The sequence below is a fragment of the Devosia yakushimensis genome, from assembly GCF_030159855.1.
Lineage (GTDB): Bacteria > Pseudomonadota > Alphaproteobacteria > Rhizobiales > Devosiaceae > Devosia > Devosia yakushimensis.
The window spans coordinates 856,760-969,685 of record NZ_BSNG01000001.1 but is presented as its reverse complement, the minus strand read 5'-3'; the positions used below and the strand labels follow the sequence as shown (position 1 = coordinate 969,685).

The 112,926-nt window shown below is 62.5% G+C and carries 105 protein-coding genes, 1 tRNA gene, 1 other RNA gene and 1 pseudogene; 41 read left to right on the top strand and 67 right to left on the bottom strand.

The window, feature by feature from the left end; genetic code table 11:
- The first annotated feature begins 81 nt into the window (after positions 1–81).
- The 7 genes from QQL79_RS04610 to flaF all read left to right on the top strand — a co-directional run bounded on the left by QQL79_RS04610 (position 82) and on the right by flaF (position 5,148).
- On the top strand, positions 82–1,140 hold the full coding sequence (locus QQL79_RS04610) for a flagellar basal body P-ring protein FlgI (RefSeq protein ID WP_284392816.1): 1,059 nt from the start codon (positions 82–84) through the stop codon (positions 1,138–1,140).
- Positions 1,140–1,466 (top strand): rod-binding protein, encoded by a 327-nt coding sequence (locus QQL79_RS04605; RefSeq protein ID WP_284388378.1) that lies wholly within the window; start codon positions 1,140–1,142, stop codon positions 1,464–1,466. Before QQL79_RS04610 ends, QQL79_RS04605 begins: the two co-directional genes overlap by 1 nt.
- Positions 1,463–1,930, top strand: a complete 468-nt coding sequence (locus QQL79_RS04600; protein ID WP_284388376.1) for a hypothetical protein — start codon at positions 1,463–1,465, stop codon at positions 1,928–1,930. The genes QQL79_RS04605 and QQL79_RS04600 overlap by 4 nt, the downstream gene beginning before the upstream one ends.
- A 269-nt stretch (positions 1,931–2,199) precedes the next feature.
- Positions 2,200–2,541, top strand: coding sequence for a hypothetical protein (locus tag QQL79_RS04595; protein WP_284388373.1), 342 nt, complete (start codon positions 2,200–2,202; stop codon positions 2,539–2,541).
- Between the two features lie 259 nt (positions 2,542–2,800).
- On the top strand, positions 2,801–4,276 hold the full coding sequence (locus QQL79_RS04590; RefSeq protein ID WP_284388371.1) for a flagellin N-terminal helical domain-containing protein: 1,476 nt from the start codon (positions 2,801–2,803) through the stop codon (positions 4,274–4,276).
- Positions 4,277–4,403: 127 nt separating this feature from the next.
- Positions 4,404–4,829: a flagellar biosynthesis repressor FlbT gene (gene flbT / locus QQL79_RS04585; protein WP_284388367.1), complete on the top strand. Its 426-nt coding sequence runs from the start codon at positions 4,404–4,406 to the stop codon at positions 4,827–4,829.
- Positions 4,780–5,148 carry a flagellar biosynthesis regulator FlaF gene (gene flaF, locus QQL79_RS04580; RefSeq protein WP_284388365.1) on the top strand — a complete coding sequence of 123 codons (369 nt, stop codon included), beginning with the start codon at positions 4,780–4,782 and terminating at the stop codon, positions 5,146–5,148. Before flbT ends, flaF begins: the two co-directional genes overlap by 50 nt.
- Positions 5,149–5,392: 244 nt before the next feature.
- Here flaF and QQL79_RS04575 read toward each other — a convergent pair whose 3' ends face one another.
- The 3 genes from QQL79_RS04575 to QQL79_RS04565 all read right to left on the bottom strand — a co-directional run bounded on the left by QQL79_RS04575 (position 5,393) and on the right by QQL79_RS04565 (position 10,996).
- Entirely contained in the window at positions 5,393–7,312 is a 1,920-nt protein-coding gene (locus QQL79_RS04575; RefSeq protein ID WP_284388363.1) for a hypothetical protein, read from the bottom strand.
- Between the two features lie 11 nt (positions 7,313–7,323).
- The gene (gene flgK, locus QQL79_RS04570) at positions 7,324–9,162 is read right to left on the bottom strand and encodes a flagellar hook-associated protein FlgK (protein WP_284388361.1); all 1,839 of its coding nucleotides are present in this window, start codon (positions 9,160–9,162) and stop codon (positions 7,324–7,326) included.
- A gap of 70 nt (positions 9,163–9,232) precedes the next feature.
- Positions 9,233–10,996 carry a flagellar hook protein FlgE gene (locus QQL79_RS04565; protein ID WP_284388359.1) on the bottom strand — a complete coding sequence of 588 codons (1,764 nt, stop codon included), beginning with the start codon at positions 10,994–10,996 and terminating at the stop codon, positions 9,233–9,235.
- A 234-nt stretch (positions 10,997–11,230) separates the two neighbouring features.
- Between QQL79_RS04565 and QQL79_RS04560 the strand changes: the two genes are divergently transcribed.
- From QQL79_RS04560 to QQL79_RS04525, 8 genes are all read left to right on the top strand, one after another.
- Positions 11,231–12,097: an ATPase gene (locus tag QQL79_RS04560; protein WP_284388357.1), complete on the top strand. Its 867-nt coding sequence runs from the start codon at positions 11,231–11,233 to the stop codon at positions 12,095–12,097.
- Positions 12,098–12,164: 67 nt separating this feature from the next.
- Complete coding sequence (locus tag QQL79_RS04555; RefSeq protein WP_284388355.1) at positions 12,165–13,076, top strand: homoserine O-succinyltransferase; 912 nt, start codon at positions 12,165–12,167, stop codon at positions 13,074–13,076.
- A gap of 110 nt (positions 13,077–13,186) precedes the next feature.
- Positions 13,187–13,822 (top strand): TetR/AcrR family transcriptional regulator, encoded by a 636-nt coding sequence (locus QQL79_RS04550; RefSeq protein ID WP_284388353.1) that lies wholly within the window; start codon positions 13,187–13,189, stop codon positions 13,820–13,822.
- Complete coding sequence (locus tag QQL79_RS04545) at positions 13,819–14,352, top strand: GFA family protein (RefSeq protein ID WP_284388350.1); 534 nt, start codon at positions 13,819–13,821, stop codon at positions 14,350–14,352. Before QQL79_RS04550 ends, QQL79_RS04545 begins: the two co-directional genes overlap by 4 nt.
- A gap of 198 nt (positions 14,353–14,550) precedes the next feature.
- Positions 14,551–16,029: an alkaline phosphatase gene (locus tag QQL79_RS04540; RefSeq protein ID WP_284388347.1), complete on the top strand. Its 1,479-nt coding sequence runs from the start codon at positions 14,551–14,553 to the stop codon at positions 16,027–16,029.
- A gap of 130 nt (positions 16,030–16,159) precedes the next feature.
- The gene (locus QQL79_RS04535; protein ID WP_284388345.1) at positions 16,160–16,603 is read left to right on the top strand and encodes a hypothetical protein; all 444 of its coding nucleotides are present in this window, start codon (positions 16,160–16,162) and stop codon (positions 16,601–16,603) included.
- A gap of 6 nt (positions 16,604–16,609) precedes the next feature.
- On the top strand, positions 16,610–17,293 hold the full coding sequence (locus QQL79_RS04530; protein ID WP_284388343.1) for an ABC transporter ATP-binding protein: 684 nt from the start codon (positions 16,610–16,612) through the stop codon (positions 17,291–17,293).
- Positions 17,290–18,537: an FtsX-like permease family protein gene (locus QQL79_RS04525; RefSeq protein ID WP_284388342.1), complete on the top strand. Its 1,248-nt coding sequence runs from the start codon at positions 17,290–17,292 to the stop codon at positions 18,535–18,537. The genes QQL79_RS04530 and QQL79_RS04525 overlap by 4 nt, the downstream gene beginning before the upstream one ends.
- Positions 18,538–18,555: 18 nt before the next feature.
- Here QQL79_RS04525 and QQL79_RS04520 read toward each other — a convergent pair whose 3' ends face one another.
- Complete coding sequence (locus tag QQL79_RS04520) at positions 18,556–19,035, bottom strand: copper chaperone PCu(A)C domain-containing protein (protein ID WP_284388340.1); 480 nt, start codon at positions 19,033–19,035, stop codon at positions 18,556–18,558.
- Positions 19,036–19,160: 125 nt separating this feature from the next.
- Here QQL79_RS04520 and QQL79_RS04515 point away from each other — a divergent pair, with 125 nt between their 5' ends.
- Both QQL79_RS04515 and QQL79_RS04510 read left to right on the top strand, forming a co-directional pair.
- Positions 19,161–20,612, top strand: coding sequence for a YcjX family GTP-binding protein (locus QQL79_RS04515; RefSeq protein ID WP_284388338.1), 1,452 nt, complete (start codon positions 19,161–19,163; stop codon positions 20,610–20,612).
- The gene (locus tag QQL79_RS04510) at positions 20,609–21,625 is read left to right on the top strand and encodes a YcjF family protein (protein WP_284388336.1); all 1,017 of its coding nucleotides are present in this window, start codon (positions 20,609–20,611) and stop codon (positions 21,623–21,625) included. Before QQL79_RS04515 ends, QQL79_RS04510 begins: the two co-directional genes overlap by 4 nt.
- 200 nt (positions 21,626–21,825) lie before the next feature.
- On the opposite strand, the gene QQL79_RS04505 is transcribed toward QQL79_RS04510, so the two are convergent.
- Entirely contained in the window at positions 21,826–22,251 is a 426-nt protein-coding gene (locus QQL79_RS04505) for a winged helix-turn-helix transcriptional regulator (RefSeq protein ID WP_284388334.1), read from the bottom strand.
- Between the two features lie 95 nt (positions 22,252–22,346).
- Here QQL79_RS04505 and QQL79_RS04500 point away from each other — a divergent pair, with 95 nt between their 5' ends.
- Positions 22,347–22,919, top strand: a complete 573-nt coding sequence (locus QQL79_RS04500) for an NADPH-dependent FMN reductase (protein ID WP_284388332.1) — start codon at positions 22,347–22,349, stop codon at positions 22,917–22,919.
- 127 nt (positions 22,920–23,046) lie between these two features.
- On the opposite strand, the gene QQL79_RS04495 is transcribed toward QQL79_RS04500, so the two are convergent.
- The 10 genes from QQL79_RS04495 to QQL79_RS04450 all read right to left on the bottom strand — a co-directional run bounded on the left by QQL79_RS04495 (position 23,047) and on the right by QQL79_RS04450 (position 33,303).
- The gene (locus tag QQL79_RS04495; RefSeq protein ID WP_284388330.1) at positions 23,047–23,367 is read right to left on the bottom strand and encodes a 2Fe-2S iron-sulfur cluster-binding protein; all 321 of its coding nucleotides are present in this window, start codon (positions 23,365–23,367) and stop codon (positions 23,047–23,049) included.
- 94 nt (positions 23,368–23,461) lie between these two features.
- A complete protein-coding gene (locus QQL79_RS04490) occupies positions 23,462–24,487 on the bottom strand; it encodes an NAD(P)/FAD-dependent oxidoreductase (protein WP_284388329.1) in 1,026 nt (341 codons plus the stop codon).
- 143 nt (positions 24,488–24,630) lie between these two features.
- Entirely contained in the window at positions 24,631–25,905 is a 1,275-nt protein-coding gene (locus QQL79_RS04485; protein ID WP_284388328.1) for a phosphoadenylyl-sulfate reductase, read from the bottom strand.
- Positions 25,892–27,550 (bottom strand): nitrite/sulfite reductase, encoded by a 1,659-nt coding sequence (locus QQL79_RS04480; protein ID WP_284388327.1) that lies wholly within the window; start codon positions 27,548–27,550, stop codon positions 25,892–25,894. The genes QQL79_RS04485 and QQL79_RS04480 overlap by 14 nt, the downstream gene beginning before the upstream one ends.
- Complete coding sequence (locus QQL79_RS04475; RefSeq protein WP_284388325.1) at positions 27,537–27,860, bottom strand: DUF2849 domain-containing protein; 324 nt, start codon at positions 27,858–27,860, stop codon at positions 27,537–27,539. Before QQL79_RS04475 ends, QQL79_RS04480 begins: the two co-directional genes overlap by 14 nt.
- A 4-nt stretch (positions 27,861–27,864) precedes the next feature.
- Positions 27,865–29,256, bottom strand: coding sequence for a siroheme synthase CysG (gene cysG, locus QQL79_RS04470; RefSeq protein WP_284388323.1), 1,392 nt, complete (start codon positions 29,254–29,256; stop codon positions 27,865–27,867).
- A 336-nt stretch (positions 29,257–29,592) separates the two neighbouring features.
- Complete coding sequence (locus QQL79_RS04465) at positions 29,593–29,913, bottom strand: 2Fe-2S iron-sulfur cluster-binding protein (RefSeq protein ID WP_284388321.1); 321 nt, start codon at positions 29,911–29,913, stop codon at positions 29,593–29,595.
- Positions 29,914–29,997: 84 nt separating this feature from the next.
- Complete coding sequence (locus QQL79_RS04460; protein WP_284388319.1) at positions 29,998–31,170, bottom strand: class I SAM-dependent methyltransferase; 1,173 nt, start codon at positions 31,168–31,170, stop codon at positions 29,998–30,000.
- Complete coding sequence (locus QQL79_RS04455; protein WP_284388317.1) at positions 31,167–32,768, bottom strand: peptide chain release factor 3; 1,602 nt, start codon at positions 32,766–32,768, stop codon at positions 31,167–31,169. The genes QQL79_RS04460 and QQL79_RS04455 overlap by 4 nt, the downstream gene beginning before the upstream one ends.
- Before the next feature lie 148 nt (positions 32,769–32,916).
- Complete coding sequence (locus tag QQL79_RS04450) at positions 32,917–33,303, bottom strand: Hpt domain-containing protein (protein ID WP_284388316.1); 387 nt, start codon at positions 33,301–33,303, stop codon at positions 32,917–32,919.
- Between the two features lie 360 nt (positions 33,304–33,663).
- Here QQL79_RS04450 and QQL79_RS04445 point away from each other — a divergent pair, with 360 nt between their 5' ends.
- A complete protein-coding gene (locus tag QQL79_RS04445) occupies positions 33,664–39,054 on the top strand; it encodes an apolipoprotein A-IV repeat region-like domain-containing protein (RefSeq protein WP_284388314.1) in 5,391 nt (1,796 codons plus the stop codon).
- 120 nt (positions 39,055–39,174) lie between these two features.
- Here QQL79_RS04445 and QQL79_RS04440 read toward each other — a convergent pair whose 3' ends face one another.
- From QQL79_RS04440 to acs, 6 genes are all read right to left on the bottom strand, one after another.
- A complete protein-coding gene (locus QQL79_RS04440) occupies positions 39,175–40,356 on the bottom strand; it encodes an MFS transporter (protein WP_284388312.1) in 1,182 nt (393 codons plus the stop codon).
- 267 nt (positions 40,357–40,623) lie between these two features.
- Positions 40,624–41,844 carry an MFS transporter gene (locus QQL79_RS04435; RefSeq protein WP_284388311.1) on the bottom strand — a complete coding sequence of 407 codons (1,221 nt, stop codon included), beginning with the start codon at positions 41,842–41,844 and terminating at the stop codon, positions 40,624–40,626.
- An 80-nt stretch (positions 41,845–41,924) separates the two neighbouring features.
- Positions 41,925–42,902: a glycosyltransferase family 4 protein gene (locus QQL79_RS04430; protein WP_284388309.1), complete on the bottom strand. Its 978-nt coding sequence runs from the start codon at positions 42,900–42,902 to the stop codon at positions 41,925–41,927.
- Between the two features lie 38 nt (positions 42,903–42,940).
- On the bottom strand, positions 42,941–43,750 hold the full coding sequence (locus QQL79_RS04425; RefSeq protein ID WP_284388307.1) for a UDP-2,3-diacylglucosamine diphosphatase: 810 nt from the start codon (positions 43,748–43,750) through the stop codon (positions 42,941–42,943).
- A gap of 137 nt (positions 43,751–43,887) precedes the next feature.
- On the bottom strand, positions 43,888–44,973 hold the full coding sequence (locus QQL79_RS04420) for a glycoside hydrolase family 3 N-terminal domain-containing protein (RefSeq protein ID WP_284388305.1): 1,086 nt from the start codon (positions 44,971–44,973) through the stop codon (positions 43,888–43,890).
- Between the two features lie 241 nt (positions 44,974–45,214).
- Positions 45,215–47,158, bottom strand: coding sequence for an acetate--CoA ligase (gene acs / locus QQL79_RS04415; protein WP_284388303.1), 1,944 nt, complete (start codon positions 47,156–47,158; stop codon positions 45,215–45,217).
- Between the two features lie 176 nt (positions 47,159–47,334).
- Here acs and QQL79_RS04410 point away from each other — a divergent pair, with 176 nt between their 5' ends.
- Positions 47,335–47,901: a GNAT family N-acetyltransferase gene (locus QQL79_RS04410; protein WP_284388300.1), complete on the top strand. Its 567-nt coding sequence runs from the start codon at positions 47,335–47,337 to the stop codon at positions 47,899–47,901.
- A 60-nt stretch (positions 47,902–47,961) separates the two neighbouring features.
- Here QQL79_RS04410 and QQL79_RS04405 read toward each other — a convergent pair whose 3' ends face one another.
- From QQL79_RS04405 to QQL79_RS04390, 4 genes are all read right to left on the bottom strand, one after another.
- Positions 47,962–49,290 carry a lipopolysaccharide biosynthesis protein gene (locus QQL79_RS04405; protein ID WP_284388298.1) on the bottom strand — a complete coding sequence of 443 codons (1,329 nt, stop codon included), beginning with the start codon at positions 49,288–49,290 and terminating at the stop codon, positions 47,962–47,964.
- Positions 49,287–50,471 carry a lipid II:glycine glycyltransferase FemX gene (locus QQL79_RS04400; protein WP_284388296.1) on the bottom strand — a complete coding sequence of 395 codons (1,185 nt, stop codon included), beginning with the start codon at positions 50,469–50,471 and terminating at the stop codon, positions 49,287–49,289. The genes QQL79_RS04405 and QQL79_RS04400 overlap by 4 nt, the downstream gene beginning before the upstream one ends.
- A gap of 135 nt (positions 50,472–50,606) precedes the next feature.
- Complete coding sequence (locus tag QQL79_RS04395; RefSeq protein ID WP_284388294.1) at positions 50,607–51,296, bottom strand: TerC family protein; 690 nt, start codon at positions 51,294–51,296, stop codon at positions 50,607–50,609.
- A 429-nt stretch (positions 51,297–51,725) separates the two neighbouring features.
- Positions 51,726–51,801 (bottom strand) — tRNA-Lys (locus QQL79_RS04390).
- Positions 51,802–51,939: 138 nt separating this feature from the next.
- Here QQL79_RS04390 and QQL79_RS04385 point away from each other — a divergent pair.
- Complete coding sequence (locus tag QQL79_RS04385; RefSeq protein ID WP_284388293.1) at positions 51,940–52,791, top strand: mechanosensitive ion channel family protein; 852 nt, start codon at positions 51,940–51,942, stop codon at positions 52,789–52,791.
- 47 nt (positions 52,792–52,838) lie between these two features.
- Here QQL79_RS04385 and QQL79_RS04380 read toward each other — a convergent pair whose 3' ends face one another.
- A complete protein-coding gene (locus QQL79_RS04380) occupies positions 52,839–53,042 on the bottom strand; it encodes a hypothetical protein (RefSeq protein WP_284388290.1) in 204 nt (67 codons plus the stop codon).
- Between the two features lie 278 nt (positions 53,043–53,320).
- On the opposite strand from QQL79_RS04380, the gene QQL79_RS04375 reads away from it, so the two are divergent.
- Entirely contained in the window at positions 53,321–54,424 is a 1,104-nt protein-coding gene (locus tag QQL79_RS04375; RefSeq protein ID WP_284388288.1) for a pyridoxal phosphate-dependent aminotransferase, read from the top strand.
- Positions 54,425–54,646: 222 nt separating this feature from the next.
- Here QQL79_RS04375 and QQL79_RS04370 read toward each other — a convergent pair whose 3' ends face one another.
- The 14 genes from QQL79_RS04370 to QQL79_RS04305 form a co-directional block, all read right to left on the bottom strand.
- Positions 54,647–55,096, bottom strand: a complete 450-nt coding sequence (locus QQL79_RS04370) for a GNAT family N-acetyltransferase (RefSeq protein WP_284388286.1) — start codon at positions 55,094–55,096, stop codon at positions 54,647–54,649.
- Between the two features lie 54 nt (positions 55,097–55,150).
- Positions 55,151–56,713 (bottom strand): 2-isopropylmalate synthase, encoded by a 1,563-nt coding sequence (locus tag QQL79_RS04365; RefSeq protein WP_284388285.1) that lies wholly within the window; start codon positions 56,711–56,713, stop codon positions 55,151–55,153.
- 114 nt (positions 56,714–56,827) lie between these two features.
- Positions 56,828–56,953, bottom strand: coding sequence for a hypothetical protein (locus tag QQL79_RS04360; RefSeq protein WP_284388283.1), 126 nt, complete (start codon positions 56,951–56,953; stop codon positions 56,828–56,830).
- Positions 56,954–57,092: 139 nt separating this feature from the next.
- Positions 57,093–57,980, bottom strand: coding sequence for a PhzF family phenazine biosynthesis protein (locus QQL79_RS04355; protein WP_284388281.1), 888 nt, complete (start codon positions 57,978–57,980; stop codon positions 57,093–57,095).
- 79 nt (positions 57,981–58,059) lie between these two features.
- Positions 58,060–58,551 carry a heme-degrading domain-containing protein gene (locus QQL79_RS04350; protein ID WP_284388279.1) on the bottom strand — a complete coding sequence of 164 codons (492 nt, stop codon included), beginning with the start codon at positions 58,549–58,551 and terminating at the stop codon, positions 58,060–58,062.
- Between the two features lie 5 nt (positions 58,552–58,556).
- The gene (locus QQL79_RS04345) at positions 58,557–59,021 is read right to left on the bottom strand and encodes a GFA family protein (protein ID WP_284388277.1); all 465 of its coding nucleotides are present in this window, start codon (positions 59,019–59,021) and stop codon (positions 58,557–58,559) included.
- 79 nt (positions 59,022–59,100) lie between these two features.
- On the bottom strand, positions 59,101–59,820 hold the full coding sequence (locus tag QQL79_RS04340) for an NUDIX hydrolase (RefSeq protein ID WP_284388275.1): 720 nt from the start codon (positions 59,818–59,820) through the stop codon (positions 59,101–59,103).
- 44 nt (positions 59,821–59,864) lie between these two features.
- Positions 59,865–60,884, bottom strand: a complete 1,020-nt coding sequence (ilvC, locus tag QQL79_RS04335) for a ketol-acid reductoisomerase (RefSeq protein ID WP_284388272.1) — start codon at positions 60,882–60,884, stop codon at positions 59,865–59,867.
- Between the two features lie 4 nt (positions 60,885–60,888).
- Entirely contained in the window at positions 60,889–61,563 is a 675-nt protein-coding gene (locus tag QQL79_RS04330) for a TetR/AcrR family transcriptional regulator (RefSeq protein WP_284388270.1), read from the bottom strand.
- A gap of 87 nt (positions 61,564–61,650) precedes the next feature.
- The gene (gene mce / locus QQL79_RS04325; protein WP_284388268.1) at positions 61,651–62,070 is read right to left on the bottom strand and encodes a methylmalonyl-CoA epimerase; all 420 of its coding nucleotides are present in this window, start codon (positions 62,068–62,070) and stop codon (positions 61,651–61,653) included.
- On the bottom strand, positions 62,067–62,453 hold the full coding sequence (locus QQL79_RS04320; RefSeq protein WP_284388266.1) for a hypothetical protein: 387 nt from the start codon (positions 62,451–62,453) through the stop codon (positions 62,067–62,069). The genes mce and QQL79_RS04320 overlap by 4 nt, the downstream gene beginning before the upstream one ends.
- Entirely contained in the window at positions 62,450–64,564 is a 2,115-nt protein-coding gene (gene scpA / locus QQL79_RS04315; RefSeq protein WP_284388263.1) for a methylmalonyl-CoA mutase, read from the bottom strand. The genes QQL79_RS04320 and scpA overlap by 4 nt, the downstream gene beginning before the upstream one ends.
- Before the next feature lie 2 nt (positions 64,565–64,566).
- Positions 64,567–66,582 carry an acetyl-CoA carboxylase biotin carboxylase subunit gene (locus QQL79_RS04310; RefSeq protein ID WP_284388261.1) on the bottom strand — a complete coding sequence of 672 codons (2,016 nt, stop codon included), beginning with the start codon at positions 66,580–66,582 and terminating at the stop codon, positions 64,567–64,569.
- An 11-nt stretch (positions 66,583–66,593) separates the two neighbouring features.
- Positions 66,594–68,126 (bottom strand): acyl-CoA carboxylase subunit beta, encoded by a 1,533-nt coding sequence (locus QQL79_RS04305; protein ID WP_284388259.1) that lies wholly within the window; start codon positions 68,124–68,126, stop codon positions 66,594–66,596.
- 453 nt (positions 68,127–68,579) lie between these two features.
- Here QQL79_RS04305 and QQL79_RS04300 point away from each other — a divergent pair.
- The 3 genes and pseudogenes from QQL79_RS04300 to QQL79_RS04290 form a co-directional block, all read left to right on the top strand.
- Positions 68,580–69,758, top strand: a pseudogene (locus QQL79_RS04300) (MFS transporter); the annotation flags it as partial.
- 355 nt (positions 69,759–70,113) lie between these two features.
- On the top strand, positions 70,114–71,238 hold the full coding sequence (locus QQL79_RS04295) for an NADH:flavin oxidoreductase/NADH oxidase (RefSeq protein WP_284388255.1): 1,125 nt from the start codon (positions 70,114–70,116) through the stop codon (positions 71,236–71,238).
- A 115-nt stretch (positions 71,239–71,353) separates the two neighbouring features.
- Positions 71,354–71,788 carry a hypothetical protein gene (locus QQL79_RS04290; protein ID WP_284388253.1) on the top strand — a complete coding sequence of 145 codons (435 nt, stop codon included), beginning with the start codon at positions 71,354–71,356 and terminating at the stop codon, positions 71,786–71,788.
- Between the two features lie 58 nt (positions 71,789–71,846).
- On the opposite strand, the gene QQL79_RS04285 is transcribed toward QQL79_RS04290, so the two are convergent.
- The 4 genes from QQL79_RS04285 to QQL79_RS04270 all read right to left on the bottom strand — a co-directional run bounded on the left by QQL79_RS04285 (position 71,847) and on the right by QQL79_RS04270 (position 77,276).
- The gene (locus QQL79_RS04285; RefSeq protein ID WP_284388251.1) at positions 71,847–73,088 is read right to left on the bottom strand and encodes an FAD-dependent oxidoreductase; all 1,242 of its coding nucleotides are present in this window, start codon (positions 73,086–73,088) and stop codon (positions 71,847–71,849) included.
- Between the two features lie 9 nt (positions 73,089–73,097).
- On the bottom strand, positions 73,098–75,023 hold the full coding sequence (locus QQL79_RS04280; RefSeq protein WP_284388249.1) for a potassium transporter Kup: 1,926 nt from the start codon (positions 75,021–75,023) through the stop codon (positions 73,098–73,100).
- A 158-nt stretch (positions 75,024–75,181) separates the two neighbouring features.
- Entirely contained in the window at positions 75,182–75,796 is a 615-nt protein-coding gene (locus QQL79_RS04275) for an NADPH-dependent FMN reductase (protein WP_284388248.1), read from the bottom strand.
- Between the two features lie 274 nt (positions 75,797–76,070).
- On the bottom strand, positions 76,071–77,276 hold the full coding sequence (locus tag QQL79_RS04270) for a multidrug effflux MFS transporter (RefSeq protein ID WP_284388246.1): 1,206 nt from the start codon (positions 77,274–77,276) through the stop codon (positions 76,071–76,073).
- Between the two features lie 185 nt (positions 77,277–77,461).
- On the opposite strand from QQL79_RS04270, the gene QQL79_RS04265 reads away from it, so the two are divergent.
- Positions 77,462–78,109, top strand: a complete 648-nt coding sequence (locus QQL79_RS04265) for a TetR/AcrR family transcriptional regulator (RefSeq protein ID WP_284388244.1) — start codon at positions 77,462–77,464, stop codon at positions 78,107–78,109.
- Between the two features lie 44 nt (positions 78,110–78,153).
- On the opposite strand, the gene QQL79_RS04260 is transcribed toward QQL79_RS04265, so the two are convergent.
- The 3 genes from QQL79_RS04260 to QQL79_RS04250 form a co-directional block, all read right to left on the bottom strand.
- Positions 78,154–78,897, bottom strand: coding sequence for a pyridoxine 5'-phosphate synthase (locus QQL79_RS04260; protein WP_284388241.1), 744 nt, complete (start codon positions 78,895–78,897; stop codon positions 78,154–78,156).
- A gap of 76 nt (positions 78,898–78,973) precedes the next feature.
- Complete coding sequence (gene ilvN / locus QQL79_RS04255) at positions 78,974–79,528, bottom strand: acetolactate synthase small subunit (RefSeq protein ID WP_284388239.1); 555 nt, start codon at positions 79,526–79,528, stop codon at positions 78,974–78,976.
- Between the two features lie 156 nt (positions 79,529–79,684).
- On the bottom strand, positions 79,685–81,454 hold the full coding sequence (locus QQL79_RS04250) for an acetolactate synthase 3 large subunit (protein ID WP_284388238.1): 1,770 nt from the start codon (positions 81,452–81,454) through the stop codon (positions 79,685–79,687).
- A gap of 336 nt (positions 81,455–81,790) precedes the next feature.
- Here QQL79_RS04250 and QQL79_RS04245 point away from each other — a divergent pair, with 336 nt between their 5' ends.
- Together QQL79_RS04245 and QQL79_RS04240 are read left to right on the top strand one after the other, a co-directional pair.
- A complete protein-coding gene (locus QQL79_RS04245; RefSeq protein WP_284388236.1) occupies positions 81,791–82,249 on the top strand; it encodes an SRPBCC family protein in 459 nt (152 codons plus the stop codon).
- Between the two features lie 154 nt (positions 82,250–82,403).
- Complete coding sequence (locus tag QQL79_RS04240; RefSeq protein ID WP_284388234.1) at positions 82,404–83,834, top strand: inorganic phosphate transporter; 1,431 nt, start codon at positions 82,404–82,406, stop codon at positions 83,832–83,834.
- Here QQL79_RS04240 and QQL79_RS04235 read toward each other — a convergent pair.
- The 4 genes from QQL79_RS04235 to QQL79_RS04220 all read right to left on the bottom strand — a co-directional run bounded on the left by QQL79_RS04235 (position 83,824) and on the right by QQL79_RS04220 (position 85,699).
- Positions 83,824–84,288 carry an NUDIX hydrolase gene (locus QQL79_RS04235; protein ID WP_284388230.1) on the bottom strand — a complete coding sequence of 155 codons (465 nt, stop codon included), beginning with the start codon at positions 84,286–84,288 and terminating at the stop codon, positions 83,824–83,826. The two genes, QQL79_RS04240 and QQL79_RS04235, sit on opposite strands and share 11 nt — an antisense overlap.
- Positions 84,289–84,450: 162 nt before the next feature.
- Positions 84,451–84,666, bottom strand: a complete 216-nt coding sequence (locus QQL79_RS04230) for a cold-shock protein (protein ID WP_284388229.1) — start codon at positions 84,664–84,666, stop codon at positions 84,451–84,453.
- 300 nt (positions 84,667–84,966) lie between these two features.
- Positions 84,967–85,239 carry a YMGG-like glycine zipper-containing protein gene (locus QQL79_RS04225; RefSeq protein WP_284388226.1) on the bottom strand — a complete coding sequence of 91 codons (273 nt, stop codon included), beginning with the start codon at positions 85,237–85,239 and terminating at the stop codon, positions 84,967–84,969.
- A 94-nt stretch (positions 85,240–85,333) separates the two neighbouring features.
- Complete coding sequence (locus tag QQL79_RS04220) at positions 85,334–85,699, bottom strand: DUF423 domain-containing protein (RefSeq protein WP_284388223.1); 366 nt, start codon at positions 85,697–85,699, stop codon at positions 85,334–85,336.
- An 82-nt stretch (positions 85,700–85,781) separates the two neighbouring features.
- Here QQL79_RS04220 and QQL79_RS04215 point away from each other — a divergent pair, with 82 nt between their 5' ends.
- Positions 85,782–87,200 carry an MATE family efflux transporter gene (locus QQL79_RS04215; RefSeq protein WP_284388221.1) on the top strand — a complete coding sequence of 473 codons (1,419 nt, stop codon included), beginning with the start codon at positions 85,782–85,784 and terminating at the stop codon, positions 87,198–87,200.
- A 177-nt stretch (positions 87,201–87,377) separates the two neighbouring features.
- On the opposite strand, the gene miaA is transcribed toward QQL79_RS04215, so the two are convergent.
- Complete coding sequence (gene miaA / locus QQL79_RS04210; RefSeq protein WP_284388219.1) at positions 87,378–88,253, bottom strand: tRNA (adenosine(37)-N6)-dimethylallyltransferase MiaA; 876 nt, start codon at positions 88,251–88,253, stop codon at positions 87,378–87,380.
- Between the two features lie 27 nt (positions 88,254–88,280).
- Between miaA and serB the strand changes: the two genes are divergently transcribed.
- The 3 genes from serB to QQL79_RS04195 all read left to right on the top strand — a co-directional run bounded on the left by serB (position 88,281) and on the right by QQL79_RS04195 (position 90,312).
- Complete coding sequence (gene serB / locus QQL79_RS04205; RefSeq protein WP_284388217.1) at positions 88,281–89,153, top strand: phosphoserine phosphatase SerB; 873 nt, start codon at positions 88,281–88,283, stop codon at positions 89,151–89,153.
- On the top strand, positions 89,150–89,689 hold the full coding sequence (locus QQL79_RS04200; protein WP_284388215.1) for a GNAT family N-acetyltransferase: 540 nt from the start codon (positions 89,150–89,152) through the stop codon (positions 89,687–89,689). The genes serB and QQL79_RS04200 overlap by 4 nt, the downstream gene beginning before the upstream one ends.
- 83 nt (positions 89,690–89,772) lie before the next feature.
- Positions 89,773–90,312, top strand: a complete 540-nt coding sequence (locus tag QQL79_RS04195) for a GNAT family N-acetyltransferase (RefSeq protein ID WP_284388212.1) — start codon at positions 89,773–89,775, stop codon at positions 90,310–90,312.
- A 101-nt stretch (positions 90,313–90,413) separates the two neighbouring features.
- Here the strand turns inward: QQL79_RS04195 and hflC are convergent, their stop codons facing one another.
- The 8 genes from hflC to QQL79_RS04155 form a co-directional block, all read right to left on the bottom strand.
- Positions 90,414–91,547 (bottom strand): protease modulator HflC, encoded by a 1,134-nt coding sequence (hflC, locus tag QQL79_RS04190; RefSeq protein WP_284388211.1) that lies wholly within the window; start codon positions 91,545–91,547, stop codon positions 90,414–90,416.
- 3 nt (positions 91,548–91,550) lie between these two features.
- Positions 91,551–92,672: an FtsH protease activity modulator HflK gene (hflK, locus tag QQL79_RS04185; protein ID WP_284388210.1), complete on the bottom strand. Its 1,122-nt coding sequence runs from the start codon at positions 92,670–92,672 to the stop codon at positions 91,551–91,553.
- 62 nt (positions 92,673–92,734) lie between these two features.
- Positions 92,735–93,259, bottom strand: a complete 525-nt coding sequence (locus QQL79_RS04180; RefSeq protein ID WP_284388208.1) for a dihydrofolate reductase — start codon at positions 93,257–93,259, stop codon at positions 92,735–92,737.
- Positions 93,256–93,735 carry a GNAT family N-acetyltransferase gene (locus tag QQL79_RS04175; protein ID WP_284388207.1) on the bottom strand — a complete coding sequence of 160 codons (480 nt, stop codon included), beginning with the start codon at positions 93,733–93,735 and terminating at the stop codon, positions 93,256–93,258. The genes QQL79_RS04180 and QQL79_RS04175 overlap by 4 nt, the downstream gene beginning before the upstream one ends.
- 2 nt (positions 93,736–93,737) lie before the next feature.
- Positions 93,738–94,754: a DUF4424 domain-containing protein gene (locus QQL79_RS04170; RefSeq protein WP_284388205.1), complete on the bottom strand. Its 1,017-nt coding sequence runs from the start codon at positions 94,752–94,754 to the stop codon at positions 93,738–93,740.
- Between the two features lie 113 nt (positions 94,755–94,867).
- Positions 94,868–95,182, bottom strand: coding sequence for a nucleoside triphosphate pyrophosphohydrolase family protein (locus QQL79_RS04165; RefSeq protein ID WP_284388203.1), 315 nt, complete (start codon positions 95,180–95,182; stop codon positions 94,868–94,870).
- A complete protein-coding gene (locus tag QQL79_RS04160; RefSeq protein ID WP_284388201.1) occupies positions 95,179–95,973 on the bottom strand; it encodes a thymidylate synthase in 795 nt (264 codons plus the stop codon). The genes QQL79_RS04165 and QQL79_RS04160 overlap by 4 nt, the downstream gene beginning before the upstream one ends.
- A 90-nt stretch (positions 95,974–96,063) precedes the next feature.
- Positions 96,064–96,639, bottom strand: a complete 576-nt coding sequence (locus tag QQL79_RS04155; protein ID WP_284388200.1) for a DUF1003 domain-containing protein — start codon at positions 96,637–96,639, stop codon at positions 96,064–96,066.
- A 180-nt stretch (positions 96,640–96,819) separates the two neighbouring features.
- Between QQL79_RS04155 and QQL79_RS04150 the strand changes: the two genes are divergently transcribed.
- From QQL79_RS04150 to QQL79_RS04130, 5 genes are all read left to right on the top strand, one after another.
- Entirely contained in the window at positions 96,820–97,218 is a 399-nt protein-coding gene (locus tag QQL79_RS04150; RefSeq protein ID WP_284388198.1) for a RidA family protein, read from the top strand.
- Complete coding sequence (locus QQL79_RS04145; protein WP_284388196.1) at positions 97,215–97,454, top strand: YdeI/OmpD-associated family protein; 240 nt, start codon at positions 97,215–97,217, stop codon at positions 97,452–97,454. The genes QQL79_RS04150 and QQL79_RS04145 overlap by 4 nt, the downstream gene beginning before the upstream one ends.
- A gap of 64 nt (positions 97,455–97,518) precedes the next feature.
- Positions 97,519–97,877: a transfer-messenger RNA gene (ssrA, locus tag QQL79_RS04140) on the top strand.
- A gap of 110 nt (positions 97,878–97,987) precedes the next feature.
- Positions 97,988–98,482: an SspB family protein gene (locus tag QQL79_RS04135; RefSeq protein ID WP_284388193.1), complete on the top strand. Its 495-nt coding sequence runs from the start codon at positions 97,988–97,990 to the stop codon at positions 98,480–98,482.
- Between the two features lie 14 nt (positions 98,483–98,496).
- Positions 98,497–98,736, top strand: a complete 240-nt coding sequence (locus QQL79_RS04130) for a ribbon-helix-helix domain-containing protein (protein WP_284388192.1) — start codon at positions 98,497–98,499, stop codon at positions 98,734–98,736.
- Here the strand turns inward: QQL79_RS04130 and QQL79_RS04125 are convergent.
- Entirely contained in the window at positions 98,705–102,352 is a 3,648-nt protein-coding gene (locus QQL79_RS04125) for an AsmA family protein (protein WP_284388190.1), read from the bottom strand. The two genes, QQL79_RS04130 and QQL79_RS04125, sit on opposite strands and share 32 nt — an antisense overlap.
- A gap of 186 nt (positions 102,353–102,538) precedes the next feature.
- Positions 102,539–104,722 (bottom strand): esterase-like activity of phytase family protein, encoded by a 2,184-nt coding sequence (locus QQL79_RS04120; RefSeq protein ID WP_284388188.1) that lies wholly within the window; start codon positions 104,720–104,722, stop codon positions 102,539–102,541.
- 207 nt (positions 104,723–104,929) lie between these two features.
- On the opposite strand from QQL79_RS04120, the gene QQL79_RS04115 reads away from it, so the two are divergent.
- Both QQL79_RS04115 and QQL79_RS04110 read left to right on the top strand, forming a co-directional pair.
- Positions 104,930–107,269 carry an ATP-dependent helicase gene (locus tag QQL79_RS04115; RefSeq protein ID WP_284388185.1) on the top strand — a complete coding sequence of 780 codons (2,340 nt, stop codon included), beginning with the start codon at positions 104,930–104,932 and terminating at the stop codon, positions 107,267–107,269.
- A 29-nt stretch (positions 107,270–107,298) separates the two neighbouring features.
- Positions 107,299–107,616 carry a heavy metal-binding domain-containing protein gene (locus QQL79_RS04110; protein WP_284388182.1) on the top strand — a complete coding sequence of 106 codons (318 nt, stop codon included), beginning with the start codon at positions 107,299–107,301 and terminating at the stop codon, positions 107,614–107,616.
- A gap of 27 nt (positions 107,617–107,643) precedes the next feature.
- Here the strand turns inward: QQL79_RS04110 and QQL79_RS04105 are convergent, their stop codons facing one another.
- The 4 genes from QQL79_RS04105 to QQL79_RS04090 form a co-directional block, all read right to left on the bottom strand.
- The gene (locus QQL79_RS04105) at positions 107,644–108,036 is read right to left on the bottom strand and encodes a DoxX family protein (protein ID WP_284388180.1); all 393 of its coding nucleotides are present in this window, start codon (positions 108,034–108,036) and stop codon (positions 107,644–107,646) included.
- Between the two features lie 75 nt (positions 108,037–108,111).
- Complete coding sequence (locus QQL79_RS04100) at positions 108,112–108,402, bottom strand: putative quinol monooxygenase (RefSeq protein WP_284388178.1); 291 nt, start codon at positions 108,400–108,402, stop codon at positions 108,112–108,114.
- Between the two features lie 4 nt (positions 108,403–108,406).
- The gene (locus QQL79_RS04095; RefSeq protein WP_284388176.1) at positions 108,407–108,904 is read right to left on the bottom strand and encodes a DUF6985 domain-containing protein; all 498 of its coding nucleotides are present in this window, start codon (positions 108,902–108,904) and stop codon (positions 108,407–108,409) included.
- 100 nt (positions 108,905–109,004) lie between these two features.
- Positions 109,005–109,466, bottom strand: a complete 462-nt coding sequence (locus QQL79_RS04090; protein ID WP_284388174.1) for a DUF5680 domain-containing protein — start codon at positions 109,464–109,466, stop codon at positions 109,005–109,007.
- 104 nt (positions 109,467–109,570) lie between these two features.
- Here QQL79_RS04090 and QQL79_RS04085 point away from each other — a divergent pair, with 104 nt between their 5' ends.
- A complete protein-coding gene (locus QQL79_RS04085; RefSeq protein WP_284388171.1) occupies positions 109,571–110,455 on the top strand; it encodes a 50S ribosomal protein L11 methyltransferase in 885 nt (294 codons plus the stop codon).
- 143 nt (positions 110,456–110,598) lie between these two features.
- Here QQL79_RS04085 and QQL79_RS04080 read toward each other — a convergent pair whose 3' ends face one another.
- Positions 110,599–110,730, bottom strand: coding sequence for a hypothetical protein (locus tag QQL79_RS04080; RefSeq protein WP_262166763.1), 132 nt, complete (start codon positions 110,728–110,730; stop codon positions 110,599–110,601).
- Between the two features lie 204 nt (positions 110,731–110,934).
- On the opposite strand from QQL79_RS04080, the gene QQL79_RS04075 reads away from it, so the two are divergent.
- Positions 110,935–112,755, top strand: coding sequence for an aminopeptidase P family protein (locus QQL79_RS04075; protein ID WP_284388166.1), 1,821 nt, complete (start codon positions 110,935–110,937; stop codon positions 112,753–112,755).
- The last annotated feature ends 171 nt before the right edge of the window (positions 112,756–112,926 follow it).

Here is a 112,926-nt window from a genome sequence, read left to right as displayed (position 1 = left end):
CTGATGACGGGGATGACGATGCACATACTCTTGCGACGGCTTGCGGCAACTACGCTCAGCGCCGCCCTGCTGCTGGCCCCGATGGCCGATGCCTTTGCTGCGGCAGCCCGCATCAAGGACATTGTCGACATGGAGGGCATCCGCGAAAACCAGCTGGTCGGCTATGGCCTGGTGGTGGGCCTCAATGGCACCGGCGACCGGCTCAACAATTCCCCCTTCACCAAGCAATCGCTGCAATCCATGCTGGAGCGGCTGGGCGTCAACACAGCCGGCGAGAATGTGCGCACCGCCAATGTCGCGGCAGTCATGGTGACGGCAAACCTGCCGCCTTTCGGCACGCAGGGATCGCGCATCGACGTCTCGGTGGCCGCCCTGGGCGACGCCGATAGCCTGCAGGGCGGCACGCTGCTGGTAACGCCGCTGCTGGGCGCCGACGGCGAAGTCTATGCCATCGCCCAGGGGCCGGTGAACATCAACGGCTTCAAGGCCCAGGGCGATAGCGCCACCGTCATCTCGGGCGTGCCGACTACCGGCCGCATTTCCTCGGGTGCGGTGATCGAACGGGAAATCGACTTCCATCTCGGCTCGCAAACCTCGCTGCGGCTGGCCCTGCGCAACCCGGACCTGACGACCGCCCGGCGCATCGCGCTCTCGATCAACGACTTTATCGGGGTGCCCACGGCAACGCCGGAAGACCCGGCCACGGTGCGCGTCACCCTGCCCCGCGGCTTTAACGGCAATATCGTGGACCTGCTGACCGATATCGAGCAGCTGATGGTGGAGACCGATCAGCCGGCCAAGATCGTCATCGACGAAAATTCCGGCATCATCGTCATGGGCAAGGATGTGCGGGTCTCGAGCGTGGCGGTGGCCCAATCGAACCTGACGGTCACCATCGCCGAAAACCCAACCATCGTGCAGCCCGCCCCGTTCAGCAATGGCGTGACGGCCGTCGAGCCCAGTACGGACCTCGAGGTCTTCGCCTCGGACAAGGCGCTGGCGGTGGTCAATGAATCGGTGACGCTGCAGGAGTTGGTCGACGGGCTCAACGCCCTGGGCATCGCGCCGCGCGACCTGATTGCCATCCTGCAAGCCATCAAGGCCACCGGCGCCCTGCAGGCCGAGATCGAGGTGCTGTGATGATCGATACCATCCCGCAACCCGGCTCGACCCTGAGCGCCAGCCAGATCGCCAAGGTGCGCCAGCAGGCCGAGGAATTCGAAGGCGTGTTCCTCAACACACTCACCAAGACCATGTTCGAAAGCGTCAAGAATGAGAACGGCTTCGGCGGCGGATTTGGTGAAGAGACCTGGCGCTCCATGCAATCGGAGCAGCTCGCCGCCGCCATGGCGCAGAATGGCGGGCTGGGCATTGCCGACCAGCTCATGGGCGACCTGCTGAGCCTGCAGGAAGCTGCCAATAACCAGAACAATCTCGTATTTTCCAAGGGAGCCTATCGCTCATGACCGCCGCAGCCCGCCTCGCCGCCCTCGACAGCCTGCCGGCCGACGATCTCTGCCAGATGGCCGAAGTCGCCCTGGCCGCCCTGGTCGATGTCATGAACCAGGAAACCGTGCTGCTGCGCACCGGCCATATCCGCCAGGCCAGCGCGCTGACACCGGACAAGACACGACTGGCACAGGACTATGTGGGCTTTGCCCGCGCCATACAGCGCCAAACCGAGCGCCTGCAAAAGGAGGCTCCCCAGGCCATCGAGCGGCTGCGTGCCGGCCACGAAAGCCTTGCCACCCAGATGGCGGAGAATTTGCGCGTATTGGCCACCGCCCGCACCGTGACCGAAGACCTGCTGACCGACGTGGCGCAGATCGTGGGCCAGCAGAACAAGGCCAAGACCTATGGCCGCGCCGGCGCGGTAGCGGTCGACCCGGCGAGTTCGGCACGGGGGATTGCGGTGAATCGGTCGCTTTAGGGGCCGGGCAATCTATGGGTGGGTGAGAGTCCTTCCCATCCACGATCGTTCCCTCGGGCTTGACCCGAGGGCCTCTCTCAATACGGCGCAAGCGGCGAGAGACCCTCGGGTCAAGCCCGAGGGGAGCGACGGTGGTTGGGGGTATTAGTGAGCCCTCACCCTGCCCTTCCCCGTTACACTTTGATTCAAACCCCGCCTAAACCGGTAAGTACGCCACAATTTGTTCGTGCCTAGGCTGCCCGTGCATTCGTGCATGCAAGGACAGCGTCATGGTCACCGCAATCGCACCCGAGCCGATCAGTGCGGGGCATACCAATGTCAGCGACTACCGCCATCGCCCGGCAACCGGCGAGCGCGCCATGCTGCCGCAAAGCGCACCGGCCATGCCCAGGAATGCCAAGACCGGCGAAGACCGGGCGGCTCGCGACGAGCGCTCCCGCGACAATGAGCCGGAAACCCCGTCGCGCGATTCTTCGGCCATTTTTGCCGCCGCCGTGATCGCCGGCGCCCTGCCGCCCCGGCCGCAGACATTGAGCGAATTGTTCCAGCGCATCGGCTCGGCGACCATCCCGCCGGAATCGCAGGCCCGCCTCAAGGACCTGACCGCCTGAGCGGCCACGGCCATGCCCTCGCCACAAAACCCTTGAAGAAAGCGACGTCTCCGGATTCGGCGCCACTGGCGCGCGATGCCGGAACGGCCATCGCCGATCACATCTTCACACGCGGTTAACCTGGCTGGATCATCGTATCTTTCCAGTGCAAGTGCGGCAGCAAATTAACGATTCTTTATGCCGTCCAGTGCAAGCTCCACGCTGTCTCAGAATGAGGCGTCAAAAGTAACGACAAGTCTCCTAGAAAGGGAACTTCACTATGGCTGATATCAATCTTTCCAAAGCCGTCCGCTCCAACCTCACCTCGCTGCAGAATACGGCGACGTTGATGGCCAAGACCCAGGACCGTCTGTCGACGGGCAACAAGGTCAACTCGGCGCTGGACAACCCCACCAATTTCTTCACCGCAGCGTCGCTCAACAGCCGCGCCGGCGATCTGAACAACTTGATGGACTCGATGGCTAACGGCATCAAGACCATCGAAGCTGCGAATAACGGCCTGACCTCGATCACCAAGACCCTGGAATCGATGCAGTCCACCCTGCGCCAGGCGCGTCAGGATAAGAGCTTCCAGACTGCTTCCTTGACGCTCGCTGACAACCTCACCAGCACCCAGAACATCAGCTTCTCGGGCGGCTCGATCGGCAGCACGCCGGTTGACATCGCCCTGGGCACCGCAGCTGTTGCGGGCACCCCGGCTGTCGCTTCCACGGTGACGGGCGCTGGCGGTGCGGCTCTGACGGCCGGTACGGCTGGCGATGTTGTGGTGACTGTTGGTACCACCAACTACAACGTCACCCTCGCGGACGGCGACGACGCGACCGCCATCGCAGGCAAGATCAACACCGCCGTTGGCTCGACCGTAGCGGCCGACGACGGTAGCGGCGAACTGGTCCTGACCAATGCTGCCGGTACCGGAATCAGCATTGCCGACGCCGCTGGCAATACCAATGGCACGACTGCCGCCGCTCTGGGTACACCGGTTACCGTTGCGGGCTCCGCAGCTGTCGCTGGCACGCCTGCCGCTGCCAAGACCACCGATCAGCTGGTCAATGAGATCAACAACAACACCGATCTCAAGGGCAAGATCCGCGCTTCCAACGACAACGGCAAGCTGCGCATCGAGAACCTTTCGACCCAGGAACTGAACCTTGGCGGCGTATCTGCCAATGGTACTGTCGATGGTACTTCCAGCGGCGCCAACAAAATCACTGGTAACTCTGTTCGCGCTGATCTCGCCGATCAGTTCAACGAACTGCGCGACCAGCTCGACAAGCTGTCGGACGATGCTTCGTTCAACGGTATCAACCTGCTGCGTGGCGACAAGCTGAAGATCACCTTCAACGAAACCGGCACCTCCTCGATCGATATCCAGACCAAGGGCGAAAAGGCCGTCAATTCGAGCAACCTGGCAATCTCCACCACTCTGGAAGCCAAGGATCTCGACAGCGACGCCGGCATCGACACCTTCCTTGACCAGGTCAAGGGCGCGCTGAACTCGGTTCGTTCGCAGTCTTCGTCCTTCGGCTCGAACCTGTCGATCGTGCAGAACCGTCAGGACTTCACCAAGTCCATGATCAACACGCTCGAAACCGGTGCTGGCAACCTGACCCTGGCCGACATGAACCAGGAAGCTGCCAACATGATGGCTCTGCAGACCCGTCAGTCGCTGGCTTCCTCGACCCTGTCGATGGCCAACCAGGCCGACCAGAGCATCCTGCAGCTGCTGCGTTAATCGCATCAGGCACAGATTGATTAAGGCGGGCTTTCGGGCCCGCCTTTTTCTTTGCCGCCTTCGGACTAGAAAGCGCCGCAAATGACGTTAGTGTGAGCGCCGAAACGAACTTCTGAAGGAGAATGCCTTGGCGCTAAAGGTCGAACTCAAGCCCGGCGAAAAACTGCTGGTGGGCCAATGCATCATCACCAATTCCGAGCAGCGGTCGCGCCTCTTCATCGACGGCAAGGCGCCCATTCTGCGTGAAAAGGACATCCTGACCACCGATACCGCCGATACCCCCGCCAAGCGTATCTACCTGGCCGTGCAGCTGATGTATATCCAGGAAGACATCGACACGCTGCGCGAGGAATATTTCTCGCTGATCAACGATTTCGTGACCGCGGCCCCGTCCACCATTTCAATTGCTGACCGTATCAATAACGCCATCTTAACTGGCGAATTGTATAAAGCTCTCAAGACAGCCAAAGAGCTGATTCAGTACGAACAGGACCTGTTTGAGCATGCAGCAATACGGCGCGGCAGCCTATCAGTCGACGGCGAAGACGGTTGAATCCCCGCGTGAACGTGAAGCTGCCCTGCTGATCAAATCAGCTGCGACGCTGCAGTCCGTGCGCGACAACTGGCCTCCCGATAGTGAGGTGCTCAAGGGCGCGTTGACCTTCAACCGCAAGCTCTGGACCATTTTCATGACCTCGGTGACGCGCGAGGACAATGCCCTGCCCGCAGTGGTACGCCAGAACATTGCCAATCTGGGCATCTATATCCTCAACGAGACCCGCGAAATCCTGCTCGATCCTGTGGCACCGAACCGGCTCGATACCCTGATCAACATCAACCGCCAGCTGGCCCAGGGTTTACGGGCAAACTGACGCTATGTTGGTGAAGAACAAAAAGGCCCCGCATTGCGGGGCTTTTTTGGTTTTGGGGAGTTCTTCCGCTGCGGAGGAGGAATACCGAATTCCCGACCACCTCAATCGCCTCCCTCGGGCCTGACCCAAGGGGCTTTCTCAACCCGGCGCAAGCGGAGAGCGGCCCTCGGGTCAGGCCTGAGGGAAGCGATTGTGGGTAGGATAGGCGGCGGACGCGTAATCCGCCCCCAAGCCCGCCCTGCCCTTAGCGCATGAAGTTGACCAGGCTCAGCTGGCTGACCATCGAGGTGGCCTGGTAGCTGGCCTGCAAACGGGTCTGGAGGGCCAGTATCTCCATGGTCACGTCTTCCTTGCTCACCGTTTCGACATCGCTCAGCAGGTTTTCCAGCTGGGTTTTGTAGTTGGTGTGGCGCGTACTGGTATTGTTGAGCGCGGCCCGCGCAATGCCCAGTTCCATGGTGAGGATTTCAACCGAACCCCGCTCGGAATTGTGCGATTCCGACAAGGCCGATTGCTGGCGCTCCGCCATGGCGTCGAACCGCCCCATCGAAGTCGGATCGCTATCGGGATAGGTCTCCACGGACATGGCCGCCATGGTTCGCATCAGGGCCAGCGGTCCTGATTCGTTGGCCTGCATACCATAGCTGACGCGGGTCGAATCATCGATCTGGGACGTCACGCTCTGGCGTGGATTGCCCTCGGCCGCCATGGCTGCGTCGGTCACGACGATATTGAGAGCCTTGGAGAAATTGGCGGCGGTTGCATCGGCATCGGCGCCGATGCTGAACTGGCCCGGCCCGGCCTTGCCGGTAACGGCGGTGAGCGCCACGGTGCGCGTGGTGCCGTTGGGCTCGGTCAGAGTAATGTTGACGGTCTCGCCGGCAGCGGGAACGCCAGTAAACTGGACGCTGGCCGCGCTGGGATCGGCAGCGGTATAGCCGGTGGTGATATTGGCCGTGGACGCCGAAACGCCGCTGATCTGGAAGCCATGCGCGGCCGAGACAGGCTGCTTCTCGCCCAGCGTGACATTTGCCCCGCTGGTGCCGATCTCGAGGCGTCCCAGGCCCTCCGTCGCGACGGCAGGGCTCTGGCCGGTATACCACATGACGGTATCGGCCTCGGTGGCGACCCGCAGGCTGGTGGCTGGATTGCCGCTATTCAGATCGACCCGGAGCACGGGCTCGCCCGCGCCGTTGAAGAAGTTCTGCGAGGCGGCGAAGGTCGAGGCGCCGGCAAGAGTGGTGCTGCCGACCTCGAGCAGCTTGGTATCCAGCGCCGTCTTGAAATTGGCGGCAGTGGCCTCGGCGTCCGCGCCAATGACGAATTCATTGACCCCGGCCGGCGCATTTTCCGCCGAGATCGCCTTCATGGTGATCTGCGTCTCGGTGCCGTCAGGCAGGGTGAAACCCATGGTTATGGTGTGGCCCGGCGCGATCTGCTCGGCAGGCGCGGGGGCGAAGGTCACCCCGACCTGATTGCCCAGGGGCGCCGTGCCGGGCGCCGGCTGGGTAACGGTAACAGCGCTGCTGGTGCTCGAAATCGTCGAAACCTTCATCCCGAAGGGATGGACGCCATCTTCGGCCAGATTGACGCTGGTGGTGCCGGCGGTATGGGAGGACTGCAAGCGTCCACGCCCATCGGTACCGGCATCGGCGGCCTTGCGCTCGGTGACCACGGTATTGAAACCGGCTTTGCCACCCTGCCCGTTGAGCAGCACATTGGTATCGGGCACCGGAGCCTTGTCGGTGTTCGACCCGCCGAACAGATAGCGCCCGGCCACATCGGAATTGAGCATGGTGACCAGCTCGTCCAGCCGCGCCTTGGAGAGGCCGGGAAGCGTCGCCATGTTGATATTGTTCGTGCCGTATTGACCGGGCGTAGCCGATTGGCGCGCCTCGCCCTCCATGGCGTCCATGCGCGTCATGGTTTTGTCGAGGAAGCTGAGCCGCAGATTGACTGTATCGATATTGGCCGAGAAAGCGTCGATCTTGGCGAGGCGCGAGCGCACCGACAGCGACATGGGCAGATCGTTGCCCATTTCGGCCAGAGTCGAGGCCTTCATGCCCGTGCCCAGCTGCATTTGCAGCGTGGCGAAGCGATCCTGCATGCGCGAGATGACGGAGAAGCCGCTCTGCAGGGGATACATGGATTTGTTGACGATCATCCTTGTGCTCCTCAAGTCGACGCGAACAGGGCGTCAAGCAATTCCTTGACCACCGAGACGATACGGGCATTGGCCGCGTAGGCGTTCTGCAACTCCATCAGGCGCGACATTTCCTCGTCGGTATTGACGCCATATTCGGACTGCATCTGATCGACGATGGTATCGAGCGTCAGCTGGCGGTCATCGGCCTTGGTCAGCGCGGCATTGATGCTGGAGCCCTGGAAATTGAGCGTCTGGCCGATCACCTCGCCCAATGTGCCGCTCAGCTGGAAGCGGCCCGAATTTTCGGCCGGATTACCCCCCGACACGAATTTCATGTTGTTGAGCTGGGAGATGACGTAATTGGCGCGGTCGGCATCGCCCAATGTGCCGCCGACTTCATGCTGCACCATCAGGCGATTGTCGGCCAGGATGGCGCTGTTGATCGAGATGCGGGCGGCAAAGCCCTGCTTTTGCGGCGGATTGCCATTGAGATTGTTGGTGAAGGATGCATCACCCTGGTCGACGAAGAGGTTGAAGGCAAGACCATCGCCCTGCACACCTGACGCCGTGGTGCGCACGGAAGCCGACTTGACCTCGGTCGCCCCGCCCACGCCACCATCGAGAATGCGTAGATTGCCCGCGCCCGTACTGGTGACGGTCAGCGTCGGCAGCTTGCTGCCCAGCATATTCGCCGCCGCCGTCGGATCGCCGGACAGGTTAATGCTGATCACCCGCTGCCCGGTGGCATCGACATAGTCCTTGCCATCGGTGCTATTGACCACGCGAACGCGTTTCTCAACGCCATTCTCGGTATAGGTCAACAGCATGTCGTTGCCCGGCTGCATATTGGCCAGGTCGAGATCGAAACCCGACGCGCCCCAGGCGGAGGCGGCCGTACCGGGCGTGTTCTTGGTTGAGAAGGCCTGGGCGAGGCCCGCGGCGATCTCGTCCAGCTGCTCCTGCGCCTCGACCAGCGTCTTGTCGCGCAGAGTGACCAGGCCAGCCAGTTCCCCGCCCTGCAACACACCCTGGGCCACAAGGTCCAGCGTCAAACCGGACGGCGTGGTGAGAATCAGCTTGCCGACCGAACTCTGGCTGGCATCGACGTTGAATTGCGAATTGGGCGAGAGATTGCCGGCGCTTTCGAAGGAGAATTGCGAAACGCCATTATCGAGCAGGCCCACGCCCGATCGCGTCATCAGCGCAACGGTGCCATTGGGGCGATAATCGGCCTTGACGTCGATGAGCTCGGCAACCCCGGAAACCAGCCGATCGCGCTGGTCCTGCAACGAGGCCCGGGCGGAATCGGTCATACCCAGGTCGAGCAGGCGGTTATTCACCTCGGCCAGCGAGTTGAGCATGCCATTGAGATTGTTGACGTGGCTGGCAATCTGCCCCTCGGTCTCCTGGCGCATGCCCTGAATGGAGTTGGAGAGACGATTGAGGGTCTCGGCCATGGTCTGGGCCGAGGCAACGGCCTGCGCCCGGGCAGCATAGTCGTCCGGGCTGGTCGAAATCCCCTGCAGGTTCTTTTGCAGGTCGGCAAAAATGGTATCGAGCGAACCGGCGGCGCCAGGCTTGCCGAGATACCCCTGCAACTGATCGAGATAATTGGCCTGCACGCCCGAATTGGCAGCGTCGCTGACCTGGCGCGTGTAATAGGTCTGCAGGCTCGTGTTGAAAGCGCGCGTGACACCCGCCGTGCGGGCATAGCTGCTGTTCTGCGAGTTGTAGTCAATGACATTAAGCGACTGCCGGTGGTAGCCCGGCGTGCCCGCATTGGCCACATTGCGGCTGAGGACGGACAGCGCATCCTGATTGGTCCGCAGACCGGACACCGCATTGTTCAGAGACGTCGTCAAACCCATGGCTCGGGCTCCTCACGCAAGAACAGGGCCCGCGGCCGGACGCCGCGAACCCAAACCATCACAGGTCCGGCTAGCGGACCATATTGAGCGCTTCCTGCAGCATCTCATCGGCCGTGCTGACGATGCGCGTGCCGGCCGCGTAGGCCTGCTGGGTCACGATCAGCTTGGTGAATTCGTCTGAGATGTCGGTGTTGGATGCCTCGATCGAACCGCCGATAATGCCGGTGCCGGACATGTCCAGAATGGCCTCACCCGATTCCGAAGTCGCCTCGAACACGCCACCATCCAGGCGCTTCAGCGAATTGATGGCGTTGAAATTGGCCGTCACCACCTGCGCCATGTCGATGCGCTCGCCATTGGAATAGGTGGCAACCACCCGGCCATTGTCATTGATCGCCACCGAAACGAATTCGCCCGCGCCATAGCCGTTCTGGTTGAGCGTGGACACGTTTGCCGTGCCGTTCACATCGGCAAATTGCGACAGGCCATTGGTATCGTAGCGCAGCTCGACATCGCCCACGGCCACGCCATTGATATTGAGGCCGGTCAGCGTGGTGGCCCCGCCGGTGGGCGCGGCAAGCGAACCATTGGCGGCGAACTGGAAGTTTTCGTTGACCCGCGTCCACTGCGCTTCTGCACCGGCCGCATTGCTGTTGGACATGTAATAAAGATGCCAGGTGTCGGTGCCCGGCGGCGTGCTGGTGGAGCTATCGACCTTGGCCCAGCGCATCTGCACGTTCGCCGGGGCGCCATTCTGGGCATAGACCGTGATGGCGCCACCCGAGATGGAATTGGTGAGGAACTGGGCGTTCTGGTTGGCCGAGATCGTCGGCACCGGCGTACCCTGCGGCACCGAACTGACCGGCGCGGTCTGGTCAAAAGAGAGCCCGAGGCCGGCGCTGGCCGATGCCGTCATGGCGTGACCGGAATTGGTAGGCATGGAGATCGCCAATTCACCATCGCCGTTAAGACCCACCGTTGAGCCAGCGGCATTCGGGCGGCCCTGCATGTGGGTCTGCACTTCCGCCAAAATCTGAGCCACCGTCTTGCCATCGGTGTCGATGTACATGTTGGAGGCATTATTGGCGGGCGGGGCGCCAGCGGCCGCGGAGTAGAAATTGTAGTTGAAGGCTGTGCCGGAGACGCTGATGGTCAGCGATTCACCCACCAGATCGGCAGTAGCGGTTGGGAAGTCCGTGGTCGAGGTTGCCGTGGCCGGCGTGAAGGTCGCGCCCAGATAGTCCCCTGCCCGCAGCAGCTCGCTATTGGGAATGGAGGCCTTGTAGGCATCGGTCTTGGGCATCTGCGGCAGGTTGGCCTGATAATTGATGCGGCTCGTCTGCTGGGCCGGCAGGAACGCATTGGAGAGCTTGATCACCTCAGGCACGGAGCCAGAAATATTGCCGGTGCCTGGATCGATCGGCAGGCCCTTGAGATAATAGCCAGCGCCATTGACCAGCAGACCATCCTTATCGATCTGGAAGTCGCCGCGGCGGGTATAGAAATTGGTGCCGGCAAATACCGGATTACCGTCCGACTGCCCGACCTTGGGCTCGACAACGAAGAAGCCGTTGGAATTGAGTGCGATGAAGGTCTCGTTGGCGACCGTCTTGATATCGCCCTGCACATCATTGGTGCCGCGCGACTGGGCCAGCACGGCGCCGGGTACCTGGCGCTTGATGGGGGCGTCGGGGATCAGATCCAGGAAGTCGGTTTCGATGCGCTTGTAGCCGGTGGTCTGCGAGTTGGCGATATTGCCCGAAATGTTCTCCAGCGCATGCGCTTGCGCCCGCAGACCGGTAACCGCACTGGACAGAGCCCCATAGATGCCCATCAAAATACTCCTGAAACTGCTCGCGCCTGTTGCGCTTGTTCAGGCAAAGAAAAGCAAGGAGAGTGCCAACTCACCGGGTCATTGATTTCAAAGGGAAAATTCGCCATCCCGGCCGAAATTGCGGCGAAAACCCGGCAGAAGAGTCCGGGCGTACCGGCAGAAATTGCCGCGCGCTTGTCTGATGGCGGCAAGTGCATTAATGCACGGGGACACCGCGCCGGGATTACCACCGCAATGCTGTTCAAATCCGCCGACGAATTCGTAAAGGCAGAGCGCCGCACCGTGACGGTGTTCGGCATGGCTGGCGTCGGCAAGACGCGGCTGAGCAATATGCTACGCGCGTCGCGCTGGTTCCACTATTCGGCCGATTACCGCATCGGCACGCGCTATATGGGCGAATATATCGTCGACAATTTCAAGCGCGAAGCCATGAAGGTACCCTTCCTGGCCAATCTGCTGCGCTCGGATTCGATCTATATCTCGTCCAATATCACCTTCGACAATCTCGATCCGCTGTCGAGCTATCTCGGCACGCCCGGCAACCCGGACAAGGGTGGCCTGCCGCTGGCCGAATATCAGCGCCGCCAGGAGCAGCACCGGGTGGCAGAGATCGCCGCATTGCAGGATGTGCCCCATTTCATCGAGCGGGCCAAGGAACTCTATGGCTATGACAACTTCATCGCCGATACGGGCGGCTCGCTGATCGAAGTCATCGACCCGGCCAACCCGGAAGACCCTGTTATCAAGACGCTGGCGGCCTCGACTGCCCTGCTCTACATTCGCGGCACCGACAAGGATGCCGCCGAGCTGGTGCGGCGGTTCAGGAAAAGCCCCAAGCCCATGTATTACCACCCGCCCTTCCTCGTCGAGAAATGGGCAGAGTACAAGGCGCTCAACAAAATTGCCGAGGATTGCGACGTCGACCCGGCCGGGTTCGGCGCCTGGGGGTTCGAAGCGCTGCTGCATGACCGCTTGCCCCGCTACCAGATGCTGGCGGACAATTTCGGTTATGTGGTTGAAGCGTCCGACCTGGCAATCGTGCGCGATGGCGACGAATTCGTCGACCTCATGGCGTCAGCAATCGAAAAGCGAATGCGTTAGCGCGTCCTCCTATTGGAGGCGCGCCGGCCTGAATCGCTTTCCGATCATTCTCGCTTAAGAGGCTGATATGCCTATACGTATTCCCGACGACCTGCCTGCCCGCAAAACCCTCGAGGACGAGGGCGTCTATGTGATGGATTCCACGCGCGCCGCGCGGCAGGACATCCGCCCGCTCGAAATCGGCCTGCTCAATCTGATGCCCAACAAGGAGCGCACCGAGACCCAGTTCACCCGGCTGATCGGCTCGACGCCGCTGCAGGTGGACCTGACCCTGGTGCGCATCACCGATCACCAGTCCAAGCACACCTCCGAGGATTACCTCAAGACTTTCTACAAGACCTGGGAAGAGGTGCGGACCAAGAAGTTCGACGGCTTCATCGTCACAGGCGCCCCCATTGCCAATATGCCCTTCGAAGAAGTGCGCTACTGGCCCGAAATGCTCGACATCATGGAGTGGACCAAGACCAATGTGCACCACACCATGTTCATCTGCTGGGGTGCCCAGGCCGCCCTGCATCATTTCCATGGTGCAAAGCGCTACCGCATGGACAGCAAGGCCTTCGGCGTGTTCCGCCATCAGGTGACCAATCCGCGCTCGCCCTTCCTGCGCGGCTTTTCGGACAGCCCGATGATCCCGATATCGCGCTACAACGACATTGATCGCACGACGCTCGGGGAAAATCTCGAAGTGCTGATCGACAATGCGGAGATCGGCGTCTCCATGCTGGGCGATCTCAAGCACCGGGCGGTCTATTTCCTCAATCACCTCGAATATGACAACCGCTCGCTGGCTGACGAATATGAGCGGGACGTCAAATCGGGGCTGGATACCCCGCCCCCCGCCAATCTCTTTCCCAATGGCGACACCAGCGCCATTCCGGAAAATCGCTGGCGCAGCCACGCCCATCTGCTGTTCCAGAACTGGATCAACGAGATTTACCAGACCACGCCATACGAGCTGGAAAAGATCGGCGAATAGCAACGAGCCGGCCCTGCGAGGGGCCGGTTTTTTGTTGGCTTGAATGCGACGGCCCAGCGCACAGCGTGGGCGAGGATTGACACATACCAACCGTATGGTATGTATATGCCATGTCCAGACCCACAAAGCACTCACCCGAACGCGGCAATGCACGAACCCGGCTCCTCGAGGCGGCGCGGGATATCATCCGTGCCAAAGGCTTCGCGGCGACAAGCGTCGACGATCTCTGCGTGGCGGCCGATGTCACCAAGGGCGCGTTCTTCCATCACTTCGGCAGCAAGGACGCTCTGGGCGTCGCCGCCGCCGATTTCTGGACCGAAACCAATACCGGCTTTTTCGGGGCGGCGCCCTATCACGAACCGGCAGATGCTCTGGAACGCGTTCTCGCCTATGTCGCCTTCCGCAAGGCAATCATCATGGGCGAGCTGGCCGAATTCACCTGCCTGGTCGGGACGATGGCGCAGGAGGTCTATGCGACCTCCCCCGCCATTCGCGATGCCTGCGGCCACAGCATTTTCAGCCACGCCACTACGCTCGAAGCCGATATCGAGACCGCCCGCCTGGAACGCGGCATCACGGCGGCCTGGACCGCTGAAAGCCTGGCCCGTCACACCCAGGCCGTGCTGCAGGGCGGATTCGTGCTGGCCAAGGCGGCCAACAACCCCGAGCTGGCGCGGGAAAGTCTTGATCATCTGGACCGGTATATCCGGCACCTGTTTCACGTCATGGAGGAGGATATAAATTGAGCGAAACGATCATTGGATGCAGCTGCGGGCAAACACGGCTCGCAGTGGAAGGGGCTCCGATCCTGGTATCGGAATGCCTCTGCAATAGCTGCCGGGCGGCCGCACAACGCCTCGCCCGGCTTCCCGGCGCCCACAATATGCTGACCCCACATAACTCCACCCCCAGCGCGGAATATCGCAAGGATCGGGTCCGCATTGTCTTCGGCGCCGAACACCTGAGCGAATTCCGCCTGTCGGCCGATGCCGGCTCGCGCCGCGTCGTCGCCACCTGCTGCAATACGCCGCTTTTCCTGGAAATGAAGGGCGCCCATTGGCTGAGCGTCTATCTTCACCTGTGGCCCGAGCAAACCCGGCCAAAAGCGGAACTTCGAACCATGACCGGCGACCTGTCCGACGCCTCGGGCCTGCCCGCGGACATGCCGAACCTCAAAAGCCACACGGTCGCGTTCTATGCAAAACTGCTGGGCGCATGGATCGCCATGGGCTTCCGCAATCCCAAGATCGAGGTCCCGGGCAAGATCGCGGCCTAACCGGTCCATAGCGGCCGCCTCAAGGGAAGGGCATGCGCGCCCTTCCCGATATCCGCAAAACGTCATGCCGTTACATCACCAAGTGATCGTAACGTTATGACGTTACTACTTTTATGTGTCATACCACTCGTCTAAGGGTCGAACATATCGGCCGGATTTCAGAGCTGGCCGTAGCGTCCAACCACGAAGGTGAACACCATGGTCAAGCTCTCACGGGCTCTTTTCGCTGGCGTTTCAACGCTTGCCCTGACTCTGCCGGTCCTGGCTCAGTCCGCTCTGCCGCAGGCCAACGACAGCTACTTCCTGGCCGCCCAGGAAGCGCTGGTCGCCAAGGAAGCCATCCAGCCCAATACCGGCAAGGCCAAGAACGTCATCATGTTCATCGTTGACGGCCTTTCCATCCCCACCATCACCGCTGCCCGCATCCACGAAGGCCAGCTGGCCGGCGTCGACGGCGAGTCGCATTCGCTGGCTTTCGAGCAGCTGTTGCCGCACACCGCCCTGGTCAAGACCTATACCCATGACAGCCAGGTCGCCGACTCCGCCCCCACCGCCACCGCCATCACCAGCGGCGTCAAATCGCTGAACGGCACGATCGGTGTCGACCAGACGGCGGCGCTGGAAGATTGCTCCACCCAGGCCGGCGCCACCACCAAGTCGATCTTCGAGCAGGCTGAAGAAGCCGGCCTTGCCACTGGCATCATCTCGACCGCCCGCATCACCCACGCGACCCCTGCCGCTGCCTATGCCCACACGGTCGGCCGCGACTGGGAAGCCGATACCAACCTGCCCGAAGACGCTGTCGGCACCTGCAAGGACATTGCCGCCCAGCTCGTCGACTGGTCGTTCGGTGACGGCTTCGAAGTGGTGTTCGGCGGTGGCCGCGCCAATTTCATGCTGGAATCGCAGGCCGATCCGGAAGACGCCACCCGCACCGGCGCCCGCAAGGAACGCGATCTGGTCGCCGAATGGCAGGCCAAGCACAATGATGGCCAGTATGTCTGGAACAAGGAACAGTTCGACGCGCTCGACGCCTCGACCGCTCGCGTTCTGGGCCTCTTCAACGGCTCGCACATGCAGTATGAAGCCGACCGCGCCACCGATGCCGGCGGCGAACCCTCGCTGGCCGAAATGACCGTCAAGGCCATCGATATCCTCAAGCAGAACGAAGACGGCTTCGTGCTGATGGTTGAAGGCGGCCGTGTCGACCACGCCCACCACGCAGGCAATGCTGCCCGCGCCCTGACCGACGCCATCGCAGCCTCCGAAGCCCTCAAGGCTGCCTATGACGCCGTGAACCCGGAAGAAACCCTCATCCTGATCACTGCCGACCACAGCCACGTCTTCTCGATCGCCGGCTACCCGACCCGCAATAACCCGATCCTGGGTATTGCCGGCGAAGGCGATGACGGCAAGCCCTACACCACCCTGGGCTATCTCAACGGCCCTGGTGCCACCGTTGACGAACCCCGCGCCAATCTGACCGATGTCGACACCACCGATATCGACTTCCTGCAGCAGGCGCTGATCCCACTTGGTTCGGAAACCCATGCCGGTGACGACGTCGCCATCTTCGCCCAGGGCCCGCAGGCCTATCTGTTCGACGGTGTCATCGAGCAGAACATGATCTACCACGTGATGGCCAAGGCCATCGGCCTCAACGCCGCTGCCAAGTAAGCTGACGGCTGCAAGAAAATTGGACCGCCGGAGCAATCCGGCGGTCTTTGATCACTTTTCTGTGCCTGTCACGATGGCCCCGAAGGCCATTTGTTAGCCTCGGATTACGTTTTCAGCGAAAGGGAAGATCATGGACCGACGCAATTTCGTCACCAGCTTTGCAATTGCCGGAGCCGCACTGAGTTTTGCCGGCGTCACCACGCCTGCCCGCGCCGCCGTTCCCGACCTGCGTTTCCGCGACATGTATCTGCGCGGCAAGGAGCTTTCGCCTCAAGCTATCGCCCTGCAGGGCCAGCGCATCGAGATGACCGGCTATATGGCCCCGCCTCTAAAGCCCGAAATCGACTTCTTCGTGCTGACCAAGACGCCCATGGCCACCTGCCCCTTCTGCGACGACGCCGCCGACTGGCCCAATGACATCGTGCTGTCCTATGCCACCACGCCGCTGGAATTCGTGCGCTTTTCCAGCCTGATCCGGGTGGAAGGTACGTTCGACACCGGCATCAAGACCGATGCCAATACCGGCTTTGTCAGCTTCGTCCGCCTGCTCGACGTTTCCTATCGCAGGCTCTAGATCATTATGCCGGGACTGCCTCTGGCCATCTCCGGCCTCAAACTTGCCTTCGGACATGACGCCGTCATCGACCTGCCGCAGATGCGGATCGCCCCGGGCACTCTGACGGTGCTGTCGGGACCTTCGGGCTCCGGAAAATCCACCCTGCTCTACCTGCTGTCCGGATTGCTCCGCCCGGCGAGTGGAGAGATCGATTGGGCCGGCACCGATATCGCGGCCCTGGCCGAAGGCCGGCGGGACCGCTGGCGGCGGGACCATGCCGGCTTCATCTTCCAGGACTTTCACCTGATTCAGGAACTGAGCCCGCTCGACAATGTCATTGCTTCAGCTTGGTTTTCGGGCTTCTCCGCCGCTCCGCTCAAGGCCCGCGCCAGGCTGCGCCTCGATACGCTCGGGGTGCCGCATGAGCGGCGGCGGACCAATCTTCTATCCCGCGGCGAACAGCAGCGCGTCGCCATTGCCCGGGCGCTGATCGGCAACCCGTCCATCATCTTTGCCGACGAACCCACTGCCAGCCTCGACGCCAAATCGGGCGAAGGCGTCATCGGCATCCTCCGGCAATTGGCGAGCGAAGAAGGTCGCACGGTCATCGCAGCCACGCACGATCCGGCGCTGCTGGCGCTCGCCGATACGGTGGTGCGGCTCGATCATGGGCGGCCGATGACAATAGACAGCAAAGCGCCGGCATGAACCCCTTCCCCATCGTGTGGGCCTCCCTGCTCCGCAACCGTTTCACCGTGATCCTGTTCATCGTGGTCGTGGCGCTGGCCGTGGCCCTGGGCATTGCGATTTCGGCCCAGGAACGCGCATTGCGCGTCGGCAGCGCCCGCGCGGCTGACCGGTTCGATCTGATCGTGGCGGCACCCGGCAGCTTCAACGACGTGCTGTTCTCGGTGGTCTATCTCAATCCCACCGCGGTCGAACTGCTCGATCCCACTGTGACGCGAGCGCTGCTCGCCGAACCCCAGGCCGACTTCGTTGCCCCAATCGGCTTTGGCGACAATATCGATGGCGCTCCCGTCGTGGGCACCATCGCGCCCTTTGTCGAGCATCTGTCGCAGGGGCTCGCGGAGGGGCGCAGCTTTACCGCGATCAACGAGGCAGTGGTGGGGGCTCTCTCGCCACACAGGCTGGGGGATAGCCTCGCCGTCAGCCACGGCCATGGCGCGGGTGGGGGCGGCGATGCTGACGATGCCGCCGACGCATTGGAGGCGGGCGGCGAGGCTCCGGACCATGGTGACCACGACAATCTCACCGTTGTGGGCCGTATGCAGCCCACCGGCACGCCCTGGGATCGCGCCATTGTCGTGCCCATCGAATATAATTGGGTGGCCCATGGTCTGGGTACCGGGCACGCAGCGGGCGACACTCATCTGGGCCTGCCCTTTGATGGCGATGCCTTGCCCGGCTTGCCCGCCATCGTGGTCAAACCAGCCAATGTCGCGGCCGCCTATGGCCTGCGCGGGCAATATCGCACGGCGCAATCCACCGCTTTCTTTCCCGCCGAGGTGTTGGTGGAGCTCTACGCCGTATTGGGCGACGCCACCGCCATCATGAGCGGGCTGACGCTGGCCGCCCAGGCGCTGGTGATCGCGGCCATCCTCGCCGGCATCGTCGCCATTCTCGACCTGCAGCGGCAGCGCTTTGCCGTGCTGCGGGCGCTGGGCGCATCGCGCAGCTTCATTTTCGTGACGGTCTGGGTCTATGTCGCGGCAATGATCGTGACCGGGGCCCTGATCGGGCTGGTGCTGGGCTGGGGGCTTGCCGCAATCGTATCCGAACTGCTGGCGCAAAATACCGGCGTCGCCATGCGGGCCACCATTGGCGGCCGCGAGCTTGGACTGGTAGGCGCATTGGTGGCGCTGGGGCTGGCGCTGGCGACAATTCCGGCGCTGTTGATCTACCGGCGGCCGGTAGTGGAGGCCCTGCGCTAAGGCAGGACCTCGCCAAGTCTAGTGACTATGCCCGGCATGGCTATGCTGGGTCGCATCCGCGGCCTCGATTTCGACATGCACGGTCACGTCGCCCGCCGTGGCGAAATGCACCGTCAGCTCGAAGTCACCGCCCTGCTCCAGATCCTGGGTAAGACCAGTCAGCAGGAGCCCCAGGCCATTGGGGTCCAGGTCGAAATCACCGGCGGGAATATCCACCGCGCCGACCTCCTGATAGCTGGCTTCACCGTCGCTGAGCGTCGCGCCGACGATGGAAACGCTGGCCGCAGCGGCGGTGCTGGCGCTCTCAAGCTTGTCGGCGGCACCCTCATTGACGATTTCCATGAAGACCAGCGTATCGGCGCCGGCCTTGGCCGCACGCGCCCAGGGATGAACCAGAGTGATCGCGCCGGCGCTCACCTCATGAACGTGATCCTGCGCCAAGGCTGGCAAAACGCTACCGGACAGCAGGACCGCCGCCAGAACCATCGTCAATCGCATGGGATGCTCCGTAATAAGATAACATATTGCGGTCTAGCGAACCGACAAGACATCCCCGTGACAGCAAGAGCGCTTGAACCGCCTGCGCAAAGCCCTATCTTGCAGCGGTCTGACCAGGAGTGCGCGTGCCCCAATCTCCCACCACTATTGTCGACGAACTGGGCATCGCCCTGGCCAATCTGACCGACGCGGCAACCGGCGCCTTCACCCCGACATTGCGGCTGGGCGTTACCGGTCTCAGCCGGGCCGGCAAGACCATTTTCATTACAGCGCTGGTGCATAACCTGCTCACCGGCGGCCGCCTGCCCGGCTTCACGCCCTTGGCCGAGGGACGCTTTATCGGCGCGCGGCTAGCTGAATATCCCGATGCGACAATTCCCCGCTTCGCCTATGAACGGCATCTGGAAGCGCTGACCGGCAAGACGCCCGTCTGGCCCGACAGCACGAGGCAGATTTCCCAGCTGCGCATCGTGCTCAAATACCAGTCCAAACACTGGTATTCCGGGCTGCGCGGCCCTTCGACGCTCAATCTCGATATTGTCGATTATCCCGGCGAATGGATTCTTGATCTGCCGCTGCTGGGTCTGTCCTTTGCCGAATGGAGCGCCGAGGCGCTGGAGCGCGCCCATCGCCCCGGATCGGGCAAGGAGGCCAAGCCGTTCCTTGAACTGCTGGGGTCGATTGATCCGCACAAGGAGGCCAATGATCCCGATGCGGAAAAACTGGCCGCCGCCTTTACCGATTATCTCCGGCGCAGCCGGGAACATGGGGCGCTGTCCACCCTACCCCCAGGCCGATTCCTGCTGCCCGGTGATCTTGAGGGCTCGCCCGCGCTGACCTTTGCGCCTCTGCCGCCTTCGGACCAGCGGGCGCGCTCATCGAGCCTTTATGCCATGCTGGAGCATCGCTACGAGGCCTATAAGGACCGCGTGGTGCGGCCTTTCTTCCGCGATCATTTTGCCCGGCTGGACCGGCAGGTGGTGCTGGTGGATACGCTGCGGGCACTCAATGCCGGGCCGGCTGCCGTGGCCGATCTGGAGACGGCGCTGACAGCGGTGCTGTCTTGCTTCCGGCAGGGCGAGAGCAATGCACTGCTGCGACCCTTTACGCGCAAGATCGACCGGATTCTCTTTGCCGCGACCAAGGCCGACCATGTGCATCACACCAGCCACGACCGGCTGGAGGCGATCCTCAACCGGCTGGTCGCCAGCGCCAGCAAGCGGGCGCGCTTTGCCGGGGCAGAAACCAAATCCATTGCGCTGGCCGGCATTCGGGCAACGCGCGAGGGCAGCATTGTCGAGGGCGGCGAGACGCTGCCCACCATTATCGGCACGCCCATGGCGGGCGAAGTGCTGGATGGCACCAGCTATGACGGCAAAACCGAAATTGCTTTGTTTCCCGGCGACTTGCCGGAGCGGCCGGATTCATTGTTCGAGGATGGCACGCCCGTGGCGCTGAACTTCCTGCGCTTCACCCCGCCGCAAAAACTCGACCGCAATGCGGCCGGCGACGTGGTGCTGCCCCATATCAGGTTTGATCGGGCGCTGGATTATCTGGTGGGAGATTGGCTCGCATGAAACGCCCCATTGCCCGCCCGACCGCGACCATCACCGAGGATAGCGAGGCGCTGCGCGTGCCGCGCGCCTTTGCACCGGCCAAGGTGGAGATTGCCGAAATCGACTTTGACCCGGCGGTGGATGAAACCCTCGCCGCGCCACCGCCCCGGCCCATGGGCTGGCTTGGGCGGCTGGCCTGGACCACGGGCGGCGTGTTGCTGTCGGCCGGGCTGGGGCTGGCTACCGACCGGCTGATCCGCGACCTGTTCGAGCGCAATGAATGGCTGGGCTGGGCCGGGATCGGTGTGCTGGTGCTGTTCGTGTTGGCGGTGGTGGTGCTGGCGGCGCGGGAAATGTTTGCGCTGCGGCGGCTGCGCGTGCTCGATCATTTGCGGAACGACGCGGCTGCCGCGACGGCCGACAATGACCAGCACAAGGCAAAGCATGTGGTGGAGCGGCTGGAAGGTATTTATGCCGCGCGGCCTGATCTGGCGCGGGCGCGACAGCATGTGGCCGATAACCTGCCACATCTGTTTGACGGGCATGAAGCCATTGCGCTGGCCGAGCGCAGCCTGATGGCGCCGCTCGATGCGCGGGCCAAGACGCTGACGGCGGCCTCAGCCCGGCGAGTGGCGCTAGTGACGGCGGTGTCGCCGCGCGCCTTGGTCGACATTGCCTTCGTGATCTATGAGAGCATTCGGCTGGCCGGGGCGATTGCGGCGCTCTACGGGGCCCGCCCAGGCTTTTTCGGCTCCTGGCGGCTCACCGGAGCCGTGCTGGCGCATCTGGCGGTGACGGGTGGCCTGGTGCTGACCGATGGCATTGTCGAGCAGCTGATAGGCCAGGGGCTGGCGGCCAAACTCTCGGCGCGGCTGGGCGAAGGCGTGGTCAACGGCTTGATGACGGTTCGGGTGGGGATCGCGGCGATGCGCGTGGTGCGGCCGCTACCGTTCGAGACGCAGAAACAGCCGATGGTGCGGGATTTTATTCCGGAATTGACGAAGGTGACGGCGGAGGCTGGGAAGGCGGGTTAGGCAACCCGTCCGCTGGTGCTTGCGGAAGCAACCCCTCACCCTGACCATTCTTCTGGACGAAGAATGATCTGTCCCTCTCCCACAAGGGGCGAGGGTTGGCTCAGTGCCTCTCCATCCCACCGAGCCCCTTCCCCCTCGTGGGAAAAGGTGCCCACAGGGTCACCGAATTCGCGTTTGCGAATTCGGTTGGGATGAGGGGCTTACTCCGCCGCCAGCAGCGGCGGAGCCTGTAGCGCCACCCGGCCCCTGGGTTTGGGCATGGCGTCGGGGTGTTCGTCGAAATAGCGCATCCGGGCAGCGATGACTTTGGGGCGGTTGTCCAGCGCCCAGGCGCCAAGGGCCTGGAGCGGCTTTTGCAGGTCACGGCCCAATTCGGTCAGTTCGTAATCGACCCGCGGGGGAATCGAGGGCGTCACGGTGCGCGTGACGAAGCCATCCATTTCCAGATCGCGCAGGGTTGCAGTCAGCACTTTCTGGCTGATGCCGCCAATCTCCCGCTTGATTTCGCCAAAACGCAGCGGGCCGTCGCTGAGCTTGTTGATGATCAACACGGTCCATTTGCCGCCGATCTGGTGCAGGATTTCGCCGACCGGGCGGCAATCGTTATGGGGATCAACTGGTTTCATTTTAGTGCCTGTCGTATCGCAAAAGTGCCGTCTTGCGGCGGATGAGACAGTCACTCATATAGCGTCAGTCTCTAACGGATACCATAGGGTCCATCATGAAAACCGTCGCCGTCCTCGTTGGCAGCCTGAGCCCCAATTCCATCAATCGCAAGCTGACGCAGACGCTGGAGAAGCTGGCGGGTGGCAAGCTGAAGTTCAATTATGCCGATCTGGGCAGCCTGCCCCATTATGACAATGAGCTGTGGAGCAACCCGCCCGAGGCGGTCACCCAGTTCAAGCAGCTGGTGGAAGGCGACGATGCCGTACTGATCGCCATGCCCGAACTCAACCGCTCCTTCCCCGCGCTGATCAAGAACGCGCTGGACTGGGGTTCGCGGCCCTGGGGGCAAAGCTCCTGGCATGGCAAGCCCACGGCGCTGATTGGCGCTTCGGTTGGCGCCGTTGGCACGGCAGCCGGCCAGGGCCATTTGCGGTCCATCCTGCCGGTCTATGGGCTGATCGTGATGGGGCAGCCGGAAATGTATTTCACGATGAAGCCGGGGCTGATCACCGATGAGCTGGAAGTGACCGACGAGGCAACGGCGACGTTCCTGTCGGGTTGGACGGATAAATTTGCGGCGTTCATCGAGCGCTATGGCGATGTCGCTCTGGACGTTGCGGCGGAATAGGTCGCATCCACCGTCACCACCCGGCTTGTCCGGGTGGTCCATGCGGAGGACAGATGGATTGCCCGGACGAGCCGGGCAATGACGACCGCAAGGTTATCTGGGTGGCAATGCCGCGTTGCGTCCAGCCTCAATCCTTGGCGGCGCTGGGGGCCAAAGTGAGCTTGAGGCCATCCAGTGCGTCGCTCATTAGTATCTGGCAGGAGAGGCGCGAATTGGAACGGACGTCGCCCACCGAATCCAGCATATCCTCTTCTTCGTCGCTGGGGGCGCCCACCGCGTCCATCCAGTCCTTGTCGACATAGACATGGCAGGTGGCGCAGCTGAGCGCGCCGCCGCATTCGGCCTTGATGTTGAGGCCCCAGTCACGGATCACTTCCATCGCGCGCCAGCCCTCGAGCCCTTCAAGCTCGTGGACGTCGCCGGCCTGGTCGGTGACTTGGATTTTCATGGGCGCTTCCTCAACTCTTGGGGCGTCCATACCCCTCTCCCGGCCTCCCCCGCAAGGGGAAGGCGGTGCTGGCAATAAAACCGCGATGCGGGAATTAGGCGACGCCCAGCTTCTTCTGCAGCTTGGTGGAGCTGGTGGTGTATTGGAACACCACACGCTCATCGGGCGAGACGATCTTCTTGGCGGCCTGGGCCATCAGCGCCGCTTCGTGGAAGCCAGAGAGGATCAGCTTGAGCTTGCCTGGATACCAATTGATGTCGCCAATGGCGAAAATGCCGGGCACCGAGGTCTCGAACTTCTCGGTATCGACCTTGATCGTGTTGTCGTTGAGCTCAAGGCCCCAATCGGCCACCGGGCCCAGCTTCATCGTGAGGCCGAAGAACGGCAGCAGGCGCGTGGCGGGCACTGAGAGATCACCGGCATCGGTGGTCAGATGCACATGGTTGATCTGGCCATTTTCGCCATCGAGCTTGCCGATCTGGCCGAGCAGGAAATTGATCTTACCCTCGGCCACCATTTCCTTCATCTTGTTGACCGAAGCCGGCGCGGCCTTGAAGGCATCGCGGCGGTGCACCAGGGTCAGCGAGCGCACGATAGGTTGCAGGTTAAGCGTCCAATCCAGCGCTGAATCGCCGCCGCCGACAATGACGACGTCCTGATCGCGGAAATCATCCATCTTGCGGACGGAATAGAACACCGACTTGTTCTCGAATGCCTCAATGCCCTCGACCGGCGGGCGCTTGGGCTGGAATGAGCCGCCGCCGGCGGCGATGACCACCACCTTGGCGTGGAAAATCTCGTCGGCATCGGTTTCCAGCTTGAACGAGCCGTCTTCCTGCTTCTCGATGGAGTTGACCATGCGATTGAAGTGGAACTCGGGCGCGAAGGGGGCGATCTGGGCCATCAGATTGTCGGTCAGATCCTGGCCGGTCACCACCGGGAAGCCAGGAATGTCGTAGATCGGTTTTTCGGGATAGAGCTCGGCGCACTGCCCGCCGGGGCGGTCCAGAATGTCGATGAAATGGCATTTGAGGTCGAGCAGTCCGAGTTCAAAGGCCGCGAACAGCCCGCAGGGGCCCGCGCCAATGACGACGACATCGGTGGTGATCTCAGTGCTCATGCTTTTCTCAAAGTCCGTTCTTGCCGAGGTTTGACTATACCTCGGTGTCCCGCATCCACGGGAACCTCTGTTTCAGCAACGGGGGTTCCCGCTTTCGCAAGACCAACCCGGTGGGTTAATGTGACAAACCCGCTCCACTTACCTCAATGGGCGCGGCGAAGGAAGGGGCGCGTGCCGGCGGGGACTTCGGTAATGCCCACGGGCTGGTAGAACAGCGCCACTTCTGGCAGGCGGTTCTCGATCAGGGCCTGGCGGGTCGGCTCGTGGGAGACGACGAAGGCATTGAAGCCACAGCGGCGCATCAGCGGAATCTGATCCTGAAGCACATCGCCTATCGCCCGGATTTCATTGCCATATCCGTAGCGCTCGGCCAGCAGCCGGCCCACCGAATAGCCGCGCCCATCGGTAAAGGCGGGGAATTTGATGGCGATGGAGGCAAAGCGAGCGAGATCGGCCTCGGCATCCTCGATCCGGTCGCCCGGCACGATCAGCAGGCCCAACGGATGCGGATTGGCCAGCACGGCGTCGCGATTGGCCAGGAACACGGAAAGCGGCACATGCTTGTAGCTGACGCTCGCGGGGTCGTCGCCTTCGGCCCATTCATGGAACGGGTCAGCGATGAAGGCGCCATCCTTCCAGAGTGTGTGTTTGGTGGCGGCAGTCATCGGCTTGGCGATCGCTCCGTTGAAGTCGAAATGGATGCCGCACTCTTTTTTGTTGAGGCCGCGCCACCGGCCGGCACGCGGGTCCTCGCCCTCGGCAACCACCGAGGTGCAGGGCGCGCAGCCGATCGACTTGTAGCCCTTAGCGAAGAGCGGGTGCTCGGGCAAGCCGTGGTCGATCTTGTATTGGTTGACATCGGCATCGGTGAAATAGGCCAGCGGATTGACCTTGATGCGATCATCACTCGTCAGCTCGAAATGCGGCAGCACGCCGCGTTCCTTGGTCTGGAAGCGCTTGCGGCCCGTGACCCAACCACCATATTGCTCGGTGACCGGCTCAAGCGGCTCGGTCTTGCGGATATGGCAGCATGAATCCGGGTCGGTTTCCCAGAGATCGCCTTTGGGATCGAAGCGCTTCACATCCTCGGAATTGGGGTGGAGGGCATGCACATTGATCAGGCCGAGATGCTTTTTGAGCGTTTCGACATAGTCCAGCGTTTCGCGGAAATGCTTGCCGGTTTCGAGGAAATAGACCGGCAGACTCGGATCGACCTGCGCGACGAGGTGCAGCAGCACGGCCGAATCCGCACCGAACGAGGAGACAATAGCCAGATCGCCCACGAGGATTTCGCTGGCGGCCTGCCGCAGGACACCAACGGCGTCCATCTCGTCGAACATGCCGTTGAGGGCGAGAATGCCGAGGGCGCGCAGCTTGTCGTGCCCGGCGGGGACCGGGGCCAATTTAGGCAGTGCCATAGAGGGCCTCCTTGAACGGGGCTTCGCCCAGGCGGCGATAGGCGGCGATGAAGCTTTCATCCGCGCTGGTCCGCTTGGCGATATAGGTATCAACCAGCGTTTCGATGGCGCCGGGGACCGCATCGGCCTCAAAGCCGGGGCCGATGATTTTGCCGACGGAGGCGTGCTCGGTGGCGTCGCCGCCCAGGGTGATCTGATAGAGTTCGCCGCCCTTTTTCTCGACGCCCAGAATACCGATGTGACCGACATGGTGGTGGCCGCAGGCATTGATGCAGCCGGAAATCTTGATCTTGAGATCGCCGATTTCGGCCTGCCGCTTGGGTTCGGCAAACTTGCGGCTGATTTCCTGCGCGATGGGGATCGAACGGGCGTTGGCCAGGGCGCAGAAATCAAGGCCCGGGCAGCAGATCATGTCAGTGATCAGCCCGGTATTGCCTTCGGCGAGGCCGGTGGCGACCAGCGCGTCATAGACGGCGCGGAGGTCGGCAATGGCGACATGGGGCAGGACCAGGTTCTGCTCATGGGTCACGCGCAACTCGTCGAACGCGTAGCGCTCGGCGATATCGGCAATGTCGTCCATCTGCTTATCGGTGGCATCGCCCGGGGCGCCGCCAACAGGCTTGAGGGAGATGGTGACCGAGGCATAGCCGGCTTCGCGATGCGAATTGATATTGTGGTCGAGCCAGCGGCCATAGGCGGGATCGATGATGGACTGATAGGCCACATCGATCTTGGTGGCCGGTTGCGCCTTGAAGGACGGCGGCGCGAAATAGGCCGTGATGCGGTCCACTTCCTCGGACGGCAGGGTCAAAACGCCACCGCGCACCTCGGCAAACTCGGCTTCGACCTGCCCCTTGATGGTCTCAAGGCCTTCTTCGTGCACCAGGATTTTGATGCGCGCCTTGTACTTGTTATCGCGGCGGCCATAGCGGTTATAGACCCGCATGATGGATTCCAGATAGGCCAGCAGGTGCTCATTGGGCACGAAGCTGTTGATCAGCTTGCCGATCATCGGCGTACGGCCAAGGCCACCACCAACCCAGACTTCCCAGCCAATTTCGCCGGCCGCATTGGTGGCGGCCTGCAGGCCAATATCGTGGAAGCGGATGGCGGCGCGGTCATTCGGCGCGCCGGTGATGGCGATCTTGAACTTGCGCGGCAGATAGCTGAATTCGGGATGCAGGCTCGACCATTGGCGCAGGATTTCGGCAATCGGGCGCGGGTCGATGATCTCGTCGGCGGCAGCGCCAGCGAAATGGTCGGCCGTGACATTGCGGATGCAATTGCCCGAGGTCTGGATGGCGTGCATCTCGACCGAAGCCAGCTCCTCCAGGATCACCGGAATGTCCTTGAGCTTGGGCCAGTTGAACTGAATGTTCTGCCGCGTGGTGAAGTGGCCATAGCCACGATCATAGGTGCGGGCGATATGGGCAAACTTGCGCATCTGGCGCGACGACAGCGTGCCATAGGGCACGGCGATGCGCAGCATATAGGCGTGCAATTGCAGGTAGAGCCCGTTCATCAGCCGCAGGGGGCGGAACTGGTCTTCGCTCAGCTCGCCCGAGAGGCGACGCTTGACCTGATCGGCAAATTGGCTGGTGCGGCCCGCAACGAAAGCCGCGTCGAATTCGTCATATCGATACATGACCGTCCTCATCCAGATGCTGGCGGTCGTAAATCTCGCCGTTCAATGTCAGGGGCGCGGTGGGGCCCGCCGCCCGAATACGTTCGCGCAAGCGCTTGGGGACGATTTGGCCGTCCGCCTGGCTCACTTCCTCGATTTCAAGGCTGATGACGCGGCCACCGGCCTTGGTGGCCACCAAAGCAGCATCGCGCTCGGCAGTCTCTTCCTTGCCGAACAGACGTGCGGCTTGCAGGTCCTCGACCCAGTTATTGTGGGCGTCGAGATAAACCGTCCCGCCCGATGTCAGCTCATTGCCGGTCAGAATTTCCATGTCGTCACGCTACTTTGAAGCTCATACCGGTGAGCTGGGCAGCCTCTGCCCAATCACCGGCCTCAACGGCTTCGCCTACGAAAATGATTGCCGGACCATCGGCAAACGCCACGGCATTGGCCGCCAGCGTTCCCAGAGTTCCAGAATAGGTGGATTTGTCGGCCCGGCCGGCATTGACCACGATGCCGATGGGCAGCGCGGCACTGGCGCCCTGCTCGATCAGGCGGGCGGCGACCGCGGGGGCGATGGACTTGCCCATGTACAGCGCCAGCGTCAGGCCGGACTGGGCGAGAGCGGCCCAATGGGTGAGGTCGCTATCATCGGCGCCATGGGCAGTGGCCATCACGAAGCCGCTGGAGACTTTACGCAGCGTGACCGGGGTGGCGGTATCGGCGGCAGCGGCAAGGGCGGCGCTGACGCCGGGCACGATCTGATAGGGCACGCCGGCCTTGCGCAGAGCGGCGATTTCTTCGCCGGCGCGGCCGAAAATCATCGGATCGCCGGATTTGAGGCGGGCGACCTTTTTGCCCTCTTTGGCCAGGCGAACAATCAGCGTGTTGATCTGGGCCTGCGAAAAGCTGTGATGGCCCTTGGCCTTGCCAACCGAAATCTGCTCGGCATCGCGGCGGCCCATCTGCACCACGGCATCCGGCACCAGCTGGTCATGCACGATGACATCGGCTTCCTGCAGCAGACGCTGGGCGCGCAGGGTGAGCAGGTCTTCCGAGCCCGGACCAGCGCCGATCAGCCAGACGACGCCGTGTGCCTGGGCATCGGCATGCTGGGCCAGCAGGGTTTCGGCGGCGTCAGCGCCCTGCCCTGCAGCTTCGGCGGCTTCGATGGCGGGCGAGGTCACCAGCGCCTCATAGAACCGGCGGCGGGCGGCGCCATCGTGAATCAGGCTCTCAACCTTGTGGCGTAAACCACCGGCGAGCCTGGCGATTTTGCCAATGCGGGGCGACAGCATCGCCTCAACACGAGCACGCACAAGACGGGCCAGCACCGGGGCATCGCCTTCGGTGGAGATGGCGACGGTGAGCGGCGCGCGATCAACGATGGAGGGGGTGTAGAAATCGCATTCGGCGGGAACGTCGACCACATTGAGCGGGATGCTACGGGCGCGGGCTTCGGCCTTGGCACGGTCCGCGGCGGCGCTTTCCTCGGCAACGAAAACCAGGGCGGTATTGTCGAGATCGGCGGCGATGAAATCGCGCTCGATCAGGGTGACGGAAAGGCCGGAAAAATCGGCTGCGATCTGTTCGGATATAATCACGACCTGAGCGGTCGTCTTAGTCACCAGCCGGGCTTTGTTGAGGGCTTCTTCACCACCGCCGACGATGACGATGCGCAGACCCTGTACCTTGTAGCTCAACGGAAATGTGTTGAGATAACCCATTGGAACCCTGTTGTGAGTGGCGGGCAAAATAATCCACTCCGGCCCACATATACAAGGCGTTGAAATTCAATAGCTTTTATATTTCCCTAGCAAGGCGTGGCGCAGAACGCCGACAATGGGAATACCACAAACCCGCTAAATGAATCTTTGCGCCGGAGATGCGGAGAAAATTTTACTCTCGGGATATGGCTGCGATGTTCTCACAAACACGGTGTCATTCCGGCGCAGGCCGGAATCCATGCTGTGTTCTCTCCACACAGGCCATGCTGGGATAGCCTTCAGCATGGATCCCGGCCTGCGCCGGGATGACATCGTGGGTGGGGTAGCTTTGGAGTTCTAACCTTGGCGGCTCGGCACGTGGACGACCAGGCCGTCGAGTTCATCCTTGACCTTGATCTGGCAGGACAGACGGCTATTGGCCCGCACGTCGAAGGCGAAGTCGAGCATGTCTTCCTCCATGTTGGACGGGCCGCCGACCGTTTCGGTCCAGGCGTCGTCGACGTAAACATGGCAAGTAGCGCAGGTGCAGGCGCCGCCGCATTCGGCGATAATGCCCGGAATGCCGTTCATGATGGCCGTTTCCATCACGGTGGCCCCGTTCTGGCCTTCGGTCTCGATGCGTTCGCCGTCCTGCTGGACGTAAGTGATCTTGGTCATGGGTCTCGGGAGAGCTTGCTGTTGCATCAGCATATAGCCGTTGGCGTGGGATTTATAAACCCACAGCTTGGAAAATCGCCGGAGCTACAGCCCTAGCAGACCTTCCAGGTAATGCCGCTCTATGCCGAACATGGCCTTGGTTTCACTTATCTGCCTGAGAATCGCGTCGCGATCGCGGCCGACGCGGCCGTCTTTTTCGGCGACGATCAGGTTGTTCTTGGGCGTGTGGGCGTCGGAGACGAACTCGAAAACCTTGGTGCGGTAACCATTTAGCTCGAGATAAAGGGCACGGAGGGCATCGGTGACCATTTCGGCCTGGCGCTCCATGAAAATGCCGTGGCGGAGCAGGATCGACAACTTATCCTCGGGCTTTCCGGCTTCCATCTGGCGGCGGATTTGCTTGTGGCAGCAGGGCGCGACGGCGATCAGCGAGGCACCGGCAGCGATGCCCTTGTAGATGGCGTCGTCAGTGGCCGTGTCGCAGGCATGCAGCGCAATGACGGCGTCGGCGCCAGTCGCGTCGGAATCGAGGATGGTGCCGGGCTGGAAGTTGAGACCCGAAAAACCAGACTGGGCGGCGGTCGCATTGCCGTCCTCAACCAACTTGTCGCGCATTTCGACGCCGACGATCTCGGCGGGGCGCTTGGCGACATTGGCGAGGTAGTCATAGAGCGCGAAATCGAGATACCCCTTGCCCGCCCCCATATCGACGATGCGGGGTTTTTCCGCCTTGATCGCCTGAATCAAGGGGGCAAAGATTTCGACCATCTTATTGATCTGGCGGAATTTATCCTGCGCGTCGTTGCGCACGACGCCGTCCTTGCCGGTGATGCCAAGGGCATGCAGGTATGGCTTATTGGTCTCGGCCAAAGGACGGTTCTTGGCGCGGTTGTGGTCGGTCGAGGGGGCTTCACGGCCGGCGACTTCGGTGCGCTTGAGGCGGATTTTGTCGCCATTGCGCTCGAAACTCAGATCGAACTCGGTGGTGGCGAGCTGAGCGCTGCGGAACTCGTCCTTGAGGGCAATGCGCAGATTGCCCAAGGCCTCGGGCTGGATCTGGTTTTTGATGATGTCGCGGGTTTTGTAATGGAAGGTGAAGCTGAACTTCTCCACCCCCTTGGCGACGATCTTCTTGACGTCGATGGATTTAAGATCGGCTTCGCCGCCGTGATAGCCAGCCAGTTTCAGCTTGACCAGCGTGTTGCCGGCAAAGGCCGATTTCACTGCGCTCAGGAACTCTTCGATACGGTCGGTCAATGCCGTTCCTTCGTGGTGAGGAAGCGGATCTTCGGGAAATCCTGCTTGGCGCGGTCGGCCCACCAGGCGTTTTGCGCGAGGAAGACCGGGGCACCGGTGCGGTCCTCGGCAATATTCATCTTCTGGGCGGCGATGAAGCGTTCCAATTCCTTGGGATCATCACTCTCGATCCAGCGGGCCACTTCATAATTGAGGCTCTCAAAGGTGATCGGCACGCCATATTCCTTGGCGACGCGCGACGACAGCACTTCGAGCTGCAGCTGGCCGACAACGCCCACGATCCAGTCGGCGCCGACGACGCGGCGGAACACCTGGGTGACGCCTTCTTCCGACAGGTCGGAGAGGGCCTTGGCCATCTGCTTGGTCTTCATATGATCGGTGAGGCGCACGCGGCGGATGATTTCCGGGGCGAAGTTGGGAATACCCGTCACATTGATCGTCGCGCCCTCGGTGAGGGTATCGCCGACAGAAAGCGTGCCGTGGTTGGGAATGCCGACGATATCGCCGGCCACAGCCTGCTCGGCCAGTTCGCGGTCATTGCCGAAGAAGAACATCGGGTTGGACACGGCCATGTCCTTGCCCGAGCGCACATTCTTGAGGCGCATGCCGCGGGTGAAGGTGCCTGAGCATAGGCGAACAAAGGCGATGCGGTCGCGGTGGTTGGCGTCCATGTTCGCCTGCACCTTGAACACGAAGCCGGTGACCTTTTCATCGGCGGGCTCGATGGGTGCGGGAATGGCCGGCTGCGGACGCGGCTCGGGGCCCCATTCGCCCAGCGTGCGCAGCAGTTCGGCCACGCCAATGCCCTTGAGGGCCGAGCCGAACAGCACGGGGCTGAGATGCCCGGCATGGAAGGTGTCGAGATCGAAGGGCGGCAGCATGGCCGTGGCCATTTCGAGGGTTTCGAGCGCGGTCATGAAGACGGGGTCTTCGATGAGCGCGTCGTTGTCGAGCAGGTCTTCGATGGCATTATATTCGGCAATCGGCTTGCCCTGGGGGTTCAGCACGCGCTTTTCCAACAGGTCGAGATAGCCGTGGAAATCCACCCCCTGCCCGATCGGCCACAGCACAGGCGTAAGATCGAGCGCCAGCTTGCCCTGGATTTCGTCGATCAGATCGAGCGGGCTGAGGCCCTCGCGGTCCACCTTGTTGATGAAGGTGATGATGGGGATGTCGCGCAGGCGGCAGACTTCGAACAGTTTGAGGGTCTGCGCTTCGATGCCCTTGGCGGCGTCGATCACCATGATGGCTGCGTCGACGGCGGTCAGGGTGCGATAGGTATCCTCGGAAAAGTCCGAGTGGCCTGGCGTGTCGAGCAGGTTGAGCGTCAGCCCGTCATAGTCAAAGGTCATCACCGATGAGGTGATGGAAATGCCGCGCTGCTGCTCCATTTCCATCCAGTCCGAACGCGTCGAGCGCGTGCCGGCCTTGCCACGCACCGCGCCGGCAGACTGGATCGCGCCGGCAGCGGCCAGCAGCCGTTCGGTCAGCGTGGTCTTGCCCGCGTCCGGGTGCGAGATGATCGCGAAGGTCCGGCGGGTGCGATAGGGCTCAGTGATGGCGCGAGACGGCGTCTCGGCGGCGAGGGACATGCTCATGGAAACTTGCCTTTGGGCGCCCGGCACTGCGGGCTGCGAAGCGCAACAAATATTGGGCGCTCTATAGGGGAAGGCAAGGGTGGTGGTCAAATGGAGGTAGAGAGAAGGAACAGAGTTCCTGCTTTCGCAGCGGAGCAGCACTAGGCCCCTACTCCCGCCCCAGCACATCCCCAATAAACCCGCTCGCCTCTTCCACCGCCATCTTCAGATCGTCGATCTGTTCAACCTCGATGGCCCGACCTGCCCTGGCGTCCGCTTCCATTGCCTTGGCCAGGTCGGTGATCGCGAAGGCGCCGACGCCGGCGGCTGCGCCCCTGATCGTGTGGAGGGCAAACAGCACCTCGTCGGGCGCGGTGGCGGCGAGGAGCCGGGCGAGGTAGGTTTTGATCGTGCTGTCGAACAGATGCAGAATTTCGCGTTCAAGCCCGGCATCGCCCAGGCATTGCTTGGCCAGATGCACCAGATCGATGGGCCGGGCTGGCCGCCTGGCCGGTTTGGCGACATCGCGATCGAGCGCCGAAGACCTTTGGGCCATCCACCCCAACTCCTTAACAAGACGGGCTCGCGAGAGTGCCAAGCCGAAACTGCAGCAGAAGCTTAAAAGCCCCGGGTGAACGGCTGATTAAGCCACATCTTCGCCGTTCTTTGCCGGTTTTGATGCGCCTCGTTCTCCCCAAAAAATTAACCTTTGGGTAAGAAAGCATTCGGTTTGAGTAAAATTGAATGTATGTATGTGTTTTGAACCAGCGCGCGGCGGCGATGGTGCGGAAATAATGCGGCGCATTTGCATCGAATTGTTTCCATTTGACCACCAGCCCGGAAACAGGTTGGGGGTTACCACACCGCCAACTTGCCGCCCTATCGCTGTGAAGTCGACGCGAGAGTAGTAAAGAGTATGGCGCAGAATTCGACACCCCCCAACGATCCCGCCGCCCTGGCTTTTTCTGCCGTTGAAGACGCGCTGAAGGATTCGGTGTTCAATATCGACAGCACGCCGGAAAAGGCGCCTGAAAAGCGCGCCGCCGACCCTGCCCGCTCCGAACGCCTGCGCGCCGCTGACAAGATCGCCCAACAGGCCGGGGCCGTCGCCAATGACGACCGCTTCCCCACGTCGAAACTCCTCTATAGCCTGCAGAACCGCTCATCTTCCGCGCCGACCTGGGTTGCCCTCGCGCTCTCGGTCATCTGGCTTGTTGCTTCTGGCTCGGCCGGCTATCTGCGCTATGGCAGCCAGCTTGCCAATTTCGGCCAATTTGCCGGCACCATCGATTTCATCGCACTTGCCGCCATCATGATCCTGCCCGTGCTGGGCTTTTTCGGTGTCGCCACGCTGTTCCGTCGCGCCCAGGACCTGCGCAACGCCGCCTCTTCGATCACCCAAGCCGCCATCCGCCTGGCCGAACCCGAGGTCACCGCCGCCGACAAGGTCGCTTCGGTGGGCCAGGCCGTGCGCCGCGAAGTCAACGCGCTGGGCGATGGCCTGGAGCGAGCCCTCTCGCGCGCAGGCGAACTCGAAGTGATGATCCACAACGAGGTCACCGCGCTCGAACGCACCTATTCAGACAATGAATCGCGCATGCGCGCGCTGATTGCCGAGCTGGCCAGCCAGCGCGAAAGCGTTCTGACCAATACCGAGCGCGTGCGCGAGGCGATCACCGAGAGCCATACGGGCCTGGTGTTTGATCTCGACATGATCAGCCAGCGTATTTCCGGAACCATCGTGGAAAGCGGCGGCAATTTGACCCGCGCGCTTGAAACCGCCGGCAATACGCTGACCAACGCCTTTGGCGAACGCACCGAAGGCTTCGTGTCGCTGGTGGACAACCGCACCACCGACTTCATTTCGGCGCTGGATGACAGCGCCGGCCGCCTGTCGCTGACCTTCGACGACAAGACCGCGGCCATGACCGGCGCCCTCGACGAACGCGCCGGCACGCTCAATTCCGGTGTCGAAAGCCGCATTGCCGCGCTGACCGATGCGCTCGACGGCCACGCCGCCACCATTGCCGCCGCCATGGACGAGCGCACCCGCCTGATCGAGGAGCGCACTGGCGCCATCACCGGCAGCTTCGAAGATCGCACAGCCAATCTCGCGGGCCTGCTGGAAGGCACCAGCGGCAAGATTGCCGACGCGCTGGATAGCCGCACGGGCGAGCTGGCTTCGGCCCTCGATGCACGCACCGAAAAGCTGGCTGGCCTGCTGGACGGCACGACCGGGCGTCTCTCTGAAACGCTTGATGATACGACGGGCCGCCTCGCCGCAGCGCTGGACGAGCGCACCACCACCATTTCGGGCTTGCTCAGCGACGGCAGCACGTCACTGCTGGGCCAGCTACGCGATCGCGGCCATGAAGTCACCGGCGCGCTGGACCTGATCGGCCAGAAGATCGCCGATGACATTTCCGGCCGCTCGCGCGAAGCCGAGGTGCTGCTCAACGCCCTCACCCGCCAGCTCGATGAATCGGTTTCGATCCAGCTCAACGCCATGGATAGCCGCCTGCAATCGGCACTGATCGAAATCAATGGCGCGCTGGACGATACTTCCGACCGTGCTCGCATCACGCTTTCCTCGGCCGGACAGGATTCGCTCAGCCAGTTCGATGCGCGGCTGACCGAAATCGCCGCCATTCTCGATACCCGCCTGGGCACGCTGGACGGCGTCATCGGCGACAAGGGCGATAGCCTGATTGCCCGCCTCGAAGCACAGGGCACCAGCTTTGCTGCTCGCGCCAATGTGCTCGAAATGGCGCTCAACGAAGAATCCGGCCGCTTTGACAGCGCCATCAGCGAAAAGACCCGCGAACTGGGCGAAGTGCTGGGCGCCAAGGCCCGCGCCATCACCGAAGATTTCGGGACGCGCAGCAGGGCGCTCTCCGATGCGCTCGACAGCCATGCCAGCCTCATCTCGGGCACGCTGGACGAACGCACCCAGAAGCTGGACGGCATTCTGGCCAGCCGCGCCGGGGAAATCACCAGCGCCCTCGACACGCGCGCGCTGGAACTGGACGAAAGCCTCAGCACCCGCGCCAGCGACATGAGCGAAGCCATCCGGGTCCGCAGCCAGGAACTGGGCGACGCGCTCTCGACCGGCACGTCCGAATTCGACCTGGCGATCTCGGGTCGCACCCAGCGCCTGGCCGATACCCTCTCGGAACGCACCTCTGCCCTCTCGCTGGAAATCGAATCCCGCACCGGAAGCCTGGCCAGCCAGCTCGATGAACGCACCGAAGCGCTCACCACCCAGCTTGCCGACCGCACCGAGCTGTTCGCCAGCCAGTTGACCGATGGCACGGCTAACCTGACTACGGCGCTCGACGAACGCTCGGCTCAGTTGCGCACCACCCTCGACAGCGGCACCCAGCAACTGGCGCAGGCCGTGGGCACCCGCACCCAGGCGCTCAGCGAAGCCCTGGGCCAGCGCACCCAGGCACTCAGCGACACGCTCGAAACGCACACCGCCTCGATGGGCGAAACCATCGGCCTGCGCACAAGCGAGCTGGCCGACACCATCGCCCAGCAGGGCGAAGATGCTCGCGCCAAGATCGAATCCTCGCTGCAGAATGTCACCGACACGATGAGCGAGCGCGTCACCACCATGTCGGACATGATCGCCGAGAAGGTGGCCGAGGTGAACACGCATCTGGGCACGGGCCTCGACAGCGCCATCTCGCGCATTTCCGATGCCGAATATGGGGTCACCGCACGGATCGATGCGGCCAGCGCCACGGTGGGCGAAAGCGCCCGCAAGGCCGCCGACCTCATCGAGAGCGGCGTCAATTCGGCCCGCCGCGCCATCACCGACATGGTCGACCAGCGCCTGGGCACCCTGCCCGAGGCCATCACCGCCCGCGCCGACATCACGGCCGAGCGGCTGGCAGCTCTCAATGCCTCAATCAATACTTCGATCACCCAATCCATGGCCGATCTCGAAGCCGGCGCCGACCGGATCGAGGAAACCATCGCCACCCGCATCACGGCGGCAACGGAAAATATCGCCACCGACGTGACCGCCACGGCCGACCGCATGGACGGCGCCGTGCGTGGCGTGCTGGACCTGATCCGTGCTGCCGCGGGCAATATCGACCAATTGCTGACAGTCAAGGCACCCGACGCCGTCGGGTCTATCGAAACCCGCCTGACCGATATCAACCGCTCGGTCGAAGAGCACACCAATGCCTTCGCCGCCCTGGTCAGCGACCGCTCCGACCAGCTGCAGAATGCCCTGCTCAGCCATGGCAACCTGCTGCGCGACGCCCTGGGCGAAAACGCCAAGGAAGCCGAGGCCATCATGGCCGTCTCGACCTCGCGCATCCTCACCGATGTCACGGCCGCCCTGGGCAAGCTCAACGATTCCAACCTGCTGCTGCAGCGGGTGCTCGATGCGTCGACGGCGAACCTGGCCAACCTCGAAACCTCAGTCGCCCAGCAGACCTCGACCTATTCGACCACCATTCGCGATGCCATCGGGCAGACCGAGCAGGCCGGCGTCATGGTCAGCCAGCATGTGGGAGCCTTGCAGTCCACCATCCGCTCGATGGTCGACGAATTCTCGACCGTCCTCGGCCGGCTCGATACCGAAGCGGCCAATATGCAGCAGGTTTCGACCGCGCTCAGCTCCACCAGCGAATCCGCGCTCATCACGCTGGAAGATCGCCGGGGCGCCATGGATGCGCTGGCCCAGAGCTTTGCCAGCCGTGCCGACGATATCGACGGCCGCATGCGCATGTTCGCCCAGTCGATCGCCGATACGGTCAACGATACCGAACGCCGCCTGATCGGCGCCCGCCGCGCCATGGACGAAGCCCTGGCGGCAACCACCGGCACCGTTGCCGAAACGCTCGAAGCCACCACCGCCACGATCACCGAGGCCATCCAGTCCTCGACGGCCGATGTCAACGACGCGCTCTACCAGACCAATGAGCGGTTCACGACAACGCTGTCGACCAATGCTGCCCAGGTGGATGGCGCGGTGCAGCGCGCCGCCGATGCTGCCGCCAATGCCCTCAACCAGACGGCATCCTCCGTCCGGCTGGCGCTCAGCGACCAGACCAGCCAGGTCAACAATGCCCTGGAAGAAAATGCCACCAAGGTCAGCGACGTGCTCGCCTCGACCGCCGGCAATGTCACCGATGTGCTGACCACCACGACCAGCACGCTGGCCGACACCATTGCCGACTCGACCGCTTCGGTGCGCGGGGCCATTGCCTCCAATACCGGCCAGTTGCGCAACGCCATCGACCAGACCACGGGCACGTTCCGTCAGGCGCTGGACGAGACTTCGGGCGAAGTCAGCAGCCGTCTAGGCGATTTCCGCGACAGCGCCGATGCCGAGGGCCGTCGTGCCAATGCTGCCCTGCAGCAGGCCCAGCAGCAGATGATCGGCGAAATGCAGAAGGCGATGGAAGAAGCCACTCAGCGCTTCAACGACACTGCCCGCGCCATGCGCCAGACGGCCAAGGAAGTGGGCAGCGAACTCGAAGCCACACGCGCCGAACTGGCCCGCGGCGTCAACGAGCTGCCCGAGGAAACCCGCGCCAGCGCCGCTGCCATGCGCCGCGTCGTGGCCGAGCAGATCGAAGCGCTGAGCGAACTCAATGCCATCGTGCGCAGCCAGCCGGCGACGCTCGACCTCAACGACCGCCGCCCGCCACAGCGCCCTGCCCCGCGCCCGGAGCCTCGCGCCGAAGCACCGGCCTATCAGCCCCCGCGCGACACGGGCTACCGTGAGCCGCCCCGTCAGACGCTGGTCGATCCGATCCGCACGGCAGAACCGGCCCGCCGGCCCGAGCCTGTGCGTCAGCCCGAACCTGCCCGCGCCGCCGCCCCGCAACGCGATGTCGACGCCCAGGCAGCCGTTGAAGCCGATGCCGCGCCGCAGGGCGAAGGCGGCTGGCTGCGTGACGTGCTGCGCAATGCCACGGCCAAGCAGGCCAGCGCCCAGCAGCCGCAGGCCGGCCTTTCGGGCCTGACTGACGAGATCGCCCGTGCCATCGACGACGGCGCCCTGGCCGAAGCCTGGGCCCGCTATCAGGCCGGGGAATCCAACGTGTTCTCGCGCCGCATCTATACGCTGACCGGCCAGGGCACCTATGACGACGTGCGCAAGAAGCTGCAGCGTGAACCCGACTTCGCCCGCACCGCGCAGGCCTATATGAGCGAGTTCGAACAATTGCTGAAACGCGCCGCCGCCGGCCCCCGCCCCGCCGCCGAAACCCGCGAATATCTGCTGAGCGATCGCGGCAAGGTCTACACGACCCTGGCCCATGCCAGTGGGCGACTGAGCTGAGGCTCGGATGAGAATTGAAAAGGCCCCGGGTGACCGGGGCCTTTTGTTTTTGGGGACAATCAATCGGTTGGCACCCCTCACCTTATAGGGAGAGTGCAGGAGGACGGGGCCGCTACGCCCTCACGCCTCCTTGGGTGGCTTCAGCTTCAGCGACCAGAGCACGCAGCCTATCCCCAATAGCGCAAACAACGCTGAGGCGAAGAATGCTGCACCGCCAAAATGGCTGACCAGCACGCCGAACAGCATCAGCGAAACGAAGGACGCCCCCTGTTGCAGCATGGTGGCAAAGCCCTGCGCCTCGGCGGCGATGTCTTCGCTGGTCCAATTGGCGATGAAATGCACGACGCCGAAATACCCCATGCCGAAGCTGAACGCGTGCAGCATCTGGGTGAAGAACAGCACGATTGCCGGCGGGTTGAAGGCCATGATGAAAAAGCGCAGCAGCGACGCCGCGCAACACACCAGGATCATATTGCGCGCCGTGACCCGACCGCCGAAGCGCCGCCACATGACCATCAGCACGGCCTCGGCGGCCGCCGCCGTAGCCAGCAGCGGGCCAATGAAGTAATCGGGAATGCCGTAATCGTGCCAGATCAAGGCTCCGAAGCCGCCCACCACGGCATTGTTGGAATTGACCAGGGCAAAGCCGAGAATGGGCAGCACGAACCAGAGCTTGAGGGCCGGAGCGAGCCGCGGCTTTTCCGGATTGGCATTGGCGAGCGTGGCCACCGGTGCCGGCGCTCGGAACCGCGGCAGGGTAAAGCCGACAATGGCGCGGCCGACCGAGACGGCGAAAAACAGCGGCACAAAAGCAGCTGTGCCAAAAGCGGTGACGGCCAGGCCAACCAGCGCGGTCCCCAGCACATAGCCGATAGTGCCCCAGGCGCGCATGCTGCCGAAATCGGTGCCGGTGCGGTGCGCCAAACGCAGGGTCGCCGCATCGGTCAGCGGCGGCACCAGGCCGCCAGGCACGGTGCAGAGCAGCCAGACCAGCACGATGCCCCAGAATTCGCTAACGAAGAACAGGCCAATCGGCGCAATGCCGCTGAGCAGCGACACGATCAGAATGGCGATGCGCCAATCGCTGGCGCGATCGGCCAGCCGGCCCACCAGCATATTGATGCCCAGCAGCACCAGAACCGGCATGGCATTGATGATGCCGATCTGTTCGGCCGGAATGCCATGCTCGGCCAGCCAGATCGCCAGATAGACGCTGCTGACGGCGCCCGGCAGATAAACGGTAAAATGAAAAATCGAAGCGCGCAGCTCGGGCGAAGCCCAGCGCGACAGAGCGGATGCCATGAAAAGTGAACCCCGGGCAAATCAGTGCCCGGCACCTTTGTTCGCTTGGCTTTGTGACGAAGGCAAGGGGGATTTCCAACGTTGCAATCGTTACAAGTGCAGGTGCGGCTTTCGGGTGACGGGGGTGACTGAGAGATCGGAGTACCCCCTCCTAGCCTCCCCCTGATAGGGGGAGGAACCGTCAGGTGGCTAAAACTCGATCCGTACCACCCACCGGCAGATCCCTCCCCCTATCAGGGGGAGGCTAGGAGGGGGTATCCCGGCCCCTCAAATGACCGCCTGCGCATCCTCGCGCTTCGGGTTCATCACCACCAGCGACACCACCACCATGACCGCGCCGATGGCGCTCATGATGGCGGCGACGTAGAAGGCGCCCGCTCCCATCGTGCCAGCCAATATGCCGAAACCCAGAAGCGCTACCACGGTCACCACCTGGCGGATCATGACGAAAAAGCTCTGCGCTTCGGCGGCGATGTCTTCGCTGGTCCAGTTGGCGATGAAATTGGTGATGCCCAGAAAGGTGAGGCCAACGGTTGCCATGTGCAGTGTCTGCAGCAGTACCAGCACCCAGATATCGGGCTCGAGGGCAAAGCCCCACCAGCGGATGGCGCCGCAAAGGCAGCCGAGCAGGATCAGGTGGCGGGCGGCGAAGCGCTTGGTGATGCGCTCGAAATAGATCATGGCGAGGATTTCGGCGGTGGGCGCAACGGCCCATAAGATGCCGATGACCCAGCCGGGGATCCCCTCCTCGGCCCAGATCAGCGCGCCAAAACCCATCTGCATCATGTGGCTGCCATGCAGCAGCGCCGCCCCGATCAACGTCATCAGGAACCACGGCCGCCAGAGCTGGCCGAGGCGAATGGCGATCAGCGGATTGATCGGCGCATCGATGGGATGCATGGGGCGCGAATATTCGTCCTGCGAGCGAAACAGCGGCAGGCCGAGCGAAACCAGCGCCCGGATGGCGCTGACGGCGATGAGCAGCGGCACGAATGCCCCTGCTCCCATGCGGTCGAGTACCACGCCGGCCACCAGCGTTACGGCGACAAAGCCAATCGTGCCCCAGACGCGGATGGCACCAAAATCCATGCCGGTGCGGCGCGTCATGCGATAGGTGGCGGCATCGACCACCGGAGCGATGGCCTGAAACGGCACGATCAGGAGCGTCCAGATGATAAGGATGGCGACATAGTCGTCCATGAACAGCAGGAAGATCGGCGGGATGGCGGCAATGATCGAGCCGATGACAATGACATTGCGCCAGTCGCTGGCCCGGTCGGCGAGACGCCCCACAACCATGTTGATGACGATCATCGCAAAAATCGGCGCGGCATTGATGACGCCGATTTCGCCGGTGCCGATGCCGCGTTCGCTCAGCCAGATCGGCAGGAACGGATTGGAAACCGCGCCCGAGGCAAACAGGGTCGCGTAGAAAAGACTGGTACGGACAGCGGGCGAGCTAAGGCGCGCTGCCAAAGGCGAACCCATCGCAGATGGCTCCGGGAGCAAATCAGATAAACTCAATGTGAAGAACAATGCGCCGCAAGTGTGTTCGACGCAAGCAACGATCAGCTGGCGGCGGCCATGGGCAGCGCCGGGACAGCCGGTTCGAGATGCGACAGGAACTGATCGACGCTGGCCGGAACCGTAAAGCGGCAGCCATGGGCGCGGGCGGCCGACCGGGACAGCGTGAGCGCACGGCGCACCGCAGCGCCCAGATCTTCGTCCAGCGCTCCCGCGCTCGGATCGGTGAGGATGTCGCGTGGCCCGGTAACCGGATAGGCGGCGACCGGCACGCCCGAGGCGAGCGCCTCGATCACCACATTGCCGAACGTGTCCGTGCGGCTGGGAAAGACGAAGACATCGGCGCTGCGATAGATTTCGGCCAGCTCGTCGCCAAAGCGATAGCCCAGGAAATGCACGTCAGGATAGCGCCGCATGAGTGCCGGAAGGTCCGGCCCATCGCCAACCACGATCTTGGTGCCGGGCACATCAAGATCGAGAAAGGCCGTGACGTTCTTTTCCGCCGCGACGCGACCGACGCAAAGCAGATGCGGGCCGGGCAGATCGGTGAACCAGGTCTTGGGGCCGGGACTGAAGCGGGAGAGATCGACGCCGCGCGACCAGAGGGCCAGATGGCCCAGGCCATGGCCGGCCAGTTCCACCATCAGCGAGGGGGTGGGAACCATGGTGCGGGCGGCGGGCCAATGGAACCAGCGCAGATAGCCATAGCCCAATTCGGGCGATACTGGCACGCGCGCGGCCAAGTATTCGGGAAAGCGGGTGTGAAAGCTGGTGGTGAAAGCAAGACCCCGGTCAAGGCAATATTGCCGCGCCTGCCAGCCCAGGGGTCCCTCGGTGGCAATATGGATGCGATCGGGCGCTACGCCATCGATGAAGGCGGCAACGGCCCCTTGCGTCGCCAGCGAGAGCCGGATTTCGGCATAGGTGGGGACCGGGACGGTCCAGAAGCGCTCGGGGGTGAGGTAGCGAACCTCGATATCGCGGGCGGCTAGTTCGCGGCCCAGCGTGTCCAGTGTGCGCACCACGCCATTGATTTGCGGATGCCAGGCGTCAGTGACGATCAGGAGGCGACGGAACGATCCGCCTTGCGGAGGCGGAAGCGACGAGGCTCGCCCGCCATCATCTCGGTCCACTTGATCAACTCGAAATTGCCGTCCGTTGTCTCGACGATCGCCGTGCAACTTTCCACCCAATCACCCGTGTTGATGTAGTGGATACCTAACCTGTCATGCATGTCAGCAAAGTGAATGTGCCCGCAGATGACCCCGTCAACCCCGGATTCCCTGGCTTCGTGGACCAGCGCTTCCTCGAATCGCCCGATCACCGAGACGGCATTTTTGACCTTTTGCTTCGCCCAGGCGCTCAAGGACCAGTATTGCAAACCGAGTCGCCGGCGCACCCAATTGATGGCGATATTGACGCGAAGGGCGGCGTTATAGGCCCAGTCCCCGACATGGGCGAGCCATTTGGCATTCATCACCACCACGTCGAACTGGTCGCCATGGATGACCAGATAGGTCTTGCCGGTGGCGGTGGTGTGGACCGTGCGATCGACGAATTCGACCTCGCCAAAATAGGTGCCGAGATATTCGCGCAGGAACTCGTCGTGATTGCCCGGCAGGTAGATGATGCGCGTGCCGGCATTGGCCTTTTCGAGCAGCAGGTTGACCAGCACATTGTATTCATTGGGCCAGTGCCAGGCCTTGGCCAGCCGCCAGCCATCCACGATATCGCCCACCAGATAGATGGTTTCGGCATCATGGGCACGCAGGAATTCGGTGAGCTGACCCACGCGAGTCGGCTTCATCCCCAGATGTACATCGGAAATGAACATGGCCCGGACTTGTCGGGTCTCGCGCTCGTCCGCCATGAAGCAAAGTCTCCTGCATACGCCGCCCACGGCGGGACAGCGACAGCCAGTTTATCCGGGGACGCGGCCGGAGGAAACACTTGCCCCCTTTTGGCTGGGGAAAGTCCCCGCTTGTGCGGGTTTTGGCCGCACTTGCCTTAGCGGATACGCGCTTTGAGCGCGACGATTCGGGCGTAGCTCTCTTCGATACGGGCGGTAAAGGCCGGATCGGCCTCGGCTTCGGCAACCAGAATGGCGCGGATTTCATCGGCCAGGCCTGGCCGGTACTTGGCCGTATTGGAAAACAGCAGCACATCCATGCCCGCCCGCACCGCCATGGTCACGGTTTGTTGCAGGGTGAAATGCTGGCGGATAGCGCCCATTTCGAGATCGTCGCTGATGACCACGCCATCAAAACCAAGCTGGTCGCGCAGGACGCCCGTGATCCATTGCGGGGATAGCGAGGCGGGCACCTGCGCGTCGGCATCGGAATAATCGGCATGGTAGAGATGGCCAACCATAACGAAATCCACATCGCCCTTGGCCAGGAGCAGCCGGTAGGGCTCCAGCTCCTCGGGTTTCCAGCTGTCGGTGATGTCGACAAAGCCCTCGTGGCTATCGGCCGTAGAGGAGCCATGGCCGGGAAAATGCTTGAGCGAGGTCAATAGACCCGATGCATGGTGGGCAGTGATAAAGGCCTCGTCATAGGCGGCAACGGTGGCCGCATCCTTCCCATAGGCGCGGCCGAACTTGGCGATGACCTGGTTATTGGGGTTGAGATTGATATCGGCCACCGGGCCGAAATTGACAGTGAAACCGAGCCCGGCAATGGCGGCGGCCATCGGCGCATAGATTTTCTCGGCATCGGCGGGCGAATTGCGGGCCGCGATACTGGCCGCACTGGGGACTTCGGTAAAGCCCACCTCGCTGGTCAGCCGCTCGACCGAGCCGCCTTCCTGATCCAGCGTGATGAAGGGCAGGAGATCGGGAGACGCTTCGCGGAACGCCTGGTTCATCGCCCCGACCGTGGCCAGATCCTTAACATTGGTCTTGAGGAACATGACCCCGCCAAGCTCGCTGGCGGCCAGTTCGGCGCGCAGGGCCACGACGCTGGCGTCATCCACCTCATCGCCCTGGAACCCGACGACGATCATCTGCCCGGCCATCTGCTCGAGCGTGGCGGCATGTGCCGGCGCCGCGGCGAGCAGCGACAGGGCGAAGAACAGGCGGCGGAAAGCGGTCACGGGAAAATCCATCAGGCGGGGAATCGCTGCGACAGCGTCACCGGAAAAAGCCGCCGAAACAATGACGACAGCAATATTGCTATGCCTACGTCATTTGAAGGATGCCATTGATACGTATCAATGCCATATATCGTCTCAGGCGACTTGGAGCATTGGGCGTTTTTCAACCTTTCGCCCGATGAAGCCGCCAACTTTAGCGGGCGGAGATCTTGGGGTCTCCGCCCGCGTTTCGTTTGGGGTGCTACCGGTTCTGTCGGTTGGCGATCAGGTCGTCCACCACAGCCGGATCCGCCAGGGTCGAGGTATCGCCCAGCGAACCGAAGTCGTTCTCGGCGACCTTGCGCAGGATGCGGCGCATGATCTTGCCGGAGCGGGTCTTGGGCAGGCCGGGGGCCCACTGGATCAGGTCCGGCGTGGCGATGGGGCCGATTTCCTTGCGGACCCAATTGCGTAGCTCAGACTTGAGCGCGTCGTCGCTGGCTTCGCCCGCCATCAGGGTGACATAGCAATAGATGCCCTGCCCCTTGAGATCATGCGGATAGCCGACAACGGCCGCTTCGCTGACCTTGGGATGGGCCACCAGTGCGCTTTCGACTTCGGCGGTGCCCAGGCGGTGGCCGGAGACATTGAGCACGTCATCGACGCGCCCGGTGATCCAGTAATAGCCGTCTTCATCGCGGCGGCAGCCGTCGCCGGTGAAGTAATAGCCCTTGTACTGGGTGAAATAGGTGTCGATGAAGCGCTGGTGATCGCCATAGACGGTGCGCATCTGCCCCGGCCAGCTATCGGCAATGGCCAGCACGCCCTCGGCCTTGGTCTGCTCCTGCAAGCGGCCCTCGGGCGACAACACGACGGGCTGCACGCCGAAAAACGGCATGGTAGCCGAGCCCGGCTTGGTGGGAATAGCGCCGGGGAATGGTGCGATCATGTGGCCGCCCGTTTCGGTCTGCCACCAGCAATCGACAATGCCGCAGCGCTCTTTGCCGATATGCTTGTGATACCAGAGCCAGGCTTCCGGATTGATCGGCTCGCCCACCGTGCCGAGCAGGCGAAGCGAGGGCATGTCGTATTTGTCGGCAAATTCGTGGCCCGCGCCCATGAGCGCGCGGATGGCCGTGGGCGCGGTGTGGAAGATGTTGACCTTGTGCTTTTCCACCACCTGCCAGAAGCGCGAGGCATCAGGATAGCTGGGCACGCCCTCGAACATCAGCGTGGTCGCGCCATTGGCCAGCGGACCATAGACGATATAGGTGTGGCCGGTGATCCAGCCCACGTCGGCCGTGCACCAATAGACCTCGCCATCACGATAATCGAAGCTGAGCTGATGGGTCAGCGCACCATAGACCAGGTAGCCGCCCGTCGTGTGCAGCACGCCCTTGGGCTTGCCGGTGGAGCCGGAGGTGTAGAGGATGAAGAGCGGATCCTCCGCATTCATCGGCTCGGGCGGGCATTCGGCGCCAACCTGGGCGGCGGCATCCTCGTACCAGACATCGCGCCCCTCGGTCATGGCGACCGGATTGCCGGTAACCTTGACGACGATGACGGTTTCGACGCCCGACACCTTGGCCAGTGCCTCATCGACATTCTTCTTGAGCGGAATGGTCTTGCCGCCGCGGCGGCCTTCGTCGGCCGTGAGGATGATCTTTGATCCACAGTCGGCGACGCGGCCGGCAATGGAATCGGGAGAGAAGCCGCCGAAAATCACCGAATGGACGGCGCCGATACGGCTGCAGGCCAGCATGGCGACGGCAGTGTCGATGACCATGGGCATGTAGATGGTGACGCGGTCTCCCTTCTTGACGCCATGGGCCTTGAGCACATTGGCGAAGCGGCAGACGCGCTCATAGAGTTCGCGATAGGTGGCCTTGCCATCGGTGCCGGGCGTGTCGCCCTCCCAGACGATAGCGGTCTGGTCACCGCGGGTCGCCAGGTGCCGGTCCAGGCAATTGTAGGAGACGTTGAGCACGCCATCCTCGAACCATTTGATCGAGACATCGGGATAGGCAAAGCTGGTATTCTTGATGATGGTCGGCGCCTTGACCCAATCAAGGCGCTTGGCCTGCTCGGCCCAGAACCCATCGGGGTCGCTGATCGAGCGAGCATACATCTGCTCATACTGGGCTTTGGTTACGTGGGTGCGTGCGATCGCAGCCGCACTTGGCTGGAATACGAGCTGCTCGCTCATAGTCATCCTCCCTTATCTCTCCCGGCACCGTTCTAAAGACCCACCCTGCGCCGGGCAAGGCCTTGACCCGTGCAACTTCGTATGCCGACTCGGCACTGCCCATTAACTGCCCCAAGCGAGGATGCTTTGTGACCAAGGCACCGTTTGGTACTATCCAGTCAGCAGAGGGGGACATCATGGCAGAGATGACTATCCGTGCCGCCACCGCAGCCGATATCGATCTGATCCATCACGAGCTGATGGATGTGATCGCCAAGTCCGAATATTACAGCGAGCGGTTCAAGGTCCACGAAATGGGCCGGCTCAACAAGACTTTCCTGCGCAATATCACGGCGCTCGATCCCTGGCACATCATGATCATGGAGGCCGACGGCACGCCGGGCGGCGCCATGGTTTCGGGGCCGGAATGCGGGGCTATCTTCCGCTATTGGAGCTGGGTCTTCCCCTCCCATCGCCAGACCAAGCTGGGCATGTTCGGCATGCGCGCTTTCGACGAGCATTGGGACAATGGGCGCTTTCACAAGGCCTATACCTTCGTGCGCCCGGAAAACGAGGTCGCGCGCATGCTGCTGCGGCGCTACGGCTACAAGGAGACGTGCCTGCTGGAAAAGCACATTTTCGGCCAGGATTACATGCTGATCGAAAAGCCCTATACCAAGGTCACCGAAGACTATGACGGCGGCGTCAATATCGGCCGTCTCGGCCGGTTGCGGCAGAAGCTCGGGGAATTGGTCGGCGTTTAGGTTGGGTGGTCGGGAGCCACGACCCAGTCCCCTCCCCCTTGAGGGGAGGGAGGCAGAACCTCAAGCCGCCGGCACCGCTGCCTGGCGCCGGGTGCGGAACCATTGCAGGATGGAGACGTCCATCTTGGCCGTGCGCAGGGCAATGGCCCAGAGCGCCACGGACCAGACCGTGATGGCGACGAGCGCTGAGATCGCCGCCCCCATCAACCCGAAGGACGGCGCCAATAGCCAATTGCCTGCTACCATCATGCCAATGCCAAGCGCCACGGCCGGCAGGCTGGCATAGGGCCGGTCATGGATGGACAGCACCAGCGAGGCCGGGCCAAGTGCCGAGCGCACCACCAGCGCCAGGCAGAGCACAGCCAGCGGCGCGGCGCCTGCGGTAAAGCCGGGGCCGAAGAATTGCAGCGCAATGGGCGCGCCCAAGGCAGTGATGCAGAACAGGACCACCGAGAGAGCGGTCGCCACCATATTGGCGTCCCCCACCTTGCGGTGAAAGGCGCTGCGGTCGGCATTGGCTTCGCTCTCGAACATATCGGGCATGGAAACGGCATAGACTGCCGAAACCCCAAACGACACCAGCGCGAAAATGCGGGTACAGACGCCAAAAATCGCCAGCTCTTCGCGGTTGAGAATCTGGCTGAGCAGCAACAGGTTGATATCGAAGAAGAAATCGGTGGCCAGCGCGATCAGCATCCAGGGCAATGCGAAGCGCCACCAGCGCCGTCCCTCCCGCGGACGCACCTCGGCATCCGCGCCCGGCACCGCGCTCCAGGCGATGACCGTAAAACCGAACTGCACCAGCGCGATCACCACATAGCCGATGGCCGCGCCCCAGACCATGTAGGCGAAGGCATCGTCCTGATTGACAATGCCCACCGCCCCCAGCAGCGCCGCAACCAGAATGATGGGGCGGAAAATGCCATCGGCGAAAAAGCCGGAAAACGGCCGCTTGAGCCCGATCAGCAGCGAGCCGCTGAGCATGACCGTGGCCCCGCTGAAGGCCAATAGGATAACCGGCACATAATGCTGGGAAACGACGCTCCCGCCCTGCCCCAGCAATCCCACAATGAAAGGCCCGGCGACCAACAGCAGCGCCAGTGCAATGAGAATGTGGCCATAAGCATGCAGCATGAACACGCCGAGCTGCTTGCGCTCGCTGCGCGCCCGGTATTCGGCAGCGAAATAGGCGCCAATTGTATGGAAGCCCAGGGGCATGGCCACCGCGATCAGGTTGCAGGTCGCCGTGATGATCAGGAAATCACCGAGATGCCCCGCCCCCCAGAACCGGGCGATCAGCGCCTGCACCAGAAAGACAATGCCGGCGCCGAACAGGCGGCCGCCAAAGATGATGGTCGATTGGGAAACCAGCCGGCGATGCAGACTCATCCCTGGCTATCCGTCGCAATATGGCGCGCCTGGTCGGGCCGCGCCTTGGGATTGCGCCAGGCATCGACCACGCGGCGCAACTGATAATAGCCGTCCCGCGCGGCAAAGGCGCCAGCGCCCAGCGCATAGGCCAGCGGATTGGAGGCATAATTGGCGACGGGCGGCACCGGGCGAATGACGCCGGCCTCACCCACCATGCCCTTTTTGAACTGATGCAGCCCCTGATAGCCATCGGTGCCGCCCAGGTCGTACCAGGCCGCCTCGGTATTATCGCGCAGCCAGCGGATGATGTGCCAATGCATGAAATAGCCCGCGCGCAGTGGCAGCGCCCGGTCGTTGGTGGCGCCATAGAGATAAACCGCGCGATCCCCGGCCTTGAAGATCAGCGCGCCGGCGACGAGTTCGCCCTCATGGCGCACGAAGAACAGTTCGGGCCGCAGCGCCTCGATATCGGTCGCCATCAGTGACGGCACGGTTTCATAGGCCGAATGATCGGTGAACTGCTTGCGGTCGGTCATGGCCGTATAAAGCGTGTCGAATTCCCCGATCCGCTCCGGGCCGGCATGCTCGAAGCTCAGGCCCTCTTTCTCGGATTTATTGAGGTGATAGCGCCACTTCTGGTGGAAGCTCTTGCGCTGCTCGGCGTCGTTGAGCCGCAGATTGACGATATAGCGATTGGGGAAACCGAGCACCGAGCCGCGGCGGAACCCCCGCGCGATCAGCCGCTCATAATCCTCGTTGACCTCGCTGAGCGAGGCGCGCGGCAGCACCGAGAGCATCAGGCCACGCTTATGGGCATATTCGGCCACCATTGCCTCGACGATGGCGGCATGGATGGCGTCACGATCCGCCCGGCTGCCATGGCGCACGATGGGCGCCCATTTGGAAATCGCAATGGCCCCGAGCCGCAGCGGCAGGCGCTGGATCATCATCAGCGAACCGCCGACAATCTCGCCATTGTCGAGGAACAGCATGGGCTCATGCTCGACCGAGGGCCAGCGGGGCTGCGCGAACATATGCAGCTGTTCCTGGCAGACCTCGTCGAACCCGGCAATGGTGCGGTCCCATTCCGCACCGGAAACGATGCGCGTCTCCAGCGCGAGTGCAGTCGAACCGGTCCGGCGCTGCTCGCGCGGCACTTCGGTTTCGGTATGAACCAGGCGGTCGGTAACAGCGGCCATCTTGGAGCTTCCTGCTCAGGGACATTTCTGAGCGTAACGGTAAGCCCTCAAGGTGAGCAATTTCCTATTGCGGCATGACAAATGCCGCAAAGTTCCGCCCGTGGTTACCAAAGGCTAGCACGGGCGGTACGGGATTTAATGACCGCCGGCGCCGTTATAGACCAGCGGGATATGCGGCAGGGTATAGCCGAGCCATTGATCGGCGCCTTCGTAGATCATCTTGGCGGCGACATAGAGAATGATCAGCAGGCCGATCCAGGCGATCCAGCGATAGCGATGCAGCAGGCGGGCGATGAAGGTGGCGGCAACGCCCATCATCACCACCGACAGGGCAAGCCCAAAGATCAGCGCTTCGAAATGGTGCTGCGCCGCCCCGGCCACGGCCAGCACGTTGTCGAGCGACATGGAAACGTCGGCAATGATGATCTGGGTGACGGCCTGGCGCAGCGTCTTGCGCGGCGCCTTGCCCGAAACCGCGCCATCTTTATTGAGGTCGGCATTTTCCAGCGCCTCGGTCGCTTCCTCTTCGTCTTCATGGGAGACGGTGAGTTCGCGATACATCTTCCAGCACACATAGAGCAGCAGTACGCCACCGGCGATCAGCAGCGCCCCGCCCAGCGACAGCAGCTGCGTCGTAATCAACGCGAAGCAGATGCGCAGCACCGTGGCGGCAATGATGCCGATGAGGATGGCTTTCTTGCGCACATCGGAAGCCAGCCCGGCCGCGGCAAGGCCGATGACCACGGCATTGTCCCCCGCCAGCACGAGGTCAATCATGATGACCTGAAGCAAGGACGTGAAGAAACTTGGATCGATACCGAACATGCTGAAGCCTTGGGAGTGCTGAAATGTCGCGCCGGCTATAGGCCTCAATTGGCGGTGAAGAAAGGGGCAAATCCACCGAATTGAACGAAAGGCGCAGGCTATGCGGGGCGCCGGGGTGTCAACTGACAGGTTGGTGACAGATTGGTGGCGTCGGCCGTCACACTTCGCCGCGATGACATTGTGCAGGTCAGCAATTTCGCACCATCCCCCTACATCACCGTCGCCTCCCTCGGGCTTGACCCGAGGGTCATTCGCCACCTGTGCCGGGTTGAGAAAGGCCCTCGGGTCAAGCCCGAGGGAAGCGACGGTGGGAGGGGATGGATGCACGGAACACCGACACCTCAATCAACCACGGTGATGGCAGCACAGCGAATACGATAAATCGGCCGCACGGACCGTCACACTGCTGTTGCTTTTAGGGAGGAACTTTGGTGGGCGAGCACGGATTCGAACCGTGGACCCGACGATTAAGAGTCGTCTGCTCTACCAGCTGAGCTACTCGCCCCCTGCCGGGGCTTCCAAAGTGGCGCCTCTCTAGCAAAGGGATTCCGGGCTGTCTAGCGCTCAGGCGCACTTTCCTCGCATCGCTGGTTTGCTAATGTGGAAAGAGTGGCGGACCAACCGCCTCAGAGACCGGCAAACCATGACGTTTTATGATTTTCTGCTCATTCCGATAAATTGGCTCGGCGCCAATGCTGTAACCCTTCTGGCCATTGCCGCTGTGCTGGTGGCCGGCTGGTACCTGTCGCGCCTCGCGGCCAATGCCATCAAGACCTACCTTCCGCTGGCCTATGGCGTGGACAAGAACTTCGCTCCGCTGCTGTCCCAGGTCGCCCGCTACGGCATTCTGATCTTTGCGGTGGTGACCGCGCTCAACCTATTGGGCGTGGCCAATAGCTCCATCATCGCCGTGCTCGGCGCGGCAGGTCTTGCCGTGGCCCTGGCGCTGCAGGGCACGCTCGCCAATATCGCGGCGGGCATCATGCTGATCGTGCTGCGCCCCATCGCCATAGGCGAATTCATCCAGGGGGACGGGGTCGCAGGCGTCGTGGTCGAAATCGGCCTCTTCGGCACGCGGCTGCGCTCCTCGAGCGGGCTCTACATTTTCACGCCCAATCAGAAGCTCTGGTCTTCGGCCATTACCAATCACAGCCGCGAGCCCAATCGGCGCATCGACGTCAATGTCAGCGTGCCCGACAGCGTGGATATCGGCCATTCGCGCCGCCTGCTGCTGCGCATCGCGGGAGCCGAGAAACGCGTGCTGGTGAACCCGACGCCGCTGGTGCATGTAGAGAGTTTTTCCGGCACCTCAGTCAACATGCAGCTGCGCGCCTGGGTGGCCACGCAGGACTATCTGCCCACCCTTTATGCATTGACCGAAGAAGCAAAACTTGCGCTGAACCGCGAACTGATCAGGAAGGAAGGCGATACCGGCGGTATTACAGTGGCCCCTGATCCGGCCAATCCAAGCCCCGAGACACAATCGGGAAGCTAGAAAATCAGACGGGGCCGGCGGCTTCTGCCGCCAGCCTCCGTGATACGTCAGTACTTGGCCTGGCGGTGCCGGAACGTCGCGAAATCCAGGACATTGTCCGGACGCGCGACAGTTTCGGGGCGGAATTCATCCATCAATCCAATGGTCCGTTCAATGATGTGGCGGAGCTGTGCCGAGCGCTGGTCTGCCCCCTGCAGAATCGTCGCGGCACGCTGGAGATGGTCCTTGGCAAGAACATAGGTTGGCGGCATGCGGTGCTCCTTGGAAGAATCAGTTTTGTAGAGCGTCAGAAAACTGACACAGGCCGGAAAGTGGACCCGCATGCCTTCTCAGACCTTGCCCGGAAGCGTCGCATTTGAAGCAAATGCCATCCTTGGAAAAGCTGCCAAGAGCGCCTGATTTTCCCGGCACTTATCCGATGCAAGCGACTTAATCGCTGTGCACAACCTGCCGTTTTCCACGCTGCCCTGTCGCGTGAAGCGGCACTGGTTATAGGATGAAGGGCGAATTCCTTACCCGGATACCTCCCGTGCCGCGTCCCAGTCTTGCTCCCATCGCCGCCACCCTGCCCGAAACGGTGCCCTTTGTCGGCCCGGAAGCCATCGCCCGGCGCAGCGGCGTGCCGCTCCGGGCGCGAATCGGAGCCAATGAGAGCCCCTTCGGCCCCGCCCCATCGGTTCTTGCCGCCATGACATCAGCCGCGAGGGAAAGCTGGCATTATGGAGACCCGGAAAATCACGATCTACGCGAGGCCATCGCCGCCCATCTGGACATCTCCGCGGCCAATGTGATGCCGGGGGAAGGTGTGGACGCGATTCTGGGCATGGCCGTGCGGCTCTTCGCAGCGCCGGGCTCAACGATCGTTACCTCGCTGGGCGGCTATCCGACCTTCAACTATCATATCGCCGGCTATGGTGCGCAGATGCATACGGTGCCCTATATCGGGGACCGCGAAGACATCGACGCGCTCGCCCGCGCTGCCCGCGAAACGCAGGCGGCCATGGTCTATCTCGCCAATCCCGACAACCCGATGGGAAGTTGGTGGGACGCAGCCTCCATCGAACGCTTCATCGCTGCCGTCCCGGACACCACCATGATCGTGCTCGACGAGGCCTATGGAGAGTTTGCGCCCGCCGGCACAATCCCCGCCTTCGACGCCGGATGCAGCAACCTGCTGCGCATGCGCACCTTCTCCAAGGCCTATGGTCTGGCAGGAGCGCGCGTCGGTTATGTTCTGGGCGACGCCGCCAATATTTCGGCCTTCAACCGCATCCGCAACCATTTCGGCATCAGCAATGTCGCCCAGGCGGCCGCCATTGCTGCATTAGCCGACGGCGCGCATCTGGAAAGCTCGCTCGCGGCCGTGCGGGCATCGCTGGAGGACACAGCCGCCATCGCCAGTCGCCATGGCCTGACACCGCTGCCCACCGCGACGAATTTCCTCGCCATAGATTGCGGCCGGGATGGCGCCTATGCCCAGGCGATTCTCGATGGATTGGCCCAGCGCGGCGTGTTCGTGCGCAAGCCGGTGGTGGCGGGGTTGAACCGCTGTATCCGCGTCAGTGCCGGGACGGCGGCGGATCGCGCGCTCTTTGATCAGGCATTGGGCGAGGTGCTGGCGGAGCTGGGGTGAGTGGCACATTCGCCCTCCATACCACGATGTCATCCCGGCGCAGGCCGGGATCCATGCTGAAGCCCGCCCAAGCATGTTGAATGCGGAAAAGTCACAGAATGGATTCCGGCCTGCGCCGGAATGACATTGTGGAAAGATACGGGTCTGGAAGGGCCCAAATCCACCCCACCTCCATCACATCCTCGGGCTCGACCCCGAGGGAAGCGCGGTGATTGGGGAGGGCTAAAGCAGCTTACGCATCTGGATGCAGTCGCCCGAAATACCGGCCAGCTCTTCAGCATCCCACACATGCCGGTGCCACCCAGTCTTTTCGTAATAGCCGACCGCAGTGGGCGCGGCGTTGACGAATAATGTGCTGGTGCCGAAATCCCGCGCGCGCTGCTCCACCATTTCGGAAAGCACCCTTCCGTGCCCCCGCCCCTGCTCGGTCGCGGTAATGGCCACGAGCCGGAAGATGGACGTGCCATCTTCGCGCACATCAAGACGCGTCGTGCCGAGCGGCACGCCGTCATGCTTGAGCAGATAGTGGTACATATTGGGCTCGCGCTCGCCCGGATAATTTTCGTCGTAAATGCCGAACCGCCCGCGCGCCTCGAACAATTCCCGTCGGCGGATGGCATGATAAACCGCCCAATCGGTGGGATCAGTGACCTCGACTAACTCATATCCCATTGCTTTCCTCCCTGCCCCGGCCGCGATGGGTCGGGGCACGGGGAATTCTTATGTCTATCCGGCCATGGCGCCTTGCGCGGCGGCGCCGCGTTCGATCAGCAGGCGGTTATAGGCGTTGAGATAGGCGCGGGCCGAGGCCACCAGCGTATCGGGCTCGGCCGCATTGCCGGAAACCAGGCGCCCGTTCATTTCCAAACGCACATGGGCCGATGCCTGCGCATCGGTGCCCCCGGTCACACCGTCAATGGCATAGAGCACCAGATGCGGCTCCTTGCCCACGGCCAGTTTGATGGCGTTGAAAATGGCATCGACCGAACCCGTGCCCTCAAAGCTGACCGAGGTTTCCTCGCCGTCAATCGAGAGCGTCAGATCGCATTTGTGGACGCCACCGGTTTTGGAAATGACCTGCATATCGACCAGCTTGATGCGATCGCCCACCGAGCCGACTTCGTCATCCACCAGCGCCACGATATCGGCGTCGTAGACATGCTTCTTGCGGTCAGCCAGGTCCTTGAAGCGCACAAAGGCTTCCTGGAAGGCATTGTCACCCAGTTCATAGCCCAGCTCGCGCAGCTTGTCCTTGAAGGCGGCGCGGCCCGAATGCTTGCCCATGACCAAGGTGGTTTCCTTGATACCCACGCTGGCTGGCGTCATGATTTCATAGGTCTCGGCATTCTTGAGCATGCCGTCCTGGTGGATGCCACTTTCATGGGCGAAGGCATTCTTGCCCACGATGGCCTTGTTGTATTGCACCGGGAAATTGGCGGCCGCCGAAACCACCTTGCTGGCGCGGGCCAGATGGGTGGTCTCGATTTCGGTGTGATAGGGCATGACGTCGCCCCGGGTGCGCAGCGCCATCACAATCTCTTCGAGCGCGGCATTGCCGGCCCGCTCGCCCAGGCCATTAATGGTGCATTCCACCTGGCGGGCGCCGCCGCGCACGGCAGCCAGAGAATTGGCGACAGCCAAGCCCAGATCGTTATGGCAATGCGCCGAAAAGATCGCCTTATCGGCGCCGGGGACCAGCGTGATGATATCCCGGAACATCTTTTCATGCTCGTCCGGCACAGCATAGCCGACAGTATCGGGCAGGTTGATCGTGGTGGCGCCGGCCTTGATGGCGGTTTCGACGCAGCGCTTGAGGAATTCCAGCGGCGTGCGCGTGGCATCCATGGCCGACCATTCGACGTCGTCGATCAGGTTGCGGGCCTGGGCGACGGTGCGCGCGATGATCTCGATCACCTCGTCCTCGGTCTTTTTCATCTGATGGGCCAGATGGATCGGCGAGGTGGACACGAAAGTGTGGATGCGACCGCGGCGGGCATGGCGCACCGCCTCGCCGGCGCGGTCGATATCGGCGGTGATGGCGCGCGCCAACCCGGCCACGGTTGCCCGCTTGACCTGCTTGGCAACGGCGACGACGGCCTCGAAATCACCATTGGAGGCGATGGGAAAGCCGGCCTCGATGATATCGACGCCCATATCGTCGAGCGTTTCGGCAACCTGCAGCTTTTCTTCGAGTGTCATGGTGGCGCCGGGCGATTGCTCGCCGTCGCGCAACGTGGTGTCGAAGATGAAGACGCGGTCTTTATTGCTGTCGGTCGTCGGGGCGGTCATTGGTCTTTTCCTATCGGGCGGCCCAGAGTCGTGGCTCTGCAGGCCGGACATTTTGCTGTTCGGCTGATGGCATAATCCCCTGACGACCCGCTCGCTTATCCGAGCTGCCGGTGATCAGGGGCTGATAAGAAGAAGGAGCAGGGCAGCGGGCAGAAGCAGCAGACCTGCAGCCATGACAAAGCGGGCCTGCTGGGCCTGGCGTTGTTCGATGGCGATAGCAATGGCGCGCTTGCGCTGCATTTACGAAGTCCTGTTTGAATCAAGAATGCGCTAAACACGCTTTGGATGCAAGGCGCGTTTAGCGATTTCCGTTCGACACGAACGGCGATGCTTAACCTTTCACAACGGCATTGTGGGTAGGAAGCAGGTCCCCCCGCCCTCAATCCCCCAGATCGAGCACGCCCTCGCCCGTAATGACGGCATGGCCGCCGATGCCGCCATGCACCAAGACGCCATTGTCCTTGCGCAATTGCAAGGTGATGGTGCAGGGCCGGCCCATTTCATGGCCCTGGCGCAGAATGTAATCAGCCTGGCCGGTGGTGAATTCGGCGTGTTCGGCCAGAAGGCCGATCAGCGCGGCAGCGGCCGAGCCGGTGCCGGGGTCTTCGGGGGAACCGGGCTTCAACATGCGGGCGGCAAAATCATTGCCGGGCTCTTCGGGTGTGCGGGTGAAGATATAGACGGCGTGGCGGCCATGGGGGAAGGCCTGTTGCCAATGGCCGTCATTGACCCGGATTCGCGCCAGGACGCCCGCATCGTGCACGGGCACGAGATGAAACAGGTTCCCGGCCGAAAATACCGCCGGCCGCAGATCGCCGCACCCGATGTCTTCGCCCTCGATCCCCAGCGCCAGCGCCATGTCCCGGATCTCCCCGGATTGGCCGGCAGGCTCGGGCAATTGCGGCAGGGCAAAGCGGGCCTCGCCGGTGCGCTTGTCGACGCGCTCGAAAAGCGCAGTGATGAGCCCCACCTGTTCCTCGATGCGCATCACGCTGGCCTTGTGCTGCAGGCCCAGCGCCACCGTGGCGCCGATCGTCGGATGACCGGCAAAAGGCAGCTCGGTATGGGGCGTGAAAATGCGCACCGAGGCCGTATTGCGTTCGGCCTGCGGCTTGAGGATGAAGATGGTTTCGCTGAGATTGAACTCATTGGCGATGGCCTGCATCTCGCCATCGAGCAGGCCATCGGCCTTGAGCACCACGGCAAGTGGATTGCCCTTGAGGCGATGACGCGTAAAGACGTCGAGCAGCAGGTAATTGAGTTTCATCGCAAGCCCCCGAGGCGATATCTCGCTATTCGCGACAAAGCCGCGTCACAGTCAAGTCTATCTGCGGAGAAGGTGTGCCTTATTGCTTCGGCAGGGCAAAGATTTTCTTATCCAGCCCCAGATGATCGCAGAGGGCATCGACCACGACGCCATGGTCATCCCGCCCCGGCAGGCCCGAAACGGTGACTGCCCCGACAATGCCCGCGCCGGTCACTCGAATGGGAAAGCCGCCGCCCGCCATGACGAAATCAGCCGGGTCGGCGCCCGATTGCGGGGGAAACACCCCCTCGCCACGCTCCAGCACCAGGCGATAGCTGGCCTTCTGATAGCGGCGTACACTATTGATCTTGCGGCGCACCCATTCGGTATTGTCGGCGCTGGTTCCAGCCGTGGCCGAAAAGAACAATTGCCGGTCCCAGGTGCGGATATCGACCACCAGCGACAAGCCTTCGGCAAGCGCCCGCGCCCGGATGGCCGAACCGATCTCGTAAGCCACCTCCTCGTCGAAGCGGGCGAGCACCAGCCCGGTTTCCTGCTTTTTGACCAGGGCGATATCGTTTTCAGTGGTCATGTCACTCAATCCTGATGCGGGCGGGTCCAGGCCTCGAACAAAGGTGTCCGATCGACCGCGCCCTTGGCGAAATTGACTTGGCCCGGATCGATTTCGACCCAGGCCGCCTTGCTGTCGGTCCAGATATTGCCAACCGGCGCGGCCCAATCGAGATCGTCAAGCGTGCCGGCGCGCACCACCTTGATGTTGCCCACCGGTGGATCGTTCCAGAGCCAGTTGTGGCAATGGGCGCAGAAATTCATGACGATGACATTGCCGCTATCGGCCTTGCGGTCATAACGCTCGGTCTTGCCGCCCAGCAGCTCGAAATCGCCGTCCCTGACGACCATCGACATCGACCAGGCCGCGCCCGAAAACCGCTGGCAGTCCTTGCAGTGGCAGTTATAAACCGAAAGCGGTGATGCCCTCAGCCGATAGCGCACCGCACCACACTGGCAACCACCCTCAACCGGAAACTGCGGCAAGCTCATAGCATCCTCCCGACTCGACATTTTGCCAAGCCAGGGCAGGTTTTAGCCGAGTTTACGGAATCAAAGAAGTAGCCGGCCGCTAAACGATCCGGCTAGCCGCAAAGGCCTCCGCCACCGCTATTGCATAAGGCACCGCCCTAGCCTGCCTTGCCTCGTCGGGTGAATGGATGGCGATGACATCGGCCAGTTCGCGATGGTCCTGAGCGGCGAGGTTGGCGCGAATGCGCCCCAGCAGGTCCGCCGCCGGCTCGGCGAAACGAAATACCCGGCCCAGCGACAACCTTGGACCGTCCAGCACAGCGACAGTCATACCAGTTTCGGCATCACTGGCGACGAGGCCGGTTTCCTCGCTCAGTTCGAGCGCCATGGCGCCCAGGGCATCCACCCGCCCGTCCGGCAAGACGTCGCGCGGCTCGAGCGAGCCGCCGGGCGGATAGACGCGGCCGGCATTGGCGGTTTGCCCACCCATTACCCCGTAAATGAGCGCGCCATCGCTGCTGACGATCAGCGCCCAGACGAAAGCATGGCTGAGGCCAATATCCGGGAAGCCGCGGCTGCGCCAAAGCATGAATGCCGAATAGGCATCCTCGCGCGCCTCCACCTGCAATCTTCCATCCATTATCCCGACAGGACCGCCGCCGGGCGCCGCCAGCCCGAGAATACGCCCATCCCAGAGATGGGGATTGGCGGCCAAGGCGGATCGCCAAAAATCGGGCACCTCCTCGCGCATGGCCTGCGGCAGCGGCCAGGCGCCGGGCACCAGGCGAATGTCGATGTCCGAAACGGGAACGATCTGCATGGCAGAAAAGAAACGGCCGGGATTTCTCCCGGCCGCCTTGTCTCTTAGTTCTTGGCCTTGTCGACCAATGCGCCGGCCTTGATCCAGGGCATCATGTCGCGCAGCTTGCCGCCGACTTCTTCGATGGCATGCTCGTCGGCCAGGCGACGGGTCGCCTTGAAGCGGGCGCCGCCCGACTTGATTTCCTGCATCCACTCGGAGGTGAACTTGCCCGACTGGATGTCATGCAGCACGCGCTTCATTTCGGCCTTGGTTTCCGAGGTGATGATGCGCGGACCGGTGACATATTCGCCCCATTCGGCCGTGTTCGAGATCGAGTAGTTCATGTTGGCAATGCCGCCCTGGTAGATCAGGTCGACAATCAGCTTCACTTCGTGCAGGCACTCGAAATAGGCCATTTCCGGGGCATAACCGGCTTCGACCAGGGTTTCGAAACCAGCGCGGATCAGCTCGACCAGACCGCCGCAGAGCACGGCCTGCTCACCGAACAGATCGGTTTCGCATTCTTCGCGGAAATTGGTTTCGATGACGCCGGAACGGCCGCCGCCAACGCCCGAGGCATAGGCCAGGGCGATATCATGGGCATTGCCCGAGGCGTCCTGATGCACGGCGATCAGACATGGCACGCCGCCGCCCTTGGCGAATTCGCCGCGCACGGTATGACCCGGGCCCTTGGGGGCGATCATGATCACGTCGACGGTCGACTTGGGTTCGATCAGGTTGAAATGCACGTTGAGGCCATGCGCGAAAGCCAGGGCAGCACCATCGCGGATATTGGGCTCGATATGCTGCTTGTAGATGTCGGCCTGCAGCTCGTCAGGGGTCAGCATCATGATGACATCGGCCCATTTGGCAGCGTCGGCAACACTCATCACCTTGAGGCCTTCGCCCTCGGCCTTCTTGGCCGACGGGGAACCGGGACGCAGGGCGACCGCAATATCGGTAACGCCCGAGTCGCGCAGGTTCAGCACATGGGCATGGCCCTGCGAACCGTAGCCGACAATCGCTACTTTCCGCGACTTGATGATGTTGAGATCGGCATCCCGATCGTAATAGACGCGCATTGGACTACTCCCTGTTATGCGTGGCCCCTGCCCCATAAAGGGCAAAGAATTGGTCTGTCGCAGCCTTCACATCGGCTTCGATATTGGCCTCGACATTGGATTGGGTCAGCGTGCTGTCGCCGAGCAGCAGACGGATCTGCACATCGCGGACGACAAGGCCGAAAAAGGTGCGATAGGCATCTTCGCTGCTGGTAAAGCGCAGCAGGCGCGCTTCCTTGCCCGCTTCGAGAATGGGCTTGAGCCGCCGGCGAATGCCCATCGGTCCGTTTTCGAGCACGATCAGGCCGAGCCGGTCTTTTTCCTGCGCCGCATGGGTAATGGCGGTGCGGTTCAGCGTCACCGAGACATCGCCGATGATGACGGTCAGCAGGTCGCGGGCAAATTGCTCGATGCTGAGCCGCAGCGCCTTGGCGCTGAGATGGGATCGGTCGACCTGCGGCATGCGCACCTTGGCCGCCTGCCACTGCACCGTGGCCGTCAGCAGCCCGTCGCGGTCGCCGAACCACTTGTAGAGCGTTTCCTTGGAGCACGAGGCGCGGCGCGCCACCGCGGTCATGGTGAGCCCGTCCCCGTTCTCCACGAGCAAATCCAGCGCCGCCGTCAGCACTGCCTGCTGGCGGGGGGTGAACGTCTCTTCATTGACCTTGATGGTCAGCGGCACGGGCCAAACCTCACTCACTTCGGATTTCGACGTGAGGCGTACCGTACGGTACGGTTCGATGCAAGAGATTTGTTTCAGCCCATGGCGACGAATGCCCGGGAGACCCTAAAGCGGGTGACGCACGGGAGCAACTTCTTCCAGCTCGATCAGCGTCCCATCGAAATCCTTGGGATGCAGAAACACCACCGGCCTTCCATGCGCGCCGATCTTGGCCTCGCCCAACATACGCGCACCACCAGAAGTCAGCACGCCCACCGCCGCCGCCAAATCGGGCACCTCGAAGCAGATGTGGTGCATGCCCCCGCCCGGATTCTTGGCGAGAAATCCGCCAATCGGCGAGCCCTCCCCCAGCGGCTCCAGCAACTCCACTTTGGTATTGCCGGTATCAATAAACACCACACTGACCCCGTGCTCCGGCAAAGCCTGCACCGGCCCGGCCTGCGCCCCCAGCTGGTCCCGGTATTTCGCCGCCGCTGCGGCAAGGTCCGGCACGGCAATAGCAATGTGATTGAGCCGCCCGATCATCGCGCCAATATCTCATTGTCGTGAATGGTGAGCGTCTCGAATTCGATATGCCATTGCTCGCTGGTGGACATCACGATGTCTATGCGGGTCGTGCCGGCTTTCGTTATGGCGTAGGCATGCGCAATCGACGCGGGCCCGGCGAGAATAGTGGTATGGAATTTGTTCTGTCCCGCTGCGATCGAGAATGCAGAAACCCCGGTAAAAGCCAGTCGAGCGGGGCGAGGGACATAGTCGGCCGCCCCTTCAAAATTCCAATTGAGATCCGCCACCTCGATATCGATCATACTCTGCTCGACGGCGTAGATAACGCGTCGCACGCTGACATCGTGCAACTCGCCCAAATCGTGCAGAAAGCTCGCCGGATCATCGATGATGCTGCTCATCGATTGCTCAGCCTTCCCTCGATCTGGCTCAACACCGAAAACGCCGCCGCCAGCACATTGGTCCCCGGCCCGAAAATCTCTGCCACCCCCGCATCGAACAGGAAATCATAATCCTGCTCGGGAATGACCCCGCCCACGATCACCGTGACATCGCCCAATTCGCGGTCTTTCAGGGCCGCCATCAGCTCGGGCACCAGCGTCTTGTGCCCGGCCGCAAGCGAGGACACGCCCACCGCATCCACCCGGAATTCATCGGCATGCGCGGCCACTTCCGGCGCCGTCTCGAACAGCTCGCCCATATGCACCACAAAACCCAGATCGGCGAAGGCCGAGGCGATCACCTTGGCGCCCCGGTCATGCCCGTCCTGCCCCATTTTGGCGATGAAGATGGACGGCGCCCGACCCCGTGCCGCCTTGAACGCCGTGATGCGCGCGGCAATGGCCGAAAATTCGGGGTCGTCGCCATAGCTGGCGCCATAGACGCCCGAAATCACCCGCGTAACCGCCGCATGCCGGCCGAACACATCCTCCATGGCCTGGCTGATTTCGCCCAAAGTGGCCCGCGCTCGCGCCGCCTCGATCGCCGCTTCGAGCAGATTGCCTTCATCCTTGGCGGCAAATTCGCGCAAGCCCGCCAGCATCTGCTGGCACTTGACCTCGTCCCGGCTTGCCCGCACCCGCTCCAGCTGCGCGATCTGCTCGGCCCGCACCTTGGCGTTGTCGATTTCGCGCACGTCGATAGCGTCCTCGGTGTCCAGCCGATAGCGGTTGACGCCAACGATCACGTCTTCGCCTCGATCCACCCGCGCCTGCCGCAAGGCCGCCGCCGTCTCGATGGCCAGCTTCGGCCCCCCGGACTGCACGGCCCGCGTCATGCCGCCGGCCATTTCGGTTTCCCCGATCAGGAGCTTTGCCCCCGTCACCAATTGACTGGTCAGCGCCTCGATATAATAGGAGCCACCCAGCGGGTCGACCACATCGGTCACCCGGCTTTCATGCTGCAGGATCAACTGCGTATTGCGCGCTAGCCGGCTCGAAAATTCAGTCGGCAGGGCAATCGCCTCATCGAACGAATTGGTGTGGAGGCTCTGCGTCCCCCCCAACACCGCCGCCAGCGCCTCGATCGTGGTGCGGATCACATTGTTATGCGGGTCCTGCTCGGTCAGCGACACACCCGACGTCTGGCAATGGGTACGCAGCATCTTGCTCCGAGGGTCCTGTGCCCCCAGCCCAGTCATGATCTCGCTCCACAGCCGCCGCGCCGCGCGGAGCTTGGCGACTTCGAGAAAGAAGTTCATGCCAATGCCGAAAAAAAAGCTCAGCCGCCCGGCAAAACCGTCGATATCGAGCCCCCGCGCCTGCGCCGCCCGCACATATTCCATGCCATCGGCCAGCGTATAGGCCAGCTCCTGCACAGCGGTCGCCCCCGCCTCATGCATGTGATAGCCCGAGATCGAAATGGAATTGAATTTGGGCATGCGCCGCGCCGTATGAGCGATGATGTCGCCCACGATCCGCATCGAGGACTCAGGCGGGTAGATATACGTATTGCGAACCATGAACTCCTTGAGGATGTCGTTCTGGATCGTCCCTTCGAGCTTGTCCTGGCTCACGCCCTGCTCTTCCGCGGCCACGATGAACATGGCCAGCACCGGGATCACCGCACCATTCATGGTCATGGACACGCTCATCTGATCGAGCGGAATGCCGTCGAACAGCTGCTTCATATCCTCGACCGTGTCGATTGCCACCCCGGCCTTGCCGACATCACCAATCACCCGCGGATGGTCGCTGTCATAGCCGCGATGAGTCGCCAGGTCGAAAGCGACGGACAGCCCCTTCTGCCCTTTTTCCAACGCCTGCCGATAAAACGCATTGCTCTCCCGCGCGGTCGAGAAGCCGGCATATTGCCGGATGGTCCAGGGCCGGTTGGCATACATCGTCGCGCGCACACCGCGAGTAAACGGCTCGACACCGGGGATCTCGGCACCATCACCGAAATAGACGGGCCAGACGGGAATGCCGCCATAATCGCGGTCGAGGGAGGAAAGCGGGATGTCGCGCAGTTCCTTCTGCGCGAGCGCGGCCCAACGGGCGAAGTTAGTGGGCACGACTAAACCCCCTCAAACTCGATCATCACCTGATCCACCGCCAGCACAGCCCCCGGCGTCACATGCACCTTGCTCACCCGCGCCCGCTTCTGCGCCTTGAGCACATTCTCCATCTTCATCGCCTCGACAATGGCCAGCGTCTGCCCGTCCTCGACGACATCGCCCACCGTCACATCGATCCGCACCACCTGCCCCGGCATCGGGCACAGCAGGAACTTGCTCATATCCGGCGGCACCTTCACCGGCATCAGCGACAGCAGCCGCGCCACATGCGGCCGCACCACCATCACAGCCAAATCCGCCCCGCAATAGCGTATCCGAAAACCCGACGTGGTCCTGTTGACCTTGACGACACTGGCCGCCCCACCCGCCCATTCGATCCGCGCAATAGTCCGTCCCGGCGCCCAGTCAAATCGCTCGGCCATCGCCGCCTGATCGAACAGGTTCAGCTCCCAGCTCCCCTCCGGGTCCAACCGATGCAGCTTGAGGGGCACCTGTTCGCCCTCGATCACCACCACCCATTCGCCATAGACTTCGGTGGAATGACCGAGCGGCGCATGCGCCACCTGCCCTTTGCGATCCTCCAGCACCAATTGCATCATCGCCGCCACCGCCGCGACTTCAAACACCCGCCCGCGCGGCAATTCCGCCCCGGAAAACCCCTCGGGAAATTCCTCGGCAATATAGCCCGTGGTCAGCCGCCCCTCGCGGAACCGCTCCTGATCCATCACCGTCGAGAGGAACGGCAGATTGTTCCCCACCCCCTCGACCTCAAAACTGTCCAGCGCCGTCGCCATGGCATCAATTGCCTCGATCCGACTCGGCGCCCAGGTGCACAGTTTTGCGATCATCGGATCGTAAAAGGTCGAAATCTCCCCGCCCTCGAACACCCCGGTATCGTTGCGCACCACCAGGCCCGCATCGGCACTCTCCACCGGCGGCCGATACCGCGTCAGCCGCCCCGTCGATGGCAAGAAATTCCGATACGGGTCTTCAGCATACAGCCGGCTCTCAATAGCCCAGCCATTCAGCTTCACCTCGTCCTGGCGCAGCGGCAGCGCCTCGCCATTGGCGACGCGCAGCATCAGCTCCACCAGATCAAGCCCGGTGATCAGCTCGGTCACCGGATGCTCCACCTGCAGCCGCGTATTCATCTCGAGGAAATAGAAATTGCGCTTGTTATCGACGATGAACTCCACCGTACCCGCGCTCTGGTAGCCGACCGCCTTGGCCAGGGCCACCGCCTGCTCGCCCATGGCCCGCCGCGTCTCCGCATCGAGAAACGGGCTCGGCGCCTCCTCGATCACCTTCTGGTTGCGCCGCTGGATCGAGCACTCCCGCTCATTGAGATAGAGCACATTGCCGTGCCCATCCCCAATCAGCTGGATTTCGATATGGCGCGGATCGGTGACGAATTTTTCGATGAAAATCCGGTCATCCCCAAACGAGCTCGCCGCCTCGGACTTGCTCCGCTCAAAGCCCTCCCGCGCCTCGCCATCATTCCAGGCAATCCGCATGCCCTTGCCGCCGCCACCGGCCGAGGCCTTGATCATCACCGGATAGCCGATCTCCTTGGCAATCGACACTGCCTCCGCCGCGTCGGCGATCAGCCCCATATGCCCCGGCACAGTCGAAACCCCGGCCTCCGCCGCGATTTTCTTGGAGGTGATCTTGTCCCCCATCGCCTCAATGGCTTTCACCGGCGGCCCGACAAAAATAATCCCCGCCGCCGCCAGCGCCTCTGCAAATCGCGGATTCTCGCTCAGAAACCCATAACCCGGATGCACCGCCTCCGCGCCGGTCTCCCGACAAGCGGCAATGATCTTCTCAATCGAAAGGTAAGATTCCTTGGCCGACGACGCCCCAATATGCACCGCCTCATCCGCCATCCGAACATGCAGCGCATCCCGATCGGCATCGGAGTAGACCGCCACTGTCGCGATCCCCATGCGCTTGGCGGTCTTGATGACGCGGCAGGCGATCTCGCCGCGATTGGCGATGAGGAGTTTGGTGATCATGCCGTCCCCCCTCACAGCGGAATATTCCCATGCTTCTTCTTCGGCCCCTCGCTCCGCTTGTGCCTTAGCGTGGAGAGCGCCCGGATCACCCGCCGTCGCGTCCCATGCGGCATGATCACATCGTCGATAAACCCGCGTTCCGCCGCCACAAACGGATTGGCGAACCGCGCCTCATATTCCGCCGTGCGCTTGGCGATCTTCTCCTTGTCGCCCAGCTCGGACCGATAGAGGATCTCGGTAGCCCCCTTGGCCCCCATCACCGCGATCTCGGCCGACGGCCAGGCATAGTTTACATCCGCCTTGATGTGCTTGCTCGCCATCACATCATAGGCCCCGCCATAGGCCTTGCGGGTGATCACCGTCACCAGCGGCACGCTCGCCTCCGAATAGGCAAACAGCAGCTTGGCCCCGTGCTTGATGATCCCGCCATATTCCTGCGCCACGCCGGGCAAAAATCCGGGCACATCGACAAAGGTCAGAATGGGAATGTCAAAGCTGTCGCAAAACCGGATAAACCGCGCCGCCTTCTTGGACGCATTGATGTCGAGACACCCCGCCAGCACCAACGGCTGATTGGCCACCACGCCCACGCTCTCGCCGTCGAGCCGGATAAAGCCGACGAGAATATTGCCGGCATGCTCCTTCTGCAGCTCCAGAAAGTCCCCCTCATCGGCGACCTTTTCGATCACTTCGCGCATGTCGTAGGGCTTGTTGGCGCTGTCGGGGATGATCGTATCAAGGCTCATATCGCCCCGGTCGGCCGGATCGCTCGTCGCCACGTGCGGCGGCTTCTGCCCATAGGCCAGCGGCAAGAAGCCGAAGAGCCGCCGCACTTCGAGTAGCGTTTCGATATCATTGTCGAAGGCGGCATCGGCCACCGAGGAAATCTTGGTATGCGTCGAAGCCCCGCCCAATTCCTCCTGCGTCACGCTCTCATTGGTCACAGTCTTGACCACATCCGGCCCGGTGACGAACATGTAGCTGGTATCCCTCACCATATAGATGAAGTCGGTCATCGCCGGCGAATAGACCGCCCCGCCCGCGCACGGCCCCATGATCACCGAAATCTGCGGCACCGCGCCACTGGCCTGCGCATTGCGCCAGAACACATCGGCATAGCCCCCCAGCGAGGCCACACCCTCCTGAATGCGCGCCCCCCCAGAATCGTTGAGCCCGATCACCGGCGCCCCATTCTGCATGGCCAGATCCATGATCTTGCAGATCTTTTTGGCATGGGTCTCGCTTAGCGAGCCGCCGAACACGGTGAAATCCTGGCTGAACACATAGACCAGCCGCCCCTCGATCGTGCCCCAACCAGTCACCACCCCATCGCCGGGAATGATCGTTTCGGCCATGCCGAAATCCACCGCCCGATGGGTAACGAACATATCGTATTCTTCAAAACTATGCGGATCGAGCAATACATCGAGCCGTTCGCGCGCCGTCAGCTTGCCCTTGCCATGCTGCGCGTCGATCCGCCTTTGCCCCCCGCCAAGCCGCGCCTGAGCACGCTTATCCTCCAGTGCGGCAATAATCTTTTGCATCGGCGGTTCCCCCGTCTTTGTTGGGGAGACTAGCCCGACAAATCCCCCTGTCGAAAGCGAAAACTCGGCGCTGGCCCCCGTTTCCCGCTCTGCGATACCGGCGAACCGGCAGCTACCTGCCCGGCGCATTCATCAATGCGCTGTTCGTAACCTGATATGTAGTGGCCGGCCAGGCGACTCAATTCCCGGTCAGCTAAAGCCCAATCCAGGCCGATTATTGCCACCGGGGCGCTCGCCGCCGCGGCGGTTTTTATTGCCGAAAAAGCGCAGCGAAATGAGTTCTCTAGCGAAAATCCCGGGCCACTAACGCAGAAAAAACAAGACCTTTGGCTCATTAAGATCCATTTTACGGCGCGGCCTCGCCGCACCAAAATCGAATAAAACAAGCTATTGCTTTTCAAATTGCCAAGAATATAACAAGGCATCGCTTGTTTATTCCAAGGGGGAGTAGCTATGTCTGAATCTTCCAGCAGCGGGAGCTGGGCGGAGATCTTTGCGCCGCGCTATGCGACGGTAACGCTGATCCTGTGCCTGGGCGTCGCGCTCTTCGCCTTCAATGCCTTTCTGGCCGGCACTGCGCTGCCAACCGCGGTGCTGCATCTGGGCGGGATCGAGCTGATTTCCTGGGCGCTGACGCTTTATCTGGTCTTTGCCATCATGGGCGGCGCGGGCGCAGCGCTGATCAAGCAGCGTCTCGGCTCGCGCACCGCCCTTCTGGCCTCCAGCGCCGTTTTCCTTGTCGGCACGCTGATCGCTTCCAATGCCTCAACCATGACCGAAGTCCTTATCGGCCGGTCGTTCCAGGGGCTGGGCGAAGGCATCGTCGCGGCCATCTGTTTCGCGCTGATCCCGGAACTCTTCCCTGCCCGCCTAGTGCCCAAAGTGTTCGGCACGCAGGCGTCGGTCTGGGCCGTGGCTGCCTTTGGCGGCCCCTTGCTTGCGGGCCTGCTGACCGAACTGGTCTCCTGGCGCGCTGCCTTCCTGGTCAATGTGCCACTGGTGCTGATCTTTGCCGTCATGGTGGCCTTCGTCGTGCCCGGCAAAACGGCCAGCAATGCCGAAAGCCACGGCTTCCCCGGCATTCGGCTGCTCACCATTGGCGGCGGCATCATGCTGGTCGCCCTGGCCGGCATCGCAGCGCCATTGTCGGCGACCGCTTTGCTGGTCGGCGCGGCCGTGCTGCTGGTCGGCTCGGTGCTGCTCGATCGCCGCAGCCGCGTCCGGCTGATGCCGACAGGCGCTTTCTGGCCCAATTCGGTCATCGGAAGCGGCTTCTGGGTCGTGCTGCTCATGCCCATCGCCGGCGCTTCGTCAGCCGTCTATCTGGTGCTATTGGTGCAGCAGCTCTGGGGCTATGGCCCAACCCTGGCCGGGGCCATCGGCGCGGTTATGGCCGTCGCCTGGAGTCTGTCGGCCATCACCGTGGCCAATGTGCGCCAGCGTGAAACCCGCAAGACCCTGATCCGCACCGGCCCGGCGCTGATCGCCCTTGGCCTTGCCGGCATCCTCACCGGCCTGTTGCTGGGTCAGATCGCCGTCGTTCTGGTTGCACAACTGGCCCTGGGCTCGGGCTTCGGCATCTGCAATGGCTACCTGAACCTGACATTGATGGAATCGGCCAGCGACGATGACCGCGACCGCACCTCGGCACTGCTGCCCACCACCCAGTCGGCCGGCAATGCCATCGGCGCTGCCCTGGCCGGGGTTGCCGCCAATTCGGCCGGCTTTGCCACAGCAGTAACAGTCGGCCAGATCCAGCACGCGATCGTCCCGGTCTTCGTGATGGGCGCCGCAATGGCCGCCTTGGCCTTCCTCGCCGCATTGCGGATGACCGGACTGGTCGGGCGGGAAGCGGCGCAATCGTCGTTCGCCACCGCGCAATAAGAGCAGACGCAGGATCGCATCCATCGGCACTTGCCGATGGATGCGGGAATATGCATGCTGGGGGCCAGCCGCCTCCCGGCCTGTTTGATCCTGCGAGCTCTCAATGCCCCAACTCTTTTCGCCTGCCACGCTTCGCGGCGTGACCCTGCGCAACCGCACCGTTGTCGCCCCCATGTGCCAATATTCGGCCAAGGACGGCTTCGCCACCGACTGGCATCTGGTGCATCTTGGGCGCTTCGCCATTGGCGGGTTCGGGCTGGTGATCGTGGAGGCAACCGGCGTCGTGCCGGAGGGCCGCATTTCCTATGGCGATCTGGGCCTGTGGAAAGACGAACATATTCCGGCCCTGGCCCGTATCGTGCAGTTCATCCAGAGCCAGGGCGCCGCTGCCGGTATCCAACTGGCCCATGCCGGCCGCAAGGCCTCGACCCCCGTGCCATGGCGCAATGGCTTTGACGAAACCGAGGCAGAAAAGCCCGCCGTGGGCTTCGAAAGCTGGACGCCGGTGGCGCCAAGCCCGGTGATCCATACCGAGAACCGCAATTTCACCAAGCCGGATGAGCTCGACGAGGCCGGCATAAACAACGTCATCGAGGCTTTCGCGGCCGCAGCGGTGCGCGCCAATCAGGCCGGTTTCGACACAGTCGAAATCCACGCCGCCCATGGCTATCTGCTCAATCAATTCCTCTCCCCGCTCGCCAACAAGCGCACCGACCGCTATGGCGGCAGCCGCGAAAATCGCATGCGGCTGGTGCTGGAAGTGACCGAGGCGCTCCGCGCCGTCTGGCCGGCCGACAAGCCGCTGATCGTACGCCTGTCGGTCAGCGACCAGCACCCCGATGGCTGGCAGACCGAGGACAGCGTCGTGCTGTCGCGCGAACTCAAGGCGCGCGGCGTCGACGCCATCGACTGCTCGAGCGGCGGCTTTGATGGCGCCTCGATCAAGACCGGCCCGGCCTATCAGGTGCCGCTGGCCAAGGCCGTGCGCGATGGCGCCGATATTCCGGTGATGGCCGTGGGGCTGCTGGGCGGCGACCCGGAGGCCGACGATGCCCTGATCGCCAAGGGTGACACCGATTTCATCGCCCTGGCGCGCGGCGCGCTCGATGATCCGAACTGGCCTCAGCATGCCCAGAAAACACTCGGCATCGCCGATTATGACCTGTGGCCCAACCAGACCAAGCGCGTGAAGGAATGGCAGCGCGTGATGAGTGCTGTGGCCGAATAGTCCCACCACAATCAAAGCCCGGTGAGCCAACGCAAATTTGCCGTTTTTGCGCTGGCACACTTGGCATGCAGGGAAGCGGTCACCAGATCAGGGACGCACAACGGGAGACGAGTGGATGGATACCAAGGCTGCGATCATTGCGCTGATGAGCGTCTGGGGCGTTGGCGCCACCGCCTTGCCCGCTGCGGCGCAGGACGCCCAGGATGTCGAAGACGCCACCGACGATACCGGGGAAATGGAAAATCCCCTGCTCAACAAGGTCTGGGTGCGCACTGACGACGATCCCTCGCGCCCCGGCCCGATGCAGATATTCCTGGCCGATGGCACATTGGTCTCCGACAGCTGCTGGGAAACCTATCGCCTCTCGAAATGGCAGCAGGTTTCAGACACCGCGATCAGCTGGGACGAGGACGGCATGACCATCAATGCCGATATTTCGAGCCTCACGGCGACCGAACTGGTGCTGAGCCTCAAGCTGGGTAGCGAGGTACAGGAACAGCATTTCGCCCTGGCGAGCGTGCCCTATGTTTGTCCGGACATGGTGAAGTAGCAGAGGTCGCCACCCTCGGGCCTGACCCGAGGGCCGTCACCTCCCGAAGCCTTGCCCACTAGAACCCCGGCGGCTTTTCCAGTTCCAGCTTTTTGATCGGTGACAGCAGCGCCCCCGCGACGATGGCCGCGAGCAATTGCGGGGCCGGCGGAATTTTGGCCAGCGCCGAAACGAACAGATCCCGGACCATGGGCAGCATCCGGCTATCGGACTGGTAGAAGGGCGTGAACATGGCGCTGAGCGCCTGATAGAGCCGCACATGGCCGCGCCGCAGCCTCGCATAATGCGCCAGGGCCTTGTCCAGATCGTCCGGATGGTCGCGCAAGGCCAGGTGCAGCGCCCTGGCATCGAGCAGCGCCATATTGGCGCCTTGCCCCAATTGCGGGCTGGCCGAATGCGCACTGTCGCCGACAAAGGCCAGTGCCTCCCCGACCGGCATGGCCATGGTGTGATGCGCATACCGCGCCAGGGTCATGGCAGAAAAATCCTCGACGGCATCGAGATGAGGCCGCACTTCGGGCCAATGGCCAAGCACAGCCTCTTTCCACGCCGCAAAGCCTTTTTGCCTCAGGGCCTCGTAATCGGCCGGCTTGAGACTCCAGAAGAAAGCGGCCAGTTCCGGCCCCTCCGGCACGGCGCGGCCGATGGGCAAAACTCCGATCATGACGCTGGCCCGCTGGTAACGCTGCGTCAACGCCGTCGGCTCGAAGCCGTCGCCCTGCCATGGCACGGTGCCCCAGATCGCGCCAAACGGCAAAGCACGTGCCTTGCCCGGGCCGCTGGAATGCGGCTTGAGGGGCGAACCGCCGCCCAAGCAGTCGATCACCAGATCGAACGGCTCGCTCTGCTGGTCGCCTTCGAACAGGACGGCGCGGCGGCCGGCGGGCAAGTCCGCCAGGGCCTGGACCGATTGGCCGGTGCGGATGGAAATGCCTGCCTCCAGCACGGCATCGTGCAATACGCCGAACAGCGCCGCCCGATGAATGCCCAGGCCCCGGCCAATGCCAGGCAGGCTGTGATAGCGCACATCGAGCACCACCCGCCCCGACCGCGCATCGGCGCCATGCAGCCGGTCGAGCGGCGCGCCAAGCGCGCATATGGCCTCAAAGAGCCCTAGATCATGCAACACGGCCTGGCCGGTGGGCTGCAGAATCAGCCCCGACCCCAAGGGTCTGGGCGCGTCGAACCGTTCGAGAATGACCGGCCGGTGCCCCAGACGGTGCATATAAAGCGCGGTGGCAAGGCCCGCCGGCCCCGCCCCGCAAATGGCGATGTCCAACGCCTTGCCCGCACCCGTCATCCCGGCAGGCTACAAAACAACCTGCGTGCCGATCTCAACGACGCGACCAGTAGGGATGTGGAAATAGTCGGTGGCGTCGCTGGCATTGCGCGCCAGCCGCGTGAACAGACGATCCTGCCACCAGCGGAGCAAGCCCGTCTTTGGGCCCGGTTTCAGCGAGCGGCGGGACAGGAAGAACGAGGTCGACATGATGTCGAACTTCCAGCCCAGCTTGCGGCCCAGCGCCAGCGCCTTGGGAATATTGGGCGTTTCCATATAGCCGAAGGTCACGATGACGCGGCTGAACAGCTCGTTATAGGCATCGATCGTCACCTTCTCATCATCCGGCACGCGCGGTGAGGCCGAAGTACGAACGGTCAGGATGACATTCTGCTCATGCAGCACCTTGTAATGCTTGAGGCTGTGCAGCAGCGCAGTGGGCGCCCCCTCGATATCGCTGGTGAGGAAGACGGCCGTGCCGGGAACCGTGGTGGGCTTTTTCTTGGAGAGATTATCGACCAGGAATTGCAGCGGAACTTCGTCGCGCCGCGTCTTTTCCGACAAACGCCGCCGGCCGGCGATCCAGCTCCACATCAGCATCGCAACGATACCGGCGACCACCGCCGGCACCCAGCCACCCTGGAACAGCTTGGACGCATTGGCGATGAAGAAGCCTCCATCGAGAATGGCGAAGAAGGCGCCGAACCCGATCACCGCCAGCGGGTGCCACTTCCAGTTGCGCCACATCACCACGACGAGCAGCATCAGGGTGACGATCATGACGCCTGATACCGCAATGCCATAGGCATGCGACAAGGCTCCGGAACTGCGGAAGGCCACGACCAGCAGAAGCACGCCGACCATCAGCATGGAATTGATCTGCGGCATGTAGACTTGGCCGCTTTGCGTTTCGGAGGTGTGCTGCACCACCATGCGCGGCAGCATATTGAGCGCGATGGCCTGCTGGGCCAGGCTGAACATGCCCGAAATCACCGCCTGGCTGGCGATGATGGTGGCGGCCGTGGCTAGGACGACAAAGGGCACCAGCGCCCATTCGGGCTGCATCTCGAAAAACGGGCTTTCCACATTCTCGACGCCAACCTTGAGCACGAAGGCGCCCTGCCCGAAATAATTCAGCAGCAGGCATGGAAACACCATGCCGAACCAGGCAATGACGATCGGCTTGCGCCCGAAATGGCCGAGATCGACATAGAGCGCCTCGGCGCCGGTCACCGCCAGGAAAATGGCGCCGATGACCACGAAGGCAATGCCGAGATGGGAGAAGACGAATTCCACGCCTAGCAATGGGTTGAGGGCCCAGAGCACCGCCGGATAGTCCGTGATGTGGAAAAGGCCCGATATGCCCAGGGTCAGGAACCACAGGCCCGTTATGGGTCCGAAGACAATGGACACCTTGGCCGTGCCGAATCTCTGCACCATGAAGAGGCCGATAATCAGCACGATGGTAATGGGCACCACGAACCGGGTGAGGTCGGGCGCCACCACCTCGAGCCCTTCCACAGCCGAGAGCACCGACATGGCCGGCGTGATGATGGCGTCGCCGAAAAACAGCGCCGCCCCGATGATTCCGAGTCCGGTAATCCAGGCCGGCGGGTGGGTGAATGTCTTGCGCGCCAGGGCGATCAGCGACAGCGTGCCGCCTTCGCCATTATTGTCCGCACGGGTGACGAAGAACACGTATTTGACGGCCACCGTCAGCGTCAGCGCCCAGACGATCAGCGACAACAACCCCAGAATCTCGACATCGCTCGATGCCGCGCCGGGCCGGATATGCATGGCTTCGCGGAAAGCGTAGATCGGACTGGTGCCGATATCGCCATAAACCACGCCCAGTGCACCGAGCACGAGGACGGGAAGATGCTTGTCGGATGGGGAGTGTACGGCGCCGCTCGCATCGGCTCCGGCGGCTTCGCCGGCAGCGTTGGTCTGCGTCATGAACCTTGTGCTCTCTTGGTCAGGGCGGGCGCCGCTATACACCGGGCGACCGTTACACACAACCACGGCATCGCAAAGCTTTCAATACAACAGGGGCCGCCCCTTCTGGAACGGCCCCTGCTGGTAAACGAAGGCTTGGAGGTCTTCGTAAGGCTAAATTACTCGGCAGCCTGCACGAGAGCAGCGTCTGCATCGCGGGCAACCTTGGTTGCCTTGGCCCACCAGGTCAGCTGGTCCAGCATGTCCTTGGCGGAGTTGCCGATCGAACTTTCGAGGTCGGCAATGGTCTTGGTGCCGCCGAAACCGGGATGGACGGCAGCAAAATCTGCGCCGCCGATGTGGACGGCCGAACGGGTCGGGACCATCTGCAGCTCGACGCCGATATTGCGCAGGTGCTCGACGGCACGGGCGCCACCGACGGAGCCATAGCCCACAGCGCCGAACGGCTTCTTGTTCCAGTTCACATAGGCCTGGTCGAGAGCGTTCTTGAGAGCGCCGGTGATGGAGCGGTTATATTCAGCGGTGACGAAGACATAGCCGTCGAATTCGCTGATCTTGTTCTGCCACTTGACCGCATTGTCATTGGCCGACGGCATCCATGCATTGGAGGCCATTTCGTCAAAGAACGGCAGGTTGAAGTCGCGCAGGTCAACGATTTCGGCTTGCAGCTCGGGGCGCTCGTTGATCTTTTCGGCGATCCACTTGGCAGGCAGTTCACCAAAGCGGGTCGGGCGGGTGGACGAGATGATGACGGCGATTTTGAGTTTGGACATTTGAAGCCCTCCTTGGTAACAAATCGTAACTGAGGCGATATATGTGCCTACGCCTTCAGCTCGCAAGGAGGCACTAAATTGTCATCCGGTCACCAGAATCCGCCTAGGGCACATTCTTGTAAGTATCGGAAACCCAAGGATTTTGACCCGAACCAGCGTGGATGAGCGGCCCGACTGACCTCATTCGTCCGCATGCCCAAACGCATTGTTCGAAAAAGCCGATCAACGCTGCCCATAAAAAAGGCGCCGGAGGGCCAATCCGGCGCCAGTCAGATTATTCAGCGGCCGCCGCGAGGGGAGCTGGGGTCCGCTTGATGGTCAGCCGCGTGAGAACGAAGGCGATGACGGCGCAGGCGGCAATGCCCAGCACCATGGGCTTGGCCGTGCCATCGAAGAAACTGCCGACCACGCCCATGACCACCGCCGCGGTCACCAATTGCAGTGTGCCCATCAACGCCGAAGCCGTGCCGGCAATGGCGCCATGCTCTTCCAGCGCCAGGACGGCCGTGGTCGGAATGACCAGTCCGAGGAAGCCATAACCGACAAAGAGCAGGACCGCGAGCACATCGAGCCGGTCGACGCCCAGCGCAAAGACCAGGGCCAAAGCCACCATCACCACGATGAAGCCGCTGACCGCCGTCCGCACCACGGCATTGAGCCCATAGCGCCGGGTAAGCAGGCCCGTCAGTTGCGAAACGCCGATGAAGGAGATCGCGTTGATCGAGAACATGATGCTGTATTGCGTCGGGTTGAGCCCGTAATGGTCGATCAGGACGAAGGACGAATTGGCGAGATAGGCCATGAAGCTCGACATGCCGAAGGCGCCGATCATCGACAGGCCCAGGAAATTACGGTCGCGCAGCAGCACGCCATAGCCGCGGATTGCGCTGCCGACACTGCTCTCAAGCCGCGCCGAGGCTGGGCGGGTCTCCTTGAGGAAGAAGGCAATCAACAAAATGCCGAACAGGCCGATGCCCGCGACAGCATAGAAGATCGCGCGCCAGTCGCCGAACTCGACGATAAGGCTGCCCCCCAGCGGCGCCAGAATCGGCGACACCGAGAACACCAGCATCAAAAGGCTCTGCAACTGGGCCGCGTCGGCGCCGGTATAGCCATCGCGCACAATGGCGCGTGGCAGGGCCATGGCAGCGCAAGCGCCGATCCCCTGCACGAAGCGGGCCGCCACCAGCCATCCAATGGAGGGCGCAACGGCGCAGGCAATGCCGCCAAGGGTGAACAGTGCCAGGCCGAAATAAAGCGGCGGCTTGCGCCCCACCATATCGCTGACCGGGCCATAGAACAGCTGGCAGACCGCGATGGCGGCCATGAAAGCCATGAGACTGGCCTGCACCTGGGCAGTATCGGCGCCCAGGCTCGTGCCGATAGCGGGCAAAGCCGGCAGATACATATCGATGGCGAAGGGACCGATGGCCGACAGCAAGCCGAGCACCAGCGCTGCGCGCAGGATCGTTGGGTTCATTTTGCGAATACCTTCTGGGCCGCTGCCAAGGCAACGGGCCGCACATGGGGAAAGCTGTTCGGCGCGGTGGGGAGGCACGGCAGCCGATACGACGATATTGGACACTTCTGTAAAATCAGTCAAGCATGCGCGTCAAATATTTTTGACAATGTTGTAAAAATAGGCAATTCGTGTATGGTGACCGCATGAGCCAGATCGCGTTGCTACCCACCGAAAAAGCCTTCCCGCGCGCAGTCGCCAAGCGGCAGGCGATTCTCGATGCAGCCAAGCGCGCCTTTGTCCGCGATGGCGTTGGCGGCGCCAGCATCGATGCCATTGCCGTGGATGCCGGGGTTTCCCGGCAGACCGTCTACAACCAGATCGGCGACAAGGATCAGCTCTTCGTTGCCGTGGTCGAGGATGTGACGGCCCGCTCGAGCGCATCGCTGATGCAGGTGCTACAGAGCTTTCCCGACAGGCCGGATGATATTGACCAGGCGCTGACCAATTTCGCCGAGGGACTGCTGGGCCGCTGCATGTGCGATATTGATGGCCGTGCGCTGGCCTCCCTGATGCAGCGCGAAGCCCACCGCTGGCCGCATTTGTTCACTGCCTGGAAGGAATATGGGCCGGGCAAGGATTGGCCTGTTATCGCCGCCGTCTTCGCCAAGCTCGGGTATGACGGCTATCTTGAGATCGACGATGCCAGCCTGGCGGCCCGCCACTTCATGGCGCTGATCAATGCCGATCTGCCCAAGGACGAAGGCCTGTGCACCCGGCCAAGTGAGGCAGCGGTGCAGAAGGCGGCCAAGGCGGGGGTCGGCACCTTTTTGCGAGCATTTGGGAAGCGGTAGACGCTTCACCACCCCGTGATGGGTCAGGGTACCCGGCGACGCGCCTACCCTTCCAGCACTTCCCGATAACGCCGCACCGCCTCAGCAAATCCCATCAGCAGCGCGTCGGCCGTGATGCCATGCCCAATCGAGGCTTCGTCGACCCCTTTGACCGCCGCCTGGAAGGCCGGCAGGTTTTCCAGCGTCAGATCATGCCCGGCATTGAGCCCCAGCCCTGCCGCATGCGCCGCCGCCGCCGTATCGGCCAGTGCGGCGAGTTCCACTTCTGCCTGTTCCGGATCGTCATAACACCCGCCATAGGGCCCGGTGTAAAGCTCGACGCGGTCGGCGCCGGTGGCCTTGGCCGCGCTGATTCCGGCAGCGCCCGCATCGGGGTCGCAGAATAGCGAAATCCGGCGGCCCGGCTGCTTGAGCTTTTGCACCACCGAGGTCAGGAAATTGTTGTTGGCGTGGAAATCCCAGCCATGATCCGACGTCGCCTGGGCCGGATCGTCCGGCACCAGGGTCACCTGCTGCGGATTGACCGCTTCGATCAGCGCGATGAAATCGTCGCTGGGATAGCCCTCGATATTGAATTCGGCGTTCGGATAGTCCTCGCGCAGCAAGGCCGAGAGATCGAATACGTCCGTGCGGCGAATGTGCCGCTCATCGGGCCTCGGATGCACGGTCACGCCGCTGGCGCCGGCGTCCAGCACCACGCGGGCCATGCCGATCACGCTCGGCCAGGGCAGGTCGCGCCGGTTGCGAAGCTGGGCGACGGCATTGAGATTTACAGAAAGCAGGGTCATGTCAGGTCATAGCTCAGGCGGCGATGCCGGACAGGTACACCCTGCCCGAACATTTCGCTACCCGGCTAATGGCTGACTACATGCTCTGCGGACCACGCGAAATCGCCGCGAGACCGGTGCGCACCACCTCGACCAGCCCAAGCGGCTGCATCAGGGCGATGAAGCTATCGATTTTGGCCGGCTTACCAGTCACCTCGAAAACGAAACTCTCGACCGAGGCGTCCACGATCTGGGCGCGAAAAGCATCGGCCAGGCGTAGCGTTTCGGCGCGGTGATCGCCCGAACCCGCCACCTTGATCAGCGCCAGCTCGCGCTCCAGCGAAGCGCCCTCGGCGGTCAAATCGTGCACCTTGTGCACGGGCACGAGGCGCTCGAGCTGCAGCTTGATCTGGGTCAGCGTCTTCGGCGTGGCAATGACAACAACGGTGATGCGACTAAGTCGCCGCCCGTGTTCGGTCTCACTGACGGTCAAGCTTTCGATATTATAGCCGCGCGCCGAGAACAGGCCGACCACACGGGCGAGAATACCCGGCTCGTTATCGACCAGCACCGAAAGGGTGTGGCGTTCGATATCCTGGGTCTCCTTGGTCAGGAAATAGGCCGAGCCGGTGGGCTGCAGATGTGCGTTCATTTTTGGTTCCTCAAGGCTTTGGATCGTTGCACTGCCCCACCACCCCCACAGTGTCATTCCCGCGAAAGCGGGAACCTCTGTTTAGTGGCAAGGAAAACGGAGGTTCCCGCTTTCGCGGGAATGACCTGGTGAATAGTCACCGGGCTCCGTGCGCAATCACACCAATTGCCGTCCCTTCTCGTCGATGATGTCCCCGATATTGGCGGTATCGGGCAGAATGATCTCGTTATGCGGCTTGCCCGAGGGGATCATGGGCAGGCAGTTCTCGTCCTTTTCCACGATCACGTCGAACAGCACCGGGCCGTCATAGTCGAGCATTTCGGCAATGGCTGCGTCGAGTTCGGCCGGGTTTTCGCAGCGAATGCCCTTGCCGCCATAGGCCTCGGCCAGCTTGACGAAATCGGGCAGCGATTCCGAATAGGAATGCGCGTAGCGCGACCCATGCAGCAGGTCCTGCCACTGCCGGACCATGCCCATGCGCTCATTGTTGAGGATAAAAATCTTGATCGGCAGGCGATATTGCACTGCCGTCGACAGCTCCTGCATGGTCATCTGCACGCTGGCCTCGCCGGCAATGTCGATCACCAAGGCATCGGGATGGGCCACCTGCACGCCAACGGCGGCCGGCAGGCCATAGCCCATTGTGCCCAGGCCGCCCGAGGTCATCCAGTGATTGGGCTGGTCGAAATGGAAATGCTGGGCGGCCCACATCTGGTGCTGGCCGACTTCGGTGGTGATATAAACCTCCTTGCCCTGCTTCCTTGTCGCCTCATAGAGCCGCTCAATGGCATATTGCGGCTTGATGGTCGTGTCCGAATTCTTGTAGCCGAGCGAATTGACCGCGCGCCATTTCTCGATCTGCTTCCACCAGGGCGCGATAGCCTCGGTGCGCGGCTGATTGGTCCTGGAGCGCCAGATGCGGACCATTTCGGCCAACACGCGTTCGCAATCGCCGATGATCGGGATATCGACGCGCACGACCTTGTTGATCGAGCTGGGATCGATATCGACATGGATCTTGCGGCTATTGGGCGAGAAGGCGTCGATGCGGCCGGTAATGCGGTCGTCAAAGCGCGCACCGATATTGATCATGACGTCGCAGTCATGCATCGCCCAGTTTGCTTCGTAAGTACCGTGCATGCCCAGCATGCCCATCCATTGCGGGTTTGACGCGGGGAAAGCGCCCAGACCCATCAGGGTCGAGGTCACGGGGAAGCCGGTCAGCTCGGCCAGTTCGCGCAGATGCTTGGAAGCTTCGGGGCCGGCATTGATCACGCCGCCGCCGGTATAAAAAATCGGCCGTTCGGCCTTGAGCATCAGATCGACCGCCGCCTCGATGGCGGCGCTGTCGCCATCCATCTGCGGGCGGTAGCTCTGGTGGCGCAGGGTATCGAGATCGGGCATGTAGTAATCGCCCAGCGCAAACTGCACATCCTTGGGAATGTCGATCACCACTGGGCCGGGGCGGCCGGTCGTGGCAATGAGGAAGGCCTCATGCATGATGCGCGGCAGGTCTTCCACGCGCTTCACCAGGTAATTGTATTTGGTGCAGGAGCGGGTAATGCCGACCGTGTCGCATTCCTGGAAGGCGTCGCTACCGATGAGAGTGGTGGGGACCTGGGCGGTGATGCAGATCAAGGGGATGGAATCCATCAGCGCGTCTGTGAGGCCGGTCACCGCATTGGTCGCGCCGGGGCCCGAGGTCACCAGCACCACGCCGGGCTTGCCGGTGGAGCGGGCATAGCCTTCGGCCATATGGGTCGCGCCCTGCTCGTGACGCACCAGAATGTGCTGAACCTTGTCCTGCTGGAACATGGCGTCATAGATCGGCAGCGCCGCGCCGCCGGGATAGCCGAAAATATGCTCGACGCCCTGATCGGTCAGCGCCTGTATCACCATTTCTGCGCCGGTCATCTGTTCGGCCATCGTAAAAGTCCTTCCCTGGTCCAAATCTGGGAGCCCGTTCTCGTAGCGGCAAAAACCGGGCAATAAAAAAGGCCCCGTTCGGGACCTGTTTTCGGCGCACCAGCTATCGCGCGGGATTTTATCCCACGTTGCCGATGCGCCTGCCTACTACGAGAATGAGTGCCCGCACGGGACCTCTCCATAAAAATACCGGCGCATTGATAGGAGCAAGGCGGCGCAGGTGTCAATAGCCCAATGGCAAAGCGCCAGAAACTTAACTTCCAACTTAATCGTTGACAGGTCACATTCCATAACTTAAGCTTCTACTTAACAGTTAAGCCAGAGAGGAAACCCCACATGACCGACCGTTCCATCGCCCACGGCACTTTCGTTATCGAGCGCAAATATCCTGCCGATCCCACACGCGTCTTCCGCGCCTGGGCCGATCCCGATATCAAGAAGCGCTGGTTCGCCGCCGGCAATGACACCAAGGTTTTTGAATTCCGCGAAGGCGGCCGCGAATACGCCGAGGGCGACGGCCCCAATGGCGGCAGCTACACGTTCGACGTGACCTATCAGGACATCGTGGAGAACAATCGCATCGTCTACACGTACCAGATGAGCCTGGGCGGCAAGCGCATTTCGGTTTCCGTCGCCGCGGTCGAACTCTTCCCCGACGGCAAGGGCACCCGCCTCACCGTCACCGAACACGGCTGCTTCTTCGATGGCCTCGACACGGCCGACCAGCGCAAGCAGGGCACCGAATGGCTGATGGGCGAATTGGGCAACGAACTGGAACGCCAGTTGGCCAATTGACGGGCGGTGTCTCGGTAGACCCCTACCGCCCATTTTTGTCGACAAACAGCGCAAACAATTGTCCAAGGTGGTGACACCCTGGACAATGAACCCTGCCGATGAACGCCGCCACCTTCCCCCTGCCCGACCATGCTGAACTCCTGCGGGGGCAGGCGTGAACCGGGCCATCCTGATCGCCATCGCCGCGCTCTTTGTCGGGGCGGCGGCGCTGTGGTCCTTCTGGTCCCTGCCAGATGGGTCATTGCGCTATCTGGCAATCATCGGCGCGGCCGCCGCCGCCTATATGGCGCTCAATGTCGGCGCCAATGACGTCGCCAACAATGTCGGCCCCGCAGTCGGCGCCAGGGCGATCACCATGGGCAGCGCCCTCACCCTGGCCGCAGTATTTGAAATCTGCGGCGTCATCTTTGCCGGCAATGACGTCATCGCCACCGTTTCGCGCGACCTGCTGGTCTGGGACACCGGCTTTTCCGATTACACCCTGATGCTGGCCATGATCGCGGCCCTGCTGGCCGCCGCGCTCTGGATCAATATCTCGACTCTGTTCGGCGCGCCCGTTTCCACCACCCACGCCATTGTCGGCGGCATTGTCGGCGCCTTTGTCGCCGCAGCCGGCCCGGCAGCCATCGCCTGGCCCGTGGTCGGCACCATAGCCATCACCTGGACCATTTCCCCGCTGCTCGGCGGCATTCTCGCCGCGGCCATCCATGCCGGCATCCGCAGGCTGATCACCCGCCGCATCGACAAGGTCGGCGCGGCCCGGCTCTGGGTCCCCCTGCTGGTCGCCGCCATGGCGGGCCTTTTCGCCGCCTATCTCGCCACCAAACTCCATCCTTATGGCTGGCGGCCGGAGCCGCCGACCACATTGGGCCTGGGCCTCGTTGCCGCGGCAATAGGCTGGCTCGTCGCCATGCCCTGGGTCCGCATCAATTCGCTGACCATGGAAAACCGCAAGAAGCAGATCGGCCGCCTTTTCCGGCCGCCGCTGATCGTCGCCGCGGCGCTGCTCTCTTTCGCCCATGGCGCCAATGACGTCGCCAATGCCATCGGCCCCTTCACCGCGATTCTCTCGGCAATCGGGGCAAGCGCGAACCCGGTTACCGGTGATGCCGCCCCCCTCTGGACCCTGGCCATCGGCGCCCTCGGCATTGCCTTCGGCCTCTCCCTGTTCGGCCCGCGCGTCATTCACACCATTGGCGAGCAGATCACCAAGCTCAACGAAATCCGCGCCTTCTGCGTCGCCCTTTCGGCCGCCGGCACCGTGCTGCTGGCATCGGCCTTCGGCCTGCCGGTATCGTCCACCCATGTCGCGGTGGGCGCCGTGTTCGGCGTGGGCTTCCTGCGCGAATATCTGGCCATGCGGAACATGCAGGGCGCCGCCCCGCTCCATGCCCGCTTCATCGATGCGGCATCGCTCAACGCCACGCCCGAAGAGGCCATTGCCCGCGAGCGGCGGCATGACCGGCGCTATCTGGTGCGCCGCCTCAAGGTTGCCCGCATTGCCGCTGCCTGGGTGGTCACCCTCCCCGCTTCGACGGCCATGGGCGCAGCTTTTTATTGGCTGGCCAGCACGATCATTGCTTAGCGCCCTCCGCCGTCAGCCGGCGATGCAGCCGGTCGGCGATCCGGGTCAGCGCCCGATCGGCCAATAGGCGCCTGGCCTCGGCCAACAGCACCCAATGGCGGCTGCGCTGATCCATTTCGTCCCATATGTCGAGCTGACTTTCCACGCGCAGCGGATAAAGATCGATATCGACCAGCTGCCCCTTGTCACTGATCCGGTAGCTGCCCAGCGGTTCGCTTTCCACCACACCGGTCACGCCGGCTTCTTCCAGCGCTTCCTTGGCCGCACTGTCCCATGCGGTCATGCCGCTCGGAATCGAGCCCTTCGGAAAGATCCAGCGACCCGTGCGCCGCGACGTCACCAGCAGAAACACCACGCGGCCCTCGCGCAGCACATAGGGAATGGCGCCCGACTGCCGCGAACCGGCAGCCGTCTCTACCTTGGGGTTCCAGAGATTGAGGAATTCTCGCAGCATGGGCCCGTCATAGAGCGTTTCCGGGAAAAGTGGCTACCACTTTTCTGGCGCGGAACCGTGACACTGCAGATAATTTGTGTTGCTCGGCGCAGGACGAATTGTGCCATCGCAGCCGGTCAACAAAAAGGGCCCCGCAGGACCCTTTTTAGCATGGCGCCGATTTTAGCTCAGCAAGGTCAGGTTCGCTGCCGAAACCTTGCCGTCGCGGCCGGTTTCAAGCTCGAAGGTCACCTTGTCGCCCTCATAGAGCCCCTGCAGGCCCGAACGCTGCACAGCAGAAATATGCACGAACACGTCCTTCTCGCCATTCTCGGGCGAGATGAAGCCGTATCCCTTGGTAGTGTTGAAGAATTTTACGGTACCGGTGATGGCAGCCATGAAACGCATCCTCGTAATAAGTGCTCGCCGCTTTTCACGGCCAAGAGTTGAACACGGGTCTTCACGACAGACCCCGCCGAACGATTCACAGATCAGGAGGTAGCCAAGTTTCCGGCGCGCCGGTCGTCAGATAACGCAAGACAAGTGTAACCGCAGGAACGGAATATTGACGCTATCTGACGGAAATTCAAGGCATTTCACTGAATCGATGAAACACCCGGCCCAGGAGGGACTCCGGGCCGGGTGCTTTTTGGCGCCTGGGGGCGCGTCGCAGCATGGGGCGAATGCTGCAACCTCTATTTAGCCGCGCGGGCAGGTATCGACGTAGCGCGTACCATTGGGACGTTCGTAGACGCAGCGGTTGCCGCTGCCTTCGACACGGCCAATCATATTGCCTGCTGCAGCGCCGACCACGCCGCCAACACCGGCACCAACGACAGTGCCCAGAACGCTACCCGTGGTGGCAGCACCGACAATGGCGCCTGCGCCCGCACCTACCGCAGCACCCTGCTGGGTAGGCGTGCACGCTGCCAGGGACAGAGCGGCGGCGGCGATGATCAGAAACTTATGCATGGAAACCCTCCAAAGATATTATCGACGACCCAAATGCGCCGTACGGCCAAATGGTTCCAGCATGATTCCAGCTTTTTTGCAGCAAGCACACTCATTAACGAAAAAAGAATGCGCCAATTGCGACCAGGCCCCAGCCCCCGATCATGCCGACCCCGCCCAGCGGCGCCGCGCCGGGAAATGCGCCATGGCCAAGCCATTCCCGAATGCCGAGATCACAGCTGAACACCAGCGTTCCCGCAGCCAGCAGCCAGGCAGCAGCCCGAAACAGGCGATTGTCGAACCCGCTGGCGCAGAGCGCCAGCAAGGCCGGTCCATGCGCCAGGCAGATGGCGGCAATCGCCGAAAGATTGCGACTTTCCCCGGCGTGGGATGCTGCCGCCGCCGAGGCAACGCCGGCGGCTCCGGCGAGCCCGGCGGCCAGCAGCAGGATACGGCGGGACAAATCGGCACCAGGCTTCATGGGCAGCACTCCTTGTTCGCGCATGCTCTATCGCGCGCGGCGGCCTTCGTCTAATGCTGCATGGCGATTGGGATGAAATCAAATGAACGAGCAGATCACGGCTGCGCCCGGTGCCGCCGCCAATTCCGCTGCTGCCGAATCGGGCTGGCGCAATGAACTCAAGGCCACTTTCACCCTGGCCTGGCCGCTGGTCGTCGCACAGCTGGCCCAGACCGCCCTCACCACAACCGACGTCATCATGCTGGGCTGGCTGGGGCCGAGCTATCTTGCCGCCGGCACGCTGGCCAATACTTTCCTCATGCCGTTCCTCGTCGGCGGCATGGGCATTGTCGGCGCGGTGGCACCCTTGGTTGCCCAGGCACGCGGTGCCCGGGACATCAAGGCAGTGCGGCGCATCGTGCGGCAAGGTTGCTGGGCGGCCATTATCCTGGCGCTCTGCGTCGTGCCCATCATCCTGCAGATCCGGCCGATCTTCGGCCTGTTGCGGCAGGACCCCGCCGCCACCATCATGGCCGAGCAATTCATCCAGGTTGGCGCCTGGATGCTGTTCCCGGCATTGATCCTGGTCGCGTTCCGCTCGCTGCTCTCGGCCTATGCGAAAACCCGCATCATTCTGCTCGTCACCGTGGGTGGTGTGCTCTTCAACGCCGCCGCCAATTATGCACTGATCTTCGGCAATTTCGGTTTCCCCCGGCTCGAGCTGCGTGGCGCGGCCCTGGCGACCGTACTGACCAATGTGCTGATGCTGACAGCCCTTGCCACTTATGTCCTGCGGCACCCCCAGTTCAGGCGTTTCCATGTGCTGAACCGCTTCTGGAAGCCCGATTGGCCGCGTTTCCGGCAGATATTCCGCATTGGCACGCCGATCGGGCTTACCGTGGTGTCCGAAGTGGGCCTGTTCACCGCCGCCGCCTTGCTGATGGGTCAATTGGGTACCGACGAAGTCGCCGCCCACGCTATCGCGTTGCAATGCGCCAGCATGGCCTTCATGGTGCCGCTGGGGCTGGGCACGGCCGCCACGGTACGGGTTGGGTTGGCCTATGGTCAAAACGATCCGCAAGGCATCCACCGCGCCGGCTGGACAGCCTTTGTGCTGGGCACCGGCTTCATGGCGTTGTCCTGCATCGCCTTCCTGACGCTAGCGCCATTCATCGTGCGGCTATTCCTCGACCCGACCCATGCGGAGAATGCCAATGCATTGCTGCTGGCGGCCAGCTTCCTCACCATCGCCGGCATCTTCCAATTGGTCGACGGCGCGCAAGTCGTCGCCGCTCACGCCTTGCGCGGCATGAGCGACACCAAAGTCCCCATGCTGCTGGCCATTGTCGGCTACTGGATCGTCGGCCTGCCGACCGCCTATGCCCTGGGCTTCATGTTGGGCTGGCGCGGCGTGGGCATCTGGACGGGCCTCGCGGCAGGCCTGGCCTTTGTGGCGGTGGTGCTGGTCACCCGCTTCGCCCTGCGCGAACGCCTGGGGCTGCTGCCGCGGGCGCTAGCTTAAAGCGACCGCACCTGCGGCACTAAATTTCGGCTCGTGCCTTCCCTCCCCCTTGAGGGGAGGGACCGAGGGAGGGGGTCGCCGAGCTTTAGCGCAGGAGGCGCAACCACCCCCACCCCGGCCCTCCCCCTTGAGGGGAGGGAGAGCAGAAGCCGACACTCCCGTCCTAATCCAAAAATCTCAACCCAGCCCCCGCCGCGGCCAATCCCCCATCCGATTGCGAAACCAGGTGCGCTGGCGCTTGGCATATTGCTGGGTGGCAATGGTGGCGAGACGGATCGCTTCATCCGCCTCCATCGCCCCATCGAGCCAGGCACTGATTTCAGGCACGCCAATCGCCTTCATCACCGGCAGGCTGGGGTCAAGCCGCAGGCCGCGCAGCGCCTCCACCTCTGCCACCGCACCGCTTTCAAACATCTTGGCAAAGCGGGCCGCGATCCGGCCCCGCAGCACGTCGCGGTCCGGGTCGAGCACCATGCGCTCCACCGCAAAATCCCCAAGCAAACCGGCCTGCGGCTCATCCTGAAAACTGGAAAGCATTCTTCCCGTGGCGCGCTTGACTGCCAGCGCCCGGATCAACCGCTGCGGATCGGCCACCTTGAGGCGCGAAGCAGTGACCGGATCTTCGCGCTGCAGCAGCGCCAGACGCTGCGCCCCGTCGAGCTCTTGAATCTCCTGTTGAACTTCAAGCGTGGTCTGGGCCGGAATCTCCGGTACGTCGGCGAATCCGTTTTGCAGCGCATCGAAGTAAAGCCCCGTGCCGCCGACGAAAAACAGCGGCCCCTCACTCGTCTCGATGACGGCTTTGGCCGCTGCCAGCCATTGACCCGTCGAGAAGCGCGATGAAGCCGGCACACTGCCATAAAGCCAGTGTTCGGCCCTGGCCTCCTCCTCCACGCTCGGCCGTGCGGTGACGACGCGCACCGTGTCATAGACCTGCATGGCATCGGCATTGACGATGGCCCCGCCCTCGGCCTCCGCCAGGGCAAGCGCCAGCGCCGACTTGCCGCTGGCAGTCGGACCCGCTATCAGAACGGCGCGCCTGCGACCCGTCACGCCGCTCCCCTCCGAGTATCATCCACCATGCCGGTCCTCTGCCTCATCGCCAATCCCGCCGATTCCGAACTCGATCCGGCGCTTGCTGCCGCCGTGGTCGCAGAGACGGGCGGCGAACTCAATTGGCTCAATCACGCCATTGCCTGCGAAATCATCGAGCCGAAGTCAACCGATGCGCTTGCCCTGGCCCGTGACGTCATCGGCACGCGCAAGGTCGATGCCGCGCTGGTTCCCACCGCAGGACGGCGCAAGCAGGTCCTCGTTGCCGACATGGATTCCACCATGATCGAGCAGGAATGCATCGACGAATTGGCCGCCGCCCTGGGCATCAAACAGCAGGTCGCTGAGATCACCGACCGGGCCATGCGCGGCGAGCTCGATTTCGAGCAGGCGCTCGATACCCGCGTCGCGCTGCTCAAGGGCCTTGAGCGTCGGGTTATCGAGGAAGTCCGCCGCGAGCAGATCACCCTCGCCCCCGGGGGCCGCGCACTGATCCAGACCATGAAGGCCTATGGCGCCTATACCTCGCTGGTCTCGGGCGGCTTCACCTTTTTCGCCGACTATTTCGGCAAACGCATCGGCTTCGACGAAGCCATTGCCAATGTCCTGCTGTTCGAGGGCGATACGCTCACCGGCGCGGTGCAGAAACCCATCGTCGACAAATCAACCAAGCGCGAGCGGCTGATCGCGCTCGCCGCCGAGCGCAACCTGCCGCTCGGCGCCACCATTGCCGTGGGTGACGGCGCCAATGACCTCGACATGATCCGCGTCGCCGGCTTCGGCGTTGCGTTACACGCCAAGCCTGCCGTGGCCGCCGAGGCCGGCATCCGCATCGACCACGGCGATCTCACCGCGCTGCTCTACCTGCAGGGCTATGACGATGAAGAGATCGTGCGGTGAACCTGCAGACCCAGCGCCTGCTTATCCGTGAGTGGCGCGATAGCGACTGCAGCGCCTTTGCCGCGATCAATGCCGATCCCGAGGTGCGGCGCTACTATTATCCATCGCTGCTGACCCAGGCCGAATCCGATGCGGTCATTGCCGATTGCATGGACCATCTCGAGCGTCACGGCTTCGCATTCCTGGCGCTTGAGCGGCGCGGCGACGGCGCATTGCTCGGCGGGGCCGGTTTGTCGGTCACCCATGATGTGCCCGGCGGACCGGCCATCGAAATCGGCTGGATCCTTGGCCGCCCCTTTTGGCGGCAGGGCTATGCCAGCGAAGCCAGCCACGCATGGTTCGACTGGGCCTGGGCCAATGGCATGACCGAGATCGTCGGCTATACTTCCGCGATCAACACCCCATCGCGCCGCGCCATGGAAGCGCTCGGCATGCACCGGAACGCAGCGGACGATTTTGCCGACATCACAGTTCCCGAGGGCAACCCGCTACGCCCGCACGTCCTCTACCGGATCGCCAACCCGAACCACGCCTGAGCCAACCCGACAGACGCGACCTGCAGCATCCGCATCGATCACGCCGATCTCACCGCCTGCTCCAGCGAGAAGGACATTGCCCGATGAATCTGGAAACCGAACGCCTGCTGCTGCGCGAATGGCGCGACGCCGACCGCGACGCCTTCGCCGCAATCGTTGCCGATCCGCATGTCATGCGGTTCTACCCCGCCACCCGCAGCCGCGCGGAAGCCGATGCCTGGATCGATAAAATGATCGAAGGGCGCGCCAATGGCACCGGGCAGTTTCTGGCGGTGGAGCGAAAGTCCGATGGCGCCATGCTTGGCCTCACCGGCACGGCCGATATCAACTTCGCCATTCCCACCGCACCAAAGCTCGAAATCGGCTGGGTGCTGGGCCAGGACTATTGGGGCCAGGGCTATGCTCCCGAAGCCGCCCGCGCTGCGCTCGAGCATGCCTTCACGCAATTGAACGCCCCCGAAGTCGTGGCCTTCACCGCCCGGGTAAACCTGCCCAGCCAGCGGGTCATGCAAAAGCTCGGACTGGTACGCGACCCGGCAGCCGATTTCGATCACCCCCGCATTCCCGAGGGCCACCCGCTCCGCGCCCACGTGCTCTACCGTCTCGCCAACCCGCAAGGCTGAGCAGCGTCGAGAGCCGCGATCCCCGCTTTTTCGCGTACGCGAAAAAGCGAACCTCCCTCCCCCAAAACAAAACCGGCGCCCCTTGAGGCGCCGGTTGGTTCTTAAGGGGTCGCGGGCGTTTCGGCCGGCGGCGGCGTTGTCTCGGTCGGTGTCGTATCGACCGGAGCCGGTTCGACCTCGACGGCCGGCGGCGCTTCCGTACCGACCGTGGGGGCCAGCTCGGAGCCATCGTCCAGCGTCAGCGTCGGCGGGGTAACGCTATCCTCGATGCCCAACCCATCCAGGGCCGGGCCCGTGCTGGCGGGCAGCTCGGGTGCCGGAGCCGGCTGGATCGGCGGCGCCAGGTTCGGATTGGCCGCCGGCAATTCGCCATTGGAGCCGAAATAGCGGAAGAACTCGCTATCGGGCGACAACACCATGGTCGTGCCGGTACCGGTCAGGGCCGTGCGATAGGACTGCATCGAGCGGAAGAACTCGAAGAATTCCTGGTCCTGCCCATAGGCCGCGGCAAACAGCCGGTTCCGCTCGGCATCACCCGTACCGCGGAGGATTTCCGCATCGCGGGTCGCCGCCGCCACGATTTCAACCGCCTGACGGTCGGCGATAGCACGCAGGCTCTGCGCCTGTTCCTGACCGCGGGCGCGCAGCAGCGCTGCTTCAGCCAGACGCTCGGCGCGCATACGCTCGAAGGTCGTGGCGGAAACGTCCTGGTCAAGATCGGTACGCAGAATACGCACATCGACCACTTCAATGCCCAGCTCGGCCATATCCGGACGGATCAGGTCACGGGCTTCCCGCATCATTTGCGGACGCTGCTCGGAAAGAGCCGCGTTGAATTCGCGCAGACCATAGACCTGGCGCAGTGCGGAGTCGAAACGCGTCCCGATACGATCCTCGACCACCGAAAGCTGGCCCAGCGCGCGTTCACGGAACAGGCGCGGATCGGAGATGCGATAGGTGAGGAACGCATCCACCTGATAGAATGCATTGCCCGAAACCTGCACCGTCATATTGGCGATGTCGTAGCGCAGCAGGCGGTTTTCGATGATCTGCACGGTGTCGACGATGTCGGTCGGAACCTTGAAATACAGCCCTGGCTCGGTGCGGATATCGGTGATCTGGCCGAAACGCATGACGATGGCCTGTTCGCGCTCGTTCACGATGTAGAGCGAGGAGAACACGACATAGAGGGCGGCAACGATGGCAACGCCAAGGATAATCAGACGATTGCTCATGGTTTAGTTCCCCGTCCCGGTTGTCGGTGGCGTGGTCGTTCGGGCGCCGGGGCGCAGTTCGGGCAGCGGCAGATAGGGCACGACGCCCGAGCCATTGGCCCCGCTTTCAAGCAGCACCTTTTCGGAGCCACCCAGCACTTCTTCCATGGTTTCGAGGAACAGGCGCTTGCGCGTCACTTCGGGCGCATTGACATATTCGGCATAGATCGCGTTGAAGCGTTCCGCCTCACCGGTTGCTTCCTGCACCACGCGGTTGCTGTAAGCAGCCGCATCTTCACGCAGGGCCGCAGCACGGCCGCGCGCATCACCCAAAAGGGTATTGGCGTAGGAACGAGCCTCTTCCTGCAGACGGGTTTCGTCCTGGCGGGCGCGTTGCACTTCGTTGAAGGCGTCGATGACTTCTGCCGGCGGACCGGCATTTTCGATCAGCACCTGGCTGACGCGAACGCCCAGCTGATAGCTGTCCAGGATCGACTGGGTGATCTGCTGCACTTCGATCTCGATGCCACGGCGGTCATCGCTATAGATGTCCTGTGCCGGACGGCGCCCCGCCACTTCGCGCATGGCGCTTTCGGCCGCATTGCGGACCATTTCTTCGGGGTCGCGCACATTGAACAGATAGGCCACCGGATCGCTCACCGACCAAAGCGCAGAAAACTGCACATTGACGATGTTCTGGTCGCCCGACAGCATCAGCCCGCTACCGCCATTGGAATTGGCGCGCGAACCGGTCGCCGTAGCCGCGCCGATCGTGGTCTGGTTTTCGGTGACGGTGACGCGCTCGACAGTCTCGATCGGCCACAGATGGAAATGCAGGCCCGGATTGGACAATTCGGGCTTGGGCCGGCCAAAGCGCAGCTCGACGCCCACTTCCTGAGGATCGACCGTATAGACCGAGTTGAAGCCCCAGAATGCCACGAGGGCAAGCACGCCGCCAATTATAGCCCAGCGTCCGCCGGGCACGCCGCCCCGAAACTGGTCGCGGCCGCGGTTGAGAATATCTTCGAGGTTCGGCGTATTGCCACCTCCTGGCCGGCGCGGGCCGCCGCCACCACCGGGCGCCTGCCCCCAGGGGCCGCCATTATTGTTGCGGCCACCCCCGCCTCCGTTACTCTCCCACGGCATCGCATTCCTTTCAGGACATGTTTGTTTCGTCGTCGACATATATAGGCAAGCGCGTCACCCGATCAATGCGCGCTTCCCTTATGCCGCTCGTACACATTGACGCGGTAGCTTGCCTCATCCTTGCCGCTCGGCACCACTTCCGGTTCATCCACAATTGCCCAGTCTGCGGGGCTGATCGCCGGAAAATGGACATCGCCAGACGGCGCCAGATCGACATGGCTGATGTAAAGCCGGTCGACCAGAGGCATAAGCTGGGTGTAAATATCGCCGCCGCCGATGATCATGATTTCGTCAACACCGTCTTCCGCCGCAATTTTTCGCGCCGTTTCGAGTGCCGCATCAAGGCTTGAAACCACCACCACGCCCTCGGGCTGATAGCCGGCCTGGCGCGTCACCACGATATTGGTGCGGCCCGGCAGCGGCTTACCGACGGTCTCGAATTGCTTGCGCCCCATGATCATGGGCTTGCCCATGGTGGTCCGCTTGAAAAAGGCGAAGTCGGAAGGAATGCGCCAGGGAATGGTCTGGCCATTACCGATAACGCCGTTTTCCGCAACGGCGGCAATCATGGCGATCTTGATGCTCACGCCGCCCCCAGCTTTGCCAGCGCCGCGCCATCGATGCGCACCTTGGTCCACTCATCCTGCATGACCCCGCCCTGCGACTTGTAGAAGTCGATGGACGGCTCGTTCCAGTTGAGCACCCACCACTCAAACCGGCCCAGCTCCTCGGCAACGCAGCGCTGGGCCAGATTGACCAGCAAGGCCTTGCCGATCCCCTTGCCGCGCATGGCCGGGTCGACAAAAATATCCTCCAGCCAGATGCCGTGCCGGCCCTGGAAGGTGGAATAGGTATAGAACCAGAGCGCAAAGCCCACCGGTGCGCCCTCCCATTCGGCAATCTCGCAGAATACCTTGGGATCGGCGCCAAACAGATCACGCACCACATCGGCCTCGGTGGCCTTCACTTCGTGTTCGAGCTTCTCATAAATGGCGAGCGCCCGCACGAAGCCGGCAATGGTCGCGGCATCGGCCGCGACCGCGGGACGGATAGTCAGGGTCACGCTCAGTATTCCTCGTCGTGATGTTCCAGGATCAGGATGTCGACTTCCTTTTCCGGATAGAAATCGGTTGCCACCATTTCAAAGGTCGTCGGCCCGATCTTCTTGATATTGTCACCACAGAACGAGACCAGATTGGCTTCGTCGCCCTTGTCCACCACCAGGCGGAACTTGGGAATATAGCCACCGGCCCAATTGCCGCCCGTGGTCAGGATGTAGGAAATCCAGCTCTCGAAGAACGGCGCCGCCCAGGGATCGTCCCCGGCCTTGACCGTCTTGCGCACGGCATTGATGAAAGCATCGTCCGTGCAATAGCGCGTCCGGTATTCGGCGGCCGGATCGTACCCGTCATAGGGTTCGCTCATGAAGGTCACGCCCGTCGTGCCGCCCACGCTGGGCTTATAGCGGTGCTCGACCTTGACCGTCTTGCCGGCGGGGAAATTGGCTTCCCAGGTATAGGTCGCGCGGTAGGTCCAGATCGGGAAAAGGTGGGTCTCTTCGCCCTGGCCCACATCGTAGATATCGGGAACGAGCAGGCCCAGATGCAGCATTTCGGCCTTGGTGGCGTCATCCAGGCCGTCGGTAACCGTGCGCGTGTCGTCGGTGAAGGAAACCAGCGGGACCCCCTTGTCGCGAAGATAGTCCGAGCGATCGACGCCGGCCGTAAAGGCATATTCGTGCAGCACCGCATCCACCGGCTGGCCGTCGAACGTGGTCTCGAAATTGAAGAGATTGTCGGCCGGCCCCTGCGGAAACACCGTGGGCGACCACCAGTCCGGCACGATATCGGGCATGGGAAAGGCCACCAGCACATTCTGGTCGCTGCTGGTATTGTTCTGGAATTCGTAGATGACGCGAATTTCTTCGCTCGAGATGAACAGCTCCTCGCTGAGCATCGTGATGTCTTCGTTGATGACGAATTCCAGCCCGCCCGTGCTCAATTGCACCGCGGTATCGTTGGCCACGGCCGGCAAGGCCACGGAAGCCGCAAGCAGGCAGACCAGTCCCGAGAACACCCTCATGTTCCAACACTCCAAAAACGCACATTGGCGTAACGGGTTAGCGCCTTTTCCGGACTCTCTTGGAGCGGATGAGGCAATGAATTGCTTTCTACCCCAGAATGGATGCTTCAGCATCACCCGGGCAGATGGCTGAACCATTTGCGTTCCAGCGCCGCATCGAGATCGATACCGTTCTGGCGCGCAAACAGCAGCAGCATGGCTAAGACGTCCGCCGCTTCATCTTCCTTGGCCTGCTGCACGATTTTTTGTGTCGCGCCCTTGAGACGGCCGCGTCCGGTGCTCTTGAGATGCTCGGCGGTGAGTTCGCCCAGCTCCTCCTGCAACTTGAGCAGGTACCAGTCGTCGTCCCGGGCAATGCTGTTGCGTTCCGCATAGATATCGGAAACCCGCGCGACCAGATCGCCAAGCTCCGACAGCGACCGGCTCACACCGCCACCGGCGCCTTGATATGCGGATGGGGATCGTAGCCGATGAACTCGAAGTCCTCGAACACGAAGTCCTCCAGCCGTTTCACCTCCGGATTGACCTTGAGCACCGGCAAGGGCCTTGGTTCCCGTGACAACTGCTCCCTGGCCTGTTCGAAATGGTTCGAATAGAGATGCACATCGCCGAAGCTATGGACGAAATCGCCCACTTCCAGCCCTGTCACCTGCGCCATCATATGCGTAAACAAGGCATATGAAGCGATGTTGAAGGGCACGCCGAGGAAAGTATCGGCCGAGCGCTGATAGAGCTGGCAACTCAGCTTGCCATTGGCCACGTAGAACTGGAACAGGCAGTGGCATGGCGGCAGCGCCATCTCATCCACCTCGGCCGGGTTCCAGGCCGAAACGATATGCCGCCGCGAATCCGGCTTGGTCTTGATCGAGTGGATCACATTGGCGATCTGGTCGATTTTCCGCCCATCCGGCGCCGGCCAGCTCCGCCACTGCGAACCATAGACCGGGCCGAGATCGCCATTCTCGTCGGCCCATTCGTCCCAGATCTTGACGCCGCGCTCCTGCAGCCAGCGCACATTGGTCTCGCCGCGAATGAACCACAACAGCTCATAGATGATCGACTTGCGATGCAGCTTCTTGGTGGTCAGCAGGGGAAAGCCCTGCGCCAGGTCAAACCGCATCTGATAGCCGAACAAGCTCCGCGTACCGGTGCCGGTCCGGTCGGACTTGTCCGTGCCGTGTTCGAGAATATCGGAGAGAAGCTTCAGATAGGGCTGCATGCCAATACTCTAGACGATTCTCTTGGTGAGCGGGGCTCATCGTGATGCTGTGTCCACATCCCCACCGGGTTTAGAACCAGGTGTTGGTGCTCATTTGGGCGAGCCTTCCACCCCAAGACGGTTCTCCACCAGCCGGGTCAGCAGATCAATCTGTTCCTGCTGCTTGGCCAGCAAAGCACGCAGATCGTCGTTGCGCATCTGGTCGACCTTGTCGTGCAACGCCATGATTTCGATTTCGGCTTTGAGGTTGCATTCATAGTCGTGGCTGGTCACCAGCCGGTCCTTGGCCGCCTGCCGGTTCTGGCTCATCATGATCACCGGCGCCTGTATGGCCGCCAGCATGGACAGCAGCAGATTGAGAAAGATGAACGGATAGGGATCGGGCGCCTCCCCGCGCAGCAGCAGGTTGCCAAGTACCCACGCCGCCAGAACCACACCGAAGATGATGAGAAACGTCCAGGAGCCGCCAAAGGCAGCAACGCCGTCGGCCAGGCGCTGCCCGAACGTCGCTTTGTCATCGAACAGCACGCTGGCGTCGCGCGACAGCGCCCGTTTGCCAAGCGCCTGTTCCAGCACGCCCCGTTCGCGCTCGGTCAATGCCTGCTCGCCCTTGCCCAGAAACCGTTCGGCGGCATGGATCAGTTTTTCGGTTGAAGTATCCGTCATCGTCAACTCTCTTGGTTTGCCGCTAGCCCGCGGCTGCGATGGAACCGGGCTCGATGGCATTCAGTTGCAAACACAGTCACCAAACTATCGAATGCGGCAATAGAATACCTCATCTGGTCCTGACTTCGGGTGTCAGGAGCCTCGTTCTATCCATGAGCTGCAACGCAAAAGGAGACCGCCATGTCCGTTCAGCATCTCAATCCCGATGGAATGTACAAAAGCCCCGTCTTTTCCCAGGGCATCATCCTGCCGGCCGGCGCCCGCATCCTGCTGATCGGCGGGCAGAATGGCGTCAACGCCCAGGGCGAGATCGTCGGCAAGGGCGATGTCGTCAAACAGACCGAGCAGGCCCTGGCCAATCTGCAAAAAGTGCTCGATGCAGCCGGTGCGGGGCTGCAAGACCTGGTGAAAGTCACCATCATCATGCAGCAGGATATCGACCTCAACGCCGCCTTCGGCGCCTGGATGGCCGTCTGGGGCCAGCGGACCAACCCGCCCACCGTAACCGGCTTCCGCGTCCCGGCCCTGGCCAATCCCGATTTCCTGATCGAGATTGAGGCGCAAGCGGTGCTGCCATGAGCCCCAAGCTCCGCCCTCTCCGCCCGCGCGAAACCATGCCCGATTTCGTCAGCACGGCGCTCGACGAACGCGGCCTGCGGGACCGCTACGATGCCCGCCCGCCCTATCAGCGCAACGACTATCTGCTCTGGATCAACAAGGTCAAAACCGAAGCCACCAAGCAGCGTCACCTCGCCCAGATGCTCGACGAGCTGGAAGCCGGCGGCGTCTATATGGGCATGAAATGGAACGGGTGAGCGATGAGCCGTTTCATCGCGCCGATGCTAACAGTCTGCTAACCAATTTAGCGTGCTGGCGGTAGCGATTGCATCACCGGTCACCTGCGCCTATATAGAACCTGCCCGCAAGGGCTATGGCGATAAACTGCCATCGTAATAAACCTTTCGGACCCGGGGGCAGTACCCGGCGCCTCCACCATCCTCCCCGGCAACGGGAAGGCCCATGGGGGCGAAACAGGATCGACGAGGGCGTAAAGGGTGTGTTTTCGCTCGGTGAGGTACCACCGTTATCGGTCCAAAACTTATAGTTGCTAATGACAACCATAAGGCTCCGGTCGCTCTCGCTGCGTAATGCGGTGCTAGCACTGGGAATTTAAGTCCTCCGCCCTTAGCCGGGCGACAGGCGGGGTCCGCAGGCACCTGGCAACAGAAGCCTGCACCTTACCTGCCCCAATCGCCCAAAGGTGACGCCTTTATCCTTGAATTCTCACGGAACGTGAGGCTGATATGGGCCGTTCGGGATTCTATCTCTTGTCGCCGGAAGGGTAATCATGGCCGAAGATCATATGCGATACGACATTCTCGCTCAGGAAGCCCTGCGCGGCGTCGTGCGCAAGGTTCTGGCCGAGGTTGCCAAGACCGGGCTTCCCGGCGATCACCACTTCTTCATTTCCTTCGTGACTCGCGCCCCGGGCGTCCGTCTCAGCGAGAAACTGCTTGGTCAGTACGACAAGGAAATGACGATCGTCATCCAGAACCAGTACTGGGACCTCAAGGTCAATGAAACGGCCTTTGAAGTCGGCCTGTCGTTTGACGGCATTCCCGAAACGCTGGTCATTCCCTTCTCGGCGGTCAAAGGCTTCTTTGACCCCTCGGTACAGTTCGGCCTGCAGTTCGATCCAGCCACTGCCGCGCGCGACGATGGCGGCCTGGAAGACAGCGCCGATGACGCTCTCGAAGACGCCGCCGCGCCCGCGGCCTCCGACGACGGGGAAAAGAGCGGCGAAAAGGTCGTTAGCCTCGACGCGTTCCGCAAGAAGCCCTGACGCGCATTCCGGGCATGGAAAAGCGCTCGCTCTCCATTGCCGGCCATAGAACGAGCATTGCGCTCGAACCCCAGTTCTGGGCCGCCTTGACGGAAATGGCCGCCGACCGCGGCCAGACCATGGCCGCCCTCATCAAATCCATCGACGAAACGCGCGAGACCGCCAACCTGTCTTCGGCGGCACGGCTATCCGTGCTCGCCTGGTACCAGCAGCGGCTGGCGGCTAGTTCAGCGGCAGAACAAACGGCCGATTAACCGCGGGCGGCGGTGGCAGGCCCAGATCGATCGGCCCCTGTACCTGGGGTGCGGATGGGGTCAGCGGCAAAGGCGCTGGCTGCGGCAGGGTTTGCTGCAGGCGTTCCTCTTCCAGCCTCCTGGCCTCTTCCTCCGCGGCAAGCCGCGCCGCTTCCTCTTCCGCGCGGCGCGCTGCCTCCTCGGCCGCCCGGCGGCGTTGTTCTTCGATCAGCCGGTTGCGTTCTTCGGCGGCGGCGCGTTGCCGCTCGGCATCCTCGGCCCGCAGGATTTCAAGGCGCTGCACCTCAAGCTCGTTGGCGCGCACCTGAATCGCTGCGATCAGCGTCGCCAGATCGAGCGCGGGAGCCGGAGCCAGCAGATCGCCCGATAGCCGCGTGCCGATTTGCGCCGTATCGGCCGAAATAAGGCCATTAGCATCGTCCAGGCCCAGCGGGGTCAGCGAAAATCCGCCATCGAGACCAAGCGTCGCCAGGTTCAGGTTGACATTGCCGGCCAGACGCCCGCCCTGCCCTTCGACGATGAAATTGGCGAGGCGCAGCACGCCGCCCGCTATGGTGAAAGCGCCCGTTGCCTGATTGGCGGTAAACGGCCCCTGCTGCAGCGCGACCCCGATGACGGAGGCCAGCGCCTCTGGATCCATATCGAGCACGTCATCGAGCCCGGACACGGTGGGGAAGACCCGCGGATCGAGTTGATCGACGGCCAGGTTGGTCAGCGTGAAATTGCCTTCCCCAGTCATCGCGCCGAATACGGCGGCCAAGCTCGCGCCAGTCCCCTCGAACCGAACACCACCCTCGATCGTCGCGCCCATGGCGGCGGCGATAGCGGGCGATGCCACCGAATTGAGAGGAACGCCGGCCAGTGTCATCCGCCCGCTGACGGTTTTGTCGACCAGCGCTCCGGCGCAGCAAACCGACAGGTCCAGCGTGGCCCGGCCGCCCCCCAGGCCGGCCTCGAAGCGGGCCAGGCGCAGCCGGCTCTCGTCCCAGCTCAGCTCGAAACTGGCATCCGTCATCCGTGGCACGCCACCTGCGGAAACCAGCGGCGCCGTTATGTTGACCGAACCCCGCGTCTGGCGCGGTGAATCCCCCGAGGCAATAGGCCCTTCGGGCCAGACGCTATCCCCAGGAACAAGCGCAGCGGCGCCGAAAACGGCGGTCGAAAGCCCCTCGATGGAAATCTCGTCGATAGCAAAATTGCCGGCAACAGCCGCAGCATTATTGGTACGCGAGAGAGAAAGCTCACCTGTGAACCCGGTCTCGCCGGACGTGCCCTCAACATTGGTCAGCCGCGCCAGTCGCTCCCCCTCGAAATGGAAATCGGCGCTGCCCTTGGCCATGGGCAGGCTCAGATCGCGCCCCCCGGCGATTTGTGCCAACCCGCCCGCATCGGCAAGCGTGACATCAAGCCGTCCAGTGCCCTGCAGCTCCATATTGGCGCCGAGCACCAGATTGCCGTTAAAGCCGACGCTCTCCTCACCGTGGCTCGCAGTGATACTGCCGGTAAGGCTATTGGCGGGTGTCCCCTCCAGAGCCAAAGCCACCAACATGGAACCCGGCCCGCCGAAAAGCTCGGCATCTCCCAGCCCGACCTGGCGGGTCAGGCCCGCAATATCAGTCGATTCCAGACTGGCATTGAGGCGCAACGGCGATGTCGCCAAAGCCAAGGCGCCGCCGCCCAATTGCAAGCGCGCATCAAGGTTGGCGACACCAAGCACACCGTCCAGCGTCAAGGTCTGGCCATTGCCGCCCTCCCCCGCGCCGAGGTCAAAGGCAATGTCTCCCGGGGCGGAAAGCGCCAGGAAATCCCGCCAGCCCACGGGCATCTGCAGCGCATCATAGGCCGCCACCAGGGCCGGAGCGTCGCCGGCGCCAATCCTGATTTTGCCCCTGCCCGAGAGTTGCGGGGCCGCCGGCGCGCCGGTTAGCTGACCGGCGGCATCGAGGCCAACGCCGCCCCAATCCTCGGCCGAAAGCCTGGTGAATTCGACACCACCCTCGGTCCACATACCCTCGGCAGCAAGGCCCGTACCGGTCAGGCCGAACAATTGGGCATTCTGGCCGCTCAGCGCGAAGCTGCCGGTGGGAAAACTGACGCCGAATGCCGGGCCCGCCGACATATCGGGCAGCAAGGCGCCGACGATCGTGCTGCCGCTGCTCCCCAAATCATCGAAATGCCCCACGACGTCCAGCCGCTTTTCCGCGCCAAAGCCGATGCGAAGCTCCACCCCATGGGTATGGCCATCCACGGTCAGTCGCCCACTGCTCAGGCCGAAAGCGTCCTCGCCCAGCATGATACGCCCCTCGAGCCTGCCAGGCTGATTGAACAGGGGATTGCTCTCCAGCGGCCTGCGCCAGAGCACGGCCAGACCGTCCAGCCGGGCGCTATTGAGCGAAGCCTGCCCGCGGAATGCTGGAGCCCCACCCTCGTCGCTGAGCGTGCCGCTGGCTCGCAATTCTGTCTCGCCGGGCAGGCCGGCGATGAATTGTTCGATCTGCCAGACCGAACCATCGGTGCGGGCATCGGCCCGAACATTGCGCAGCGCAAAGCCGCGCAGCCCGATTTCGGCCAGATCGACCCCCACGCGCCCAGGAAGTGGCGGAATGACCGGGGCCGGAAGCTCGGACAGCAGACGCACGATCTCATAGGGTTGCGTTGCCGCATCTTCCTTGGCGTCACGCGGGGGCAGCGCGAAGACGCCGCCGGAAATCACAGCATCAAAGCTGGGCCGCGCGCCGAGCTGAATGCTCGCGGCACCGGTCAGCCGTGTTCCCGCCCGGTTTTCATCGGGCCGCAGCGTATAGCCCGTGAGCACGATACGATCTGTCGAGCCCGTGATTCGGCTTTCGAGTACAAGATCGCCACGAATATCGTCGGCGCGCTGGGCGGAAGGCGGGCTCTGCCGATAGGTCATGGCGCCATCGAATTTGGGGGCCATGCCGGCACTCAGCAGTCCCTCGACGGCGAAGGAGAACACATCATTATCCGGGCGGATCGACGCGGTAATCCGGCTCGATCCGTCACTGGCCAAGGGGGCAGAGTTGAACCGCACGGTATAGCGCCCACCGCCATAGCTGCCGGAGCCCTGAAATTGCAGCGGACCGGCAAGCCCCGAAAGCTTGAGGTCGCCATCCACGTCGCTCGCCTCAAAGCTCCGGCCGGCCCGGCGGTCCATCAGGCGAACAGTCGCGTCGATAATCGTTGCCTGCGCCAGTGCAATCCCGGTTCCCGTGCCATCTGGGGCAAAGCCGCTACCGAACAGCCCGCTTTCGTCAATGGTGAAATCCACCACCGGCTCGCGCAGCACCAGCCGGGTCACGTTGTAGTGGTCGCGCAGGAAATCCATTAGCGAGAATTCGGCTTCCACACCGCCAACCGTGGCGGCCGGCTCGTCGGGCGATCCCACCAGCACATCGGTAAAGTTCAGGCGTGGCTGGGGCAGCAGCGAGAACTCGATATCGCCGCGAATAATGACCTTGGCGCCCAGCACGCCACCGGCAAGCTCCTCCATGCGCTCGCGATAGTCACCCCATTGGATGAAGCGCGGCGCGATAAACGCCCCGGCGAGCACAAAAATCGCCAGCAGGCCAACGATGATATAGATGCGATTCAGCACGGTTACGCATGGGTCCGGTTTGCGCGCAGAGTTTAGGCGGTTGCGCCCCTCGCGCAAGCCCGCCATTGCCTTGATTCACGGTATGAAATTGTCGGGGCAAAGGCAGTCATCATCACGCCTTTGCGACAGGCAAAACAAAACGGCCGGGCACGAGGCCCGGCCGCTGTCTGATTGAAAGCCTATCGATCACAGCGCGCCGATCGACCAGAAATAGGTCTCGCCCGAGCTGTCATCGACACCGTCATTGTCGGTGATGACATAGCCGGCGCCAGAAGCATCCACGGCAAAGCTCTCGACCTTGTCGACCACATAGCCATTAAGGCTCTTGAGATCAGGGATCAGGTCACGGACCAGTTCCTTGCTGACAACTGGCAATTCGCCACCCAGCTCGACACCCGCAAGTTCGGCAACCGGCACACGGTAGAGCGCCTTGAGCTTGGCGTTCTCGGCAATCTGGTTGTCGCGCTCGATGATATAAACATAGTCGCCATGCGCGGTGATTTCCGACAGGCCAACCCAGGCGCCCTCTGCCGGAGCCTCCAGCGGATAAGCCACGGCGCCCCATTCTTCGGTCGAGGGCTTGTAGCTCACAAGCTTGACCTGACCCTTGGGGTCGTCCTTCCACTCGCGCTGGATCGCGATCCACAGGGTCAGATCGTCACCCTCGCCAATGGCGGTGATCCCTTCCGAACCCGAGCGGGTCTCATTGGCCAGCAGGGCAGCCGGGAACGCGATCTCGTCTTCGATCTCGCCATCGGCATTGACGTGGAACAGCGCATGCGGCGTCAGCTTGGCCGTGTCACCTTCCGAAGCCAGCCAGAAGCCACCTTCCCCATCCAGCGTGATGCCTTCGAGATCGAGCTTCTGAGCCGGAACGCCATTGCGGGTGATGATGGTCTTCTTGACGATGCGGGCAGGCTTGGCGGTCGCATCGATCTCGTAGATCGCCGCTTCCGAGAAGGCACTGTCGCTGACGGCATAGAGGATGCCCGGCTTTTCGGCATCGCCCACCGCACCCGAAAGCGCCGCCCAGCCGATCGGCTTACCGTCGGCATCGAGATCGGACATGATCTGCGGATAGGCCGGCTCGCCTTCGCTGAGCTCGAAGATCATGACATGGGCACCGGCCAGACCGTCCGGCGACAGATCGGTTTCGTTGGCGGTGACATAGAGATTGCGCGACGGAATGGCCAGCGCGCCTTCCGGGCCGATGCCCGAGGGGATCGACTGCCAATATTCGGGCTCGGCACCGGTATCCTTGTAGATGGCGACGAGCGAGGACCGTTCCTGGTTGACGAAGATGAACTTCGTCTCGCCGAACGTGCCCACTTCCATGCCTTCAGGCTCAACGCCCTTGGCATCCGAACGGCCTTCGGGATAGTGGCCGAGCTGGGCCGCGATATATTCCATCGACGGGCCGCTCTCATAGAGCACGGTGCCGTCCTTGTTGAAGATGGTGAAACCGCGCGAGCCGCCTTCGTAGTCGCCTTCATTGGCGATGACGATGCGGTCATTGTCGAGCCACTGGATGGCATCGGGCTCGCGCTTGCGGCCCGGCTGGCTTTCGGTGAAGCTCAGGCGGCCATCTTCGGTCGCATCGATTCCCTCGAGATCGACGGTGCCGGCGCTGAAATCATTGATGATTTCGCCGGTCTCGCCATTGAGGATGACGATGTGGTTGTTTTCCTGCAGCGTCACGGCCAGTTCGTTGGCGCTGTTGAAATCGGTATATTCCGGCTCGGCGTCTTCACCAGCAAAATCGGCCACGCCAGCCAGCTCGGTGACGCGCATCGAGGCGCAGTCGATCGTGCCATTGGCGACGTCGAAGAAGGTGATATTGCCGCTCGGCAGCTGCGGGATTTCACCGTCATTGAGATCTTCATTGCGCTGGTTTTCCATCGAGATGGCGACCAGCGAGGCATCGGCATTCTTGGCGATCGCGTCGGGCTGTCCGCCCAGATCGCAGGTGACCTCGACAGCCTTGGTGGCAATGTCGATAACCGACAGATAGCCGGTGGGGGCGGTGAAATCTTCGGTCGTGTCCGAAGTCACGAGGGCCTTGCCGCCAATGACGGTAACGGAGGTGGGGCCGCCATCGAGCTTGACGAAGCCTGCAGGCTTGGGTGCGGCAGGATCGGTAATGTCGATAAAGCCAATGCCACCCAGCAGGGCGTTCGAATAGACCAGCGTCATGCCGTCTTCGGTGGCCGTGATGATTTCGGCCGAATTCTCAGTGCCTTCCTCGGCGTCAGGATTGTTCAAGGCCACCGGAAAGCTGGCGATGCGATTAAAATACTCGGCGGCATGGACCGAGGCAGTCGTCGCGAGCAGCGCGACCGTCAGCCCCGTCAAAAGTTTTGGCGTATGCATGAAAATGAGCCCCCTGGTAAGGATACGGGGCTCGGATTAGTGCCGCTGCAAGACCGTTGGATGACACAGATATGACGGATCAATGACAGGCCGGCATTCTGTACAGCGGGCCCGGTAATCCCTATATTGCACCGTGAACAAAATAAGATTCGATCTCATCCCCACGGTGCCGCCAGAGCTCGGCGCGACGTGACGGAAAGGCCATAGATGCCCGGCAACGCCCACAATACCGAACGCCCGCCTGCCGGGTCGATCACCAGCCAGTTCGGCCGGCGCGAGACGCCTGACTACCTCACTGGCCTCAATGAGGAGCAGCGGCTTGCGGTGGAGACGACCGATGGTCCGCTGCTGGTGCTGGCCGGCGCCGGCACAGGCAAGACGCGCGTGCTGACAACGCGCATTGCCCACATCATCAATACCAATCGCGCCTGGCCGTCCCAAATTCTGTCGGTGACCTTCACCAACAAGGCGGCCCGCGAGATGAAGGAGCGGATCGAGAAGCTTGTTCCCCGGCTAGAGGCCATGCCCTGGATGGGCACGTTCCACTCCATCGGCGCCCGCATCTTGCGCCAGCATGCCGGCCTGGTGGGTCTGACGAGCACCTTCACCATCCTCGATACCGACGATCAGATCCGGCTGATCAAGCAATTGCTTGAGGTCGAGAATATCGACGAGAAGCGTTGGCCTGCCAAGCAGTTCGCCGGCATGATGGATGCCTGGAAGAACAAGGGCCTGTTGCCCAAGGACGTTTCGCCGGCCGAAAGCGGCGGCTACGCCAATGGCCGCGGCGCCAAGCTCTATGCCGATTACCAGGCCCGCCTGAAGGTGCTCAACGCCGCAGATTTCGGCGACCTGCTGCTCGAGTGCATCCGCCTGTTCAAGGAACACCCCGACGTTCTGGCCGAATTCCACCGTAAATTCAAATACATGCTGGTCGACGAATACCAGGACAGTAACGTCGCCCAGTATCTCTGGCTACGGCTTCTCGCGCAGGGAAAACCGGCCTCCGAAGCCAATATCTGCGTCGTCGGCGACGACGATCAATCCATCTATGGCTGGCGCGGCGCCGAGGTGGACAATATCCTGCGCTTCGAAAAGGATTTCCCGGGCGCCAAGGTGATCAAGCTCGAGCGCAATTACCGCTCGACCTCCAATATCCTCAAGGCCGCTTCCAATCTCATCGCCTTCAATGAAAGCCGCCTCGGAAAAACCCTGCAGACCGATGTCGGCGAAAAGGGCGAGCTGGTTTCCGTCACCCAGGTGTGGGATTCCGAAGAGGAAGCCCGCACAGTCGGCGAAGAGATCGAGCAATATCAGCGCGCCGGCGACAGCCTCAACTCCATGGCGATCCTGGTCCGCGCCTCCTTCCAGATGCGCGAATTCGAAGAGCGCTTCATCACACTGGGGCTGAATTACCGCGTCATCGGCGGCCCGCGCTTTTACGAGCGCAAGGAAATCCGCGATGCCATCGCCTATCTGCGCCTTGTCGCACAACCGGCCGACGACCTGGCTCTCGACCGCATTATCAACACCCCCAAGCGCGGCCTTGGAGACTCGACGGTCCAGTTGCTGCACAGCGCGGCCCGCGCGGCTAACGTACCGCTGCTCTCCGCCATCCGCATGCTGGTCGAAACCGAGGAACTCAAGCCCAAACAGCGCACAACCTTGCTCAGCCTCGTTTCCCAGTTCGATGACTGGGCGTTCCACGCCCAGACCTTGAAGCCCTTTGAACTGGTCGAACGAATTCTCGAGGAGAGCGGCTATACCGACATGCTCAGCGCCGACAAGTCGCTCGAGTCGGAGGGACGCAGGGAAAACCTCAAGGAACTCAGCCGTTCGATGGAAGAGTTCGACACGCTCGGCGGCTTCCTCGAACACATCGCCCTGGTGATGGATCGCGACAGCACCGAGGCGAGCGATGCCGTCACCATCATGACCCTGCACGGGGCCAAGGGTCTGGAATTCAACACCGTTTTCCTGCCCGGCTGGGAGGAAGGCACCTTTCCCAGCCAGCGCTCGATGGATGAAAGCGGCCGCGCCGGGCTCGAGGAGGAGCGGCGCCTGGCCTATGTCGGCATCACCCGCGGCCGCAAGCGCGTGCGCATCTCTGCGGCCCAGAACCGGCGCATCCATGGGCTCTGGCAATCGGCCATTCCCTCGCGCTTCCTCGATGAATTGCCAGCCGATGCGGTTGAGGTCACCGATACCGGCTCCTCCTATGGCGGCTATGGCTATGGTGGCGGTGCCAGCAGCCGCTTCAACAAGGCCGATCCGTTCGAAAGCGTCTATGAAACCCCCGGCTGGCAGCGCGCTCGCGCCCAACAGGCCAACCGCAAAGGCAGCGGCCCCCTCACCATCGATGGCGATCTGGTCGCCCGGTCGGTCGACCTGGGCAATGACAAATCGGCCTTCGGCTTCGGCGAGCGGGTGTTCCACCTCAAATTCGGCTATGGCGCAATTGCCGGGATCGAAGGCAATAAGCTGACCATCGACTTCGAAAAAGCCGGACGGAAAAAGGTGCTGGACAGCTTTATCAAGAAGGGCTGAGGCGGCACAGGCCATATGAGGAGAATTGCATGATCATCAGCACGACGCCCACCCTGGAAGGCCGCCCAATCCGGGAATATCTTGGCATTGCCACCGGCGAAGTCATCGTTGGCGCCAATATTTTCAAGGACTTGTTCGCCGGCATTCGCGACATTGTCGGCGGCCGGGCGGGCGCCTATGAATCGACGCTGCGGGATGCCCGTCGCGAGGCCTTCAACGAGCTGGAATCCGAGGCCGAACGCATGGGAGCCGATGCGGTGGTGGGCGTCGATATCGACTATGAAGTGGTCGGCCAGGGCGGCTCCATGCTGATGGTGTCGGTATCCGGTACCGCCGTCAGGTTCTAGGCCGCCCCGGGGATTGCCCCGTCACCGTCAGGCAATGCCGAACCGCGTGGGGGCATAGGCCGCGACGCCCTTGCGGACGGCGTTTTGTGTGGCCCAGGACGTGATCAGCAGCACGAAGCTCACCACGGCGGGAACAAAGCCGGGATCGCCCGCGCCGACATGCGCCGTGAAGGCCAGCAGCAGATGGTAGAAGCTGCCGGCATAGGCAAGCTGAGCCAGCCAGATCGGGCGCCGCACCAGCAACGCCGCCACGGCCAATAGCTTGATCGGCACCAGCAAATAAGGGAGATAGCCGGGGTAACCGAAGCCGATAAAGGTCTCCTGCACCGCGGTCATGGAGAAGGTGTAGAAAGCAGCGCTGCCCAAATAGACGAGGCAGACCAAGCCTGTGCTGATCCAGTAAACAAGTTTCACTGCCATGCGCCATCTCCCCGCGATTTGGCAAACTCTAGCAATCTCTGCCCGCCGGTACCAGTCGGGTGGCTATCGCTACTGTCAGACCCCAATTCCGCCAAGCGGCTCGGTCGCGAAATAGTCCCCGAACCCGGCAATCATCGGCTTGGCCCTGGCTATGGTTGCCTGCACATGGGGCAGTTGCAGGGAGGCGGCGTGGCTCTCCTTGCTGTCCCAGACCTCGGTGATCCAGATACCATCCTCGCTCGCCGGATCGCGGGCTATGACATAGCTGATGCAGCCGGGCATGGCGTCATTGCCCTCCAGCATGATCGCCAGCAATTCCTCGCGTTTGCCGGGCGCCGCCAGCATCTTGCCGATGAGACCATGCATGACTTCACCCTAACTCATTGAGACGCGTGGTAAATTTTGGATCCGTCGCCGCATAGACAACATCGGCCAAGCTATCGTCGGCATAGGCATTTGTGTTGGTGACATGCCCGTCATAGCCGCCAACCTTGGTAAGCGTCGTGCCATTGCGCCAGACCAGCATGAGGCCGTGCTCTTCTTCCCAGCCGCAATTGGCTTCCATGACGACGTACCAATTGTCATCGCCGCGGCGGCCCTTGGTTAAATTGATCTCGCCGGGGCGGACATAATCCCAGATATCGGCCGGGGTCTCCGGGATGCCCATCTCCTCGTCCATCCAATCCTCGCCGCCAACGGCCTGGTGGTAGTCCTTGTAATACGCAAAGACATGGCGCGAATCCGAAATGCGGTCTTCCGGCGTCAGCGTGAGAAACGCTGCCAAGGCCGCAGCGGCTCCTGCCTCGCTCGTATCGGCATCCGCGAATGTCGTGAGTTCGGCATTGTCGAAATATGGAACTTTGAACATCAATATCTCCATGGCTAGGCGGTCATATGGTCAATGACGATAATGGTAACCGCGTGACATCCCGCCCCCACCTGCGAGAGACGCCGAATATCAATCAGCCCTAGGGCTTGATCAGTCCGCCGCTATAGCGAAGTCCATAAGCCTTTGTTCTCTCACAATAAATTTCCTCTTCACCGGAAAACAGCTCGACCCCACCCTCCGACTTATCCACGTATTCCCCGTAAGCGCCCAGCCAGCGAAATCCGCCGAGAAACCGGCCCTCGGCATACATGGCCGATAAAGCCGCCTTGATGGTCTCGCCTGCCCGCACTGCGTCGATCAGATCGGGGCGGAGGATGAAGCCATGGTAATTCATGGCCCAGACCGGCTCGGAATCGAGCCATACCGTCTCCTGGCCCAGAAAGTCCGTGCCGCCGAAATAGCTGTCGCGATAACGCCAAGCCCCCTGCGACCAGACAAGATCATACGAACCCTGCCGGCTCGACGCGGTCTTTTCTCCGCCGCCGACATAGCTGGCCTGTTTGGCGGCCACGATCACCGTGTTCAGCGCCTTCAAATTCATGACTCGCCCTCCGAAACAAACCATGAACATGGCACTCTGGAAAGTCAAGAAAATCGTGCCGCATTGACTTGTCCGAGGCCCTGCCCCAACAAGGGGCCAATCAAATGAAAGCGCCGCCCATGCCCGTCGACCAGCTCTCCGCCCCGCTCACCAAGGAACAGGCCTATGCCCTGGTCGATGCAGTGATGGAACGGGACGACCTGGCGCTGACCGCCTCGGCGCATGAGAATGAAGAGACCGGCGAATGGTTCTTCGAGGCCACCTGCGACAGCCCGCCCGATCTTGAATCATTTTCTGAACTTGCCCGGCAAACCCTTGGCGGCGCTGTCGATTTTTCCGTTGCGCCGATCGATCCGGAAATCAACTGGGTTGCCAAATCGCTGGAGGGGCTGGCCCCGGTCATTGCCGGCGGCTTCTATGTCTATGGCAGCCACGAGACCGGCCCCATTCCCGGCGGGCTGACGGCCATGCGGATCGATGCGGCCCAGGCCTTCGGCACCGGCCATCACGAGACGACGACGGGGTGCCTCGAAGCCATCGACAAGGTGCTGAAGCGCCGCCGTCCGCGGGTTCTGCTCGATGTGGGAACCGGCACCGGAGTATTGGCCATCGCGCTGGCGAAGCGCCTGCGCCTGCCGGTTATCGCCAGCGATATCGACCCTATCGCTGTCAAGACGACCCTTGAAAATGCTGAACAAAATGGCGTCGGCAAGTTCATCATCGGCATCGAGGCGACGGGCCTGACCAACCCCACCATTGCGGGCAATGCCCCCTATGACCTGATCGTCGCCAATATTCTGGCCGGACCGCTGACGGCGCTGGCGCCGGCCATGGGCCGGGTGGCGCAGCGGGGCGCGACGATCATCCTGTCGGGGATTCTGGAGCATCAGGCGCGCGGCGTGATCAACGCCTATCAGCGTCAGGGCATGATCCTGACCGAGAAATTGCAGCGCAAGGACTGGACCACGCTGATCCTGCAAATGCGTTAGCAGGCATTCGCATTTGCTCGCCGGATGCTAGCAGACTGTTAGCACCGGCAGGAGCATCGAGCCGCTTTAGTGAGCGGAAAAGCAAAATCCCCGAACTTGCGTCCGGGGATCAACAGAATCGTCAGCAGTAAACTGCAGCGGCCTTACGGGCGCTTGGTAAATGCGCCGATCAGCTGATGCTGCATGCGATAGCTGACCTGTCGGCTCGACTCGCGGCCACGGGCGTCGATGACGGCTCCCAGTGCCTTGCGGAAATCGTTCTTGCTCTCGGTCATTTCAGTCTCCATGCATGCCGACGATCTATTGCCGCCGACAGGAGCTTATCTAGTGCTTCCCCCATGCTTTGGTTAGGGGGCTAACGGCAAGCCAGCCATGCCCGTTTCGCAAGTCCCGTTACTATCCCGTTAATTTGCCGTTCAGACTTCGCGCCGCGCCAACCTCTCGTTAAGATGTTGCATGAGCCGATCAGGGACGACGCTATGACAGACCAGACTTTTCCGCCCGCCATCTTCCAGAGTTTTGAGGAAAAGGCCGACCCGAAAAACGTCGCGCCGCGACTCAAGGCCCTGCGGGCGGCCATGGAGAAGGCAGGGGTCGACGGCTTTCTCGTGCCGCGGGCCGATGCCCATCGCGGCGAGTCGGTGCCGGCCAGCGAAGCGCGGCTGGCCTATGTGACCGGTTTTACCGGCTCGGCCGGCGTCGCCATTGTCGGCAGGAAGAAAGCCGGGCTCTTCGTCGATAGCCGCTATACGCTGCAGGCCCCAGCCCAGACCGATACGGCCAAGGTGACCGTGCATGAAGCGTTGGGCGGGCTGCCGGCCGAAATCGGCGACTATGTGCCCAAGGGCGGCACCATCCGCTATGACCCCTGGCTGCATACCCCGGGGGAAATCCGCGACCTTCAGGCCAAGCTGGGCAAGCGCGCCAAGCTAGTGCCCGGCGCCAATCTGGTCGACGCCATCTGGGCCGACCGGCCCCGAGCGCCGGTAAGCGCCATCGAGGTGCTGGGCCACAACCGGGCCGGCAGGACCGCGCAGGACAAGATTGCCGATATCCAGGCGAGCCTCGACAAGGACGGCGCCGATGCGGCTGTGCTGACCCTGCCGGAATCGATCTGCTGGCTGCTCAATATCCGCGGCCATGATGTGCCCAATACACCCTTCGTGCTGGGCTTTGCGGTTCTGCCGCGCAAGGGACTGCCCTCGCTCTATCTCGACCCGGCCAAGATCACCCCGGAGCTGGAAAAGGCCCTAAACGGCGTGGCCACGATCGTCAGCAGCAAGGCCCTGCCCGCGGCCCTGGCCAAGTTGGGCAAGGGCAAGAAGACCGTGCTGATCGACCCGGCTTCGGCCCCGGAGGCCGTTGCGTCGGCACTCAAGCAAGCGGGCGCGGCCCTGATCGAAAAGCGCGACCCGGTCTTGCTGCCCAAATCGCGCAAGAACGAGGCGGAACTGGCCGGCATGCGCGAGGCACACAAGCTCGATGGCGTGGCGCTGGCAAAATTCCTCGCCTGGTTCGACGGCAATGCCCCTTCGGGCAAACTGACCGAAATCGGCATCGTCACGGCGCTCGAAGCCTTCCGCCGCGAAGACGAAACCTGCGTCGATGCCAGTTTCGACACGATTTCGGGCGCCGGCAGCAATGGCGCCATCGTGCATTACCGGGTGACGGAGAAGACCGATCGGGTCTTGCAACCCGGTGAATTGATGCTGGTGGATAGCGGCGCCCAATATCTGTCGGGCACCACCGACATTACCCGCACCATGGCGACCGGCCCGGCCACGGACGAACAGCGCGACCGCTTTACCCGGGTGCTCAAGGGCATGATCGCCATTTCCATGGCCCGCTTCCCCAAGGGCACCTCGGGCGCCCAGCTCGACGTGCTGGCCCGGCAATTCCTGTGGCAGGATGGGGTGACCTATAATCACGGTACCGGGCACGGCGTGGGCGCCTATCTTGGCGTGCATGAGGGGCCGATCGGCATTTCCCCGCGCTATACGCTGCCGCTCGAAGCTGGGAACGTGATTTCCAACGAGCCCGGCTATTACAAGACCGGCGAATACGGCATCCGCATCGAAAACCTGATTGTGGTGGTGGAGAGCGCCAGCGCGCCTGGATTTTTGGAATTCGAGACGCTGACGCTCGCTCCGATCGATACCAGGCTGATCGATGTGGCGATGCTGACCACGGGTGAGCGGGATTGGCTCAATGCCTATCACCAGCGGGTGTGGTCGGAAATCGGGCCGGTTGTGGCTGGTGTGGTGAAGGACTGGTTGAAGGGGGCGACGGCAGCGATTTGAGGCTTGGGGGCTCTCGTCGCCCCTCCCCGGCCCTCCCCATCAAGGGGAGGGTGCCGTTCGGTGGGTGGGGAGGAGTTGTGCCAATCACCCGGCAATTGTGGCTCTAACTACAGCACCCCAAACCATCACCGCCGCTTCCCTCGGGCTTGACCCGAGGGGCTTTCTCAGTCC

Excerpts from the sequence above, each read along its gene's own strand:
- QQL79_RS04610 (WP_284392816.1), top strand. The coding sequence starts at position 82 with ATGGCCGATGCCTTTGCTGCGGCAGCCCGCATCAAGGACATTGTCGAC.
- QQL79_RS04605 (WP_284388378.1), top strand. The coding sequence starts at position 1,140 with ATGATCGATACCATCCCGCAACCCGGCTCGACCCTGAGCGCCAGCCAG.
- QQL79_RS04600 (WP_284388376.1), top strand. The coding sequence starts at position 1,463 with ATGACCGCCGCAGCCCGCCTCGCCGCCCTCGACAGCCTGCCGGCCGAC.
- QQL79_RS04595 (WP_284388373.1), top strand. The coding sequence starts at position 2,200 with ATGGTCACCGCAATCGCACCCGAGCCGATCAGTGCGGGGCATACCAAT.
- QQL79_RS04590 (WP_284388371.1), top strand. The coding sequence starts at position 2,801 with ATGGCTGATATCAATCTTTCCAAAGCCGTCCGCTCCAACCTCACCTCG.
- flaF (WP_284388365.1), top strand. The coding sequence starts at position 4,780 with ATGCAGCAATACGGCGCGGCAGCCTATCAGTCGACGGCGAAGACGGTT.
- QQL79_RS04575 (WP_284388363.1), bottom strand. The coding sequence starts at position 7,312 with ATGATCGTCAACAAATCCATGTATCCCCTGCAGAGCGGCTTCTCCGTC.
- flgK (WP_284388361.1), bottom strand. The coding sequence starts at position 9,162 with ATGGGTTTGACGACGTCTCTGAACAATGCGGTGTCCGGTCTGCGGACC.
- QQL79_RS04565 (WP_284388359.1), bottom strand. The coding sequence starts at position 10,996 with ATGGGCATCTATGGGGCTCTGTCCAGTGCGGTTACCGGTCTGCGGGCG.
- QQL79_RS04560 (WP_284388357.1), top strand. The coding sequence starts at position 11,231 with ATGCTGTTCAAATCCGCCGACGAATTCGTAAAGGCAGAGCGCCGCACC.
- QQL79_RS04555 (WP_284388355.1), top strand. The coding sequence starts at position 12,165 with ATGCCTATACGTATTCCCGACGACCTGCCTGCCCGCAAAACCCTCGAG.
- QQL79_RS04550 (WP_284388353.1), top strand. The coding sequence starts at position 13,187 with ATGTCCAGACCCACAAAGCACTCACCCGAACGCGGCAATGCACGAACC.
- QQL79_RS04540 (WP_284388347.1), top strand. The coding sequence starts at position 14,551 with ATGGTCAAGCTCTCACGGGCTCTTTTCGCTGGCGTTTCAACGCTTGCC.
- QQL79_RS04535 (WP_284388345.1), top strand. The coding sequence starts at position 16,160 with ATGGACCGACGCAATTTCGTCACCAGCTTTGCAATTGCCGGAGCCGCA.
- QQL79_RS04530 (WP_284388343.1), top strand. The coding sequence starts at position 16,610 with ATGCCGGGACTGCCTCTGGCCATCTCCGGCCTCAAACTTGCCTTCGGA.
- QQL79_RS04525 (WP_284388342.1), top strand. The coding sequence starts at position 17,290 with ATGAACCCCTTCCCCATCGTGTGGGCCTCCCTGCTCCGCAACCGTTTC.
- QQL79_RS04520 (WP_284388340.1), bottom strand. The coding sequence starts at position 19,035 with ATGCGATTGACGATGGTTCTGGCGGCGGTCCTGCTGTCCGGTAGCGTT.
- QQL79_RS04510 (WP_284388336.1), top strand. The coding sequence starts at position 20,609 with ATGAAACGCCCCATTGCCCGCCCGACCGCGACCATCACCGAGGATAGC.
- QQL79_RS04505 (WP_284388334.1), bottom strand. The coding sequence starts at position 22,251 with ATGAAACCAGTTGATCCCCATAACGATTGCCGCCCGGTCGGCGAAATC.
- QQL79_RS04500 (WP_284388332.1), top strand. The coding sequence starts at position 22,347 with ATGAAAACCGTCGCCGTCCTCGTTGGCAGCCTGAGCCCCAATTCCATC.
- QQL79_RS04495 (WP_284388330.1), bottom strand. The coding sequence starts at position 23,367 with ATGAAAATCCAAGTCACCGACCAGGCCGGCGACGTCCACGAGCTTGAA.
- QQL79_RS04490 (WP_284388329.1), bottom strand. The coding sequence starts at position 24,487 with ATGAGCACTGAGATCACCACCGATGTCGTCGTCATTGGCGCGGGCCCC.
- QQL79_RS04485 (WP_284388328.1), bottom strand. The coding sequence starts at position 25,905 with ATGGCACTGCCTAAATTGGCCCCGGTCCCCGCCGGGCACGACAAGCTG.
- QQL79_RS04480 (WP_284388327.1), bottom strand. The coding sequence starts at position 27,550 with ATGTATCGATATGACGAATTCGACGCGGCTTTCGTTGCGGGCCGCACC.
- QQL79_RS04475 (WP_284388325.1), bottom strand. The coding sequence starts at position 27,860 with ATGGAAATTCTGACCGGCAATGAGCTGACATCGGGCGGGACGGTTTAT.
- cysG (WP_284388323.1), bottom strand. The coding sequence starts at position 29,256 with ATGGGTTATCTCAACACATTTCCGTTGAGCTACAAGGTACAGGGTCTG.
- QQL79_RS04465 (WP_284388321.1), bottom strand. The coding sequence starts at position 29,913 with ATGACCAAGATCACTTACGTCCAGCAGGACGGCGAACGCATCGAGACC.
- QQL79_RS04455 (WP_284388317.1), bottom strand. The coding sequence starts at position 32,768 with ATGAGCATGTCCCTCGCCGCCGAGACGCCGTCTCGCGCCATCACTGAG.
- QQL79_RS04450 (WP_284388316.1), bottom strand. The coding sequence starts at position 33,303 with ATGGCCCAAAGGTCTTCGGCGCTCGATCGCGATGTCGCCAAACCGGCC.
- QQL79_RS04445 (WP_284388314.1), top strand. The coding sequence starts at position 33,664 with ATGGCGCAGAATTCGACACCCCCCAACGATCCCGCCGCCCTGGCTTTT.
- QQL79_RS04440 (WP_284388312.1), bottom strand. The coding sequence starts at position 40,356 with ATGGCATCCGCTCTGTCGCGCTGGGCTTCGCCCGAGCTGCGCGCTTCG.
- QQL79_RS04435 (WP_284388311.1), bottom strand. The coding sequence starts at position 41,844 with ATGGGTTCGCCTTTGGCAGCGCGCCTTAGCTCGCCCGCTGTCCGTACC.
- QQL79_RS04425 (WP_284388307.1), bottom strand. The coding sequence starts at position 43,750 with ATGGCGGACGAGCGCGAGACCCGACAAGTCCGGGCCATGTTCATTTCC.
- acs (WP_284388303.1), bottom strand. The coding sequence starts at position 47,158 with ATGAGCGAGCAGCTCGTATTCCAGCCAAGTGCGGCTGCGATCGCACGC.
- QQL79_RS04410 (WP_284388300.1), top strand. The coding sequence starts at position 47,335 with ATGGCAGAGATGACTATCCGTGCCGCCACCGCAGCCGATATCGATCTG.
- QQL79_RS04405 (WP_284388298.1), bottom strand. The coding sequence starts at position 49,290 with ATGAGTCTGCATCGCCGGCTGGTTTCCCAATCGACCATCATCTTTGGC.
- QQL79_RS04400 (WP_284388296.1), bottom strand. The coding sequence starts at position 50,471 with ATGGCCGCTGTTACCGACCGCCTGGTTCATACCGAAACCGAAGTGCCG.
- QQL79_RS04395 (WP_284388294.1), bottom strand. The coding sequence starts at position 51,296 with ATGTTCGGTATCGATCCAAGTTTCTTCACGTCCTTGCTTCAGGTCATC.
- QQL79_RS04385 (WP_284388293.1), top strand. The coding sequence starts at position 51,940 with ATGACGTTTTATGATTTTCTGCTCATTCCGATAAATTGGCTCGGCGCC.
- QQL79_RS04380 (WP_284388290.1), bottom strand. The coding sequence starts at position 53,042 with ATGCCGCCAACCTATGTTCTTGCCAAGGACCATCTCCAGCGTGCCGCG.
- QQL79_RS04370 (WP_284388286.1), bottom strand. The coding sequence starts at position 55,096 with ATGGGATATGAGTTAGTCGAGGTCACTGATCCCACCGATTGGGCGGTT.
- QQL79_RS04365 (WP_284388285.1), bottom strand. The coding sequence starts at position 56,713 with ATGACCGCCCCGACGACCGACAGCAATAAAGACCGCGTCTTCATCTTC.
- QQL79_RS04360 (WP_284388283.1), bottom strand. The coding sequence starts at position 56,953 with ATGCAGCGCAAGCGCGCCATTGCTATCGCCATCGAACAACGCCAGGCC.
- QQL79_RS04355 (WP_284388281.1), bottom strand. The coding sequence starts at position 57,980 with ATGAAACTCAATTACCTGCTGCTCGACGTCTTTACGCGTCATCGCCTC.
- QQL79_RS04350 (WP_284388279.1), bottom strand. The coding sequence starts at position 58,551 with ATGACCACTGAAAACGATATCGCCCTGGTCAAAAAGCAGGAAACCGGG.
- QQL79_RS04345 (WP_284388277.1), bottom strand. The coding sequence starts at position 59,021 with ATGAGCTTGCCGCAGTTTCCGGTTGAGGGTGGTTGCCAGTGTGGTGCG.
- QQL79_RS04340 (WP_284388275.1), bottom strand. The coding sequence starts at position 59,820 with ATGCAGATCGTTCCCGTTTCGGACATCGACATTCGCCTGGTGCCCGGC.
- ilvC (WP_284388272.1), bottom strand. The coding sequence starts at position 60,884 with ATGCGCGTCTATTACGATCGGGATGCCGATCTCAACATCATCAAGTCG.
- mce (WP_284388268.1), bottom strand. The coding sequence starts at position 62,070 with ATGATCGGGCGGCTCAATCACATTGCTATTGCCGTGCCGGACCTTGCC.
- QQL79_RS04320 (WP_284388266.1), bottom strand. The coding sequence starts at position 62,453 with ATGAGCAGCATCATCGATGATCCGGCGAGCTTTCTGCACGATTTGGGC.
- QQL79_RS04310 (WP_284388261.1), bottom strand. The coding sequence starts at position 66,582 with ATGATCACCAAACTCCTCATCGCCAATCGCGGCGAGATCGCCTGCCGC.
- QQL79_RS04305 (WP_284388259.1), bottom strand. The coding sequence starts at position 68,126 with ATGCAAAAGATTATTGCCGCACTGGAGGATAAGCGTGCTCAGGCGCGG.
- QQL79_RS04295 (WP_284388255.1), top strand. The coding sequence starts at position 70,114 with ATGCCCCAACTCTTTTCGCCTGCCACGCTTCGCGGCGTGACCCTGCGC.
- QQL79_RS04290 (WP_284388253.1), top strand. The coding sequence starts at position 71,354 with ATGGATACCAAGGCTGCGATCATTGCGCTGATGAGCGTCTGGGGCGTT.
- QQL79_RS04285 (WP_284388251.1), bottom strand. The coding sequence starts at position 73,088 with ATGACGGGTGCGGGCAAGGCGTTGGACATCGCCATTTGCGGGGCGGGG.
- QQL79_RS04280 (WP_284388249.1), bottom strand. The coding sequence starts at position 75,023 with ATGACGCAGACCAACGCTGCCGGCGAAGCCGCCGGAGCCGATGCGAGC.
- QQL79_RS04275 (WP_284388248.1), bottom strand. The coding sequence starts at position 75,796 with ATGTCCAAACTCAAAATCGCCGTCATCATCTCGTCCACCCGCCCGACC.
- QQL79_RS04270 (WP_284388246.1), bottom strand. The coding sequence starts at position 77,276 with ATGAACCCAACGATCCTGCGCGCAGCGCTGGTGCTCGGCTTGCTGTCG.
- QQL79_RS04265 (WP_284388244.1), top strand. The coding sequence starts at position 77,462 with ATGAGCCAGATCGCGTTGCTACCCACCGAAAAAGCCTTCCCGCGCGCA.
- QQL79_RS04260 (WP_284388241.1), bottom strand. The coding sequence starts at position 78,897 with ATGACCCTGCTTTCTGTAAATCTCAATGCCGTCGCCCAGCTTCGCAAC.
- ilvN (WP_284388239.1), bottom strand. The coding sequence starts at position 79,528 with ATGAACGCACATCTGCAGCCCACCGGCTCGGCCTATTTCCTGACCAAG.
- QQL79_RS04250 (WP_284388238.1), bottom strand. The coding sequence starts at position 81,454 with ATGGCCGAACAGATGACCGGCGCAGAAATGGTGATACAGGCGCTGACC.
- QQL79_RS04245 (WP_284388236.1), top strand. The coding sequence starts at position 81,791 with ATGACCGACCGTTCCATCGCCCACGGCACTTTCGTTATCGAGCGCAAA.
- QQL79_RS04235 (WP_284388230.1), bottom strand. The coding sequence starts at position 84,288 with ATGCTGCGAGAATTCCTCAATCTCTGGAACCCCAAGGTAGAGACGGCT.
- QQL79_RS04230 (WP_284388229.1), bottom strand. The coding sequence starts at position 84,666 with ATGGCTGCCATCACCGGTACCGTAAAATTCTTCAACACTACCAAGGGA.
- QQL79_RS04225 (WP_284388226.1), bottom strand. The coding sequence starts at position 85,239 with ATGCATAAGTTTCTGATCATCGCCGCCGCCGCTCTGTCCCTGGCAGCG.
- QQL79_RS04220 (WP_284388223.1), bottom strand. The coding sequence starts at position 85,699 with ATGAAGCCTGGTGCCGATTTGTCCCGCCGTATCCTGCTGCTGGCCGCC.
- QQL79_RS04215 (WP_284388221.1), top strand. The coding sequence starts at position 85,782 with ATGAACGAGCAGATCACGGCTGCGCCCGGTGCCGCCGCCAATTCCGCT.
- serB (WP_284388217.1), top strand. The coding sequence starts at position 88,281 with ATGCCGGTCCTCTGCCTCATCGCCAATCCCGCCGATTCCGAACTCGAT.
- QQL79_RS04195 (WP_284388212.1), top strand. The coding sequence starts at position 89,773 with ATGAATCTGGAAACCGAACGCCTGCTGCTGCGCGAATGGCGCGACGCC.
- hflC (WP_284388211.1), bottom strand. The coding sequence starts at position 91,547 with ATGAGCAATCGTCTGATTATCCTTGGCGTTGCCATCGTTGCCGCCCTC.
- hflK (WP_284388210.1), bottom strand. The coding sequence starts at position 92,672 with ATGCCGTGGGAGAGTAACGGAGGCGGGGGTGGCCGCAACAATAATGGC.
- QQL79_RS04170 (WP_284388205.1), bottom strand. The coding sequence starts at position 94,754 with ATGAGGGTGTTCTCGGGACTGGTCTGCCTGCTTGCGGCTTCCGTGGCC.
- QQL79_RS04160 (WP_284388201.1), bottom strand. The coding sequence starts at position 95,973 with ATGCAGCCCTATCTGAAGCTTCTCTCCGATATTCTCGAACACGGCACG.
- QQL79_RS04155 (WP_284388200.1), bottom strand. The coding sequence starts at position 96,639 with ATGACGGATACTTCAACCGAAAAACTGATCCATGCCGCCGAACGGTTT.
- QQL79_RS04150 (WP_284388198.1), top strand. The coding sequence starts at position 96,820 with ATGTCCGTTCAGCATCTCAATCCCGATGGAATGTACAAAAGCCCCGTC.
- QQL79_RS04145 (WP_284388196.1), top strand. The coding sequence starts at position 97,215 with ATGAGCCCCAAGCTCCGCCCTCTCCGCCCGCGCGAAACCATGCCCGAT.
- QQL79_RS04135 (WP_284388193.1), top strand. The coding sequence starts at position 97,988 with ATGGCCGAAGATCATATGCGATACGACATTCTCGCTCAGGAAGCCCTG.
- QQL79_RS04130 (WP_284388192.1), top strand. The coding sequence starts at position 98,497 with ATGGAAAAGCGCTCGCTCTCCATTGCCGGCCATAGAACGAGCATTGCG.
- QQL79_RS04120 (WP_284388188.1), bottom strand. The coding sequence starts at position 104,722 with ATGCATACGCCAAAACTTTTGACGGGGCTGACGGTCGCGCTGCTCGCG.
- QQL79_RS04115 (WP_284388185.1), top strand. The coding sequence starts at position 104,930 with ATGCCCGGCAACGCCCACAATACCGAACGCCCGCCTGCCGGGTCGATC.
- QQL79_RS04110 (WP_284388182.1), top strand. The coding sequence starts at position 107,299 with ATGATCATCAGCACGACGCCCACCCTGGAAGGCCGCCCAATCCGGGAA.
- QQL79_RS04105 (WP_284388180.1), bottom strand. The coding sequence starts at position 108,036 with ATGGCAGTGAAACTTGTTTACTGGATCAGCACAGGCTTGGTCTGCCTC.
- QQL79_RS04100 (WP_284388178.1), bottom strand. The coding sequence starts at position 108,402 with ATGCATGGTCTCATCGGCAAGATGCTGGCGGCGCCCGGCAAACGCGAG.
- QQL79_RS04095 (WP_284388176.1), bottom strand. The coding sequence starts at position 108,904 with ATGTTCAAAGTTCCATATTTCGACAATGCCGAACTCACGACATTCGCG.
- QQL79_RS04090 (WP_284388174.1), bottom strand. The coding sequence starts at position 109,466 with ATGAATTTGAAGGCGCTGAACACGGTGATCGTGGCCGCCAAACAGGCC.
- QQL79_RS04085 (WP_284388171.1), top strand. The coding sequence starts at position 109,571 with ATGAAAGCGCCGCCCATGCCCGTCGACCAGCTCTCCGCCCCGCTCACC.
- QQL79_RS04080 (WP_262166763.1), bottom strand. The coding sequence starts at position 110,730 with ATGACCGAGAGCAAGAACGATTTCCGCAAGGCACTGGGAGCCGTCATC.
- QQL79_RS04075 (WP_284388166.1), top strand. The coding sequence starts at position 110,935 with ATGACAGACCAGACTTTTCCGCCCGCCATCTTCCAGAGTTTTGAGGAA.